This window comes from Hymenobacter cellulosilyticus (genome assembly GCF_022919215.1).
In the GTDB taxonomy this organism is placed as follows: Bacteria; Bacteroidota; Bacteroidia; order Cytophagales; family Hymenobacteraceae; genus Hymenobacter; species Hymenobacter cellulosilyticus.
In genome coordinates this window covers 1,036,776-1,150,804 of record NZ_CP095046.1, presented here as the reverse complement: position 1 = coordinate 1,150,804, position 114,029 = coordinate 1,036,776, and the positions used below count along the sequence as shown (strand labels likewise).

At 57.7% G+C, this 114,029-nt stretch carries 101 protein-coding genes, 3 tRNA genes and 10 pseudogenes (2 of these 114 cut by a window edge); 36 read left to right on the top strand and 78 right to left on the bottom strand.

Annotation, left to right across the window (positions count from 1 at the left end):
- Positions 1-698 carry the 5' portion of a hypothetical protein gene (locus MUN79_RS05710; RefSeq protein ID WP_244676793.1) on the bottom strand. The gene continues 13 nt to the left of window position 1, outside the view, so only the first 698 of its 711 coding nucleotides appear in the window; its start codon is at positions 696-698; the stop codon falls past the left edge of the window.
- A gap of 155 nt (positions 699-853) precedes the next feature.
- On the opposite strand from MUN79_RS05710, the gene MUN79_RS05705 reads away from it, so the two are divergent.
- The 6 genes from MUN79_RS05705 (at position 854) to MUN79_RS05685 (ending at position 4,084) form a co-directional block, all read left to right on the top strand.
- Positions 854-1,210 carry a hypothetical protein gene (locus MUN79_RS05705; protein ID WP_244676792.1) on the top strand — a complete coding sequence of 119 codons (357 nt, stop codon included), beginning with the start codon at positions 854-856 and terminating at the stop codon, positions 1,208-1,210.
- On the top strand, positions 1,210-1,929 hold the full coding sequence (locus tag MUN79_RS05700) for a glycosyltransferase family protein (protein WP_244676791.1): 720 nt from the start codon (positions 1,210-1,212) through the stop codon (positions 1,927-1,929). Before MUN79_RS05705 ends, MUN79_RS05700 begins: the two co-directional genes overlap by 1 nt.
- 124 nt (positions 1,930-2,053) lie before the next feature.
- Entirely contained in the window at positions 2,054-2,467 is a 414-nt protein-coding gene (locus tag MUN79_RS05695) for a hypothetical protein (protein ID WP_244676790.1), read from the top strand.
- 86 nt (positions 2,468-2,553) lie between these two features.
- Entirely contained in the window at positions 2,554-2,823 is a 270-nt protein-coding gene (locus tag MUN79_RS30675) for a hypothetical protein (protein WP_311136666.1), read from the top strand.
- A 139-nt stretch (positions 2,824-2,962) separates the two neighbouring features.
- Entirely contained in the window at positions 2,963-3,721 is a 759-nt protein-coding gene (locus MUN79_RS30670) for a GNAT family N-acetyltransferase (RefSeq protein ID WP_311136665.1), read from the top strand.
- Between the two features lie 27 nt (positions 3,722-3,748).
- On the top strand, positions 3,749-4,084 hold the full coding sequence (locus tag MUN79_RS05685; RefSeq protein ID WP_244676789.1) for a DUF7668 domain-containing protein: 336 nt from the start codon (positions 3,749-3,751) through the stop codon (positions 4,082-4,084).
- 68 nt (positions 4,085-4,152) lie between these two features.
- Here MUN79_RS05685 and coaE read toward each other — a convergent pair whose 3' ends face one another.
- From coaE to MUN79_RS05640, 9 genes and pseudogenes are all read right to left on the bottom strand, one after another.
- Positions 4,153-4,749 carry a dephospho-CoA kinase gene (gene coaE, locus MUN79_RS05680; RefSeq protein WP_244676788.1) on the bottom strand — a complete coding sequence of 199 codons (597 nt, stop codon included), beginning with the start codon at positions 4,747-4,749 and terminating at the stop codon, positions 4,153-4,155.
- 137 nt (positions 4,750-4,886) lie between these two features.
- The gene (locus MUN79_RS05675) at positions 4,887-5,198 is read right to left on the bottom strand and encodes a hypothetical protein (protein WP_244676787.1); all 312 of its coding nucleotides are present in this window, start codon (positions 5,196-5,198) and stop codon (positions 4,887-4,889) included.
- Positions 5,174-5,815 carry a YbbR-like domain-containing protein gene (locus tag MUN79_RS05670; protein ID WP_244676786.1) on the bottom strand — a complete coding sequence of 214 codons (642 nt, stop codon included), beginning with the start codon at positions 5,813-5,815 and terminating at the stop codon, positions 5,174-5,176. The genes MUN79_RS05675 and MUN79_RS05670 overlap by 25 nt, the downstream gene beginning before the upstream one ends.
- 28 nt (positions 5,816-5,843) lie before the next feature.
- Positions 5,844-6,082: pseudogene (gene yajC, locus MUN79_RS05665) on the bottom strand (preprotein translocase subunit YajC).
- 239 nt (positions 6,083-6,321) lie between these two features.
- Entirely contained in the window at positions 6,322-6,849 is a 528-nt protein-coding gene (locus MUN79_RS05660) for a DUF1573 domain-containing protein (protein WP_244676784.1), read from the bottom strand.
- A gap of 237 nt (positions 6,850-7,086) precedes the next feature.
- The gene (locus MUN79_RS05655) at positions 7,087-8,088 is read right to left on the bottom strand and encodes an isocitrate/isopropylmalate dehydrogenase family protein (protein ID WP_244676783.1); all 1,002 of its coding nucleotides are present in this window, start codon (positions 8,086-8,088) and stop codon (positions 7,087-7,089) included.
- A 211-nt stretch (positions 8,089-8,299) separates the two neighbouring features.
- Complete coding sequence (locus tag MUN79_RS05650; RefSeq protein ID WP_244676782.1) at positions 8,300-8,614, bottom strand: YtxH domain-containing protein; 315 nt, start codon at positions 8,612-8,614, stop codon at positions 8,300-8,302.
- Between the two features lie 99 nt (positions 8,615-8,713).
- Positions 8,714-9,904 carry a transcription antitermination factor NusB gene (gene nusB / locus MUN79_RS05645; protein ID WP_244676781.1) on the bottom strand — a complete coding sequence of 397 codons (1,191 nt, stop codon included), beginning with the start codon at positions 9,902-9,904 and terminating at the stop codon, positions 8,714-8,716.
- 117 nt (positions 9,905-10,021) lie between these two features.
- A pseudogene (locus MUN79_RS05640) lies at positions 10,022-11,112 on the bottom strand (Glu/Leu/Phe/Val dehydrogenase dimerization domain-containing protein).
- A gap of 184 nt (positions 11,113-11,296) precedes the next feature.
- Here MUN79_RS05640 and MUN79_RS05635 point away from each other — a divergent pair.
- Positions 11,297-13,081: an ABC transporter ATP-binding protein gene (locus tag MUN79_RS05635; RefSeq protein WP_244676780.1), complete on the top strand. Its 1,785-nt coding sequence runs from the start codon at positions 11,297-11,299 to the stop codon at positions 13,079-13,081.
- Between the two features lie 119 nt (positions 13,082-13,200).
- Here MUN79_RS05635 and MUN79_RS05630 read toward each other — a convergent pair whose 3' ends face one another.
- Complete coding sequence (locus tag MUN79_RS05630) at positions 13,201-13,674, bottom strand: T9SS type A sorting domain-containing protein (protein WP_244676779.1); 474 nt, start codon at positions 13,672-13,674, stop codon at positions 13,201-13,203.
- 352 nt (positions 13,675-14,026) lie between these two features.
- Here MUN79_RS05630 and MUN79_RS05625 point away from each other — a divergent pair.
- From MUN79_RS05625 to MUN79_RS05615, 3 genes are all read left to right on the top strand, one after another.
- A tRNA-Pro gene (locus MUN79_RS05625) sits at positions 14,027-14,100 on the top strand.
- A gap of 96 nt (positions 14,101-14,196) precedes the next feature.
- Positions 14,197-14,273, top strand: a tRNA-Pro gene (locus MUN79_RS05620).
- Positions 14,274-14,800: 527 nt separating this feature from the next.
- Positions 14,801-15,502, top strand: a complete 702-nt coding sequence (locus MUN79_RS05615) for a hypothetical protein (protein WP_244676778.1) — start codon at positions 14,801-14,803, stop codon at positions 15,500-15,502.
- Positions 15,503-15,572: 70 nt separating this feature from the next.
- On the opposite strand, the gene MUN79_RS05610 is transcribed toward MUN79_RS05615, so the two are convergent.
- The 5 genes from MUN79_RS05610 to MUN79_RS05590 form a co-directional block, all read right to left on the bottom strand.
- Positions 15,573-16,097 carry a hypothetical protein gene (locus tag MUN79_RS05610; protein ID WP_244676777.1) on the bottom strand — a complete coding sequence of 175 codons (525 nt, stop codon included), beginning with the start codon at positions 16,095-16,097 and terminating at the stop codon, positions 15,573-15,575.
- A gap of 10 nt (positions 16,098-16,107) precedes the next feature.
- The gene (locus tag MUN79_RS05605; protein WP_244676776.1) at positions 16,108-17,892 is read right to left on the bottom strand and encodes an ABC transporter ATP-binding protein; all 1,785 of its coding nucleotides are present in this window, start codon (positions 17,890-17,892) and stop codon (positions 16,108-16,110) included.
- 142 nt (positions 17,893-18,034) lie between these two features.
- Positions 18,035-18,823 carry a tRNA pseudouridine(38-40) synthase TruA gene (truA, locus tag MUN79_RS05600; protein ID WP_244676775.1) on the bottom strand — a complete coding sequence of 263 codons (789 nt, stop codon included), beginning with the start codon at positions 18,821-18,823 and terminating at the stop codon, positions 18,035-18,037.
- Positions 18,824-18,913: 90 nt separating this feature from the next.
- On the bottom strand, positions 18,914-19,216 hold the full coding sequence (locus MUN79_RS05595; RefSeq protein WP_244676774.1) for a GNAT family N-acetyltransferase: 303 nt from the start codon (positions 19,214-19,216) through the stop codon (positions 18,914-18,916).
- Positions 19,217-19,476: 260 nt separating this feature from the next.
- Entirely contained in the window at positions 19,477-20,679 is a 1,203-nt protein-coding gene (locus MUN79_RS05590; RefSeq protein WP_244676773.1) for a thiolase family protein, read from the bottom strand.
- Positions 20,680-20,770: 91 nt separating this feature from the next.
- On the opposite strand from MUN79_RS05590, the gene MUN79_RS05585 reads away from it, so the two are divergent.
- Positions 20,771-21,247, top strand: a complete 477-nt coding sequence (locus tag MUN79_RS05585; protein WP_262922990.1) for a DUF4293 domain-containing protein — start codon at positions 20,771-20,773, stop codon at positions 21,245-21,247.
- Positions 21,248-21,318: 71 nt separating this feature from the next.
- Here the strand turns inward: MUN79_RS05585 and MUN79_RS05580 are convergent, their stop codons facing one another.
- From MUN79_RS05580 to MUN79_RS05550, 7 genes are all read right to left on the bottom strand, one after another.
- Positions 21,319-21,597, bottom strand: a complete 279-nt coding sequence (locus MUN79_RS05580; protein ID WP_244676771.1) for a proline and serine-rich protein 1 family protein — start codon at positions 21,595-21,597, stop codon at positions 21,319-21,321.
- Between the two features lie 14 nt (positions 21,598-21,611).
- A complete protein-coding gene (locus tag MUN79_RS05575) occupies positions 21,612-22,163 on the bottom strand; it encodes a hypothetical protein (RefSeq protein WP_244676770.1) in 552 nt (183 codons plus the stop codon).
- Between the two features lie 207 nt (positions 22,164-22,370).
- Positions 22,371-24,008, bottom strand: coding sequence for a CHU_0125 family OmpA-like outer membrane integrity protein (locus tag MUN79_RS05570; protein WP_511177083.1), 1,638 nt, complete (start codon positions 24,006-24,008; stop codon positions 22,371-22,373).
- A 29-nt stretch (positions 24,009-24,037) separates the two neighbouring features.
- Positions 24,038-24,298, bottom strand: a complete 261-nt coding sequence (locus MUN79_RS05565) for an outer membrane protein assembly factor BamD (RefSeq protein WP_244676768.1) — start codon at positions 24,296-24,298, stop codon at positions 24,038-24,040.
- Positions 24,299-24,412: 114 nt separating this feature from the next.
- Positions 24,413-24,895, bottom strand: a complete 483-nt coding sequence (locus MUN79_RS05560; RefSeq protein WP_244676767.1) for a hypothetical protein — start codon at positions 24,893-24,895, stop codon at positions 24,413-24,415.
- A gap of 183 nt (positions 24,896-25,078) precedes the next feature.
- Positions 25,079-25,939 (bottom strand): (Fe-S)-binding protein, encoded by an 861-nt coding sequence (locus MUN79_RS05555; RefSeq protein ID WP_244678283.1) that lies wholly within the window; start codon positions 25,937-25,939, stop codon positions 25,079-25,081.
- A gap of 138 nt (positions 25,940-26,077) precedes the next feature.
- Entirely contained in the window at positions 26,078-27,472 is a 1,395-nt protein-coding gene (locus MUN79_RS05550; RefSeq protein WP_244676766.1) for a 4Fe-4S dicluster domain-containing protein, read from the bottom strand.
- Positions 27,473-27,636: 164 nt separating this feature from the next.
- Here MUN79_RS05550 and MUN79_RS05545 point away from each other — a divergent pair.
- Both MUN79_RS05545 and MUN79_RS05540 read left to right on the top strand, forming a co-directional pair.
- A tRNA-Phe gene (locus MUN79_RS05545) sits at positions 27,637-27,709 on the top strand.
- A 730-nt stretch (positions 27,710-28,439) separates the two neighbouring features.
- Positions 28,440-29,249: a glycosyltransferase family 25 protein gene (locus MUN79_RS05540; RefSeq protein ID WP_244676765.1), complete on the top strand. Its 810-nt coding sequence runs from the start codon at positions 28,440-28,442 to the stop codon at positions 29,247-29,249.
- A gap of 151 nt (positions 29,250-29,400) precedes the next feature.
- Here MUN79_RS05540 and MUN79_RS05535 read toward each other — a convergent pair whose 3' ends face one another.
- Positions 29,401-30,543, bottom strand: a complete 1,143-nt coding sequence (locus MUN79_RS05535) for a J domain-containing protein (RefSeq protein WP_244676764.1) — start codon at positions 30,541-30,543, stop codon at positions 29,401-29,403.
- 151 nt (positions 30,544-30,694) lie between these two features.
- Here MUN79_RS05535 and MUN79_RS05530 point away from each other — a divergent pair, with 151 nt between their 5' ends.
- The 3 genes from MUN79_RS05530 to MUN79_RS05520 are packed head-to-tail and all read left to right on the top strand — an operon-like array spanning position 30,695 to position 32,593.
- Positions 30,695-31,072 (top strand): phage holin family protein, encoded by a 378-nt coding sequence (locus tag MUN79_RS05530; RefSeq protein WP_244676763.1) that lies wholly within the window; start codon positions 30,695-30,697, stop codon positions 31,070-31,072.
- Between the two features lie 8 nt (positions 31,073-31,080).
- On the top strand, positions 31,081-31,845 hold the full coding sequence (locus MUN79_RS05525; RefSeq protein ID WP_244676762.1) for a hypothetical protein: 765 nt from the start codon (positions 31,081-31,083) through the stop codon (positions 31,843-31,845).
- Positions 31,823-32,593: a geranylgeranylglyceryl/heptaprenylglyceryl phosphate synthase gene (locus tag MUN79_RS05520; protein WP_244676761.1), complete on the top strand. Its 771-nt coding sequence runs from the start codon at positions 31,823-31,825 to the stop codon at positions 32,591-32,593. The genes MUN79_RS05525 and MUN79_RS05520 overlap by 23 nt, the downstream gene beginning before the upstream one ends.
- A 128-nt stretch (positions 32,594-32,721) precedes the next feature.
- Here the strand turns inward: MUN79_RS05520 and MUN79_RS05515 are convergent.
- The 8 genes and pseudogenes from MUN79_RS05515 to MUN79_RS30660 all read right to left on the bottom strand — a co-directional run bounded on the left by MUN79_RS05515 (position 32,722) and on the right by MUN79_RS30660 (position 38,776).
- Positions 32,722-33,644: pseudogene (locus MUN79_RS05515) on the bottom strand (helix-turn-helix domain-containing protein).
- Between the two features lie 159 nt (positions 33,645-33,803).
- Positions 33,804-34,942: pseudogene (locus MUN79_RS05510) on the bottom strand (acyl-CoA dehydrogenase).
- Positions 34,943-35,202: 260 nt separating this feature from the next.
- Positions 35,203-35,856 carry a zinc metallopeptidase gene (locus MUN79_RS05505; protein ID WP_244676760.1) on the bottom strand — a complete coding sequence of 218 codons (654 nt, stop codon included), beginning with the start codon at positions 35,854-35,856 and terminating at the stop codon, positions 35,203-35,205.
- 50 nt (positions 35,857-35,906) lie between these two features.
- Positions 35,907-36,391, bottom strand: a pseudogene (gene rfaE2, locus MUN79_RS05500) (D-glycero-beta-D-manno-heptose 1-phosphate adenylyltransferase).
- Positions 36,381-37,430 carry a lysylphosphatidylglycerol synthase transmembrane domain-containing protein gene (locus MUN79_RS05495; protein WP_244676759.1) on the bottom strand — a complete coding sequence of 350 codons (1,050 nt, stop codon included), beginning with the start codon at positions 37,428-37,430 and terminating at the stop codon, positions 36,381-36,383. The pseudogene rfaE2 and the gene MUN79_RS05495 overlap by 11 nt, the downstream one beginning before the upstream one ends.
- Before the next feature lie 57 nt (positions 37,431-37,487).
- Positions 37,488-37,835: an aspartate 1-decarboxylase gene (gene panD / locus MUN79_RS05490; RefSeq protein WP_022825546.1), complete on the bottom strand. Its 348-nt coding sequence runs from the start codon at positions 37,833-37,835 to the stop codon at positions 37,488-37,490.
- Positions 37,836-37,919: 84 nt separating this feature from the next.
- Positions 37,920-38,432, bottom strand: coding sequence for a 4-phosphopantoate--beta-alanine ligase (locus tag MUN79_RS30665; protein ID WP_311136664.1), 513 nt, complete (start codon positions 38,430-38,432; stop codon positions 37,920-37,922).
- On the bottom strand, positions 38,393-38,776 hold the full coding sequence (locus tag MUN79_RS30660) for a pantoate--beta-alanine ligase (RefSeq protein WP_311136663.1): 384 nt from the start codon (positions 38,774-38,776) through the stop codon (positions 38,393-38,395). Before MUN79_RS30660 ends, MUN79_RS30665 begins: the two co-directional genes overlap by 40 nt.
- A gap of 120 nt (positions 38,777-38,896) precedes the next feature.
- Between MUN79_RS30660 and MUN79_RS05480 the strand changes: the two genes are divergently transcribed.
- The 8 genes from MUN79_RS05480 (at position 38,897) to MUN79_RS05445 (ending at position 47,191) form a co-directional block, all read left to right on the top strand.
- The gene (locus MUN79_RS05480) at positions 38,897-39,709 is read left to right on the top strand and encodes a glycogen/starch synthase (protein WP_244676758.1); all 813 of its coding nucleotides are present in this window, start codon (positions 38,897-38,899) and stop codon (positions 39,707-39,709) included.
- Complete coding sequence (locus MUN79_RS05475) at positions 39,693-41,186, top strand: DUF4270 family protein (RefSeq protein ID WP_244676757.1); 1,494 nt, start codon at positions 39,693-39,695, stop codon at positions 41,184-41,186. Before MUN79_RS05480 ends, MUN79_RS05475 begins: the two co-directional genes overlap by 17 nt.
- Positions 41,187-41,283: 97 nt before the next feature.
- Entirely contained in the window at positions 41,284-43,119 is a 1,836-nt protein-coding gene (glmS, locus tag MUN79_RS05470; protein ID WP_244676756.1) for a glutamine--fructose-6-phosphate transaminase (isomerizing), read from the top strand.
- Between the two features lie 249 nt (positions 43,120-43,368).
- On the top strand, positions 43,369-43,743 hold the full coding sequence (locus MUN79_RS05465) for a Rid family detoxifying hydrolase (protein WP_375378209.1): 375 nt from the start codon (positions 43,369-43,371) through the stop codon (positions 43,741-43,743).
- Between the two features lie 115 nt (positions 43,744-43,858).
- Positions 43,859-44,044, top strand: coding sequence for a hypothetical protein (locus tag MUN79_RS05460; RefSeq protein WP_244676755.1), 186 nt, complete (start codon positions 43,859-43,861; stop codon positions 44,042-44,044).
- Positions 44,045-44,215: 171 nt separating this feature from the next.
- The gene (gltX, locus tag MUN79_RS05455; RefSeq protein WP_244676754.1) at positions 44,216-45,775 is read left to right on the top strand and encodes a glutamate--tRNA ligase; all 1,560 of its coding nucleotides are present in this window, start codon (positions 44,216-44,218) and stop codon (positions 45,773-45,775) included.
- Positions 45,776-45,893: 118 nt separating this feature from the next.
- Positions 45,894-46,274: a hypothetical protein gene (locus tag MUN79_RS05450; RefSeq protein ID WP_244676753.1), complete on the top strand. Its 381-nt coding sequence runs from the start codon at positions 45,894-45,896 to the stop codon at positions 46,272-46,274.
- A gap of 134 nt (positions 46,275-46,408) precedes the next feature.
- Complete coding sequence (locus tag MUN79_RS05445; RefSeq protein ID WP_244676752.1) at positions 46,409-47,191, top strand: TIGR00266 family protein; 783 nt, start codon at positions 46,409-46,411, stop codon at positions 47,189-47,191.
- Between the two features lie 526 nt (positions 47,192-47,717).
- Here MUN79_RS05445 and MUN79_RS05440 read toward each other — a convergent pair.
- From MUN79_RS05440 to MUN79_RS05430, 3 genes and pseudogenes are all read right to left on the bottom strand, one after another.
- Entirely contained in the window at positions 47,718-49,235 is a 1,518-nt protein-coding gene (locus MUN79_RS05440) for a GH3 auxin-responsive promoter family protein (RefSeq protein ID WP_244676751.1), read from the bottom strand.
- Positions 49,236-49,369: 134 nt separating this feature from the next.
- A pseudogene (gene lptB, locus MUN79_RS05435) lies at positions 49,370-50,100 on the bottom strand (LPS export ABC transporter ATP-binding protein).
- Between the two features lie 56 nt (positions 50,101-50,156).
- On the bottom strand, positions 50,157-52,001 hold the full coding sequence (locus MUN79_RS05430; RefSeq protein ID WP_244676750.1) for a M61 family metallopeptidase: 1,845 nt from the start codon (positions 51,999-52,001) through the stop codon (positions 50,157-50,159).
- Positions 52,002-52,156: 155 nt separating this feature from the next.
- Here MUN79_RS05430 and MUN79_RS05425 point away from each other — a divergent pair, with 155 nt between their 5' ends.
- On the top strand, positions 52,157-52,528 hold the full coding sequence (locus MUN79_RS05425) for a DoxX family protein (RefSeq protein ID WP_244676749.1): 372 nt from the start codon (positions 52,157-52,159) through the stop codon (positions 52,526-52,528).
- A gap of 62 nt (positions 52,529-52,590) precedes the next feature.
- A complete protein-coding gene (locus MUN79_RS05420) occupies positions 52,591-53,205 on the top strand; it encodes a hypothetical protein (protein ID WP_244676748.1) in 615 nt (204 codons plus the stop codon).
- Between the two features lie 38 nt (positions 53,206-53,243).
- On the opposite strand, the gene recJ is transcribed toward MUN79_RS05420, so the two are convergent.
- From recJ to pdhA, 13 genes and pseudogenes are all read right to left on the bottom strand, one after another.
- The gene (gene recJ / locus MUN79_RS05415) at positions 53,244-54,968 is read right to left on the bottom strand and encodes a single-stranded-DNA-specific exonuclease RecJ (protein ID WP_244676747.1); all 1,725 of its coding nucleotides are present in this window, start codon (positions 54,966-54,968) and stop codon (positions 53,244-53,246) included.
- Between the two features lie 348 nt (positions 54,969-55,316).
- The gene (locus MUN79_RS05410; protein WP_244676746.1) at positions 55,317-57,158 is read right to left on the bottom strand and encodes a tetratricopeptide repeat protein; all 1,842 of its coding nucleotides are present in this window, start codon (positions 57,156-57,158) and stop codon (positions 55,317-55,319) included.
- A 226-nt stretch (positions 57,159-57,384) separates the two neighbouring features.
- On the bottom strand, positions 57,385-59,511 hold the full coding sequence (locus MUN79_RS05405; protein WP_244676745.1) for a peptidylprolyl isomerase: 2,127 nt from the start codon (positions 59,509-59,511) through the stop codon (positions 57,385-57,387).
- 131 nt (positions 59,512-59,642) lie between these two features.
- Complete coding sequence (locus MUN79_RS05400) at positions 59,643-59,927, bottom strand: hypothetical protein (protein WP_244676744.1); 285 nt, start codon at positions 59,925-59,927, stop codon at positions 59,643-59,645.
- Positions 59,928-59,936: 9 nt separating this feature from the next.
- Positions 59,937-60,278 (bottom strand): LPS export ABC transporter periplasmic protein LptC, encoded by a 342-nt coding sequence (lptC, locus tag MUN79_RS05395; protein WP_244676743.1) that lies wholly within the window; start codon positions 60,276-60,278, stop codon positions 59,937-59,939.
- Positions 60,275-60,511: a hypothetical protein gene (locus MUN79_RS05390; RefSeq protein WP_244676742.1), complete on the bottom strand. Its 237-nt coding sequence runs from the start codon at positions 60,509-60,511 to the stop codon at positions 60,275-60,277. Before MUN79_RS05390 ends, lptC begins: the two co-directional genes overlap by 4 nt.
- 13 nt (positions 60,512-60,524) lie before the next feature.
- Positions 60,525-61,877 carry a BamG family beta-barrel-assembly machinery protein gene (gene bamG, locus MUN79_RS05385; RefSeq protein ID WP_244676741.1) on the bottom strand — a complete coding sequence of 451 codons (1,353 nt, stop codon included), beginning with the start codon at positions 61,875-61,877 and terminating at the stop codon, positions 60,525-60,527.
- On the bottom strand, positions 61,864-62,607 hold the full coding sequence (locus MUN79_RS05380; protein ID WP_244676740.1) for a type III pantothenate kinase: 744 nt from the start codon (positions 62,605-62,607) through the stop codon (positions 61,864-61,866). The genes bamG and MUN79_RS05380 overlap by 14 nt, the downstream gene beginning before the upstream one ends.
- A 123-nt stretch (positions 62,608-62,730) precedes the next feature.
- Positions 62,731-64,131: a pseudouridine synthase gene (locus tag MUN79_RS05375; RefSeq protein ID WP_244676739.1), complete on the bottom strand. Its 1,401-nt coding sequence runs from the start codon at positions 64,129-64,131 to the stop codon at positions 62,731-62,733.
- 589 nt (positions 64,132-64,720) lie between these two features.
- Positions 64,721-65,104, bottom strand: coding sequence for a TraR/DksA family transcriptional regulator (locus tag MUN79_RS05370; protein ID WP_244676738.1), 384 nt, complete (start codon positions 65,102-65,104; stop codon positions 64,721-64,723).
- Between the two features lie 244 nt (positions 65,105-65,348).
- Positions 65,349-65,823 (bottom strand): annotated as a pseudogene (gene ribH / locus MUN79_RS05365) (6,7-dimethyl-8-ribityllumazine synthase).
- Between the two features lie 95 nt (positions 65,824-65,918).
- The gene (locus MUN79_RS05360; protein WP_244676737.1) at positions 65,919-66,695 is read right to left on the bottom strand and encodes a tetratricopeptide repeat protein; all 777 of its coding nucleotides are present in this window, start codon (positions 66,693-66,695) and stop codon (positions 65,919-65,921) included.
- A 54-nt stretch (positions 66,696-66,749) separates the two neighbouring features.
- Positions 66,750-67,921 (bottom strand): annotated as a pseudogene (gene pdhA, locus MUN79_RS05355) (pyruvate dehydrogenase (acetyl-transferring) E1 component subunit alpha).
- Positions 67,922-67,986: 65 nt separating this feature from the next.
- Here pdhA and recF point away from each other — a divergent pair.
- The 3 genes from recF (at position 67,987) to MUN79_RS05340 (ending at position 70,260) form a co-directional block, all read left to right on the top strand.
- Entirely contained in the window at positions 67,987-69,096 is a 1,110-nt protein-coding gene (recF, locus tag MUN79_RS05350; RefSeq protein ID WP_244676736.1) for a DNA replication/repair protein RecF, read from the top strand.
- An 89-nt stretch (positions 69,097-69,185) separates the two neighbouring features.
- Complete coding sequence (locus MUN79_RS05345; RefSeq protein WP_244676735.1) at positions 69,186-69,503, top strand: DciA family protein; 318 nt, start codon at positions 69,186-69,188, stop codon at positions 69,501-69,503.
- A gap of 193 nt (positions 69,504-69,696) precedes the next feature.
- A complete protein-coding gene (locus MUN79_RS05340) occupies positions 69,697-70,260 on the top strand; it encodes an acyl-CoA thioesterase (RefSeq protein ID WP_244676734.1) in 564 nt (187 codons plus the stop codon).
- A 113-nt stretch (positions 70,261-70,373) separates the two neighbouring features.
- Here MUN79_RS05340 and MUN79_RS05335 read toward each other — a convergent pair whose 3' ends face one another.
- Together MUN79_RS05335 and MUN79_RS05330 are read right to left on the bottom strand one after the other, a co-directional pair.
- Positions 70,374-70,760, bottom strand: a complete 387-nt coding sequence (locus tag MUN79_RS05335) for a helix-turn-helix domain-containing protein (RefSeq protein ID WP_244676733.1) — start codon at positions 70,758-70,760, stop codon at positions 70,374-70,376.
- 336 nt (positions 70,761-71,096) lie between these two features.
- The gene (locus MUN79_RS05330) at positions 71,097-71,963 is read right to left on the bottom strand and encodes a glycerophosphodiester phosphodiesterase family protein (RefSeq protein WP_262922989.1); all 867 of its coding nucleotides are present in this window, start codon (positions 71,961-71,963) and stop codon (positions 71,097-71,099) included.
- A gap of 210 nt (positions 71,964-72,173) precedes the next feature.
- On the opposite strand from MUN79_RS05330, the gene MUN79_RS05325 reads away from it, so the two are divergent.
- A complete protein-coding gene (locus MUN79_RS05325; protein WP_244676731.1) occupies positions 72,174-72,794 on the top strand; it encodes a DUF2939 domain-containing protein in 621 nt (206 codons plus the stop codon).
- 78 nt (positions 72,795-72,872) lie between these two features.
- Here MUN79_RS05325 and MUN79_RS05320 read toward each other — a convergent pair whose 3' ends face one another.
- The 7 genes and pseudogenes from MUN79_RS05320 to MUN79_RS30655 all read right to left on the bottom strand — a co-directional run.
- Positions 72,873-73,145: a PLD nuclease N-terminal domain-containing protein gene (locus tag MUN79_RS05320; RefSeq protein ID WP_244676730.1), complete on the bottom strand. Its 273-nt coding sequence runs from the start codon at positions 73,143-73,145 to the stop codon at positions 72,873-72,875.
- A gap of 116 nt (positions 73,146-73,261) precedes the next feature.
- A complete protein-coding gene (locus MUN79_RS05315) occupies positions 73,262-73,906 on the bottom strand; it encodes a rhomboid family intramembrane serine protease (protein ID WP_244676729.1) in 645 nt (214 codons plus the stop codon).
- Between the two features lie 142 nt (positions 73,907-74,048).
- Positions 74,049-75,020, bottom strand: coding sequence for a polyprenyl synthetase family protein (locus MUN79_RS05310; protein ID WP_244676728.1), 972 nt, complete (start codon positions 75,018-75,020; stop codon positions 74,049-74,051).
- A gap of 246 nt (positions 75,021-75,266) precedes the next feature.
- Entirely contained in the window at positions 75,267-77,813 is a 2,547-nt protein-coding gene (gene rnr, locus MUN79_RS05305; protein WP_244676727.1) for a ribonuclease R, read from the bottom strand.
- A 216-nt stretch (positions 77,814-78,029) separates the two neighbouring features.
- Positions 78,030-78,668 (bottom strand): ATP-grasp domain-containing protein, encoded by a 639-nt coding sequence (locus tag MUN79_RS05300; RefSeq protein ID WP_244676726.1) that lies wholly within the window; start codon positions 78,666-78,668, stop codon positions 78,030-78,032.
- 112 nt (positions 78,669-78,780) lie between these two features.
- Positions 78,781-80,172 (bottom strand): dipeptide ABC transporter ATP-binding protein, encoded by a 1,392-nt coding sequence (locus MUN79_RS05295; RefSeq protein ID WP_311136753.1) that lies wholly within the window; start codon positions 80,170-80,172, stop codon positions 78,781-78,783.
- Positions 80,173-80,561 (bottom strand): annotated as a pseudogene (locus MUN79_RS30655) (ATP-binding cassette domain-containing protein); the annotation flags it as partial.
- A gap of 243 nt (positions 80,562-80,804) precedes the next feature.
- On the opposite strand from MUN79_RS30655, the gene MUN79_RS05290 reads away from it, so the two are divergent.
- On the top strand, positions 80,805-81,791 hold the full coding sequence (locus MUN79_RS05290) for an aldo/keto reductase (protein WP_244676725.1): 987 nt from the start codon (positions 80,805-80,807) through the stop codon (positions 81,789-81,791).
- 178 nt (positions 81,792-81,969) lie between these two features.
- Here MUN79_RS05290 and MUN79_RS05285 read toward each other — a convergent pair whose 3' ends face one another.
- The 4 genes from MUN79_RS05285 to MUN79_RS05270 form a co-directional block, all read right to left on the bottom strand.
- On the bottom strand, positions 81,970-82,617 hold the full coding sequence (locus tag MUN79_RS05285; protein WP_244676724.1) for a lipoprotein signal peptidase: 648 nt from the start codon (positions 82,615-82,617) through the stop codon (positions 81,970-81,972).
- A 263-nt stretch (positions 82,618-82,880) separates the two neighbouring features.
- The gene (gene ileS / locus MUN79_RS05280) at positions 82,881-86,321 is read right to left on the bottom strand and encodes an isoleucine--tRNA ligase (protein ID WP_244676723.1); all 3,441 of its coding nucleotides are present in this window, start codon (positions 86,319-86,321) and stop codon (positions 82,881-82,883) included.
- Between the two features lie 150 nt (positions 86,322-86,471).
- Positions 86,472-88,901: an efflux RND transporter permease subunit gene (locus MUN79_RS05275; RefSeq protein WP_244676722.1), complete on the bottom strand. Its 2,430-nt coding sequence runs from the start codon at positions 88,899-88,901 to the stop codon at positions 86,472-86,474.
- A 221-nt stretch (positions 88,902-89,122) separates the two neighbouring features.
- Positions 89,123-90,646: a glycine--tRNA ligase gene (locus tag MUN79_RS05270; protein ID WP_244678282.1), complete on the bottom strand. Its 1,524-nt coding sequence runs from the start codon at positions 90,644-90,646 to the stop codon at positions 89,123-89,125.
- Between the two features lie 306 nt (positions 90,647-90,952).
- Here MUN79_RS05270 and MUN79_RS05265 point away from each other — a divergent pair, with 306 nt between their 5' ends.
- Together MUN79_RS05265 and MUN79_RS30650 are read left to right on the top strand one after the other, a co-directional pair.
- The gene (locus MUN79_RS05265; RefSeq protein ID WP_311136662.1) at positions 90,953-91,990 is read left to right on the top strand and encodes an inorganic phosphate transporter; all 1,038 of its coding nucleotides are present in this window, start codon (positions 90,953-90,955) and stop codon (positions 91,988-91,990) included.
- Entirely contained in the window at positions 91,990-92,331 is a 342-nt protein-coding gene (locus MUN79_RS30650; RefSeq protein ID WP_311136752.1) for an inorganic phosphate transporter, read from the top strand. Before MUN79_RS05265 ends, MUN79_RS30650 begins: the two co-directional genes overlap by 1 nt.
- 199 nt (positions 92,332-92,530) lie before the next feature.
- On the opposite strand, the gene MUN79_RS05260 is transcribed toward MUN79_RS30650, so the two are convergent.
- The 13 genes and pseudogenes from MUN79_RS05260 to MUN79_RS30640 all read right to left on the bottom strand — a co-directional run bounded on the left by MUN79_RS05260 (position 92,531) and on the right by MUN79_RS30640 (position 108,638).
- Positions 92,531-93,016: a hypothetical protein gene (locus MUN79_RS05260; protein ID WP_244676721.1), complete on the bottom strand. Its 486-nt coding sequence runs from the start codon at positions 93,014-93,016 to the stop codon at positions 92,531-92,533.
- Positions 93,017-93,090: 74 nt separating this feature from the next.
- Entirely contained in the window at positions 93,091-93,609 is a 519-nt protein-coding gene (locus tag MUN79_RS05255; RefSeq protein ID WP_244676720.1) for a DUF4385 domain-containing protein, read from the bottom strand.
- Positions 93,610-94,749: 1,140 nt separating this feature from the next.
- Positions 94,750-96,396: an Ig-like domain-containing domain gene (locus tag MUN79_RS05250; RefSeq protein ID WP_244676719.1), complete on the bottom strand. Its 1,647-nt coding sequence runs from the start codon at positions 96,394-96,396 to the stop codon at positions 94,750-94,752.
- Positions 96,380-96,559 carry a hypothetical protein gene (locus MUN79_RS05245; RefSeq protein WP_244676718.1) on the bottom strand — a complete coding sequence of 60 codons (180 nt, stop codon included), beginning with the start codon at positions 96,557-96,559 and terminating at the stop codon, positions 96,380-96,382. The genes MUN79_RS05250 and MUN79_RS05245 overlap by 17 nt, the downstream gene beginning before the upstream one ends.
- A gap of 219 nt (positions 96,560-96,778) precedes the next feature.
- A complete protein-coding gene (locus tag MUN79_RS05240) occupies positions 96,779-97,576 on the bottom strand; it encodes a class I SAM-dependent methyltransferase (RefSeq protein ID WP_244676717.1) in 798 nt (265 codons plus the stop codon).
- Positions 97,577-97,688: 112 nt separating this feature from the next.
- A pseudogene (gene mnmG / locus MUN79_RS05235) lies at positions 97,689-99,556 on the bottom strand (tRNA uridine-5-carboxymethylaminomethyl(34) synthesis enzyme MnmG).
- Positions 99,557-99,825: 269 nt separating this feature from the next.
- The gene (locus MUN79_RS05230) at positions 99,826-100,554 is read right to left on the bottom strand and encodes a GNAT family N-acetyltransferase (RefSeq protein WP_244676716.1); all 729 of its coding nucleotides are present in this window, start codon (positions 100,552-100,554) and stop codon (positions 99,826-99,828) included.
- Positions 100,555-100,677: 123 nt separating this feature from the next.
- Positions 100,678-101,169, bottom strand: a complete 492-nt coding sequence (ybeY, locus tag MUN79_RS05225) for an rRNA maturation RNase YbeY (RefSeq protein WP_244676715.1) — start codon at positions 101,167-101,169, stop codon at positions 100,678-100,680.
- Positions 101,166-101,624, bottom strand: coding sequence for an ATP-binding protein (locus tag MUN79_RS05220; RefSeq protein WP_100338280.1), 459 nt, complete (start codon positions 101,622-101,624; stop codon positions 101,166-101,168). The genes ybeY and MUN79_RS05220 overlap by 4 nt, the downstream gene beginning before the upstream one ends.
- A gap of 41 nt (positions 101,625-101,665) precedes the next feature.
- On the bottom strand, positions 101,666-104,848 hold the full coding sequence (locus MUN79_RS05215) for a DUF4175 family protein (protein ID WP_244676714.1): 3,183 nt from the start codon (positions 104,846-104,848) through the stop codon (positions 101,666-101,668).
- The gene (locus MUN79_RS05210; RefSeq protein WP_244676713.1) at positions 104,839-105,054 is read right to left on the bottom strand and encodes a hypothetical protein; all 216 of its coding nucleotides are present in this window, start codon (positions 105,052-105,054) and stop codon (positions 104,839-104,841) included. The genes MUN79_RS05215 and MUN79_RS05210 overlap by 10 nt, the downstream gene beginning before the upstream one ends.
- A gap of 538 nt (positions 105,055-105,592) precedes the next feature.
- Positions 105,593-107,566, bottom strand: a complete 1,974-nt coding sequence (locus MUN79_RS30645) for an insulinase family protein (RefSeq protein ID WP_311136661.1) — start codon at positions 107,564-107,566, stop codon at positions 105,593-105,595.
- A 67-nt stretch (positions 107,567-107,633) separates the two neighbouring features.
- Positions 107,634-108,638 (bottom strand): M16 family metallopeptidase, encoded by a 1,005-nt coding sequence (locus MUN79_RS30640; RefSeq protein ID WP_311136660.1) that lies wholly within the window; start codon positions 108,636-108,638, stop codon positions 107,634-107,636.
- Between the two features lie 344 nt (positions 108,639-108,982).
- On the opposite strand from MUN79_RS30640, the gene MUN79_RS05200 reads away from it, so the two are divergent.
- From MUN79_RS05200 to MUN79_RS05190, 3 genes are all read left to right on the top strand, one after another.
- Entirely contained in the window at positions 108,983-109,522 is a 540-nt protein-coding gene (locus tag MUN79_RS05200) for a protease-associated domain-containing protein (RefSeq protein WP_244676712.1), read from the top strand.
- A complete protein-coding gene (locus MUN79_RS05195; protein WP_244676711.1) occupies positions 109,519-110,703 on the top strand; it encodes a M28 family metallopeptidase in 1,185 nt (394 codons plus the stop codon). Before MUN79_RS05200 ends, MUN79_RS05195 begins: the two co-directional genes overlap by 4 nt.
- Positions 110,704-110,860: 157 nt before the next feature.
- Positions 110,861-111,268, top strand: coding sequence for a hypothetical protein (locus tag MUN79_RS05190; protein ID WP_244676710.1), 408 nt, complete (start codon positions 110,861-110,863; stop codon positions 111,266-111,268).
- 8 nt (positions 111,269-111,276) lie between these two features.
- Here the strand turns inward: MUN79_RS05190 and MUN79_RS05185 are convergent, their stop codons facing one another.
- The 4 genes from MUN79_RS05185 to MUN79_RS05170 form a co-directional block, all read right to left on the bottom strand.
- Positions 111,277-112,374: a glycosyltransferase gene (locus tag MUN79_RS05185; RefSeq protein ID WP_244676709.1), complete on the bottom strand. Its 1,098-nt coding sequence runs from the start codon at positions 112,372-112,374 to the stop codon at positions 111,277-111,279.
- A gap of 219 nt (positions 112,375-112,593) precedes the next feature.
- Complete coding sequence (locus MUN79_RS05180; RefSeq protein WP_262923047.1) at positions 112,594-113,097, bottom strand: MFS transporter; 504 nt, start codon at positions 113,095-113,097, stop codon at positions 112,594-112,596.
- Positions 113,098-113,099: 2 nt separating this feature from the next.
- The gene (locus tag MUN79_RS05175; protein ID WP_244676707.1) at positions 113,100-113,642 is read right to left on the bottom strand and encodes an MFS transporter; all 543 of its coding nucleotides are present in this window, start codon (positions 113,640-113,642) and stop codon (positions 113,100-113,102) included.
- A gap of 34 nt (positions 113,643-113,676) precedes the next feature.
- Positions 113,677-114,029, bottom strand: partial view of an MFS transporter gene (locus tag MUN79_RS05170; protein WP_244676706.1) — the 3' portion only. Its footprint extends 190 nt past the window's final position; 353 of the gene's 543 nt are visible here — the last part of the coding sequence; its start codon lies beyond the right edge, outside the window — the gene reads right to left on this strand; the stop codon is at positions 113,677-113,679.

Below are 114,029 nucleotides of genomic sequence, written 5' to 3'. Positions count from 1 at the left end.
GCGTGGGCCGCTGTCAGCAAGACGAATGTGAGGATGGCCGCCCGCCAGGCTGGGGCAGGTGCCACCCGTTGGCGCCACACCAGCCCCAGCCACACCACGAAGAGCAGACCGTAGACGGCCAGCAAGTAGCCCCGCAGCAAGCAAGACACCGTGATGGAGCCGGCAAGCAGGGCGGCGTCGGGCCACGCCAGGGGCCGGCCGCCCAGGTGCCGTAGCAACTTATAAACTACCAGAATCAGCAGCGGCAGGGTCAGGTTTTCGTACCACATATAGGCCCCCACGTAGTAGAGCACCGACGGATAAACGGCCCAGAGCAGCGCACCCGCCCAGGCCCAGGGCGGCGGTACGCCCAGAAACGCCAACGTGCGCTGCAGATACAGAATGCCCAGCCCGTAGGCCAACAGGCTTAGCCCAAAAATCAGCAGGGTGAAGTGGTGCTTGGGCAAGCCGGCCTTTTGCCAGCCGATGTAGACAAAGACCGGAAAGCTGGCGTGAAACGAATCGGGCCGCAGTTGCTGCCGCACCGGGTCGAGGCTGACGTAGCCACGGCCGGCCAGGTAGTTGTCGGCAATACGGCCGTTGCGGCGCTCATCGTAGTTCCATTCCAGCCCAGGATTCAGGCTTAGCTGCAAAGCCAGCTTGAGCAGCATCAGTAGCAGCACCAGCGGCCAGACGAAACGGGGAACGGAACGCAGCACAAGCGAAAGGTTAAACGCCGGGCTTGGTGCCGGCCCGTCAAAGGTTGTGAATTTACGGCGGGTCTGGAAGCGTGACGGCCAAAGCTCGGGCATCCGTGCCGGCTGTGTTACCTTTCGGACCGTTACGGTTTGGTTGTACTCCATTTGCTAGCCTTTTGCTGCGGCCCACTCCCCTCCTGCCCGATTCCCTGCGCCGGCCTCTGGTGCTGGGCTTCTTTGCGCTCCTGACGCTGCTGGGCATCCTGCTGCACCGCGACTATGGCCTGTCGTGGGACGAGCAGCTGGACCGGCTCAATGGCATCATCAGCGTGAAGTACGTGGCCTTGCGCCTGGCCCCGGAGCTGGCCCGCCGCCAGGAAAGCTTTGCCGCCATTCCCGACATGAACCAAAACGAGGACGTAGACCACGGTGTCATTTTTCAGATGCCGCTGGCCCTGCTGGAAAAGATAGTGGGGCCGAAGACCCGCGCGACGTATACTTTCTGCGCCACCTGGTTACGTTTTTCACGGTAGTGGCCGGCACCTACGCTTTTTACCGGCTGGCTGCCCGGCGCTTCCGTAGCTGGCCGCTGGGCCTGCTGGGTGCAGTTTTGCTCTGGACGTCCCCGCGCCTGTTTGCCGAGGCCTTTTACAACTATAAGGACCTGGTATTCCTGGCGTTTTTCACCCTGGGCATCTACACGCTCACGCGGCTGCTGCTGCGGCCATCCTGGCGCTGGGCTTTGGCGCACGCCCTGGCTACCGGCGCGGCCGTCGATGTGCGCACGATGGGTGTGCTGCTGCTGGGATTCACCTTCTTTTTTGCCGGACTGGAACTGTGGCACCGGCCCGCAGTTCGCCGGCCCCTGCTGCTGGCGCTGCTGCTCTACTTGCCCGCGGCGGCGGCAGTGGTGGTGGCTGGCTGGCCCTACTTGTGGGAACAGCCGGTGACGCACTTCTTGGCCGCTTTTCAGAGCTTCAGCCGCTACCGCTCCGATATGCTGGTGCAGTACTGGGGCCAGCAGATTTCGGTGCGCAGCCTGCCCTGGCACTACGTCCCGGTCTGGTTGCTGATTACCACGCCGGTGGCTTATTCCCTGCTGTTTGGCGCCGGAGTAATATCCTTAGCAGCAGCCGTGAGTCGGGGCCGGGGCATGGCTGCGCACCCGCTCCGGCCGCCAGGACCTGCTGTACGCCGTCTGGTTTTTTGCTCCATTGGCGGCTGTTGTGCTGCTTCGCTCGGTTCTGTATGACGGCTGGCGCCACCTTTACTTCATTTACCCGGCGTTTCTGCTGCTGGCTTTGCGCGGAGTTCAAACGGCTCGTCTGCTACGGCTAAGGTCTCGTTCGTTGAGCCGCCGGCTGGCAACGGGACTTTTGGGGCTGCTAACCATTGGCGTACTACACTCCACCTACCGCATCATCCGGGACCATCCTTACCAGAACGTGTATTTCAGCCTGCTGCCGGGTCCGGTGGCTGAGCGGCTGTTTGAGCGTGACTACTGGGGCCTCGCAGGCCGGCGCGGGCTGGAATGGATTCTGGCCCAGGACCAGGCCGGCCGCGTAGCGGTGGCTACCGATGCCCGGGCCGGGCTGATGCTTCACAACAACCACTTACTTTTGCCCCCGGCCGAGCGGGCCCGTCTGCTGCTGACTTCTGCCGACCAGGCGCGGTATTTTCTGACCACCTACCGTTGGCACCCGGAACTGTACCCGGCCAGCTACGGTCCCGAGGTGTACTGCATCCGGGTGAATGGGGTGAAAATCCTGTCGGTTTTCCGGCGGCCCTGACCGGTCGTTTTTTTGTTCTTTCGTTGCCAACGGGCCCTTTCTTATTCCCAGCCACCCGTTGAATCAACCTTAGCTTTTCGCTGCTGATGCCTTTACTCGAAGTAACCGACGCCCAGCGGGCCCGGCAATTCCTGGACTTACCGCCCCGCCTCTACCGGAACGAGCCCAACTGGATTTCGCCCCTCGACCACGAAATAGAAGCCGTATTTGACCCCAAGAAGAACACCAACTTCCAGCACGGTGAAGCTATCCGCTGGATTCTGACCGACGCTAGCGGGAGGTTATCGGGCGCATTGCCGCCTTTATCAACCAAGCCACGGCCCACACCGACCCCACGCTGCCCACCGGTGGCCTAGGCTTCTTCGAGTGCATCGATGACCAGAAGGCGGCCAATACGCTCTTTGACGCGGGCAAAGACTGGCTGACCCAGCGCGGCATGCAGGCCATGGACGGCCCCATCAACTTCGGGAGCGGGACCGGTACTGGGGGTTGCTGGTGGCGGGCTTCACCGAGCCCAACTACGGCATGTTTTATCACCTGCCCTACTACCAGCCACTGTTCGAGAACTACGGCTTTCAGGTGTATTTCAAGCAGTATACCTGCCGCCGGGATGTAGCCATGCCCCTGCACGCGGCTTTTCACCGGGCCGTGGCCAGCTACGCCGAGCAGCCTGAGTTCAGCTTCCGCCACGCCGACAAGAGCGACGCCGAAAAGCTGGCCCGCGACTTTCAGCACGTCTATAACCTGGCCTGGGCCAACCACAGCGGCGTGACGGGTATGTCCCTGGAAAAAGCCCGCAGCCTGGTCAAAGAAATGAAGCCCGTGGCCGATGAGCGGCTGCTGTGGTTTGCCTACCACCAGGAAGAGCCAATTGCCTTCTTTATCAGCCTGCCCGAGCTCAACCAGATTTTCAAGCATATCGGGGCCCGCTTCAACCTCTGGGACAAGCTGCGCTTCCTCTGGTACAAGCGCAAATACGACCAGCTTCCCGACAAAAAGATGTTTGGCGTCATCTTCGGCGTGGTGCCCGCCTGGCAGGGCAAGAGCGTCGAATCGGCTTTGATGGAGCACGCCCGGGCCAAGTTCCTGGCGTCGGGTTACACCGATTGTGAGATGAACTGGATTGGCGACTTTAACCCCCGCATGCTGGCCGTTACCCGCTCTATCGGGGCCCGCATCCACAAAACCCACGTCACTTACCGCAAGCTTTTCGACGAAACTCGGCCCTTCGAGCGCTGCCCCATAATTAAGTAAGGGTTTAGACTTGGGCTTAGGAATTACATGAACCCCATTGATTTCACCCAACCAGTCAAGCAGTTTGTAGACAAGCTAGTTGATGGAGAGTATGATGCAGCAGTTAAATTAAGTTTTAACACAGGTCGACTGAATGCTACTCATGTAGCAGAAGCTATTCGACTTTACCCCGGACAGTTAACCCATCCGCCAGTAAATGCATACGATGCAATTGAAGTATATGAGTACTATGACGGTACTGGCTATATGCTTGAGTTCTTCCTTTGGGTTGATGAAGCGCCAAGCGAGTTAATGATTAAAGTAGATGCACGATGGGCTGATACACAACTGAATTGTACTCTGTTTGACATTTATGTGCCATAAGATCTAAGCTAATTTCTCGTAATAATGCAGGTCAGAAATGGTAGTACTATTGGAAGTCTTAGCTCTGCCTAGAGGCTTCGAAACTGCCGGTCCAGCTCCAGCACCTGCGGGATAAGCAGGTGCTTATCGTCGTTACGGAGCACGTAGTCGGCGCGGCTAAGCTTTTCTTCCTCGCTCATCTGCTTGCCGATGATGGCCAGGATGTCGTCGGGGGTACGGTGCGGGTCGCGGCGCAATACGCGGGCCTGGCGCACGGGCTGGGGCGCGAATACGGTGATAATCTTGTCGAGCTGCTGGTAAGAGCCTGATTCGTAGAGCAGCGCGGCTTCCTTGATAACGTAAATGGCTCCGGCAGCTTGCTGGGTTTGAGCCCACTGTTCGAAGTCGTGGCCCACGCGCGGGTGCACCAGACTGTTGAGCCGGGCTAGCTGCTCGGGGTCTTTAAAAACGACCTGCGCCAGATACGTCCGATTGGGCTGCCCGCTGGCGTCAAAGGCTTCAGGGCCAAAAGCTTCCTGCAAGGCTTGGCGCAGCACCAGGTCGTTGGCCATTACCCACTTGGCGCGGGAATCGGCATCGTACACGGGCACGTTCAGCACAGCAAACATCCGGCACGCCACGCTCTTGCCCGACCCAATCCCGCCCGTTATTCCGATTCGAAGCATATGTTAAGATGGTGAGCTAGTGAAATGGTGAAATGGTGAGTTTAATGTTTAGCTGGTACCGTCCCACGCCAGTAGAACAACTACTCACCATTTCACTAGCTCACCATCTCACTTCTGGGAAACCCGGACCAGAGGCGTCAGGACCCGGACGCCGCGGGCCAGCGTGGGCGCGTGCGACAACACGGGCTGCAGGCTGGAATCGGGGAGTGAAACTGGCCGTAGTGCAATAGCACGTTCACCTGGGTCCGGTCGAGGCGGGCGGAGTCTTCGGGAAAGCACTGCACCTGCACCTTCACCGTAGCCGGGCGCAAGGTAAACTGCTGGCCCTTCGGAAAGTCGCGCAACTCAGGCACTACCTGCACCGGAAAGGAAATCAGGGGCCGGGGCTGCAGGCGCACTTTCACCTCCTGCACCTGGGCCTGCACTAAGTCGGGGCCGCCAATGGGCACGATGATGGCCCCCTCGCTACTGCCGGCCGGGGCCTGGGCAAATGCACTGGATACGGACTAGCCAGGCTGTTGACGGTACGGGCCGGGCCATGAAAGGCCACGCTTTCGGGCGTAAACACGGCCGCGTAGGGCAAGGCCGAGCCGTCGGCATTCGGACTCAGCCCCAGGGGCAGTCGGCGGGTCACGAGCCGGTCAAACTCTACCCAGAGCGTATCGGCCAGCACGTAGTTGAACTGCAGCCCTTCCATAGCCGCCTGCAGCGCCGGCCGCAGCGACTGGCCCGTGACGAAGCGCGTGACGGGCAGGCGCTGCAGGCGTACTTCGGCGGGCCGCACGTCGAGCAACAGGTTTTTGCGCAGCAGCTTCCAGCCCCGGCCCGTTACGTTCACGGCTACTTCTGTGGGCAGGGGCTTCACCGGAATGTAGCGCTGCTCATCGTAAGCCCACTGCAGCGGGTAGGTGATGCGCGTGGTGTAGGTCTTGTTCAGGGCGTTGAGCAGCCAAAATGTGGAAGCCGCCAGAAAGCAGGCCGTTACGGCGCGCCAATAGCTCCGCTCCTGCCCGAAAAACGGGCTGGTAAACCAGCGGGCCAATCGATACGCACGGGCAAACGGCATGACAAGCCAGTTTACGAGTTGGCGGGTGCTACGGGTGCCGCCGGTGTAGTCGGAGCGGCGGGAGTGTTCTTGGGGCTACTTCGCGGGCAATGGCCGTGCGGTCAAACTTGAGGCGCACTCCTTTGTCGACCTCGATGATAACCGATTCTTCGTGCACCTCCAGCACCTTGCCATGCAGCCCCCGATGGTTACCACGCTGGCGCCTTTCACCAGCGACTCCCGAAACTTCTTGGCTTCGGAGGAGCGGCGCTGCTGGGGCCGGATCATGAAAAAGTAAACAACAAGGGCAATCAGGACTGGGAATGCCAGGGAAGTCAGCCCTTCACCGGTTTGGGTCTGTAACAGAAGCGTAGTCAGCATGGTCGAGAGTAAGCAGTAAAAACATCTGTCATCCTGAGCAAAGCGAAGGACCTTATACCAGTTGAACAACTTGTTTCAACGTGATAAGGTCCTTCGCTTTGCTCAGGATGACAGTACGAGGTAATCCTTCTAGGTGGCCAAGCCGGTTATTGCTTTACCGGTCCTTCCGTGCTGGCGGGCAGAATGTTGGCGCGGATGGCAATCTGGGTGATGTTGGGCTGGGTGTTGGCCCGTACCGCTACCTCTTTGTTTTGCAGACCAGCTTTGCCGTGGCTGTCAAACTGCACGTCGATGGTGCCTTTGCCGCCGGGCGCAATAGGGTCTTTGGTCCAGTTGGGCGTGGTGCAGCCGCAGGAAGCCGTGGCATTCTCAATCAGCAGCGGCGACTTGCCGGTGTTGGTGAATTCGAACGTGTGCTTTACCACGTCGCCCGCCTTGATGTCGCCGAAGTTGAACTCCGACTCGGTGAAGCTCATCACCGGGGCATTGGGGTTGGGAGCAGCCGTTTCGCTGGCCACGTTGGGGTTGTCCACCGTGGGGTTAGCCGCGTCGGAGGCCACCGTAGCGGCCGCGTTCATGCCTTCAGCCCCTACTTCGGCGGGCTTGTCGTTGTTGCAAGCACCAAACATGAGGGCGCTGGAAAGCAGCAGAGCAGAAAACAGGGTACGTTTCATAGGAGAAGAAATGCGGCCATTTGGAGCCGTCGGAAAAGTAAAGTTAAGACGAAGCACGAGAAAATCAGAACAAAGGCCGAAAGCCCTAACTTAACCTCCCGCGGGCTTACGTTGTTGAAAAGAGAACGTCATGCTGAGCCTGCCGAAGCATCTCTACTGCTAAAGTAACTTCTAATTACCGCTGCAGTAGAGATGCTTCGGCAAGCTCAGCATGACGCCCTGACTATTCTTATACAACTACGCCAGCTTGGCGATGATAGACTGAGCAAACTCGCTGGTGCTGGCCTTGCCGCCCAAGTCGCCGGTGCACTGCTCCTTGTGCTTCAGGGTTTCGTCCAGCGCCTTTTCGATACGGTCGGCCAGCTCGTGCTCACCCAGATGGTGCAGCATCATCAGGCCCGAGCGCAGCAGCGCCGTAGGGTTAGCTTTGCCCTGGCCGGCAATGTCGGGAGCCGAGCCGTGCACGGCTTCGAAAATGGCCATGTTGTCGCCGATGTTGGCACCCGAAACCACCCCGAGGCCGCCTACAAGGCCGGCGCAGAGGTCGGAAAGGATGTCGCCAAATAAGTTGGTCGTCACCACCACGTCAAACTGCTCGGGCTTATTCACGAGCTGCATGCACATGTTGTCGATGATTTTATCCTCGAACACGATTTGCGGAAACTCGGTAGCGGCCTCTTTGCAGGCGTCGAGCATGAGCTTACCGGCCATCTTCAGGATGTTGGCCTTGTGGGCCAGGGTCACCTTCTTGCGGCCGTGCTTGGCGGCGTAGGCAAAGGCGGCGCGGCAGATTTTGCGCGAGCCTTCCACCGTGATGCGGTTAAACGAGTCGGCAATGCCTAGGCGCTCGTCGTACACTTCCAGGCCCGAGTACAGACCTTCGGTGTTTTCGCGGAACAACACCAGGTTGACGCCGGTGTAGCGCGATTCGATACCCTCGGTGGTTTTGGCCGGGCGCACGTTCTGGTAGAGGTCGTACTTCTGGCGCAGCGTGATGTTGATGCTGCGGAAACCCTTGCCCACGGGCGTCGTGATGGGGCCTTTCAGGGCCACGCGGTTTTTCTCCAGCGAGTCGAGCAACGACTGCGGAATCAACTCGCCCGACTGGTCAAAGGTCGTCTGGCCGGCATTCTGCTCTTCCCACTGAATGGGGGCGCCAGCGGCCGTGAAAATGTCCTGAACTGCCTTCGTGATTTCGGGCCCGATGCCGTCGCCGGGGATGAGGGTGATGGTGTGCATTCTGCTACTATCTATTTAGGAGAGGTACTGAGGTTACTCGTCTGAAAGTGAACTGCCTGCCGACTTACAAGCTCATTCACTAGGCTGCATGCAGCCCTTCTGCCGCAAAGGTAACACGGCTGGGCAAGGGCAAAATAAAAATGTGCTGCTGCGCTGAAGATGAATTGTTCTTCAGCGCAGCAGCACATCTTAAAAACATCGGCGGGCGGCTTTAAACGGCTTTGCGCGAGTTAATCTGGTTGATCAGCTGGTCGACGTCGCCGAGCAGCTGTTCGGCTTTACTCTTGGCGTCCTGAATTACGCGCTGGCCTTCCGACTTGGCACTCGACGTGGGGTTCAGGTCGTTGCGGCTGGTGACGAGGCTTTCGGTGAGGTCGGCCAGTACTTCGCGGTACTTTTCGAGCTGGTAGCTGAGCCAGCTACGGGTTTCGCGCCCCTTTTCCGGAGCAAACAGAAGTCCAACAGCGGCCCCGGTGAGGGCACCGCCCGCGAAGCACAGAATACCGGTAGTGGTTTTGCTACCCATGGCTAGAAAGGAGTGGCGAGGTGGGAGAATGGATGGAAAATGTGTACTCAACAACGCATAGCGCATAGCTGAGGTTGCTCCGGGACTCTACCGACCAGCTTACTGGTTGTCGAGCAGGCCCCGGCCTGACTTGCGGATGGCACCGCTGGCCGTCAAGTCCTGGGCCAATTTATCGAGAATACCGTTCACAAACTGCTTGCTCTTGGGCGTGCTATACATTTTGCTGATTTCGATATACTCGTTGATGGTGACTTTCACGGGGATACCCCGGAAAAGGTGCATTTCGCAGAGCGCCATTTTCAGCAGAATCTTGTCCGTCAGCGCCACGCGCTCCACGTCCCAGTTCTGTACCGACTCGGCAATGAGCTTCTCGTACCGCTCGTCGTCGGCCAGGGTCTGCTTGTAGAGCGTCTCGGCAAATTCTTTGTCGTCAACCCAGTTGGCCGACAAGGACATCAGCTCCAGGTTTTCGTCGGCGGCTTCGTCGAGCATCTTCAGGGTCTTGACCACCAGGTTTTTCACCACCGAGCGGTTTTCCTCCCAGTTCTGGTCGTCTTCCTCCAGGTAAGCCGGCAGCGACTCACCCTTAAACACGAAGTTCTTGTAGAGGTACTTCAGCAGCTCCTGGTCTTCGGCATAGTTGCCGGCCGGGGCTGCCAGGTAGCTCTGAAACTCTGCGTCGAGCTTGATTTCGTTGCGCCAGGCTTTGCGCAGGGCCTCCATGTCGTCTTCGCCGGTCCACTGGGCGTTGCGCCGAATGGTCAGGTCGAGCAGCTGCTTGTTGCCAATCAGCTTCTGTACTACCTGGTTTTCCTCGAAGCGGGTCGTGTCGAGCGGGGTTTCCTTGGAGGGCGTGAAGCGACGGGCTTCCCGCTGCTTTTCTTCCTCAATCACGCGCAGCAAGGCATCCGGCAGATTGAGCAGGTGCAAATACTGGGTGTGGATGCTCTCGGCCCCGTGCACCATCTGCCCGGCGTAGAACGAGCCATCCTTGGCCTTCTGCTTGATATAGTAGCTGATGGCGTCGGTTACGGCGTCGTTCACCTCCTTGTCGTCGATTTTCTCGACCTCGGCTGCCGAGCCGCCCTTGTGCCACTCCCGGAAAATAGCCTCAGCCATTTTCTGCTGCCCTTTCAGCAGCTTGCGGTCCTGGGCTTCGGGAGCGTTCAGGTCAGGGGCAAAGGCATCCGCAATGCGGTCCTGGGCCAGCATAAAATCGGACCCGACGGCCTGATGGTAAGCGTACAGGGCCTGCATAACCTTAATGCGGAGCGTGCGGCGATTGAGCATCTTCTTGGGAAATTGTGAAATTGTGAGGTGGTGAAATTGTGAGTTACTGTTCTGTCTGCGCAGCTCCGCGCCAGCGGAACAACAAACTCACAATTTCACCATTTCACAATTTCACCTCTAATAGGTGGATTTAACTTTACCGAGCGAAGCAATGCGCTCCTCGGCCTGCCGAATAGCAGCTTTCTGGGGGTGACTTCCCTCCTGCTCAGCTTTGTTGAGCACTTGCGTAGTGAAGTCGAAAATCTTTTCGGTCTGGGTAAGCGCGGCCTGACGGCTGCTGCCTACCACTTCGGAATATACGTTGATCAGACCACCGGCATTGATCAGGAAGTCGGGGGCGTACACGATGCCGCGCTCCACGAGCTCGGGGCCGTGCACATCTTCGTTCTTGAGCTGGTTGTTGGCGCAGCCGGCAATAACGCGGCACTTGAGCCGGTCGATGGTGTCGTCGTTGATGGTGGCACCCAGCGCGCAAGGCGAATAGATGTCAACGTCCTGGTCGTAGATTTCGTCCAGGCCCACAGCTACGGCGCCGAAACGGGCGGCGGCTTCCAGGGCGCGGTCTTCGTAATAGTCGGTCAATACCAGCTTGGCGCCTTCCTTCTGCAGGTATTCCAGCAGGTAGGTGCCCACATGGCCCACGCCCTGCACGGCGATGCGCTTACCAGTCAGGCTTTCCGAGCCGAACGCCTTTTTGGCGGCGGCCTTCATGCCCATATAGGTGCCGTAAGCCGTCACCGGCGATGGGTCACCGCTGCCGCCCATGCTTTCGGGCAGGCCGGCCACGTGCTTGGTTTCCATCCGGATGTACTCCATGTCCTTGGTGGTCATGTTCACATCTTCGGCCGTGATGTACTTGCCGTTCAGGTTTTTGACGAAGCGGCCAAACTTGCGCAGTAACGCTTCAGTCTTCTGCGTTTTGGCGTCGCCAATGATGACGGCTTTGCCCCGCCCAGGTTCAGGCCCGAAATGGCCGCTTTGTAGGTCATGCCGCGCGAGAGGCGGAGCACGTCGTTCAGGGCCTCCATGTCGGAAGCGTAGTGCCACATGCGGGTGCCGCCCAGGGCTGGACCCAGTACGGTGTTGTGGATGCCGATGATGGCCCGCAAACCGGTTTCGTGGTCGTGGCAGAACACAACCTGCTCGTGCTGATGCTCGGCAATCTGACCGAAGACCGACGTATCGGCCAGCGTTTGGATTTCAACCATTTGAGTAAACTGAAAAAAGGGTGGGAAGATTGGGTGGGGTCGGGTGTTGTATCTTTGAACGAACGGGCGCGTAGTCTGTTCAATTCGGGTGCAAAAGTACCCAATTTTTCCAAGCCGGGCACCCTACCCTTCCGGATTTGCCGGAAAGGTCACGGCTTCTTAACCTGCTCCAACTCCAGCTTCCGTGCGCGCATTATCCGCTACCAATAAATACCTGTACCGCTACAAATGGCATTTTCTGGGCGGCGTCCTGTTCGTGGCGCTATCCACGCTACTCGCCATTTTCCCGGCCCAAATCGTGCGCTACGCCTTTGATCTGGTGGGTGAGGGCATTGATTTGTATCACCTCTACGCCGGCACCCGGGCCCAGAGCGGGGTGTATGAGCTCTTCGGCCGCAACGTGCTGCTCTACGGTCTGCTCATCGTGCTGATGGCCTTGCTGCGCGGTATCTTCCTGTTTTTCATGCGCCAGACGCTCATCGTGATGAGCCGCTTGGTGGAAAACGACCAGAAAAACGAAATTTTCCAGCACTACCAGTCCCTACCCCTGAGCTTTTACCGCCGCCACAACACCGGCGACTTGATGTCACGCATTAGTGAGGACGTGGGCCGGGTGCGTATGTACATCGGGCCGGCCTTGATGTACTTTATGCAGCTGGTCATTCTGTTTGTGCTCATCATCCCGCTCATGCTGATGGTGAACGTGAAGCTGACCCTCTACACGCTTATTCCGCTGCCCATCCTGTCGGTGAGCATTTACTACGTCAACAACCTGATTGAGCGGAAGTCCGACGAAATTCAACGCTCCTTAGCGGCCATGACGACCTTCGTGCAGGAGTCCTTTTCGGGCATCCGGGTGCTTAAGTCGTTTGTGCGCGAGGACGATTCCCACCAGCAGTTCACCGCCGCGAGTGACAACTACAAAGAGAAGTCCCTGAGCCTGAACTTCGTCAACTCCCTGTTTTTTCCCTTGATTCTGTTCCTCATCGGCATTAGCACCATTGTCACGGTGTGGGTGGGCGGCCAGGAAGTGATTCGCGGCACCATCACCACGGGTAGCATTGCCGAGTTCCTGATTTACGTGAACCTGCTGACCTGGCCCGTTACGGCCCTGGGCTGGACGTCCTCCCTGGTGCAGCGCGCCGAAGCTTCTCAGGCCCGCATCAACGAGTTTATGCACCAGCAGACCGACATTGTTTCGCGCCAGAACATCCAGCAGGAAATCCAGGGCGACATTGTGTTCGACAACGTTTCGTTTACCTACCCAGACACCGGCATTCAGGCCCTGCGCGACGTCTCGTTCCGCATCCGACCCGGTCAGACCCTAGCCGTTATCGGCAATACCGGCTCGGGCAAGAGTACCATTGCGGCCCTGCTTTGCCGCTTGTACGACGTAACCGAAGGCCAGATTGCGGTAGACAGCGTGGACGTGCGCGACTTTTCGCTCAACTCGCTGCGGGAGCAAATCGGCTACGTGCCCCAGGACGTGTTTCTGTTTTCGGACAGCATCCGCAACAACATCAACTTCGGCCTCGACAACCCGAGTGAGGAGCGGATGCAGCAGGCCGCCAAGGATGCCAATGTGTATGACAACATCATCCGCTTCCCTGAGGGCTTCGACACCAAGCTCGGCGAGCGAGGTATTACGCTCTCAGGCGGACAGAAGCAGCGCGTCAGTATTGCCAGAGCTTTGGTGAAAGAGCCCAAAATCCTGATTCTGGACGATTCGCTGTCGGCCGTGGATACCAACACCGAAAACGCCATTCTCAACAGCTTGCAGCGCATCATGCACAACCGCACCAGCCTGATTATCTCCCACCGGGTATCGTCGGTGAAGCTGGCCGACGAAATCCTGGTGCTCGATGACGGCGTGATTGTGCAGCACGGCACCCATGAGGCCCTGATGGAAGAGGAAAACGGCCTGTACCGCGCCCTCTACGAGCGGCAATTGCAGAACGAGGAGGCCTAACGGCCCTCTTTAACTGTCTTCGTGATTAGTATCAGCCTCCAAACCGTTGGATACCGAGCAAAAGAAAAGCCCTTGCGAAGCAGGTTCGCAAGGGCTAAGCAGTAGCTAAAGAAATAACCTTACTGGCCAACCATCACCCGGCGTACGCCGCTGCGGGTTCCGGACGTGCACTGCACCAGGTAAGATCCGGCCGGCAGCTGGCTCACGTCCAGGGTGATGGCCTCGTCGCCGGCTATCAGGTCGCGGGTAATAACCGGACGGCCGTTCACATCATTGACCTCTACTCGGGTCGGGCCCGTAACGTTGGTGCGCACAATCAGACGCTTGGTCAGCGGATTGGTATCGACCCGCACCTTGATGGCATCGGAGGAAGGAGTGGCCACTTCCATCTTGCTGGTAATAAGCTCCGGAGGAGCGGGCTTTTCCTGGGCGGCCACGGCCGAGGCGGCCGGCTTGGCCGCTACAGCTGCCTTGACGGCGGAGGCTGGCGCTTTGGCAGGAGCTTTAGCTGCCGGTTTCGTTTGAGCCTGGGCCGATCCGAGCCCCAGCAGCATTCCTAATCCCAAACTAAGGGTTACTACAACCGTTTTCATACCCACCCCAAACGTAGTAGAAGACATTTCATTATCCGTCAGCAAAAGTAAAGAATAGTCCTTGCTTCTGGTAGAAGCAGATGGCGTCCGAGTATCTATATTACTCATTGTCAAGCGCAAATTCCAAATTTGGCGGCCCTGAATTATGGCCCGCTCCCGTTTAGCAAACCGTATGCCCAACTTCGGCGGATTCAACGACTGTAGTGAAGGGCGTAAAAAGAACGAGACAACCCTAAAATATTTCCGCTTGTATTTCAGGCACCTAGGGATTAAAGCTCTTCTTTTCCTAAAAAGATAGTAGTGAAGCTTGCTTGACTTTCAATTCTTCTCTTACCTTTGTGACTCGATTCCTCGGGGTGTAGCGTAGCCTGGTATCGCGCCAGCATGGGGTGCTGGAGGTCGTAGGTTCGAATCCTGCCACTCCGACGGAACAGTTTACTGTTCGAAAAGCCTCCCGACTTCGGTCGGGAGGCTTTTTTCGGCCGTAACAATACTTTTCTGAGCTTTACGCAGCTCGGTATTCGGGGTGTAGCGCAGCCCGGTAGCGCGCGTCGTTCGGGACGACGAGGCCGTAGGTTCGAATCCTGCCACCCCGACCAGCATTTTTCTAGCCCAAGAGCCCGTCGACCTTAGATTCGGCGGGCTCTTGGGTTTTATTGCGCTGGATTAGCAACCTATACTATTCGCACCGGCAGCAAAGCTATAGCAACACTATCGACGCTACCTTGCGCTCTTTCCATCTATGGTTCTCTCTTAAATGATCCAGCCAAAACTGAGAAGGCTCGCTGGGCTCCAACGATACGGACGTGAAGCTGGATCAGTCCAGTCAATTCAACATCAACCCAACGGCCGGATATTCCTATCCCAGAAGTCAACTACCAGCACCTTCGACGCTGGTCTGGGTCTGAGCAGCCTACAGTTGGGCGCCGCTTTCTATTTCGGCCGCTAGCCTTACCTAGGCTATTGAAAAAGCTCTAGGTCGAATGACCCGGGGCTTTTTTTATGCGGCATACACGATATTTTATATACGCCCGTTTATCCCGGTACTACGCAACGGCCATCTGATTCTAGACAGGCTCCGGCCACCTTTTGGTGCTTTATTCACTTTTCTATTTCCCCTCCCTACATGAACAAATTTATCTGTGCTGCCGCGCTCTGTTGCGGTAGCGCCCTGTCCGTCCGTGCCCAGACTTCAGCCGGTACTATCCTGCTCAGTGGCGCCATCAATTACAATACCTCCACAGAAGATCGTAACGGGGTAGGATCCTTCTCGTTTAATCCTTCCTCCACCGAAGACTACCGGTATCTGCGGCTGAGCCCCTCGGCTGGATTCTTTGTGGCCGACAAGCTGGTAGTAGGCCTTCAGGCCGACTTTACTACAAGCAAGCGCACCCTCTCGCAGGACGAGTACATCAACGCAACGGGGGCCGTGATGCGGTTTACGTCTATTGACGAGGAAAAAGGTGTTACTGTGGGGCCGTTTGTCCGCTACTATCAGATGTTAGGTGAAAAGTTGGGTCTGTACGGCCAGCTAGCGGGCGGATATTTCTACGGCACCTACGAACAGCGCGGTGACTATCAGCTGAGGTCGCAGCAAGGAACGTCGAAAGGCGGCTACGGTAGGTTTACTCCCGGAATCGTGTTTTTTCCTACTCCCAAACTAGCCCTGGAGCTTACAGTAGGCAATGCTTCGTATAATTCCGGCACAAGCAAATCCCGGTATTCTGCGGGGGCACAAGAAGGTACCGAACGTAAGTACAGCAACTTCCAAGGCTCTTTCGGTTTCCAGCACATAACGGTGGGCGCTGCTTTCCACCTGGGGAGCTAGGAATCTTCTCAGACCATGTGGGGCGGGCTTTCTTGGAAGAAGGAAGCCCGCTTTTGCATAAATAACCGGGCTACTCCACCACCGCCAGCACTTCCGACTCGCCCTGCTCGGGAAACCGCTCCAGGTATACGTGCTTTAGCTTGAGCTGCTGCTGCTTTACGGCGTCAGTAATGGCCGGGTAGAGCTTGTTGGGAGCCACCAGGTAGCTGGCCGTAATGCGGGCCTGCACCACGCGCTGCCCGGCAGCAAACGTGCGGTACCGGTAGCCGGCGGGCAGCTGCTGCGACACAGTGTCGGCCACGACCAGCCCAATGAAGGCGCGAACCGTGTCGCGGGCTTTGGCGGGGTCGTTGTAGTATATATTGGCCAGCTCCCCGTGCAGGCGGCCCTGGTCCTTGGCGTCCTTCACGCTGCGAAACAAGGGGCCAAACTTCTCGTCACTAGCCAAACCTTTGAAGGCCTGACCGGCCAGAAAGACAGGAGCGTCGGTAGTCGTAACCGTCACGGATGCCTCCTTGAAGCCGCCGACGTAAGCGAAGAGAATGGCCGCGCCAATGGTGAAGATGAAAATAAGCAGAAACAGCCAGCGGGTCATAGAAACGGGGTTATTCGGCGGGAGTATTCAGGGCGTCTTTGTACTGCATCTGGTAGAGCTGCTGGTAGAAGCCGCCGTGGCGTAGCAGTTCTTCGTGGGTACCAGCTTCCTTAATTTCGCCGCGGTCCAACACAATGATACGGTCGGCCTTCTGGATGGTGCTCAGGCGGTGGGCAATGACGAGGGAAGTACGGCCCTGCATCAGCTTTTCAATAGCCTGCTGAATCAGCTCCTCGGTTTCACTATCCACGGAGGACGTGGCCTCGTCCAGAATGATGATGCGGGGCTGGTAGACCATGGCCCGCACGAAGGAAATCAGCTGGCGCTGCCCTACCGACAGGGTCGCGCCCCGCTCCATTACGGGGTACTGCAGGCCGCCGGGCAGCCGCTCGATAAAGCGCCGGGCCCCGACCAGGTCGGCAGCAGCCCAGATTTGCTCCTCGGTAATATCCTTGTTGCCCAGGGTGATATTGTCCTGAATGGTGCCGGCGAAGAGAAACACGTCCTGCAACACTACCCCGATGTGGCGGCGCAGCTCCTTGAGGTCGTACTCGCGCAGGTCATGGCCATCCACGGCAATGGTGCCCTTATTGATTTCGTAGAAGCGGCTGAGCAGGTTGATAATGCTGGTTTTGCCCGCGCCCGTAGCGCCCACGAAGGCAATGGTTTGGCCTGCCTTTACCTCAAAGCTTACGTCGCGCAGCACGTATTCCTCGTCGTTGTAGGCAAACCAGACCTTGTCGAACTTCACGTCGCCCTGGAGCTGAGCCGGGGCATAGGTACCGTTGTCGGCAATAAGCTCCTTGCTGTCGAGTAGCTTGAGTAGCCGCTCGGTACTTACCAAACCCAGCTGCAGGGTGTTGAACCGGTCGGCAATCTGACGGATAGGCCGGAAGAACAGCGCGTTGTACATGATAAAGGCAATGAGGGCCCCTTTCGAAATCGTGCCTTCAATCTGCCCTTGGGCGGCGTACCATACTAGCAGACCCACGCCCACAGCGGCCAGCACTTCGGCCACGGGAAAATAGATGCTGTAGTAAAGCACCGAGCGAATGTTGGCCCGGGTGTGCTCCTGGTTGATGGCCTTGAACTTGCGGTATTCGCGCTCCTCGTTGTTGAAAATCTGGACCACGTTCATGCCCGTCAGGTGCTCCTGCACAAAGGAGTTGAGGTTGGCCACGGCCGTGCGCACTTCCTGAAACGAGGTTTTCACTTTCTCCTTGAACACGTAGGTACTGTAGAGCAGCGGCGGAATAACCGAGAGGCTGACCAGGGTCAGGCGCCAGTCAATCCAGAACATGAAGCCCATGATGAAGAGCAGCTGCAGAATGTCGCCAATCATGGCCGCCAGTCCTTCGCTGAACACGTCGGACAGGGTTTCCACGTCGGAGATATTGCGGGTCACCAGCACGCCAATGGGCGTCCGGTCGAAAAACTTCAGCCGCAGATCCAGGATGTGCTTGTAGAGGTCCACGCGAATATCGCGCACGATGTACTGGCCCAGCCAGCCACCAAAGTAGGTTTGCAGGTAGCTGACCAGGGCGTGGGCCACCAGCAGAATCAGCAGCAGGCCAAACATCTTGTTGAGCCCCAGCATGTCGCCCTGTTCGATGCTGACGTCGACCATGCGCTGAATCAGGAAGGGACGTAGCGTGCCCAGGGCGGCGGTAGCCACGGTCAGGAAGATCAGGAAGTAAAAAACCCGCTGGTAAGGCCGCACATAGGTCATCAGACGGCGCAGCACCTGCCAGTCGAAGATATTGCCGGTTTTAGTAGCGGTAGTAGCTTGTTCCATGAGGATATTTTAGAACTCAGAGCGTAGATGGTAGAGCGTAGACGACGAGCGAGGCCGGTTGGGAATGACTCAAACAGCTGAAACGGGCAAATGCTTCGTTGGCTTCTGAGTTCTATGCCCTCGGTTCTGAGCTCTTAAAGTCTCAAACCACCAGATACGGCAATTCCAGCGTCGCAGCCGGCGCGGGCACCAGCTCGACGGGATACTCCACCTTGCTCAGGAACAAGCCCTGGGCCGGAGCGGCGCCCCCCGCATCCACCCGATTCTGGGCCAGCAGAATGGCTTTAAACTCGGCGGGCGTAATCTTGCCCCGGCCTACCATCAGCAAAGTGCCCACCACGAGCCGCACCATGCCGCGTACGAAACGGTTGGCCCGGATGCGGAATACCAATCCGCCCGGCGTGGGGTGCCAGCCGGCTTCGTAGCACACGCACACATAATGGTTTTCACCGCCCTTGACCTTGGAAAAGCTGGTAAAGTCAAACGAGCCGAGCATGGAAGCGGCGGCCTGGTTCATAGCTGCCACGTCTGGGGCACGGTCCAGATACAGGCTGTGGTTCACACTGAACGGGTCGGGCACGAGGCGCACGTGGTACTCGTAGGTGCGGGCCTCGGCGTCGAAACGGGCGTGGGCCCGGTCGGGTACCGGGTGCAGCAGACGGGCGGCAATGTCCTTGGGCAGGGCCCGGTTGAGGCGGTACACCACCGTGGCTTCATCCAGCGTAGCCGGAATATCGGCGTCGAAGTGCGCTACCTGGTGGCTGGCGTGCACGCCGGTGTCGGTGCGGCCACTGCCCAGAATATGGATGGGCTGGCGCAATACCTGACTCAGGCACCGCTCCAGCTCCAGCTGCACCGTCAGGGTGTTGGGCTGCACCTGCCAGCCGTGGTACTGGGTGCCTTCGTAAGCCAGATGAAGAAAATAGCGCACTGCGGTAGAGGTTGGAGGTTGAAGGCTGAGTATCAGTTGCCGGACGTTTGACGTCCGATAGAGGAAATGAAAACCCCTAGTAATCAGCCATCAGGGTTTCAGCGCCGTGAACAATAGCGCGTCTTGCACAAGGCCTTCTTTCACGAGGCTTTTCTGCAGCCGGGCTTCCAGGTGGTAGCCGGCTTTGGTCAGCACCCGGGCCGAGGCAGCATTGCGGGCAAATATTTCGGCGTACAGCCGGCTCACATCGAAGTGAGCAAACGTGTAGTCAGTCAGGACTCGCACGGCAACGGGCACAATGCCCCGGCCCCAGTACTCCCGCCCCAGCCAGTACCCGATTTCGGCGCTGCACCGGTTGATGTCGTCCTTAAACAACACACTAATGGCCCCCACGGCTTCCCGGCCACTTCAATGGCCAGGTGAATATCCTTGGAGGCCGGATCAGTGGTCAGGCCGATGTACCAATAGGCGTCTTCCAGCCGGTACGGGTGCGGAAATATGTCGCGCAGGTTTTGCCAGATTTCCCGGTCATTGGCTTGCTCAGCCAACACCGGGGCATCGTGCAGGTGCCAGGGCCGCAGCCGTGCATCTTGTAGCGGCAAGGCAAGCGTCGGGCGGAGCAGGGAATCAGCCATCAGCTTACCAATTAGCGCCTAGAGTTTCTCGAAGATAGTAGCAGCCCCCTGCCCTACACCTACGCACATCGTCACGAGGCCGTAGCGGGAGCCTTCCCGACGTTGCATCTCGTGCAGGAGCGTCGCCGTAATCCGCGCTCCACTAGCTCCCAGCGGGTGACCAATGGCAATAGAGCCACCGTTTACGTTCACTTTGTCGGGGTCCAGCTCCAGGTCGCGCAGGCAGGCAATGCTCTGGGCAGCAAAGGCTTCATTTAACTCAATCAGGTCCAGGTCGTTGATAGTCAGACCAGCGCGCTGCAGCACCTTCTTGGTAGCCGGCACCGGGCCAATGCCCATTACCGACGGGTCCACACCGGCTACGGCCGAGCACACCACCCGGGCCATGGGCTTGAGGTTGTAACGCTTCAAGGCTTCCTCGCTCACCACCAGCACGGCCGCAGCCCCGTCGTTGATACCCGCCGAGTTGCCGGCCGTCACGGTGCCATCTACGGGCTGGAAAGCGGGCCGGATGCTGGCTAGCTTTTCCATCGACGACAAGCGGGGCGGCTCATCGGTGTCGAACAACGCGGTATCCCCCTTGGGGTTGGGCACGAAGACAGGCACAATTTCGCGGCGGAAGCGGCCTTTCTCCTGGGCCCGCTGGTACTTCCGCTGGGAGTTGAAGGCAAACTCGTCCTGCTCCTGCCGTGAAATGCCATACTTGCGCGCCACGATTTCGGCGGTTTCGCCCATGGCGTACGGGTGGTGCATTTTCGAGAGCTTCTGGTTCACGAAGCGCCAGCCCAGGGTCGTGTCGTGGGCCGTCAGCTCCCGCCCGAAGGCCGTTTCCGACTTGGCCATCACAAACGGAGCCCGGGTCATGCTTTCCGAGCCGCCGGCCAAGTAAATGTCACCCTCCCCGCTCATAATGGCCCGCGAAGCATCCATGATGCTCTGCAGGCCCGAGGCGCAGAGGCGGTTGACGGTCACGCCGGGCACTGTGGTGGGCAGGCCGGCCAGCAGGGCAGCCATGCGGGCCACGTTGCGGTTGTCTTCGCCGGCTTGGTTGGCGGCACCCATAATTACATCTTCCACCGCCGTCTTATCCACGGAAGGATTACGGCGTAACAGCTCACGCAAGACGTGCGCGGCCAGGTCGTCGGGACGTACGCTGCTGAGGGCACCGGCAAATTTGGCAATGGGGGTGCGGACGGCGTCCACGATATAAGCAGTTGGCATTTTATTGAATGCGGTTATTCCGGTCGTTGTTGGCTACTTTTGCCGGCCCGGCGTACAAGTGCGCACGGGCCAGAGTTTCATAACAACAAAGATGATACAAAGAATCCAAAGCGTATTTCTCTTGCTGCTTGCTTTAGCCATGCTAAGCGTCGTGTTTGTTCCCATCTGGAGTAAGCTCGACTCGGCCAGCAACCAGGAGTTGGTTCTCACTGCTACCAAACTTACCTATGCTCACGCCGATGCGGGCATGTCGGTACCCACCAATACCTACGCCATTGCGGCTTTGGCCCTGGCTTCGGCAGCCGTGGCGCTGTTCGAAATTTCCCAGTTCCGTAACCGTTTCACCCAGCTTAAGCTTGGCGTGCTCAACTTCCTGCTGATTGTGGCCACGTTGGGCGCCAGCTTCTACTACTCCGGCATTGGTGAGCGTATGCTTAACATCAAGATGCCCGGCACCTACGAAGCTGGCTTCTACCTGCCCACTGTGGCTCTGCTACTGAATCTGCTGGCCAACCGCTTTATCCGCCGCGACGAGCAGCTGGTACGCTCGATGGACCGCCTGCGCTAAGCGGCGCTGAATACAACAAAAAAGGCTTCTGCATACTGCAGAAGCCTTTTTTGTTTATCAATTCCTAAATTTTAACGCCGGGCCGCGTCCTGAACCTCTTTAATGCTCGACTCGAATTGAAACGAGTCATATACCCGGTAGAAGTTTTGCTGGTCAGTCACGTGGGGGTAAGCAAACTTCGCCAGCTCCACCTTCGAGTTCTCAAAGTCGAGAGTGCCTAGCAGCCGCTTCAAATCATCGGCCTGAATAGTGGACTGCTCCAGGGCTTGCTTGGCTACATCGAGGCGGCTGCTGTCAAAAGACTTGCTTCGCACACTGTTCACCAAGGCGTCTACATCTTGGCCTTGCATGGGCCGATACACGCTCACCGAACCACCCGAATACTGCCCGCCGCCTGCAGGTGGATAATCATCGTAACCGCCGTTGCCCCCATTCGAGCCATTATAGCCGCCATTGGAAGAGCCACCGTTATTGCTGCCATACGAGTCGTCGTAGTAGCCGTCGTTGCGGCCGCTACGGTCGTCGTAGCGCGGGTCGTAGCCGCCGCGGGGCCGTAGCCACCCCGTGGGCCGCCCCGCAGCGGGAAAGCGCCTACCTTGCGTAATACAGGTGGGTAGCCCTGGCGCGTCACTAGCACGTAGGTCGTTTCCAGGCCGGGGTCCAGAAACACGCGGGTGCGGTAGCTGATGGAGCGGCCGTAGCCGGTGGGAATAAAAAACTCAGCCCAGTGGTAACCTGGTACCAGTCGGTCGATGTGAACTTCGCGGGCCCCGTTGCGCGTCAGTGCCCGGCCGTCGAATACTAGATTGAAAGGAATGCCCCGCTCCGATGAAAAGTTTACGTTGGCCGGAGCGGCCTTAAGGTCAGCAGCCAGCAACACGAGCAGGCCGAAGCAGAGGAGTAGCGCCTTTTTCATGGCAACAAGAGCTTTCGGAAAAGCGGCCCATCCGCTTCCGTATTCTCCTTAAAGCCAAGGATTGTGCCAGTTCTGAAACCTTGGTAGCGCCCAGCTTGCCAACGCCCTCATTTATCCGATAGTCAACCTCCCTGACTAAGGCTGATTAAACGAAAACGCCCCGCACATACGTGTACGGGGCGTTTTGCTTTAGAAAAGTAACCGAAGCTATTCCGAAATCTTGGTTACCTGAAACTCGGTGCGGCGGTTGCGCTGGTAATCCTCTTCGGTTTTAGCCGCCTTAATCACCGGCTTGGTTTCACCATAGCCGCGGGCCGTAATCCGGGACTTGTCTACCCCTTTGGAAATGATGTAGTCTACGGCCGACTGCGCACGTTTCTGCGACAGAGTCTGGTTGTATGCATCCTTACCGCGGGAGTCAGTATGGGAGCTAAGCTCAATGGTAATCTTGGGGTTGTCATTGAGCGTCTGCACCAGCTTATCCAGTTCAGTAGCTGCGTCCGGACGAATGTCCCACTTGTTGTAATCGTAGAAGATGTTGTCGACCACAATGGCCTTGTTCTTCACGATCTTGGTCAGGGTCAGCGTTACGGGTACCTTGATGTCGTTCATCTCGCTGGGCAGCTCTGCTTGGCTGGGCTTGCGGCCCACGGTGCTCACGCCATTGCGGGCGGTAAAGTAGCCAGCCCGGTCGGCAATGAGCGAGTAGTTGGCCGCGGCTGAGTCGAGCTTGATGGAGAACTTACCATCGGCGCCGGAGGTTACTTCCTGCAGCTTCTGCCCCTTGCTGTCGAACAGCGCCACGGTTTCGTTGGCTACCGGCAGCGTTTCGCCAGTCTTGTCGTTGCGCTCTACCAGCGTACCGTCCGCGTAGAAGGTCACCAGCTTGAGCGGCTTCTTGCGGAACATGTACAGGTCGTCGCTGCCCTTACCGCCGGTGCGGTTCGAGGAGAATACGCCCATATCCTTACCCGTAAAGAAGGGGGCAAAGTCGTCACTGTTACTGTTAATGGGAGCAGCCAAGTTTTTCACCTTGCCTTTTTCCACCATGAAGATGTCCAGCTTGCCTAAGCCAGGATGCCCATCGGAAGAGAAGTACAAGGTGCCGTCGGGAGCCACGGCCGGGAAGTTTTCGTTGCCGGGCGTGTTGATTTCCGGGCCCAGGTTTTCGGCCGGCGTGAAGCGGCCATTGGCGCCCAGCGTTGCCTTATAGATGTCGTTGCCACCTTGACCACCTTTGCGGCCCGAGGCAAAATACAGCGTCTGCCCGTCGGGGGAGAATACCGGCGAAAAGTCGTCGGCGGTTCGGTCGTTGATATTGATGAGCTTAGGCTCTTCCCACGCGCCGTTCTTAAAGAAAGAGGCCCACAGGTCGACGCTCAGGTAGCCTTTCTTCGAACCGTTGTTGGAGCGGGCAAACACGACCATCTTACCATCAGGCGAGTAGGTGGCGCTGGCCTCGTGCATGTCTTCGGTATTGAAGGCGGGCTCGAGCTTGCGCACGGTGCCACCAGTCATCTTGGCCTCGTCGTCGAACTTGATGGCGAAAAGGTCGTTGAAGCCCTCCCCGTTGCCAGCATACTTCTTGCCTTCACGCCCCGAAGCAAAAACCAGCTCCTTAGTCGTGGGCATCATCGTGGCGCTAAACTCGGCCGACGCCGTGTTGAGCTGATCTAGGGGCATTACCTCGTTATTGGTACGCATAGCCACAATCTGGGTGCCGAGGCGGGAGTTTTTGGCTTCCATTTCGGCCCGGGCGGCCAGCGTGCGGTTGGTTCCGTTCTGGGTGTAGGACTCAAACTGCGAAGCAGCCTCGTCAAACTTACCGTTGGCTTTTAAGGCCAGAGCGTAGTAAAAAGCAGCATCCGGGTTTTTTACGCCCCATCCAAAGCTGCCTTGTAGTATCCTTCAGCCTGCTCAATGCGGTTTGAGAGCCGGTAAGACTCTGCCACGCGGTAGTTGGCCATTGCTACGTTTTTGCCTTTAGCAACGTCCGCTTTGTATAATTCAATTGCAGTTTCGTATTCACCGCGGGCAAAACGCTTGTCCGCCTTGCTCACGTTGCCCGTCGTAGCACAACTGCTCAGCATTGCTGCCGAACCTGCCGCGGCGCACACAAACAGTAGTTTCCTCATGGATGTCTAGAAGTGTAATGGTAGAAGACTCGCCAGGCTATGTGCCAACTTGAGCCTAGCAATAATACTAAGTTTACTCATTATTCTACTCTGGACCAAAAACATTTCCGGGAATTAGAAATATTTGCTCAGCCAGGTCGTTGCCGCCGGTGCGGGCCAGAGTGGCCCTAGTTTCCCGTTTTCCGCGACGGTGTTGTCAAAATACGGAGTGTCAGCCGTTAGCCGCCCTTCCGCAATAGCCTGCCGCAGTTGCCGGCGGTCAACGAGCTCTACTTGTCCGTTGATCAGGAAAGCCAACTGGGACTTTTCCAGCAGCTGCAACCCAATTTGCTCTTCTACTAATCGTACAAACCGCACCGAGGCGTCGATGGAGCAGCCGCTGGCGTCGGCCACGGCCTCATTCAGGCCGATAACCAGAAACTGGTGGTGTAAAATAGCGGCCGAAGCCTCCAGGTTGCGGCCGTGACTAGTCCACTCCGCAGCAAAGCGCTGCAGTTTGGGTTCCACCTGCGCTATTTCGGTGGTAGTAAACGGACGGCTGGCCTGGTAGATCCAAATACGGGCCGAAGCCGGAAGCTCAGAGAAAGGTACAAACATAGGTCAGAAAACTAAGGCAAAGCCAGCCGGACGACGGTGACCCTGGTGCAACAAACAACTAGGGCAATAGTACGGCAACCTATAGCTTTAAACATAAACTGCCCCGGTCGGAAGTTCCGCCGGGGCAGTTTTATTCGGGGTTTTGAAGACAATAGTTTTCTTGTCTTCAGCTACTTAATGTGCTTAGGCGTTGAGGCCCTCGGCCGTAGCAATCAGCTCGGCCAAGTCAAAGACCTGCACGTTGTTTTCGCGCTCCTTGTTTTTAACCCCGTCGCTCATCATGGTCATGCAAAACGGGCAGGATACGGCAATGATGCTGCGCTGCTGTGCGTCGCGCGGGGCGGGCGTAGCGCCAGCGTTGCCGCCTTCCACCCCCAGCAGGTTGTGCAAAGCCGCGGCGTTGCCGTCTAGAGCGGCCAGCGCCTCTTCGGTACGCTCCACGTTGATATCCTTCTTGCCGGGCTCGGGCTCTTTCCACATCTGGGCCCCACCGGCGCCACAGCACAGACCATTTGCTTTGCTGCGCTTCATTTCCACCAGATCCGCATCGAGGGTGGCTAGCACGTCGCGCGGGGCCTCGTAGATGTTATTGGCCCGGCCCAGATAGCAGGAGTCATGGAAGGTGATGCGCTGCCCTTTGAACTCGCCGCCACCGGCTACGCCCACCCGGCCCTCATTGATGAGCTGCTGCAGGAAGGTGCTGTGGTGAATTACTTCGTAGTTGCCGCCTAGGGCGGGATACTCGTTTTTAATCGTGTTGAAGCAGTGCGGGCAGGCCGTCACAATCTTCTTAATGCCGTAGCCTTCGAAGGTGGTAATGTTCTGCATGGCCTGCATCTGAAACAGGAATTCGTTGCCGGCACGCTTGGCCGGGTCACCGGTGCAGGTTTCTTCCATGCCCAGCACGGCGTACTTTACGCCCACGTGCTCCAGAATCCGGACGAAAGCCCGGGTAACGCGCTTATAACGGTCGTCGAAAGCTCCGGCACAACCGACCCAGAACAGGATTTCGGGCTCCTCCCCGGCTGCGGCCAGGTTGGACATGAGAGGAACATTGATTTGACGGGTGGCAGTTTGCTCAGCCATATATTCTTGGTTGACAGATGTCAATGTTTGTTTTTATTTCTACCGCCCTCTGCTGTTTCTAGTAACAGGAAGGCAAAGCAGAGCGGTTTGCTTATGCTAGGCCTTCACGGCCTTATCGGCCACGTACAGTTCGTCGGCCCAGTTGAAGCGGTCTGAAGGCGAGAAAGCCCAGGGCGCGCCGTTGTTCTCAATGTTGGAGAACATCACGTTCAGCGAGTTGGGCGCGGCCGACTCTTCCAATACCAGGAAGCGCCGCATTTCCACGATGCTTTCCAAGGGGTTAATGTTCACCGGGCAGGCTTCCACGCAGGCGTTGCAGGTAGTGCAGGCCCAGAGCTCCTCGGGCGTTACGTAGCCCCGCAGCAGCGTGTGATTTTCCTTGTCCAACACTTCCTGTTCAGCGTGTTTGGCTTCGGTACCGTAGAGGTTGGGCTGAAAAATCAGCGGGGAGTTGTACTTCTCCTCCATCCGGTCGCGCGTGTCCATGATGATCTTACGTGGAGAGAGTAGCTTACCCGTGATGTTGGCCGGGCATACCGAAGTGCACCGGCCGCACTCAGTGCAGGAGTAGGCGTTCAGCAGGTTGGTCCAAGCTAGGTCATTTACGTCCTTGGCCCCGAAAGGCGTAGGCGCGGCGGCCGAGCCGTCAGGGTTGGTAGCGGGCGGCGGCACCTGGTAGCTCGGGTCCATCATGGCCTTCACCTCGTGGGTGATGCTGTCCACGTTCGAAAACTGCCCCTGGGGCACCAAGCGCGAATAGTACACGTTTGGAAACGCCAGGATGATGTGGAAGTGCTTGCTGCTGGGCAGGTAGTTCAGGAAGGCCAGAATGCCCACGATATGCGCCCACCAGCTCACGCGCTCCAGAATTTCCAAGGCCCCCACATTGCTCGGCAGCAGGCCCGTCAGCAGGGAGCTGATGGGAAAAGCGCCCGGCAGGTCTTTGCCCTCCATCTGGTGCAGCTTCAGGTCGGAGGCATTCATCAGGAACAGGGCTACCATTAGAATCACCTCGATGTAGAGAATGATGTTGGCGTCCATTTTGGGCCACATGCGCAGTTCGGGGCCCGTAAAGCGGCGCACCCCTTTCACGTTGCGGCGCCACCAGAAGGCCGCTACCGCCACGATAACCAAAGCTCCTAGTATCTCATTCGTCCCGACTAGGGCGCTATACAAGGGGCCCAGAAAGCTTAAGGCGCGGTGGGTGCCGAAGATGCCATCAATCATAATCTCGATGACCTCGATATTGATGACGATGAAACCTACGTACACAATCAGGTGTAACAAGGCGGGCGTGATGCGCTTGAACATCTTTTGCTGACCGAAGGCCACCAAGAAGGTTTTGTTTAGCCGCTCGCTGACGTTGCCCGACATATCCCGGTCGCGCCCGACGAGGATGTTTGCCCGGATCTTGCGGACCTGCCACGCAAACAGACCGAAGCCTGCCGCCGCGACGAGCAAGAAGAGGATGTTTTGGATAGAGAAGTGCACGGGAAAGGGTAGGTTTGGAGTTAGGTCCGAAATATACTCGGTATGCATAACAAATTACGGGTTTTTCGCCAGAAAGATTTTTTTCACGAAGACTTGCAGGTTCGTTTTCCTTTACTACTTTTGTGCTCCCCAACGGCAATAACGGCCAGCGGGGGCCAAGAGCTGGTAATGTAGCTCAGTTGGTAGAGCACAGCACTGAAAATGCTGGTGTCGTTGGTTCGATTCCAACCATTACCACAAAAAGCCCTTCTGCTTCCTGCGGAAGGGCTTTTTTGTTTTAGCTCTAAGCCTGAATTAGTGCTGCAGGAACACAGCTATAGCGCCTTCCCCTTTAGTTGCTGAAGTGAATACCTGTAATCAAAGTAGGTTTTGGGTGCAGTTGCTCTTGCTCGTATTAGCTTTCTAAGTGAGGCTTGACTTGTGTATTGCCTAATATCAGAGTTGTTTTGGGCAGCATAGTTATTGTTTGCAAGCAGTCATAGTCCAGCATAACTACTCGTTTGCCCTAAGCCCACCAAAGCTAGTCTCAGTCTGACTGATTATTGAACTAGCTAGCACTCTCAAAAATCAGGTTACTAGTATATTGAGAAACTGCTACCCCATCGTTTTCGTGGTAGCCCGGTGGTTAGTACGTGTAGTAAGCCTGAGGCCCAACAGATCAACTAAGAGAAATCCAGCCGCTTGTGAGGAATATTTGGCCCATTAAGCCAAGATCTTTGTTCATCTAGTTTCGAGAGAACTGAATATCGAAATATGACTAAAGAAAAAAGCGGGTATGTTTGATCAGAGACCAAAAGGCAATAAGAGGTCAAAAAACGCGTTTATGCTTTCTGCCATATTACTTATTGTTGAGCCTATTTGCATTTTTTTGAGCCACCCAAAGCCGTAACTTTGTGCCAAACTAATTACCCTAGTTGGACCTCCTATCTTTTCAAGGTGTAGGTACTTATTCACCAAATGAATTCATATGCGTGTTTTTGTCATCAACCTCGCCCGTTCGCCTAAGCGCAGAAAGTTCATTGAGGCAAGCCTGCAGAAACTGGGCTTAGCATTCGAATTCTTTGTTGCGGTCGATGCCAATGAACTGGATGATGCCTATATCGCCAGTATTGGCGACCCTGCCCGAGCTGACTTTTTAGCTCGCTACATGAAAAAGGGTGCGTATGGTTGCCTACTGAGCCATCAGGCCCTCTTTCAAAAGATAGTGGATGAAAACCTTCCCTACGCCACCATCATGGAAGATGATGTGCAGGTAGCCCCAGATTTTAAGCAGCTGCTGGATAAGCTGGTTCCACATCTGAACCCGAATGAAATAGTGCTGCTCAACTCGCGCAATGACTTTGGCGAGACAGCCTACTCCACTCATGCTGTAGTACCTGTTCTTGGGTACCAATTAGCTTACCCAATTTTACCGTGGGTCCTTCAATCAGGCGCTGCCTATGTGATTACCCAGCAGGCTGCTCAGAATTTGCTCAGCATCATTTCCCCCGTACGCTACCCACTTGATAGCTGGGGACATTACTACGATGAAAAGCTGCTGCATTCTATCCGGTGTGTGGTTCCGTATCCGGTTACGGCCAGCAAATTTGAGAGTGACATCAACTATGTGGGTAACGATGGCCCGCTCGGAAAAATCCGACAGCTGATCTACAAGTACAACATTGTTCCGCTGCGGAAATTGATTGAATACCGCCGGCGCAACTATGTGCGCCGACAGTCGAGCTACACATTTGTCGACCAGCCTTCGCCAGTCACGCAGCAGAGCCGAGTGGCTTAGCCTAAGTAAACAACAAACTCCGCCTCGCAAGGGGCGGAGTTTGTTGCTAATAAAGCAGCTAACTACTTTTCTCTTTGCCCCTATTTCGGAAGATACACCAGGATTTGGGGCTTTTTTCCTTTCGGGCAAACGCCTAGGTCAATTCTCAGCTCTATAAGCAGTTTTGCTGCAGCGCTTCACCGGCATATAAATAACCCAGCTGAATAGCCCGCCGAAAAAACTCGCAGGCGGCGGCCGAGTTGCCTTCTTGCTGCGCCAGGCGCCCCAGCAGAAAGTGAACCTGTCCGTTCTTGGGGTTTTGCACCAATACCTCCCGATAATCGGCGCGGGCGGCTCCGAAGTCGCGCAACTTGTAGTGGGCCAGGCCACGGTAGGTAAGGTACTTTGATGAGGTGACTTGCCCGGCAGCGGTGCGCTGCCGTATGCCAGCCGATAAATCGGTAATGGCACCCTCGAACTGCAGCAGCTCGAATAGCCGAAGTTCCCCGCGGGCCAACCAGGCGCCACTCAGCGTCGAGTCGAGGGCCAGCGCATGCGTCAGGCTGCGCTGGGCCGAGTCCTTCTGGGCCAGTTCGGCTTGGCACTGCCCCAGCCGGTAAAGCAAAACGGCGGCATCTTTGGGAGCCTCGGCTTCGGCCAGCGCTCCGCGGTAGTCGTTGCGGGCGGCCTTATAGTTGCGGTAAATCAGCTGTTCAATTTCGCCCCGCCGCTGCAAGGCTTCCTTATAATGCGGCTTGAAGTGCAAAGCCTCCGAAAAGAAGCCGTGGGCGGTACTCCAGTGCCGGCCGGCATAAGCCCGCAGTCCATCTTCGTAGTTGCTCACGGCCGTCACGTGGTCCATGGTCACCTTTACCGATACAATGAACAGCAGCAGCAGCACCGCCAAGCCAGTCGTGAGCAGGTAGTCGCGGCGGGTAAACTTTCTGCGGCGCTTTGAAATTGTCTGGTAGTGCCGCTCAGTGGAGCCGGCCGGCCGGCGGGTACGCAGCGGCTGGGGTGTAGGCATGGGCACGCCATATACGTGCTGCCCCTGGGCGCGGTACTGCTGTTGTCGGTGGGCTTCGTCGGCGCGTAAGACGGCCGCGCGCAGCTGATGGTCGTAAGAGGCGCGCCGGGCCGGGTCGCTCAGGACCTGGTAAGCCGCACTGACGGCTTTAAACTGCTCCTCAAACTGCGTGCTGCCACCGTGCTTATCCGGATGGAACTGAATAGCTAACCGCTTGTAGGCCAGCTTAATTTCCTGGGCCGAAGCCGTGGCCGAAACACCTAGTACCTGATAATGATTTAAGCTCAAAGCGGGGCGTTATATAGTAAAAGTAACGCAAAATTCAGACACGAAGTGCGGTTTTGCGTATGAACGACCAAACCGAAAAGCTGGCTTACCGCCCGCTTTTTCGGCCTCTGCCCTGTCTAACATCTTTTCTCGCTATTCTTCTCCCCGCCGTATGGCTTACGACGACGACGCTTCCAAAACGCCCCGCAACGACAGTTTGGTGGGCAACCTTAAAGGCTACCTCGACACGCGCATCGACCTGGTGCGGCTCGAAGTGCAGGAGAAAGTCAAACTGGCTTTCGTGGGTACGGTGCATGGCGCCGCCATGGGCCTGATCGGCCTGATGTTCCTCATTTTCCTTAGCATCTTCGCCGGCCTGGCCTTGAATGATGCCTTCGACAGCTCGTTCTGGGGATTTGGGGCCGTAGCCGGGTTTTACCTGGTGCTGCTCATCATCTTCCTCGTGGGCGTCGACAAAAAGTTGTTTCAGGGCCTGGCCGACAAGCTGCTGAACAACACTATCTATAAATCTGATAAACGCCAAGCATAACCAACCTCATGGCTGAGCTGACCAACCCACTGTTCGACGACGAAAGAGAGTTTCTGGAGCGCCAAAAGCTTGAGTACGAGCGGGCCTTGCAGGGCGACGTTGAAGAAATCAAGGAGAAAACCCAAACCGCCGGTAAGTACGCCCTCATTGGCGCCGGTCTGCTGGGAGGCATCTGGCTTATTAAAAAGGCTTTCAGCGGCAAAAAGTCTTCCGCCTTCGACGAGGGGCTGGAAGAGTTTGATATGCACGAGCGTATTGCTTCTTCCAAAAAGAAGCTGAAGCACCGTGGTGACCATTTTTCCGATAACGACACGGCTGTGGCAGATGATCTGGGCTTTGGCTCAGCACATGCCCACCAGAGCGACCGGGGCCATCAGGAGCCACGGCACGGACGGGCGCACCTAGCCCCCGATGTGTACCATACCCATCCCGATTTGGATGCCGACCCATTTCCGCCGGTTTCGCGCTCGGCAGCCCGGCCTTATCCGGTGCCAGCCTACCGTCCCAAGGCTGCTCCGTCTTCGGAAGCATCCAGCCTGATGGCTTCCGCCTTCCAGAGCTTTATGCAGTCGGACACCGGAAAGATGCTGCTGGCGCAGGTGACGGCCGTTTTGATGGCTTACGTAGCGAAAAAAGTTGGTGACTACCTACCTGTGGTCAAAAATCCCGACCTTGCAACTTCTCCCGGCTCGTTTACCGTCGAGCCCGAGACGAAGGATATCAACTTTACGTATCACCACGACGAAGCGGATGCGCCTCACCAATCTGCATGAAACTCTAAGTAAGCGCCGCGCCCGGGGCCAGAAGTCTCTGGCTGTCCTGCTCGACCCAGACCATCTGGACGAGGCCGGGTGCCGGCACCTGCTGGAGTTGAGTGAAGTACACCCTGTTGATTACTTTTTTGTGGGCGGCAGCCTGGTGATGAATTCTCACCAGGCGTCGCTCATTCGTTTGCTAAAAAGCCGTAGTACGGTTCCCGTACTCCTGTTTCCCAGCCACAGCCTCCACCTCGATACCCAAGCGGATGGCATTCTGCTGTTGTCTTTGATTTCGGGCCGTAATCCGGATTTCCTGATTGGCCAGCACGTGGTAGCGGCTCCCCTGCTGCGGGCCAGCAACCTACAGATTTTGCCAACCGGCTACATGCTCGTGGATACCGGACGCCAAACGACGGCCAGCTACATGAGCGGCACCACTCCCCTGCCCTACGATAAGCCCACTATTGCCGCCTGCACGGCTATGGCCGGCGAGCAGCTTGGCCTACGCCTGATGTACCTAGACGGCGGTAGTGGGGCTATGTATCCAGTTTCCGCAGCCATGATTCGGGCCGTACGCCAAGCTACCGAAACCCCACTGATTGTAGGCGGAGGCATCAATACTACTGAAAAGGCCCAAACCGCTCTAGCTGCCGGCGCCGACGTTATCGTTATCGGTAACCAGATTGAAAAATCCCCGGACTTCCTGGCGGAGATGTCGAAAGTCGTCCGCACATTCAATGCGGTGCTGGACGTGAAGCTGTAAGGCAGAATATTCTTCCCATTTGTCTTGATGACATCTGCTGCACCATCTTGCCTGTTTCAAAACAAGAAAGGCCACCTGAAAAGGTGGCCTTTCTTGTTATTATCCGGAAAATCCGCTGAAGTCAGTACCTAGATGTTCATGGCCGATTCGCGGCGGCGCATCTTGCCGGCCGGAATGCCGAACATCATCTTGAAGCGGCGGCAGAAATAAGCCGTGTCCTTGTAACCCACTTCCTTCCCAATGTCGCGGATGCTCTTCTTGGTGGTGCGAAGCAGGAATACGGCACGCTCCATACGCTGATACTCGATGTAGTCCTGGGGTTGATGCCCGTCAACATCTTGAAGTACTGGCCTACATAGTCCTCCGACACGTTGGCCACACTCGACAGAACCTTGTTTGACAGGTCGCCGCCAATGTTCTCCTTGATGTAGTTGAACAGGTCAATCAGGCGCGGATCCTTGAAGTAGGTGCTGTTGGTAGCGAGCTGCTCCACGAACATCTTATTCTTGAGAATGTAGCGCACAATCTCCACCACGATGTTCTCGGTGTAGATGGTGATGAGACGCTCCCGGCCAGGCAGTTCCTGCAGGCTCTCTTCCACCACCTTAATCACCAGATTGGCCAGCTTGGAGTTGCCGGTAATCAGGAAGGCCGGCACGTCAAGCGAAGCGAAGAAGTTCACCGAGTCGAACACCTTAGCTTCGAAGCTTACGTGACTGTGGCTTTCCTCGGCATCGCCAATCAGGTCCAGGTCGGCGTTGGAGTGGAAGAACTTGTCTTTATTGCTAATTAGGTCGTCGTTGGTAATCGACTTACCAGGGGCTTCGCCGTAGCTAACCTTGGTAGCGCGACCACCGGGGATGAAGAGCATCTCACCTTCTTCTACTACTTGTTCCTCGTCGCCGAAGGCAATCCGGCCCTTGTGAAGCAAGATCAGGTTGTTACCTACATCATAGTAATTCCGGACCGTGAACGACTGCTGCAGGACCAGGTTTTTCGCTTTAATGTATCGTACACCAAGCGACTCTATCACTTTATTGTAATCTTCCATATTCTAAGGGGTGGTTTGGCTACCGGCTTAAAACCGGCCAGTGGAAAGGCTGGATTTAGACAATGCAAAATAACATATAAAAATTCACAAAAACGAAAAACCCAGCCATTTTATGGCTGGGTTTAATGCAATGAATCTGACTTTTAGGCAATTCCAAATCTACTTCAACAATTCACGCGAGATTACAATTTTCTGAATCTCAGAAGTTCCCTCGTAAATCTGGGTGATTTTGGCGTCGCGCATCAGGCGCTCCACGTGGAATTCTTTCACAAAACCGTAGCCACCATGCACCTGCACAGCTTCTACGGCCGTATCCATAGCAACTTTCGAAGCGAAGAGCTTGGCCATAGCCCCGACTTGGCGTAATCCTGCTGAGCGTCCTTATCGTGGGCGGCCTGCAAGCACAGTAGGCGGGCCGCGTCGATGTTGGTGGCCATGTCGGCCAGCTTGAACTGGATAGCCTGGTGCTTGGCAATTTCAACCCCGAAAGCCTTACGCTCCTTCGCGTATTTCAACGACAGTTCGAAAGCACCGGAGGCAATACCCAGTGCCTGCGCGGCAATACCAATTCGGCCACCGGCTAGGGTCTGCATGGCGAACTTAAAGCCGAAGCCGTCTTCGCCGATACGGTTTTCTTTGGGCACTTTCACGTCCGTGAACATCAGGGAGTGCGTGTCGGAGCCACGAATGCCCAGCTTGTTTTCCTTAGGGCCTACCACGAAACCGGGCGTGTCTTTCTCTACGATGAAGGCATTGATGCCGCGGTGCTTCAGCTCAGGGTTGGTCTGGGCAATAACCAAGTACACGGACGCCGTACCGCCGTTGGTAATCCAGTTTTTGGTACCGTTGAGCAAGTAATAGTCGCCTTTATCCTCGGCGGTGGTACGCTGCATCGTGGCATCGGAGCCAGCTTCAGGCTCCGACAGGCAGAAGGCACCGATAATTTCGCCGCTGGTCAGGCGGGGCAGCCACTTGCGCTTCTGCTCCTCGCTGCCATACTTTTCCAGGCCCCAGCACACCAGGGAGTTGTTCACTGACATGATAACGGAGCAGGAGGCATCCACCTTGGAAATTTCCTCCATAGCCAGCACGTACGAAACCGTATCCATGCCGCCGCCACCGTACTCGGGGCTTACCATCATTCCCAGAAAGCCCAGCTCGCCCATCTTCTTAACTTGCTCGGCGGGAAATTTCTGGTGTTCGTCGCGCTCAATTACGCCGTCCCAAAGCTCACTCTGGGCAAAGTCGCGGGCGGCGGATTGAACGGCAAGTTGTTCTTCGGTGAGCTGAAAATCCATTGGGTTGGTACGCTTGGGTGGGAGGAAGGCACCGCCGGGGCGGCTGAATTTGGGTGCGAAATTAACCTTTCAACGGTGGAGAATAAGCAGCAGGCCGCAATTTTATTCGGCTAGCCGCTTATATAACCGAAATACCGAAGTCGGGTTTGGCTAAGCAACCTCACGGCCGGGTCCTGCGTTCCGCCTGGCGCATAAAAAAGAGCCACTCCGGGGGCGGAGCGGCTCTTTCAACAAGAAACGTAAGCGGTCAGCCGAAGTGCTTAGCGCCGGTCGCGGCTACCCAGGAAAATGCTTACGTAGTAGAGCAGCGTTGCCAGGGAGCTCAGGGCGGCTACCACGTAGGTCATGGCGGCCCACCAGAGGGCGTCTTTGGCCATGTCATGCTCCTTGGCCGTCACGATACCACGCTGGTCAATCCAGGCCAAGGCTCGGCGGCTGGCATCAAACTCCACGGGCAGGGTTACGAAGGAAAACAATGTGGTGAGCGAAAACAGGGCAATGCCCACGCCCAACGGAATCACCGTGGTGCGAATCATAAATACCCCGGCCATCAGCACCCAGGGCATCCAGGTAGACACGGCACTAAGAGCCGGCACCATAGCCGAGCGGAACTGCAGCATGCTGTAGGCTGTGGCGTGCTGCACGGCGTGGCCGCATTCGTGGGCCGCAATGGCAGCAGCGGCCGCACTGCGCTCCTCGTACACGGCCTCACTGAGGTTAACGGTTTTATCGGCGGGGTTGTAATGGTCGGTCAGCCGGCCTTCCGTGGAAATAACGCGCACATCCGTGATGCCGTGGTCGGCCAGCATCAGTTCGGCAATCTGCCGACCCGACAGGCCCGACTGCAGACCAATCTGGCCGTAGGTGGTCATCTTGCTGCGTAGGCGCCACTGAATCAGCCAGCTTATTACCATCGCCCGATCAGGACGATATAAATGGGATTAAGGTGCATGAGTGAAGTTGCTTAGGAGTGAAACTGGGCGCGAATCCGCTCGACGATACGAGTGGTGCTGTAGCCCTGTACAAGGGGTACGGTAAGTACCTGCCCCCGTTTGCTAACACCAACTCGTGGCCCACAATTCCACTAATAGCATAGTCGTCGCCCTTCACCAGAATGTCGGGCTTAACCAACGTAATCAACTCCAGCGGCGTGGGCTCATCGAACAGAACCACAGCATCCACAAACAAAAGCGACGCCAGAATCCGGGCGCGTGACACTTCGTCCTGCAACGGCCGCCCGGGCTTCAGCCGACTGACGGAAGCGTCCGTATTAAGCCCCAGCACCATGACGTCGCCCAGGTTGCGGGCTTTTTCCAGGTAGTCGACGTGGCCCAGGTGGAGCAGGTCGAAGCAACCGTTGGTAAACACGACCCGCTTGCCCTCCGCCCGCCACTGGGCTAGCCGCGGCTCCAAAGCCTCCGGGCTGACAATTTTATCTTTACTCCACATCGGTTGTCACGGCCAGGGTTGGCTCGGCCGCTAAATCCCGCAGGGAGCGGCCCGACTTCATCATGCTGGCCACAAAGCTGATGCCGCCCATGAGTACGACCAGAATGGTTTGGGAGCCGTGCACGACCAGCGCGTAGGCAATACCGGCTTCCTTGCTAATGCCATAGGCTAGCAGAATGCCCTGCACCATCACGTGAAACGGCCCGATGCCGCCCGCTACCGGCGCCGCCATTCCGAGCGCGCCAAATGTCAGTACAGCCAGACCAGCTTTCATATCGAGCGAATACGTGGCCGGGAAGCATTTGAAGGCCAGGTAGTCCATCAGGTAATACACGGTCCAGGTAAAGAGCGTGTGCAACAGAAACAGCAGCTTGTTTTCCAGCTTCAGCACGCTGAATACGCCGGCCAGCAGGCCTTTCACAAACAGCACCACTTTATTGAACAGCGCATTCTGCCGCAGCCGCTCCAGGTTTCGGAACAAGGTATAGGCCAGGCCCACCAGCAGCAGCAAAGCAATAACGCCAGCTACTAGCAGCGGGGTGCGGTTGCGAGCCAGCTCGTCGTAGCGGCCCGCCAGCAGCTTGTCGGTTACGAAAGCCCAGAAGGTGTTGAAATCAAGCAGCAGGGTGCCGCCTAGCAGACACAGCAGGATGAGTACGTCAATGACCCGCTCGGTCACGACCGTACCCAGCGCTACCTGCACCGGCACTTTGCTAGTGCGCTGCAGCACTGAGCAACGGATAACCTCGCCCATGCGCGGCAGCACCATATTGGCCAAGTAGCCTACCATCATAGCGTGGTACACGTCCCAAAACGGAGCTTTGTGCTCGGTGGCATCCAGCTGCATTTTCCAGCGGTAGGCCCGGCTGAAGTAGCCCAGCGCCGAGAGAACCATTGTAATACTTAGCCAGGTGTAGTCAGCTTCCCGCAGGTTGCGGCCAATGCTGTTTAGGTCCTGCCCCTGAATGGCGTACCACATCAGTAGGCCCGAAACGGACAACAACAGGGCGTATTTAAGAATGGTAAGCAGCTTTTTCATGAAGATTCAACACGCAACAAATACTCACGGGACCCCTGATTCCCGTGTTTTCTCTTTTTACACCAGCCGGTTGTGCTGATCCGGGAATACCAGCGTCGGCTTGTGGGCCCGGGCCTCAGCAAAATCAATCAGGGCATACGAGAAAATGATGACGATGTCGCCCACGGCGACGCGGCGGGCAGCCGGGCCATTCAGGCAAATCATGCCCGAGCCCCGCTCACCGCGGATGGTGTACGTTTCGAACCGTTCCCCGTTGTTGACGTTGACGATAGTAACCTTCTCATTTTCCACCATGTTGGCCGCATCCAGCAGGTCTTCGTCGATGGTGACGCTACCTACATAATGGAGCTCGGCCTGGGTTACTTTAGCCCGGTGAATTTTGGACTTGAGAACTTCGATATGCATGAGTAAAGAACCAGTGATTTTCAGGGCGCAAAGGTAGCTAAATAGCACCGAACCCCTGAACCTCAACCGTAGGCTCTGCCCAGGCTACGCCAATGTCACCAGCACATTGTCGATGAGCCGCACGCTACCTACGTGGGCTGCCAGGCACAAGGCCACTAGACTTCCCGGGGTCCATTGCCCGGTAATAGGCTGCAGGGTGCGACCGTCGGCAATGGCAAAATACTCTAGCTCAATCCCTGGCTCGGCGGCCAAAAACTGCTCTACGGCCAGCTGCACGGCTTCCGGGGTGTGCTGTTGCTCCTCCACCAAGGATGCGCCCAAGGCCAAGGCCTGGTACAGTCGCGGCGCTGCGGCGCGGGCTTCGGGCCCAAGCCGGCGGTTGCGTGAGGACATGGCCAGGCCGTCGGCTTCCCGGATGGTGGGGTACGCTACGAGCTCCAGGTCGAACGACAAATCGGCGACGAGCTGCCGGATAATGGCTACCTGCTGCAAATCCTTCTGACCAAAATATGCCCGGTGGGGCCGGCTTATATGAAACAGCTTGCTGACCACCGTGGCTACTCCGTGGAAGTGGCCCGGACGATGCTCTCCTTCCATGACTCGCTCCAGGGCCCGAAATCGAAGCGCAGCACCGTAGGCTGGGGGTACATCTGGTCTACGGTAGGCATAAACAGAGCTGTGCAGCCGGCCGGTCCTAGCAGGGCGGCATCGGCGTCGGGCACGCGCGGATAAAGGCGGAAATCTTCGGCGTTATTGAATTGAGTGGGGTTGACGAATACGCTGACGACGACCACGTCGTTATCCTGCGCCGCGGCGCGCACTAGTTGCAGGTGACCTTCGTGCAGGGCCCCCATGGTGGGCACCAACCCGATTCGCAGTTTGTTCTGCCGCCAGATTTCCGTCTGGGCTTGCAACGCGGCAGCCGATTGGAGTATCTCCATAGGGTGAAAAGGCCCGTTCACAGAGTGCTTGGGCTGGTTTAATTGATTATTCGCTCAAAAATGCTTAATTTTGTGCATCCCAAAGTGTTGCCCTATCCCAATCACACCAACTGACTCTATATGTCCAAGTTGAGAATACTCTACGCTGCCACGGAAATCAACCCGTTTTTGCAGACGACCAAGGTAGCGGAGTTTCTGCGCATGTTACCGCAGGGAATGCAGGAGATGGGGATGGAAATCCGCATTTTCGTGCCCCGTTTCGGTATTATCAACGAGCGTAAGAACCGTTTGCATGAAGTAGTGCGCCTCTCTGGCATCAACATCGCCGTTGGTGAGGAAGAGAAGCCGCTGATCATCAAAGTAGCGTCTATTCCCAATGCGAAGCTGCAAGTATACTTCATCGACAATGAAGATTACTTCCACCGCAAGTCAGTATTGGTTGACAAAAACGATAAGTTCCACGCCGACAACGATGAGCGTGCTATCTTTTTCTGCAAAGGCGTCCTCGAAACCGTGAAAAAACTCGGCTGGGCTCCTGATATCGTTCACTGCAACGACTGGATGACGGGCCTGATTCCGATGTACCTGAAGACCACCTATAAAAAGGACCCGATCTTCAAGGATGCGAAATCGGTGTTTACCATCTACAACAACGAGTTCAGCCACAAATTTGAAGGCGACATCATTGAGAAGGCTAAAATGCTGGACATTGATGACGAGATGCTGGCAGCCCTCAAGTCGGCTGACTTTGGCGGCTTCATCAAGGTGGGCATGGAATATGCGGACTCCGTGGTGAAATCTGACGAGGACTTCAGCGATAATCTGAACGCTATGTTTTCCGAGTACTCGCAGAAGCGTCAGCTTGGCCAGGTTAGCGCCGACGAAAACCTGCTCTCCTCTTACTATACGCTCTATAATGAATTGGCCAATTAATAGCGCCTTCCGAATAGCCTCGGCTTCTTTTCTGTCCACAGCTCTGCTGTTCGCCGCCACCGGCTGCGAGGATCCTAACGATCTGGGCGTGGAGCTGCCAGGCACTTCACCCACTACCACTGAGTACCGCGATTACCGGGTTAACGCCTCGACTATCCTGCAGGATTCGGTGGAAACGCTGAATGCCGACCGGGTTCTGATAGGCAAACTCACGGATGCTACCCTTGGCACTACCACTGCCAAGGCTTATTTCAACCTGCGTGCCAGCACCGATACCCTGCCCAGCCAGCTGACAAGCTCCGTGCTCGACTCTGTGGTCTTGGTGTCATCCTTCGATCAGGTGTATGGTAGTGCCAGCCGGCCCGTTAGCTTCGACTTGTTTAAGCTGAAAGAGGACCTGGACGACAAGAAAACGTACAATGCCGGCGTCACGGATGTGGCCGTGATTGACCAGATTGGTGATAAGCTGACCAGCTCCCTGAACCGCACTACAACCACGCAGGTGGCGGTAGACCCGGGCGTGCTCAAGAGCAAGAAAAAGCTAAATCCTGACAAAACGCCAGCCGACAGCACGGTGTCAGTGACCAACCCCGACCAGACAATCCGGCTGGTGATTCAGAAGGATAAAGTCCGCAATTCGGACTTTGCTAATACCTTGTTTGCCGCGCTTAAAGACGCGTCTTTCAACCAAAACAAGCTGGATGCTCTCTGGAAAGGCTTGGCTATTGTGCCTTCAAGCAATCAGACGGGTGCCATTGTGGCCCTGAGCCGCTCTTCGCTCAACTGTGTCTACGTGTACTACCACGGCCTTGACCAAAACGATGCGACCAAGACCCGGCGGCCAAGCTACCGTATCCGGATGGGCTTATCCTACGCGAGCGGCGACGCCAATACGCCTCGCTACTACACTCAGCTGTCGACGGACCTGAAGCCTCCGTTCGATCAGCTGCTGGACGGTACCAAGTCGTTGCGCGTAGCCGACAGTGTGACTTACATGCAACAGGGTCTGGGCCTGGCTACCAAGCTGGCAATACCGGGCCTGAAAGAGCTGGCAGGCCAGCCCGGCCTGGCTATCAACCGTGCCGAGCTGCTTATTCCCATCAAATCGTCGGGTACGCTGTTATTTCCAAACCCTACGTCGGCTTTTCTCTACGAGATAAATGCCCAGAACCGGGTACTGCAGCGGACGGTAAACATTTCGCCGGTCGAGCGAATTGTACAGGCCAACCTGCAAAACCAATCGGGTCAGGGCCGCGAAGCCGTTGTTTCGTTGTACGACGTAGACGCCAGCAAGAAATACTACAGCGTAGTTATCACTACGTACCTGCAGGCTTACCTTTCCAATCAGCTTGGGGAGCAGGCTGCCGCTCTGATGCTAAGCCCGGTACTACGCCGCTCGTTTGACCTCTCACTTAACCGTAGCGTGCTTGATGCCCAGAACATCAAGCTGCGCGTATACTCTTCCAAGTTGCGCTAAGGCTCAACTGCTTTCACACGAATCACTCCGGCACGGCCTTTGTTGAAGGGCCGGGCCGGAGTGATTTTTCTCTCAACAACTCTTTCTCTGACACACTATGTGCGGAATTGTCGCTTACATCGGGTACCGTGAAGCTTGCCCTATTATTCTGAAAGGCCTGCGTCGCCTGGAGTACCGTGGTTACGACTCGGCAGGGGTAGCACTGCTGAACGGAGCACTGAATGTATACAAGAAGAAAGGCAAGGTTAATGACCTGGAAGCCTTTATCGCCGAAAAAGATACCCACGCGCATATTGGCATGGGCCATACACGCTGGGCAACCCACGGCGAACCTAATGACTCCAACGCCCACCCGCACTACTCAACTTCCGAGCGAATTGCCATTATCCACAATGGCATTATCGAAAACTACGCGGCACTGAAAACTCACCTGCAGAAGCAGGGTCACGTGTTTCACTCCGATACGGATACGGAGGTCTTCGTCAATCTGATTGAGGAAATTCAGAAGCAGAACCACTGCTCGCTGGAAGAAGCCGTTCGCTTGGCCCTGCACGAGGTAGTAGGCGCGTACGCCATTGTGGTGCTGAGCAAGGACGACCCGAACCAGCTGATTGCCGCTCGTAAAGGCTCTCCCCTAGTTATTGGCGTAGGCAAGGATGAGTTTTTCTTGGCCTCCGATGCAACTCCCATCATTGAGTACACCAACGAGGTAGTATACGTCAACGACTACGAAATTGCGGTTATCCGCGACGGCAAGCTCGACATCCGCACGAAAGAAGACGTGCAGCAGACGCCCTACATCCAGAAGCTGGAGATGGAGCTCGACAGCATAGAGAAAGGTGGCTACGAGCACTTCATGCTCAAGGAAATTTTTGAGCAGCCTCGCTCTATTCTCGACTCCATGCGCGGCCGCTTAGAGCTGGAAGCCGGTCACCTGAACATGGGCGGCATCCGGGCCTACGAGCGCAAGTTTGTTAATGCCGACCGTATTATCATCGTGGCCTGCGGTACGTCGTGGCACGCTGGTTTGGTGGCAGAGTACCTGATTGAGGACTTGGCCCGCATTCCGGTTGAAGTAGAATACGCTTCGGAGTTCCGCTACCGCAACCCCATCATCACCGAGCGCGACATTGTAATTGCCATTTCGCAGTCGGGCGAGACGGCCGATACTCTGGCCGCTATTGAGCTGGCGAAAAGCAAGGGCGCTACCATCTTCGGTATCTGCAACGTGGTAGGCTCGAGCATTGCCCGCGCCACCGATGCTGGTGCCTACACCCACGCCGGCCCCGAAATCGGAGTGGCTTCGACCAAAGCCTTTACCGCTCAGGTAACTGTACTGACTCTGCTGGCCATGATTGTAGGCCACAAGCGCGGTACCCTTACCGACTCGAAGATGCGGGAACTGATGGTAGAGTTGAGCAATATTCCTGCGAAAGTAGAGCAGGCTTTGAAACTCAACGATGAGATTGAAGCCATTGCCGAGATTTTCCGCGACGTACCAAACTTCCTCTACCTGGGCCGTGGTTACAACTTCCCAGTAGCCCTGGAAGGTGCGCTGAAGCTGAAGGAAATCAGCTACATCCACGCTGAGGGTTACCCCGCGGCCGAGATGAAGCATGGTCCGATTGCCTTGATCGATGAGAACATGCCGGTGGTGGTTATTGCTACCAAAGACAGCTCCTACGAGAAGGTTGTATCGAACATTCAGGAGGTGAAGGCCCGCAAAGGCCGCATCATTGCCGTAGTAACGGAAGGCGACACAGTAATTCCGGCTATGGCCGAGTTCACCATTGAAGTGCCTGCTACCAGCGAAGTACTGATGCCGTTGGTATCGGTAGTTCCGCTACAGTTGCTCTCCTACCACATCGCCGTGCTCCGCGGCTGCAACGTGGACCAGCCTCGTAACCTGGCTAAGTCCGTAACGGTTGAGTAAGCACCGCGGCTTTGCTACTACCTAAAGAAGAGCGCCTCTACCCGGGGCGCTCTTTTTATGCTTATCGCACAGCACAAATAATACAGGGTATCTGCTGCTGATTTTCAGCCAAGTACTTCAGCGCCCTGTTACAGCTACATAGGAGCTCTACCCAGGGAATCGTTGCTGGCGAAGCAAAGCCTATACATAACCCACCAATTTCCGTAGTTTTCGCCTCTCAAACGGCTGTTTTCTTCTAACCCCATCCTCATGGCCAACACCATCATCTACTCGCCCGACGCTCCCGCTCCTATTGGTCCCTACAGTCAGGCCATTCAGGCCGGCAACACTGTGTACGTCTCAGGCCAGATTGCCCTCGATACCGCCTCGGGCCAGCTTGTGGGCAACGGTGATGTAGCCGCCGAAACTCATCAGGTAATGCGCAACCTACAGGCTGTTCTGGCCGCTGCGGGGATGAGCTTACTGGATGTTGTGAAGTGCAGCATTTTTGTAAAAGACCTCGGCAACTTCGGTCTGATCAACGAAATCTACGGCAGCTATTTCACGGCCGAGTATGCCCAGCCCGCGAGACTGTGGAGGTTAGCCGCCTGCCCAAAGACGTTCAGGTTGAAATTTCCTGCATAGCAGTGAAATAGTAGAGCTGTGATATAGGGAAGTGGCGGGTTTTTTCGTTCTGATTGCGCAGTATTGCAAGCACTGAACTTCCACTTATCATTTCACCACCTCACCTGCACGCTACATGAAAGAACTTGGACTGGGCTTACTCCTGCTGGGCCTTTTATCCTTGATTCTGCCCTTTCTGGGTATGAAATCAATGCTCCTGACTTGGATTGACCAGTGGGGTACTACCGTGGCCTGGGCTATCCGCGGAGGCATTACCCTGCTGGGTTTGGTACTCTACCTGAGCTACCGGAACCGGGACTAGCAGTGAGATAGTGAGATAGTGAGATGGTGAAATAGTGAGTTGTTGTTCTGACCGCGCGGTTGGCGCAAATTGAACAGTAAACTCACCATTTCACCATCTCACTATTTCACCAGTTGATCTTTGTACCTTCGCGGCGCGTTTCTGTAAGAACCGACGCGAATTTTTGTTTATATGGAGAGAGAAGTACGGGTGCGCTTTGCGCCCAGCCCTACGGGACCGTTACATATCGGCGGCGTGCGCACGGCGCTGTATAACTATTTGTTTGCGCGTAAGATGGGCGGCAAAATGCTGCTGCGCATTGAAGATACCGACCAGAACCGCTTCGTGCCCGGAGCCGAGCAGTACATTGCCGAGTCCCTGAAATGGTGCGGCATTGAGCTCGACGAAAGCCCGTGGAGTGAGCCAGCCGGCCCGCACGCGCCTTACCGGCAGAGCGAGCGGAAGCCGATGTACATGGAGTATGCCATGCAGCTCATCAACAGCGGCCACGCCTACTATGCCTTCGATACGCCCGAGGAACTAGACGCCATGCGCGCCCGCCTGACGGCCGCCAAGGTGCCCAACCCCCAGTACAACAGCATTACGCGCACTCAGATGCGCAACTCTCTGACCCTGCCCGAAGACGAGGTGAAGCAGCTGCTGGACAGCGGCTCGCCTTACGTAATTCGCCTCAAGGTTCCGCGCAAGGAGGAAGTTCGCTTCAACGACATGATCCGCGGCTGGGTAGTTGTACACTCCAGCAGCATCGACGACAAGGTGTTGATGAAGTCGGATGGTATGCCGACCTATCATTTGGCCAACATCGTGGATGACCATTTGATGGAAATCACCCACGTAATCCGGGGCGAGGAGTGGTTGCCCTCGGCGCCGCTGCACGTGCTGCTGTACCGCTACTTTGGCTGGGAAAGCACCATGCCCCAGTTTGCCCACCTGCCCCTGCTGCTCAAGCCCGACGGTACCGGCAAGCTCAGCAAGCGCGACGGTGACCGGCTCGGCTTCCCCGTTTTCCCGCTGGAATGGCACGGCACCGATGCCGAAACCGGCCAGCCTACCGTGAGCAGCGGCTACCGCGAGAGTGGCTACCTGCCCGATGCCTTTATTAACTTCCTGGCCTTTCTGGGCTGGAACCCCGGCTCCCAGCAGGAGATTTTCTCCATGCCCGAGCTTATTGAGGCCTTTAGCATTGAGCGGGTAAGCAAGTCGCCGGCCCGCTTCGACCAGAACAAGGTGCGCTGGTACAACGAGCATTACCTGCGTGCCAAGCCTGATACCGAGCTGGCTCAGTTCCTGCTCACGGCCCTGGAAGAGCACAATATTGAGTGCTCCGAGGAGAAGGCCGTGCAGATTGTGGGCGCCATGAAGGAGCGCGTAACTTTCCCCCAGGACTTCTGGCGCGAAGCCCAGTATTTCTTCCTGGCCCCGGAAAGCTACGACGAACAGGTAGTCAGCAAAAAGTGGAACGCCCCGACGGCTGCCGCACTGCAGGCCTTTGCCCAGGAGCTACCCGCCGCCCAAGACACGACTCCCGACGGCATCAAGGCGCTGCTGACCCAGGTGCTGGAGCGCCAGGGCGTTAAAATCGGGCAGGTGCTGCAGGCCTTGCGCGTCGTGGTAACCGGCGTAGCCGCCGGCCCCGACCTGATGGCCATTATGAGCATTCTGGGCACCCTGGAGACTGCGCAGCGCATTGAAGCTGCTGTGGCCCGCCTGGCAGACAAAATCAGCGCCTAGCATGCTGTTTTAAAATTCGTGCATCCGGCAGCAAGGCCGCTTCGTACTACCTGGTACGGAGCGGCCTTCGTTTTTAGGAAGGGCCACTGGCGTAGCAACCCCACCTACGGACGACATCATGGCTAAGAAACCCGTTAATAAGAGCAAGAAAAACGACCCGGAAAAGAAAGCCCGGGTGCATAAGGACCTGGAAGGCTTCGAAATTAAAGTGAACCCGCTGGGCGAAATCACCTCCAACTACTCTATCGAGGAAATCAACCACTTTCTCAACCAGCACGTGCGCGACAAAAAGCTTGTAAATCGTGATGGGCAGTTTGGGGAGAAGGTAGAAGAGGAAGATGAGGATTTTCCGGTTGAAAACGGAGTGGCCGAGCCCGAAGAAACGGAAGAAGAATTTATGCGCCGCACCAGTACTGAAGCCAAGAAAAAAGGCAAAAAAGGTGAGCCCGAAGCCGACACCGAGGCCGAAGTACGCGGGGAGCTGAGCAGCGACGAGTAAGCCGCCTATTTTCCGTTTGAACTACATATAAAGGCCATTCTCGGCGGAGAATGGCCTTTTCTTTTCTGGTCGTCGCCGACAATAATTGCCAGTTCGCTATACTTGAACTCGTTATCCTATTAACCCTTTTTCCTATGCAGTCCCACGACGTAGATTACCGCATTCTGGGCTCCGATATTCAGGTTCTAGAAATAGAGTTGGACCCCAACGAAACCGTCATTGCTGAAGCCGGCGCCATGGTGTACATGGAAGAAGCCATTGCTTTCGAAACCAAGATGGGCGACGGCTCAGAGCCCGACCAAGGTATTCTGGGCAAGCTCTTCTCGGCGGGCACCCGCCTGGTTACCGGCGAGTCTCTGTTTATGACCCATTTCACCCACCGCGGGGGCTACGGCAAAAGCCGCGTAGCCTTTTCGGCTCCCTACCCTGGCACCATCATTCCCATCGACCTGGGCACCATGCCCAACGGCCTGATTGTGCAGAAGGACGGCTTTTTGGCCGCGGCCCGAGGCACGAAGATTGGCATCCATTTCAACCAACGCCTTGGAGCCGGCTTTTTCGGTGGGGAAGGCTTCATCCTGGAAAAGCTCACCGGCGACGGCAAAGCCTTTATTCACGCCGGCGGCACCATCATCGAAAAGCAACTCAACAACGAGCTGCTGCGCGTCGATACGGGGTGCGTTGTGGCGTTTGAACCCAGCGTCAATTTCAGCATCGCCCGCGCCGGCGGCCTAAAATCAATGATTTTTGGCGGTGAGGGGCTGTTGCTAGCTACGCTGCAAGGCACGGGCCGGGTATGGCTGCAGTCGATGCCGGTGAAGAAGCTGATCCAGGCCTTGTCGCCCACGGGCGGCAATGCCTCGAAAGAGAGTGGTAGCGTTCTAGGTCGATTGGTTGGCGGTGTGCTGGACGAGTAAGGAAGAGACGTGTGAGTGGGTGGCTACTGGCTTAAGGTTAAATCAGTAGCCACCATGCTTGCCGTTTCGGGGCTCGCGCCCGGCTCGTTGCTGGTGAGAGAGGCCGCAATTACGGCCAAGCTGGCCAGCAAGGCGAATACCAAGAGACTAAGCATACCTACCGTTGCTTTGGTACTTAGCTTAGATGGCTCCGAAGAGCGACTACGTTTGCGGCGGGAAACGTAAGGACGGGAAGAGGAGGTTGATATAGCGGGCACGAGTGTAGGCGTGAACGTTAACAATCCGACAATATATAACTAAATCTATTAAAACAGGACTAATCCGCTGGAAAATATTTCCAGTAATTAAAAAATTGTCGAAATACACTTAGCCCTCTGGTCTACAACTGTCGGCGGCGAAGCTCTTCTTACCATCAGGCAACCGTCATAGAAAGCCTTTTTTGTGCTTTAACAAGCTAGCCGAAGAGTTGACAGAAACCCTGAAAATAGCATTATGCAAAGTATAAGCCGTAACCTAAGCTGACCGGCTACAATTCCAGCAGGACAGCTTCCAGGATTTCACGCGAATTGCTAAGCCGTGGCACTTTATGCTGGCCACCGAGCTTGCCTTTGCGGGCCAGCCAACGGGTAAAGGCGCCGGCGGTGGCAATGGTTAATACTGGAGGGCTAAGGGCCAGGTCCCGGTGGCGCTTGGCGTCGTAGTCGGAGTTGAGCTCCCGCAAGGTATGGTCGAGCACGGCGGTGAAACGCGCTGGGTCCTGGGGAGGCTGGCTGAACTCAATAAGCCACTGGTGGCCGCCACGTGAGGCATCAGAGGCGTCGAAATAGATGGGAGCCGCGGTGTAGTCGCGCACGGTGGTGCCGGTGGCGCGGCAGGCGGCGGCAATGGCAGCATCAGCATTCTCAATGACGACTTCCTCGCCAAAGGCATTCAAAAAGTGCTTGGTACGGCCCGTAATGCGGATTCGGTAGGGTGCCAGGCTGGTAAAGCGCACCGTGTCTCCGATTTTATAGCGCCAGAGCCCGGCGTTGGTAGAAAGCACCAGGGCATATGCCTTGCCCAGCTCTACCTGCTCCAGAGTCAGGGCCTGCGGGTGCTCGGCTTCCAGTTCCTCCAGCGGGATAAACTCGTAGTAGATGCCGTGGTTGAGCAGCAGCAGCAGGTCCTCAGAGTTAGGTTGGTCCTGCAAGGCAATGTAGCCTTCTGAGGCGTTGTAGATTTCCAGGTAGCGCATTTGCGGGCCGGGAATGAGCTGGCGAAACAGCTCCTGGTAGGGCCCAAAGGCCACCGCCCCGTGCAAAAACAAGCTCAGATTGGGCCACACTTCGGTGATGTTGCTGGCCCCGGCCAGCTCCGTAACGCGGCGCAGCAGCACGATCATCCAGGTGGGCACCCCGGCCAACACGGCCACGTTGACGCCGAGCACATGACGGGCAATCCGGTCTATTTTCTCTTCCCACTCGTCGAGCAAAGCCAGCTCCAGCGGCGGAGTGCGCAGAAACTCGGCCCAGGCCGGCAGGTTTTGCATAATCACGGCCGAGACGTCGCCCACGCGGGAGCTTTCGTCATCGGGCCGGAACGGGTTGGGGCCGTGGGTGCCACCTAGCGAGAGGGTTTTGCCGGCCAGGATGCGGTTTTCCGGGTACAAAGCGGTAGCCAGGGCCGTCATGTCGCGGCCGGCGCGGTAGTGGCATTCCTGCAATGACTCGCGGGTGACGGGAATGTACTTGCTGCGGGCGTTGGTGGTGCCGCTGGACTTGGCAAACCATTGCACCGGCCCGGGCCAGAGCACGTCGGGCTCCCCGCGCAGCACCCGCTCGATGGCCGGGTACAACTCCTCGTAGCTGCTGACGGGCACCCGCTGGGCAAACTCCCGGGCGGTAGGCGCATCGGCAAAGCCGTAGCGCTTTCCCCATTCCGTGGTACGGGCTTTCAGCAGCAGGTCTTGCAGCACCTGGGCTTGCACCTCGTGCGGGTTCTGGCTAAAATGCTCGATGCTGGCCAGGCGCCGCTGTACGGTCCACGTCAGTATAGAATCAATCATTCAGGGGTTGTTGCCGGGTGGGAGAGCAGGTTTGGAGACGAAATAAACGCCTTTTTACCGAAGCTCACGGAGATTCGTGGCCCCTATACGCAAATCAGCCCGGCAAAGCTGCCTGCCGCCCGCAGGCTGGGCGCTTACACGTTGCGCTTCAGCTCAAAGTTCTTGCCCAGGTACACGCGGCGCACGGTTTCGTCGGCGGCCAGCTCCTCGGCGGTGCCGGCCTTGAGCAGCTTGCCTTCGAAGAGCAGGTAAGCCCGGTCCACAATGCTGAGCGTGGAGTTGACGTCGTGGTCGGTGATGAGAATCCCGATGTTCTTGTTTTTGAGCTTGGCCACGATGCTCTGAATTTCTTCGGTGGCAATGGGGTCAACGCCGGCGAAGGGCTCATCCAGAAGTACAAACTTCGGGTCGACGGCCAGGGCCCGGGCAATTTCGGTGCGCCGCCGCTCACCGCCGCTCAGCACCCGGCCCATATTCTTGCGCACGTGGTTGAGGCTAAACTCATTGATGAGCTCCTCTACTTTGTCGCGCTGGGCCTGCTTGGGCATGTCGGTCATTTCCAGCACGGCCAGGATGTTTTCCTCCACGGTCAGGTCGCGAAATACGGAAGCTTCCTGGGCCAGGTAGCCCACCCCCGACGGGCCCGCTGGTAGATGGGCAGCTTGGTGATTTCCTCGTCGTCCAGGAAAATCTTGCCGCTGTTGGGCTTTACCATACCTACCGTCATGTAGAAGCAGGTGGTTTTGCCGGCTCCGTTGGGCCCGAGCAGCCCCACGATTTCGCCCTGCTCCACCGACAGCGACATGTCGTTGACAACGGTTCGGGACTTGTAGGTTTTGACTAAGTGTTCAGCGCGCAGAATCATTACGGCAAAGGTAGGCGTTAGAACTCAGAAGCGGCGGCCGGAGCCAGCAGCGGTGGTTAGCCCAAGGGCTTGAGCACCTGGTTGCGCAGTTGCAGCTGGGCCGGGGTGGGCGTGGCTACTTCCTCCAGCGCGTTCTTGATCTGGACATCAAACTCGCGGGGTGCCGCCTGCCGCTCCTGGGGCGCCGACGAGCCGGCCGAACGGAACCGCACTTTCACCACATCGCCGGTAGTAGGCTCGACGAGGGGGCGCAGCAGCTTTTCGGCGTTGCTCATGTCCACGGTGGTGCCATTCACAGCCAGAATTACGTCGCCCTCCTTCAGGCCGAAAGCATTCTGGTCGGCCTTGGTGCTGGCGGCTATAAACTGCTTTTTCTCGGTGTCGTAGCTGAAGCCCAGCTGCCCGAAGGCCTTTACCGTGGATTGCGCGGTGGCCTGGAACCGCCAGCCGATTTTATCGAAGTACTCGGCGTAGGGCAAGGGCTGGTTGCCGATGACATACTGGTCAAAAAACTGTTGCAGGGCCGGGTTAGTCAGGGCCACGACTTCCGGAATCAGCTGGGCGTCCTCGAAGGAGCGCGTGGGGCCGTATTTCTGGCGCAGGGCCAGCAGCACGTCGCGCAGGCTCTGGCGGCCCTGGCTGAGCTCCTGAATGCGGATATCGAGCAGCAGGCCCAGCAGGGCGCCCTTGTCGTACACGTTGTCGTACATGTCCTTGTAGGGCGCTTCCAAAATGTTGCGGCTCATCTCGGTGAACGACACGTCAGGATGCTTGGCCGCCTTGTCAATCTTCTGCTTCATGGTCTGCCGAAACTCGGCGGGTGTGCTCAGGCCGCCGCGCACCTGCACCAGCTGGGCAATGTACTCAGTGACGCCCTCGTAGAGCCACAGGTGCTGCGACATCTTGGGGTTGCGGAAGTCGAACTCCCCGATTTCGCGACTATGAATGTTGAGTGGGGCCAGCATGTGCAGAAACTCGTGGGAGGCCACTTCCTGCACCATGCTGCGCAGCCGGTCTTCGCCGGGCACTTCGGGCAGAAAATACACCGACGAGTAGGAATGCTCCATGGCGCCGTAGCCGCCGTTTTTGCTGGCCAGCGGCGAGGAGAAGCTCGGGAAATACATCAGAAAATGATACTTGGGCACAGGCATCTGACCGAAGAACTTAGTCAGGGCCTCGGCCATGGGCCGCATAATCTCGCGCACCTGCTCGGCTTTCACCGTTCCGGTTTCCGACACCACCGACACCGCAATACGAGCTCCGCCGGTGCTGAAGCTGGCCGTGTCGGGGCGGCTGTAGAGAATGGGCGAATCGGCCAGCTCCACATAGCTGGCGGCCGTAAATACGTCCTGGGTGGCACTGTTGCGGCGGGCCGTTAGGGAAGTGGCCCCGTACAGGGTAGCAGGCTTGGCCACTGTTACTTGGTAGGGCTGCATCTTGTAGCCTTCTAGGTAGCCGTAGAGGCCGTAGTGGTTGAGCACGAAGTTCTGGCCAGCCTCGAAGTTGGTACCGCCCGGCTGGAAGATAAAGCCCTCATCCTGCTTGGCGTCCCAGGTATCGTCCACCGAATACTCGATGCGGGCCAGATTTGGGGCTTTGTCGATAATGAACAGGTTGCTTCCCTCCTTTCGCACCTTGAGCTTCTGGCCTTTGCGGTCGAAGGCCAGGAAGTTCTGCACAAATCGGCCATAGTCTTTGCGCGAGTACGAGCCGGGTACCACCGAGGGCATGACGTAAGTAGCCTGGGCCTCTTTTACAGGCGGCGTTTTGATAACCACCCGCACCTGGTCGTTGGTGGCGTGTTCCAGGTCGAGGTCAATCTGGTAGCCGGCGGGCTGCTGCGCTACGGCTGGCATGGCCGCGGCCAGAGTAAGCCCAAGGGCGAGGGAAAACAGTTTCATGCTGGGAAATCAAGGGAAAAGTCAGCCTATAACGGCCGCCCAAGGTAAACAGTGCGCTGCTGCGGCCAAAATTGCCGGCCGCCGCCGTAAGTTGCCGGTTGGGCAGAAGCCATTTGCCGGCCGCACCTCCCTCCTATTGTTTCTGCCTACTGCCTATGCCCCGTCTCAAAGCCATTAGCCTCTACACGCTAGCCGTGCTGTTCATCGGGGCCGGCGTCCTGCACTTCGTCAAGCCCGAGGTGTATATGCGCATCATGCCGCCGTACTTGCCCTGGCACCGTGGCCTGGTGCTGCTCAGCGGCGCGGCCGAAGTGCTGTTAGGACTCTTGCTGCTGCCCCGCTTCACCCGCCGCTGGGCCGCCTGGGGCCTGATTGGGCTGCTGGTAGCCGTGTTTCCGGCCAACGTGTATATGGCCCAGTCCAGCGGGACCAGCCTGGGTGTAGCTTCCTGGCTGGCTTGGGCCCGCCTGCCGCTGCAAGCCTTACTTATCTGGTGGGTATGGGGCCATGCCCGACGCCAAAAATAATATTGGGCAGGATAAGCCAAGCGCTACATTAGCGGCACTTATCTGCTTTTACTACCCACTATATGACCCGTAAATTGACTTTTAGCGCTGGTATTGCGCTAATTACTTCACTAGCTGCTCAAGCCCAAAGCTCTGACCCGGCCCGCTTTGCTACCGAGCGTGACTCATTATTTCAACACGCGGCGGCAATCCGTAGTCAGACGGACGGGCAGATTCGATTTTTCAAAACGTCCTTTCTGGCAATCCGGGGCACGCGGCGCTGCACCAAAAGCTACTCTACTTTGTCGGGGCCTACAAACGTCTCCGTTGACAAGCTTCCACTATACCTGCGTAAGAAGCACGTGGTCAAGTTTAAGCGGGTAGGTACCGTAGTCGAGAAGGTGTACTACTACACTCCCCAGGGCAACTTGGCGCTGTCGGAGTACTACCAGGATGGCCAGCTGGTACGGCTCACCGCCTCCGACTACCTCGAAGTTGCCCCGGGAGACCGGGTGAAGGTGGTCAAAACGGAAGCTGGCAAATACACGACTGTAACAAGCAAGGGAACCAGCCGCACCCCGATAAAGCAGGTGAAGTTTCTGCGCGGCGACTATCTGGAGAAAACCACCCGTAAAGGTCTGTCACAAGGTAACCCCAGCAATACCGAGTACTTCGTGGCACCCCGCCCCCAGAACTAAGCCAGCCAGCTGGTCAGGGATATTCGCTGAGCGTGCCGTTACTCCACCCAGCGGATATCCTTGACCCGCAGCTGCAAAGTGCGCTGCCCACGGTACTCGTTGATTTCCACGGTGTAGCACACATTGAACGGGTTGCCGTCCATGATCCGCTCGTGGTACTCGCCCAGGCCGAAGCCGATGGCGTCCACGGTGTGGCGGCCGTCCTGGGTCAGGGTTAGCTTCAGATGGGAGTTGCCCACGATACGGGCCGAGTCGGGCGTGGCGTACACGTACTCCGACTCAAACACTGGGTTGGGATTGCCCGGGCCGAAAGGCTCCATCTGGTGCAGCAGCTTGTAGAAGCTGTCGGTGATGTCCTCCAGCTTCAGCACGCTGTCGATTTCTACCGGCGGAATCATTTGCTCGGGCAAAATACGGCCGGCCACAATCTGCTCGAACCGCTCCCGGAACTTAGGTACGTTCTCGACCGGCAGCGTGAGGCCGGCGGCGTACATGTGGCCGCCGTACTGGTCCAGCAGGTCGGCGCACTCACTAATAGCCTGGTGTACATCGAAGCCAACTACGGAGCGGGCCGAACCGGTAGCTTTGCCGTTGCTCTGGGTCAGAATAATGGTGGGCCGGTAGTACTTATCGAGGCAGCGCGAGGCCACGATACCGATGACGCCCTTGTGCCAGTCTTCCTTGTAAAGCACCGTGGAGTGAGCATTGCGCAAGGACAAGTCGTCCTCAATCATGCTCAGGGCTTCCTTGGTAATGCTGGTGTCGAAGCCGCGGCGCTCAATGTTGGTTTTATCCACCACGCCGGTTTTCTCCACAGCTTCCTCTTTGGTTTCGGCCAGCAGCATGGCTACTGAGCGTTTGGCGTCGCCCATGCGGCCCGCGGCGTTAATGCGAGGCGCAAACCCAAATACCAGACTGCTGATAGTCAATTCTCCGTCGCGCAGACCGGCCAGCTCCCTCAACGCTGCCACGCCGGGCCGCTGCCCGCGCACCCGGTCGTTGAGCAGGCGCAGGCCGTGGTAGGCCAGAATCCGATTTTCCCCCGTGATGGGCACAATATCAGCGGCTATGCTGATGGCCAGCATGTCGAGCAGTTCGTAGAGTGGCGTCTGGTCCTGGCCCAGGTGCTGCGTCAGGGCCTGCATCAGCTTAAAGCCCACGCCACAGCCCGAAAGCTCCTTGAACGGATACTCGCAGTCGGCGCGCTTAGGGTCGAGCACGGCCACGGCCTTGGGCAGCTCGGTGCCGGGCAAGTGGTGGTCGCAGATGATAAAGTCGATGCCCCGCTCGTTGGCGTAATCAATGCGATCCACGGCCTTCACCCCGCAGTCGAGGGCAATGATGAGGCTGAAGTTATGGTCGACGGCGTAATCAATACCGGCATCGGAAATGCCGTAGCCTTCCTTGTAGCGGTCCGGAATGTAGTAATCCACCCGCTCGGGGCCGAAAAGGGTACGTAGGTGGGAATACACCACCGCCACGGACGTGGTGCCGTCCACATCGTAGTCGCCGAAAACCAGCACTTTCTGGCCTTCGTGCAGCGCCGTCAGCAGCCGGTCGACGGCCCGGTCCATGTCGCGCATGAGCAGCGGATCGGGCAGGTGGTCGAGGCTGGGGCGGAAATATTCGTAGGCTTCATCGTAAGAACACACCCCGCGCTGGCAGAGCAGCGCGATGATGGCCTCATTCACGCGCAGGGCGTCGGCCAGGTGCCTGACCTTCGTAGGCTCAGGCGCAGGCTTGCGGATCCATCGTTTTTCCATGATTCGGCGGCAGCCCTAACGGGCGTTATCTTCAAAAGTAAGAAGAAAACTGCGGTCCTCCCCCTTATCACCAATTAGACCGGGCCCGAATCCATATTTTTGCCGTTCTCTCTGCCGAGCACGCCCCCAATGAAAAAGCTGATTGCCTTTTACAAGCAGTACAAACAGTACATCCTGACCGACGGGCTGATGTATTTGATATTTCTGCTGGCACTGGCCATCATGTTTATTTTCTTTCGGTAAACGGAAACGAGCGTACGATTTTCACTTGGCAGTTGCTTTCAGCTTTTATAGGCCTTCGAAAAGCGGAAGCAGCACCGGGCCGGTTTGGCACAGCTACTCTGTTTGCTAATTCACCGCGTCGCCGCGCAGCTTGCGGAAGCGTTTGCGAGCTTCGGCCGTGTAGATGCTGCCGGGGTATTTAACCAGTAGCTGGTTGTAGAGTGTCTTGGCTTTTTCGCGGTCCTGTAGGTTTTCCTCAGCAATGCTGGCTGTCAGAAACAGGGCGTCGTCGCTGAGCACGTCGTATTTGGGGTTGGCCGTAATCTTCTCCAGGGTGGTGAGGGCCGCGGGGTAGTTGCCCATGCGGCGCTGGAGCTGGGCCTTCAGGTACCAGGCATCGTCGGTGAGGGCGTGGCCGGGGTACTTCTGCAACAGATTATCCAGGCCCTTGAGCGCCGCGTCGAGCTTGTTCTGAAATACGAGCAGCTCCACGGCCGAATAGTCGCGCAGAGCCACGCCAGACGTGTCCATAGCGGTGTTGTCGGTGATGAGCAGGCTGAGCTGCATGGCGTCGTTGGCAATTTCGCGGCTGGTGGCTTCTTTCAGAATATCCAAGTGGCTTTTGGCCAACTTAAAGTCACCGGCGTAGTAGCTCAGGCGGGCGTTGCGCAGCTTGGCTTCGTAGCCCACCGGCGAATCTTTGTGCGACTTCTCGACCTGCGAGTACAACAACGTAGCTTCCCAGGGCTCACTGCGCAGCAGGTAGATATCGGCCAGATTTACCTTAGCTTCATCTACCACGTCGAGGCTGGCCCGGGGCATGTCAATTACTTCCTGCAGCATGGTCATGGCCTTGTCCTTCTCGTCGAGCTGGAAGGCGTAGAGGGCCGCCATGTTGCGCAGCACCGGGGCCGTTTCGGGCGTTTTGCCCAATTCCGTCAGCACGTTCTGGTACTCGCTGATCAGGCCGCGAATTTTAGCCGGATCCACGGGGTACGTAGACCGTACCTGCTCTTCGCGGGCCTGTACCAGACGCTGCCGGGCCAAGCGATAATACATGCCGCTGCGGTACTCGCGGGTCACGTAATCGTAGCCGGCAATGGCGCTTTCGTAGTCTTTGTTGCGCTGGGCAATGCTGGCCAGCTCCATCACCCGGGCTCCTTCGGTGCGGCCACGCCGGTCGAGAGCCTTGGCCTGTACCAGGGCCCCGGTAAAGTCGCGGCGCTGCATCTGCAGCCACAGCAGCAACTCGCTGTACACGGCCCGCTCGGGAAACTTCTGCACGTTGGCAAACAGCACCTTTTCCAGCGCGTCGAAGTCCTTGTCTTCGCGCAGGCTATTCTGGAGCATGTTGCGCACGAAGGGCAGCTGCTGCTCGTCGTCCTGCACCAGGCGCAGGGTTTCGGTCATCACCTTATCGGTCTGGCCCGACTGGGTGTAAAGTTGAATTAGCTGGGGCGCGTACTCGGTTTCGTCCTTGGCTAGGAGCCGACCTTTCAGGTAAGCCTTTTCGGCCCACTCGGGCAGGTTGCGGCCCATAAACTCGGTAGCTACGGGCACCACCTGAGCCGTAGTGAGCTGACTTACCAGCCGCTCGTACTGCTTGGTAGCAGCGGCCTGGTCGCCGGCGGCGGTGTAGAGGGCCCCCAGGGCTACTCCGTAGGATGGCTCCTCGGGGCGCTGGCGAATGGCCTTTTTTACCAGCTTTTCGGCATCCTTGTAGCGCTTCAGGTTTTGCAGCACGGTGAGGTACTCAGGCAGTACGTTGGGCGCAGCCTGCTCTTCGCTACGCAGACGGCCAAACAGGAAAGCGGCCTTCTCATTCTCCCCTTTGCGGGCGTATTCCCGGGCCAAGGCAATGCCGCTGTTACCCTCGTCCTGGGCCTGCACCGACTGCAACCCCAGCCCCAGGCATAGCACCAGGGCCGGACCAACTTTTACCAAACGACGCAGAGAGGAAAGACGCATAGCGCAGAATTCAATCAAGTAATAGTCTGAGACAGTAAACCGGCCGGGGCTTACTTTCATTCATTCGGGCCCGAAAACCAGAATGTAAACGTAAAACCTTCGGGCCGAGGATTCTTCCCCTGGCCGAAAGAGTAAGCGGCTGCGCAACAGGCTGCACCCAAGGCCAAACAAAAAGGGCCGTACCCGAAGATACAGCCCTTTTCGATGCGGGGGTTAGTTACGCGGCTTAGAAGAACTTGGTGCGCTCATCCTTGATGTTGGCATTGGTCTTCACGGCTTCGTAGATGGCGCCGTCGGCACGGGCCGTGCGCTGAGCCGTCAGCTGCTGACGAACCTGCTTCAGGTCGGCCGGAACGGTAGGCTTGTCGATTTTCACGGTTTCGACGATCAGCACGCCCTGCTCGCCCTGGAAGGGAGCCGACTGCTGACCGGGCTTCAGGCCGAAGGCTTTGCCCACGGCCAGGGGCTCACCGCCCAGGCCCTGAATAACGCCGGTGCCCAGCACCACGTTGTCGGCCGTTTTCACTTGGGCCGTGGGGCCGTAGGCGGCAGCAATCTGCTCCAGAGTGCCCTTCTTGCCGTTGAGCTTGGCCATGATCTGCTTGGCTTTCTCCTCGTTGCGTACGGCCGCCGACAGCTCCTGCTTCAGGCTGGCCACATCAGCCGTGCCCTTGGCGCGCTCTTCGGTCAGGACGCCGATAACGTACTGGTCACCAATTTCATACACCTCCGAAACGTCACCAATTTTGGTTTCCTTGCCACCGTTGCCGGCGCCGAAGGCCCAGCGTACCAGTTCACGGGCATTTTGCAGGTTGTTTACGGCTCGGGCGTCGCTGCCCAGGCCTTTTGCCTCCTGCTTCTGCAGGGTTTTGTCGGCAGCTACGGCAGCGCGGAACGAAGCCAAGTCGGTGGCTTTGCCTTTCAGCTCCTGAGCGCGGGCGTAAGCAGCTTCGCGGGTAGCATCCGAAGGCGTGATGGTCTTCTGAACTGCGGCAATCTGGTAGGTCTGCGAGGTCTTGGGAGCAGTAATTTTGATGATGTGGTAGCCGAACGAGGTTTCTACCGGGTTAGGCAGCAGGCCAGCCGAGCTAGCGCCGAATACGGCCTTCTCGAACTCGGGCACCATGCGGCCCTGCGTAAACCAGCCTAGGTCGCCGCCGGTAGCGGTAGTACCATCGGTGCCGTACTGACGGGCCATGGCGGCGAAGTCAGCACCGCCTTTGATTTTGGCCAGTACCTCTTTGGCTTTCGCCAAAGCAGCGGCTTTCGCCTCGGGCGTGGTGCCTTCGGGCTTGATCAGGATGTGGCTGGCGCGGGCGGCAGCCTGAGCACCGGCTTTCTGAGCGGTTACTTTGAAAAGCGAGTACACGCCGTTTTCGGCGTAAGGACCATACACCTGACCTACCGTGAGGGGCAGCTGCTGACGCAGCTTCTCGGGCATATCAGCCGGCGACACAAACGCACCGTTGTAGGGCTGGTCCGAGTTCAGCTTCACGAACAGGGAATCGACGGGGGCAGTGCGGAACTGGGCAGCCAGCTCGTCTACCGTCTTCTTCACGGTGCTGCTGTCTTCTACCGAAGCCGTAACCGGGATGGTCACGTACTCGATGCTACGACCGGCTTCTACCTTGTAGCGGCCTTTGTTTTTGTCGAGGTAAGCCTGCAGCTGGTCGTCGCTCACCTTCACGGCCGAATCCGAGATGGAGAAGTAGGGCACGAACAGGTAGCGGATGCTGGCGCGGGTGTTCTGGTTCTCGTTGTAGAGCTTGGCCTCGGCGGTAGTTACGTAGGTCGAGAGCTTGAGCAGGTTGTTGTACTTGTTGCCCATGCGCTCCGCAGGCAGGTTGGCTTCGAAAGCATACCAGGCCTGCTGCGACTGGGGAGGCAGTTTTTCCAGGTTACGCAGGTACTCAATCACCTTGGCGCGGTCGAACTGGCCGGTCTGCTGATCGGTGAAAGCCTGGCGGATGCTGGGGTGAATGTTTTTGCCCTGCACCATGTCAGTCAGCTCGTCGTCGGAAACGGTGAGGCCGAGCTTTTCGAACTCTTTGCTGAAGGCAATGCGGTAGATGGTCTGGTTCCAGGCCTGGTCGCGCAGATAGCCCATGGCCTGCTCGTCGGGCTGACGGCCCTGCTGCTGGATATAGTTCTGCTTGGCTTGCTCCAGCGCCTGGTTAAAGGCGTCGTAGTCTACTTTTTCGCCGGCTATTTCGCCTACCGTGTTTTCATTGCGGTTAAACAGACGGTTATTACCGCCTATCAGGTCTCCCCCGACGATAAAGAGCAGCAAACCGATGGCAACGATGCCAACAGCCCAGCTCGATTTTTCTCGGATCGTGTTAATTAATGCCATTTACTTGAAAAAAAGCGCGGTAAAAGAGTAGAAAGAGTCGCAAAATAACCAGAATCCCCCGGACATTCAAAGCTAAGCTAACGCAAGTCCGCCCGAAGGTATCTCCGGGCGGACAAGTTTCAGGTATAAAGCTAGTTTCGGGGCTTCTTGCGCGGTTTGGGCTTGCCTTGTTTAGCCGGTGCCTTGGGCGCGTTTTTCAGGTCGGCCAAGAAGCGGGCTTCCTTATCGCGCTGCTTGAGGTAGCGGTAGTACATGATGCAGCCCAGCGAAATCATGAACAGCCAGTAATTGCGCTGCAGGCTCTCGGCGGGCACCTTGGGGTTGTTTTCCACCAAAGTCTGGTACACGCCGATAACGAACGTGACCACGCCCAGCGAAAACAGGATGGTGCGCCACATAGACGGGTCGATACGCATACTCAGGGGTTATTTTGCTTTGGCCGGCGGTGCCTCGCTCAGGGTGAAAATGCCCGTAGGGTTCAGAATGCTATAGAGCGAAAAGTCCTGGTTGGCCGTCAAGCCATTGCCCGTCAATACCTCCGTCAGGGTCTCGACCCGTACGTCGGTTTCGGGTTTGGTGTAGATAATGGCTTTTACCCGATCGTAGAACAGTTCCTCGGTGTTCATCTTTTGCTTCTTCTCCTGGTTGGCCACGCGCACGTCGCCGCGCACTACGTAGAGGTTTTTGGCCTTGTCGTACTTGGCGTACTTGCCTTCCAGTGTGTTGACCACCGTCTGCCCGTCGGAGCTATAGAAAGTCACCTTCACCCCTTTCGGGTAGATCTGGTCCTGGCTTTCGTAATTCTCTTCGATGGGGCGGCCAGCCGGACCTGCAGCTTGGCCGAGTCGCTGATCAGGGTCAGGACATTGGTCGTTTCGCTGATCGGGCCCTTGTAGACCACGGCCTTCTTGACCACTTGGGCTTCCTTTTTCTCACAGCTCCAGGTGCCCACGGCCAGCAGTGCCCCGCACAGTATCCAGCTTACGCGTTGTGCAGCCATAGCTCCAGGGTGCTTACTCAATCCGACGTTTAATAAACCAGCGGTTGTTCAGCGTCACGCCCAGCTGCATCCGGATGTAGTCTTCCTTCACATTGCTGACCACGCGGCTGCGTCCGCCTTCTACCAGAGTGCTACTCTCGGTATTGCCACGCTGCCCGTAGGTAAAGGCCAGGCTTAGCACGGTAGCATCGAGGGGCGTGGCTGAGGGCATAGGGAAAGCAAAGCCCCAGCTAACGGCCCGGTCGTAGAGGGTTTGGCCGCCGGGACGGTAGGGCATCTGGCTTACGCTCAGACCTGCCCGGTAGCTTACACGCTTAAAGTAATTGTCAACTGCGGTGGCGTCCGGAGTCAGCTCGCCACCCACGCCTACGCGGATGGTGTTGTTCAAGGAGGTGGCAGAAGCCGCGCCGCCGATGCTCTTGAACTTCGACCACTGCTGCTGCGCCACGTCCAGGCTGGCACTCCAGCTCCGGTTGTTGTCGAAGCTGATGCCTACCTGGGTTAGCGCCGGCAGGGTAGCAGTACCTTTCTTGTCGATTTCGATGGCCTGCTCTTCGATCAGCACGCCACCGGCATCTTCGCGCCGCAACGTGGTGCTGCGCGTACCGTTCAGGTCGGTCTGGAAAGTGTATACCCCACCCAAATTATAGTTCAGCTTTTCGTTGACCTTGCCGCGGTAGTGCAAAGCCCCGCGAAAGGCAAAGTCGGAATAGTGCAGTTGGTCGCGTACGGCCGAGGTGGTAATATCCGCAGCCGCAGTAGCATCCGCCGTAACGACGGTCGTACTCACCGATTCGTCGATGGAGCCAAAAATGTAGGAGGCCGATACGCCGGCCGTCAGGCCTTTTGCCACGCGGAAAGCCTGGGCCAGGTAGGCTTCGGTGATTTCACCCTCGCCTTTCTGCTGCTGCAGAGCCTGGGCTCCGCTGTTGTCGTTGGTTACCGTACCTACCGTGTTCGACTCGTAGTCGACCGAGCTGTAGGGCCGCAGGCCGATGGCGGCAGCCCAGCTTTTGGAAATCGGGAAGCTCAAGGCCAAATAGCCCAGCGTACCGCTACCGGTTTTGTTGGTAGCCGTAGCGTTGCGCAGGGTTTTGTATTGCCCATTGAAACCCGCCTCGTACGTCGTGCGGCCCGTGTAGTACAGCATGGCCGGGTTGATGTCGTTGACGTTGGTGCTGTTGGGAGCTGCTAGGCCCACACCACCCATACCCTGCTGCCGCACGCCGCCCAGGTTGGGGTTGTAGTCGCCCAGCCCTAAGCGCGAATAGGGAGAGTTGCCCAGGCCTTGACCATAGACGTTGGGGGCGGCCATCAGGCCCAATACTACCAGCCCTACAAAGCCAGCCGATTTAGTTTTCAACATTATGCACCAGTATTCGGTGAAGCCCAATGAGCACGAGCTCCGGAATGACAAAGATACGGCCTTTCAGCCGTGGTTGAAAAAAGCCAGCGTCGCCTCCGGCTAATACGATCTGCAGATCAGGATTCTGAGCCTGATATGCTTCAATAAATCCATTTACTTCGGCCACAGCCCCATTCAGCACCCCGCTCCGGATAGCCGACTCCGTATCGTCACCGGTCAGGGCCATGGTAGCCAGGGTGTCGGTTGGTGGCTCTACCAACGGCAAACGGCCGGTAAACGTGTGCAGAGCCTGAAACCGAAGCCGTAGCCCTGGCGCAATACTCCCGCCCCGGAACGTGTGGCCGCCTTCCACCCAGTCGCACTTGATGGCCGTACCGGCATCGATAATGAGCGTGCTGCGGTGCGGCCAGAACCAGGCGGCTCCTACCGCTGCCGCGAGTCGGTCGGCTCCCAGGGTCTGGGGCGTCGCGTATCCGTTGCGAATCGGTAACAGCGTGGTAGCCGGCAGAAATTCCAGTACTAGGCCCGAAATCTGCTGCTGCCACTGCGGCACCCAGTGGGCCGTATGCTCGGCCACCGAGCTGCTGATGACGTGCTCAGGCTGCAGGCGCTGCAGCAAGCCGCTCACCGCCCCCACCGACTCCACCACGCCGGTTTCGAGTAGTTCGTCGCCCACGAAGCAGCCGTATTTCACGGCGGTGTTGCCAATATCGAGGGCCAGGGTACGCATTCGGGATTCAGAGTATATCAGCTTACTGGAAACGAGGCCAGCTTGCCTTAGCCGCCACAGGACGGGGCTTTCAAGCAAACAGGCTGGCTGTATGAGTCAACAGCCAGCCTGCAGGTTGCTTGGTTAGAGGAAATACTTCAAGCGGATAACTTCTTTCTCGCTCAAAAAGCGCCATTTGCCACGGGGCAGGTCTTTTTTGGTCAGGCCCGCGTACTGTACCCGGTCCAGGGTTACTACCTCGTAGCCCAGGTGCTCAAAGATGCGACGCACAATCCGGTTGCGGCCCAGGTGCAGCTCGATACCCACGAAGTGCGGGTTGCCGGCCACCACGGCTACATCATCTACTTCGGCTTTGCCATCTTCCAGCTCCAGGCCCGCAGCAATCTGCTTGAGATGCTCCTCGGTCAGGGGGTTGTTCAGCTCAACCTGGTAAATCTTCTTGTTCTTGTGCGAGGGGTGCGAAAGTTTCTGCGCCACTTCTCCATCGTTGGTGAAGAGCAGCAGGCCCGTTGTGTTCCGGTCGAGGCGGCCCACCGGGAAGATACGCTCCTTTGATGCCGAAGCCACCAGCTCCATTACCGTACGACGGCCTTCGGGGTCGTCGGTGGTCGTCAGGTAGTCCTTGGGCTTGTTGAGCAACACGTACACGTGCTTCTCGCGCTTCAGGTTGGTCTTGCCATACTGCACTGTGTCGGTGGGCTGTACCTGGTAACCCATTTCGGTCACCACCTCGCCGTTCACCTTGATTTCACCAGCGGCAATCAGCGAATCGGCCTCCCGGCGGGAGCAGATACCGGCGTTGGCAATGTAGCGGTTCAGGCGGGTCGTGTCGGCCTGAGAGTCATCCTCGTCGCGGCGGCGCTTGTTGCCGCGCGTCTTGTCTTCCTCGTAATGACGCAGGTTTTTGTATTCGGGCGCTTCGCCGGCTACCTCTCCCCGCTTGGGCTTGTCCGCGCGGTTCTCGTACGCTGGACGTACCGGCCGCTCGGTGCGCTCCGGACGGTCACCATACGGCCGTGCTTCACGCTTGTCGCCGTATGCCGGCTTGTCGCCAAACGCGCGGGGCTTTTCACCTCGTGTTGCTCCTTTGTCGCCGTAAGGCTTATTGCCAAAGCTGGGCCGCTCGCCAAAGCTGCGGTTGCCGAAACCAGCGTCGCGGCGGTCGGGCGCGCTGCGGCGGTCGTCCCGGTCGCGGCCGAAACCACCTTCCCGACGCTCGGGGCGCTGGCCTTCTTCACGGCGGTCCGTGCGCGGCTTCTCCTCGCGGTTGAAGCCTTCGGGTACCTGACGGAAGTCAAAGGGACGAGCCGGACGAATAGCCCGGTTCGGACCCGTGTCGCCGTCACGCTCCTCATGGCGGAAATCCACCGGCGGCTCGGGCATGCTGGGCTTGGGCTGGGCGAAGGGGTTTACTTTATTGAATTTGCGGTTCCGCTCGCCGCTGCCACCGCGGGGTACAGCGGGTTTACCTTCCTGGCGGTAAGGCTGGCCGGGCCAGTTAGCCTTGGGATTATACGGCTGCACGGGACGCTCATCCCGGCGCTCCTCGTTCCGACCCTCAAAGCGGCGGGGCCCGTTACGGTCATTGTCGCGGCCGAAGGAGCGACGGTCGTCACTGCCCCCTTCGCGGCGCGGACCGCCGAAGCTGCCACGGTTGCCGGCGCCTTCGCCACGACCAAAGCTGCCGGGGCCACTAGCCGAGTTACCGCCAAACCGCTTACCAGTTCCGCCGGAATTGGGGCGGCTGCCGAAACGGTCAGAAGAAGGCCGAGAGGAAAAGTCGCGGCCGCCGGCGTCGTTGCCGGAACGGTTGCCGCCAAACCCACCTTCGCCCGGACGGGAAGTGAATTTGCGCGGGCCACCGCTGTTGCCAAAGTTGCCGGATGGCCGGTCGCCGCTGGGGCGACCCGCCGGGCGGAGTTGTCGTCGTTGTGTTTCTTGCCCATGGTTGCAAGTATAAGTGCCGTATCGCTACGGTACGAGATGAAGATAAATCAGAGGGAAATCGGCGGGCTAACAGAATAGCCCCGAAAACAGTGCCCGGACCAACGGCGCGGATGATGAAGGCCGCCTGCCGCTAGTCCGGGCAATGATAGGGAGGTGTGCAGCGCGACTAGTCGCGACGCGCCATTTTGGCTTCGATGGAGTGCTGGGTGTGAGGAACTGCACGCAGACGCTCTTTGGGAATCAGCTTGCCCGTGCCGATGCACACGCCATAAGTACCATTCTTGATGCGTACCAAGGCGTTTTCGAGCTGCTGAATGAACTTCATCTGGCGCGAGGCCAACTGGTTCATGCTTTCCTTTTCAGCCGTGTCAGCGCCGTCTTCCAGCACTTTGGCCGAAGAAGCGGTGTTGTCGGTGCCCGAGTCGTTTTTGCGGCTCAGGGTTTCTTTAATGAATGCTACTTCCTTGCGGGCTGCCGTGAGTTTATCTTGGATAATTTCCGCAAACTCAGCCAGTTCTTCCCTGGAATAGCGTAGGTTTTCTTCACTCATGGGGTTCAGGGAGAGGTTAATAAATTGAATATTAAGTTTCTACCAAGCAAGGTCTTAGCAAAATCCCGGCATATGTGGCTTTTTAACAGCGAGCTTATTAAATAAGTTGCTGTGAGCAGCCCCATGGAGGTTGGGTTTCCGGTTTTGGCGTATTCCCGCGCTATTTGGCCGCAAAGCTACGCTTTTGTCCGATAATCAGCCAGCTACGATTTTTCTTTGCCTGCCGCTCGGGACCAACTAGGTCCTAGAAGCCCAGCATATGAATAGCGGCAGCGGCTGCTTCTACCCCTTGTTGCCGTGCTTGCCCCGGCCCGGTCCAGGGCCTGCTCCAAGTTGTTGGTAGTCACCAACCCGAAAATAACGGGCTTGTTGAACTTAAGCCCCACATTGGTCAGTCCGTGAGCCACGGCGTGGTTGATGTAGTCGTCGTGCTTGGTGTCGCCCTTGATAACGACTCCTAGGCAAATCACCGCATCGATTTCCTCGTGCTGAGCTAAGAACTGCGCGCCAAGCGTCAGTTCGAAGCTGCCGGGTACGCTGTTACGGTAGATGTTCTCCTCTTTGGCGCCGTGCTTAATTAGGGTATCAAAAGCACCTTGCGCCAGTACGTCGGTGATTTCGCGGTTCCATTCGGCTACCACTAGGCCAAAGCGCTTGTCGGAAATGTCGACGAAGCTGTTGGCAGTGTAGTCACTCAGGTTTTTCAGGGAAGTAGCCATAGCCGTCTTCGGTTCAGTGGTCGGTTTACTTATAAAACAAAGCTGCGCCTCCCTTGCGGAAAAGCGCAGCTTATATTCTTGATTATTCGAAATTCCTACTTGCCAGCCAGGCCTTCGAGGCGAGCCTTGAACTGTCTGGCTTCGCCTGCTTCCTGGGCATTCTGGTAATCGGTCAGGATTTTGTCGTACGCCTTGATAGCGCCTTCGTAGTCCTTAGCCAATTCCCGGGCCGTGGCTTCCTTCATCAGGTAGCCGGGCGAGAAGTACTCGTTGGCGTTATAGTTGGCAGCCTTGTTGTACAGGTCGGCAGCTTCCTTGTACTTGTTGAGTTCCAAGTTAGCATCGCCGAGCAGCGCATAAGCCCGGGCCTGTACCAATAGGTCGTCGGAGCTGAAGTCCTCTAGGTAGTCAATAGCAGCTTGGAACTTGCCTTGCTTCAGGGCAGCAGCGCCAGCATAGAAGTTGGCTAGGTTACCAGCCTTGGTGCCGCTGTACTCCGAGGCTATGGCTTCCAGACCATCGTACTGACCGTCGCCCTTCATGGCCTTGTTCAGTGAGTCGGCCTCCCAATAGTTCACCGCCTGGAACATAGCTGCCTGAGCCTTGGTGTCCTGCGATGAGCGCCACATGTAATAGCCAAAACCGCCTGCCACAGCCAGTATCACTACGGCCAGCAGACCCAGCAGCACGTTCTTGTTGCGACGCAGAAAGTCCTCCGAGTTAGCCAGCCGCTCAGCCAAAGCGTCCGGGTCTTCGAGCAGGGGATGCTCGGGTACCAAATCACCTTCGATAGGCTGATTGGGGTCCGCCGGGACCTGAGTCTGCTGCGGACGGTTCTGCGGGCTATTGCGCGTGTAGGGAATCTTAGACATTACTAGGCTTTCAAAAAGGGCGGCCGGGCAGCCGGGTAAAACTCCGCAGAGAAGTTAGTCGCGGATGTAAGGATAATCCTGCTGCACGTAGACGTCTTTGTACAGCTCGTCGGCAGTAGGGAAAGGCGAGTTCTCAGCAAACTCCACCGACTCCTGCACCTGGGCTTTGATCTTCTCGTCGATGGCCGTCAGCTGCTCTTCCGTGGCCATGTTATTGGTCAGGATGGTGTGGCGTACCGACTCAATAGCATCACGCGAACGGTAGTCTTCTAGTTCCTCCTTGGTCCGGTATTTTGCCGGGTCGCTCATCGAGTGACCTTTGTAGCGGTAGGTTTTGAACTCCAGGAACGTGGGGCCTTCACCGGCGCGGGCGCGCTCAGCAGCACGGGCCACAGCCTCGTGAATGTCTTCCACGTTCATGCCGTTCACGGGCTCGGAGGGCATGTCGTAGCCGCGGCCAATGTGGTAGAGCTCGGTCACGTTCGAGGTACGCTGCACGGAGGTACCCATGGCGTAGCCGTTGTTCTCTACAACGAAGATGACGGGCAGCTTCCACAACATAGCCATGTTGAAGGCTTCGTGCAAGGCACCTTGGCGCACAGCGCCGTCACCCATGTAGCAGATGCAGAGCTTACCAGTCTTGTTGTATTTCTCAGCGAAGGCCAGGCCGGCACCCATTGGTACCTGACCACCCACGATGCCGTGGCCGCCAACGAAGTTGACTTCTTTGTCGAACATGTGCATCGAGCCGCCTTTGCCTTTCGAGCAGCCGGTAGCCTTAGCATACAGTTCGGCCATGATGGCGTTAGGCGAGGTGCCCAGGGCCAAGGGTGAGCATGGTCGCGGTAAGCGGTAATCCACTTGTCGCCTTTTTCCAGGGCCGACACGGCACCCGCTACACAAGCTTCCTGCCCGATATAGAGGTGGCAGAAACCCTTAATCTTCTGTTGACCGTAGAGCTGACCAGCCTTCTCCTCAAACTTGCGCATGAGCTGCATCTGCTCATACCAGGTGAGGTAAGTCTCCTTAGAGAATTGGGGCTCGGCCGGCGACGTAGCACGAGGAGCATTTTCCTCTGGCTGCTGGTCGTGGGTTGGGGGCAATACCGGATCAGGTTGCTTCACCGTTTCGGTGGCACCGTCCGCTTTAGGGGTAGCCTTCTTGTTCGACGATTTTTTCGCCGAATTGGAAGCGCTTGGGGTAGCCTTTACTTTCGTCTCCGCCATCGTACTCTCGGTTGTTCGCGTTTGGGATGCGAAAGTACGTAAAAGGATTGCAATTCCGAACCTGAATGATTCTTGAAACTCTACATCTGCTGTTCTTCAAAAACTACGATGAGGCGACGCTTCAGCTCTCGCCCCATATCAACTGTTTTATAGGAGATAACGGCAGTGGGAAGACCAATCTGCTCGATGCCATCCATTACCTGGCCTTGACCAAAAGTGCTTTTACCAGCTCCGATGCCCAGAGCATAAAACAGGGCGAGGAATTCTTCGTGGTAAAAGGCCGGTTCTGCACTCCGCCCGACGACGTGCGAGAAACCATTCAGTGCAGCCTCAGGGCCGGGCAGAAGAAAGCGGTGACCCACAACAAGCAAGCCTACGACCGTATCTCCGATCATATCGGGCGCTTCCCGGTGGTGCTTATTTCACCCTACGATACCGACCTGATCCGGCAGGGTAGCGAGGAGCGCCGCCGTTATTTCGACAGCCTGATTTCTCAGCTCAACCACGAGTATCTTGAACTACTCATCCAATATAACCACATCCTGCGCCAGCGCAATGCCTTACTCAAGCAAGCCGCCGACCGCCAGGGTTACGACCGCGACTACCTTCTGGTCATAGATGAGCAGCTAGCTCCGGTGGGCACTCAGCTGGTAGAGTTACGCCAGCAGTTCCTGGCCGACTTCACGCCTATCTTCCAGCGGCACTACCAGCAGCTTGCCGACAGCCGGGAGGAAGTTACCCTAGACTATAAGAGTCAGCTGCCCGATGCTGACTTTCTGCACTTGCTACGCACCTTCGAGCGCAAAGACTTGGCCCTGCAGCGCACTACCGTGGGCCCGCATAAAGACGACTTCGTATTCCTGATGGATGGTGTCTCCGTGAAAAACTATGGCTCCCAGGGTCAGCAGAAGTCTTATGCCATTGCGCTGAAGTTGGCCCAGTTCGAAATAGCGGCTACCCGCAAGCAGCATAAGCCCATCCTGCTTCTCGACGACATTTTCGACCGGTTAGATGAGAAGCGCATCACCCGCCTGCTTCAGCTTGTGGCAGATCAAACCTTTGGGCAGGTCTTTCTAACCGATACCCACCTGGAGCGCACCGACCGGGCCCTGGCTAACCTGTCAGAACAGATCAGTCGGTTCCGAGTAGAAAGTGGCCACGTCACGGCCCTTTAGTTTAGCTTCTACTCTATCTTTGCACTTCCCAAAATGGCTGCTCTTGCTCTTTGCAGCTCATCAGTTCGCGCGTATTATATATAGTGGTTTTGAAAAAGTATAACTCGCCCGAAAATTCCCGCAAAGCCGATGTACTTACTCTAAAGGAGGGTATCACTGCTTTGCTTAAGGCCTATCGTATCCAAGGCAAGCTCAATGAAACGGTAGTGGTTTCTAGCTGGGAGCGAATCATGGGCAAGGCTGTGGCCCTCAAAACGCAGGAGGTATACATCAGCCAAGGAAAGCTTTTCGTCCGCCTCAGCTCTGCTCCTTTAAAGCATGAGTTGGTGATGGCCAAAACCCGGGTTCTCGACCTGATCAATGCTGAGGTTGGGGAGCAGGTTATTAAAGAGGTTGTTTTCTTATAAGTCTTCGTTCGGCAGGCCCACTTTAACTGCTTTAGTACACTATAGCCACTCAATCGTTTTCCCTTTTCTAATAAAAGCTCCACAAGATATTGTGGAGCTTTTATTTTGTCCATAGCTAGGTGAGCTAGCTTTTCAACTCGCGGCACTACTCGTTGCCCTTTAACTTCACTTCTTCTCTTCCCCTCCCCTACTTATGCTAAATACGCACTTGCCTGAGTTTCGCCCAGTCTCCTACTCGCGCGTCACCCTCACCGAATTAATGATTCCTTCTTATGCCAATTTCGGGGGCAAAATTCACGGTGGCATCCTACTCTCGCTAATGGATAAAGTAGCATATGCCGCGGCCTCCAAACATGCCGGCAACTACTGCGTCACCGTCAGTGTCGACGGAGTTAATTTTCTGCAGCCGGTTGAGGTTGGCGAGCTGGTATCACTGCTGGCCTCGGTTAACTACGTCGGTCGGACCTCCCTGTTGGTTGGCATCAAGGTCATTGCTGAGGACGTCCGCAGTGGGTCCGTCAAGCATACCAACACCTCCTATTTCACGATGGTCGCCAAGGATGATTCGGGACGCCCTACTGCGGTTCCTGGACTTACCCTTGAAACACCAGAAGACAGTCGGCGCTTTTTGGAGGCCATCAAAAGGCGCGAGTTCCGGGAGCGTAATAAGGCTGAGTTTGACAACGCCTTGTCGGCACTGGCCGTGCACCAGGAGATGTATCTGCTCCAGCAGGAGCGCTGTCAAATTGTGTATTAAGCAGAGCCAAAGCTCAAGCCCTTTGCTGTATCTCGCTGTCCTAAGTTCAGCTCGCTATAAAGAAGATGCCCTACAGTTGGAGTGACAAAAATGTTTCACGTGGAACATTTTTGTCATTTAGGGCCGTACACCTTCATAAGCAACTCATTATAGGCTTCTAGGAGCGCTATATACTTAGTTTGTAACGCCATAAGCTGCTTTACAGGATCGGAATCAGGAGTTTGTAACACATTTGAACGGGGTGTTACAGAAACAGGCGAAGACTGTGTTACAGATGTAGCAGTAAACGGTAATACAGTTTGTTGTAAAGCAGTAAAATCGTCCGAAAAATCATGTCCGATGATTTCCCCAACTCGCTTTACAAATGCGTAATCCAAACTATCCTCTTTGAATTTACGATAGATAGTAGGACGGGTGATGCCAAGCTCCTCCACGATGCGAGTGATGGAAATACCACTGTTTTTAATAGCTTCCTGAAGGATTTCGCCTTGATGCGGCATAGATGGCGGGTTGTAATGAGGGCAGAGTGTAAAGATGTCAAAAGTGTTTCAATGAAACAAAAAGTGTCTGTAATAACATACAGACGCAAACAATGTAATACTGTTACAAAACAAGAACTGTAACATGAACCTATTTACACTTTACAAGCAAACATTACACAGCGACGCTTTACAATCGTATGCAACTTGTAATTAGTATCGTGTAACATGATGCGAACAATAGCTCAAATCGATTCAGAGAAGCTTTTGGACACGTACTTTCCTGTCAAGCACGTTCAGGCTTACAGCGCAGTGTTTCAAGGGCAGTAAGGATGTTCTGGACAGTGTGCAGCATTTCTAGTCAGTGTACTCTTCCCGAAACACCCTAAGAAGCCGGTCAGGATAATCTGTGGTGATGCCATGAACGCCGAGCTTGACCAGCTGCCGCATGGCTGATTCATCGTTCACTGTCCAGGGCACGAGGCGCATTCTATGAGACTGTACTTCGCGCAGCAGGCCGGGAGTAAGCAGGGAATAATTAGGGCCGAAGACCGATGGCACAAACCCTAATTCGGTGAGGTGCTCAGCCAAAGGTTGTTCGTCTTCGACCAGTAAGCACAAGGAAAGGGCGGGTACAAGCTGGCGGGCCCATTGCAGAATTCGCTTGTCAAACGAGAGTAGCGTGACACGCTCCAGCACCCGCTCCTCTCCTAGCACGGCAAGGACCAACGCCACAAATTCATCGGGTTGCGGATGGAATATATCGTCGCCGGCTGGCTCTGCTTTTAGCTCAATGCTATACCGCATAGGCTGCCTAGGAAGAGCGGAAACCTGAGCTTCTGTCTGCTGAATCACCTCCCGCAGAAGAGGCTTATATGCTGGCACAGACTGTTGCTCCAGAAAGCTAGGATGCCGAATCAGGCCACAGTCGTACTGCCGGATTTGAGAGTAGGTAAGTTGGTAAAGGTTGTGCTGTAGCTCCTGGGCAGGATCAATTGGCTCCCCGGAGGGTAGGCGGCAGATGGCTGCCGAAAACCAGGGCTCATGCGAAACAACCACTTGCTTGTCGGCAGAAATAACCACATCCAGTTCCAACACATCCACACCCAAAGCGGTGGCGTAGGCAAAAGCAGGCAGCGTATTCTCGGGCAACAAACCCCGGCAACCCCGATGCCCGTGAACTTCAGGGAGAGACCGACCGGTAAAGAGAGCAGAACCATTCATAGCCTATCTTACGCGGCCTTGGGTCTCAATGACCAACCCAAGTGCTGGTACACCAGGCAAAGCGCCCCACAGCGGTCTAATTAAGCCACAACCAATGCCAACGGCTGCTGATGCAAAGCATTTGCGAGGTAGAATTTCAGGAACACTTGATTAGGTAGCAAAAGCAATATTTTTGCGCCTCTAACCTCGTAATCTCTTCTTTTGCACTTTATGAAAAAGATCGTTCTGTTGCTGTTCCTCGCAGTGTTGGGTGTGGGTGGTTATCTGTATTACCGCAGCCTGACCACGGGGCCCGAGTACTCGTTGATGCAGGCCGCCAAAGCCACCCAGAACCATGATATGGCTGCTTTTGAGCGCTACGTGGACGTGAGTAGTGTGACGGGCAGTCTAGTGGACCAAGTAACAAGCCAGAGCTCGGCACTGGGCCTGCTGAACCCAGGCTCCTTCGCTTTCAAAGGAGCTCTGCGGCTGCTGAAGCCCCAGCTATCGAAAGCCGCGCATAAGGAGATAGAGAACTACGTGCAATCGGGCTCGCTGGAAGCGGCCGCCGCGGCTCAGCCCGACCGCCTGGTAAAGGTTTCGCTGGCGGGATTGGCAAGCAAAGTAGTGAGCACCGATAGCCAGTTTAAGGACATCAAGTACGTGAACGAGCAGGGTGAAAATGCGCTGGTAGGCATCGAGATTACTCAGCCCAAGTACGACACCACGATGGTCATTGAGGTGAAGATGCAGGACAAGGGCGACTACTGGCAAGTGAAGGAAATCACCAATACCGGCGAGCTTCTGAAGCACGTAGCCCGACTGGAGAAAGACCGACTGCTGAAGCGGTAATAAATCGGCTCAGTAATAAAACAGAAAGCCCCGCCACAATCATGTGGCGGGGCTTTCTGTTTGTATTGCCAAAGGCTGCTACTTGCGCCCCGAGAAGAGGAAGTAGATGATAGAGCCACCGAAGGGGAAGAACCAAATGATGAGGCCCCAAACAATCTTCTTACCGATGGACCAGTCTTGCTTAATCAAGCTTACTACAGCCAACACGGCGAGGATGAGGTAAGCAACCCCGAAGATGGTTAGCGAACCGTCGGATCTTCTTCCGGAACAGGCCGTCATCAGCGAAGTGGAGAGGGCAAGCAGAAAGGCAGTAACCGGCAAACGGTTGGCGAGAGCAGCAATCTTATTCATGAGGAGTCAGGTGTTGGTAGAGAGAAGGACGAGAATATGCCGCTCTTTACGCATGACTTCGCGAATAGATATAATCGGCTCAGTTCTATATACACAAATTACTGATAATCAATAAGTTAAAATACAAACCGTTGGATTTCACTCCAAAAGTGCGGCCCTACCTCAGGAACAAAGACGAGGGTGAGGATAATACCGTAGAGCGCACCGTAGAAGTGCGCGTCGTGGTTGATGTTGTCGCCTCGGCGCCGGCCCATGTAGTAGGAATAGCCTAGGTAGAGAAAACCGAAGATGAAGGGCTTGATGGGAATAGGGATGGGAAAGATGCGTATGCCCTCGCCTTCCGCGCCCACGGGATTGAAGAGGATGCTGGCGAAAATGACGGCCGCTACCCCGCCCGAGGCGCCGAGGCTGCGGTAAGAAGGATCGGTGCTATGGCGAAAATAGGTGGGCAAATCAGAGATGATAATGCCGCCGAGATAGAGCCCCAGAAACTGCAGCAGGCCCACGCTGGTGCCGCTGTTGGCAACCAGAATGTTCTGCACCATCTGCCCAAACGAGTAGAAGGCAATCATGTTGAAGATAAGGTGCATCCAGTCGGCGTGCAGAAAGCCGGACGTAAGCAGGCGGTACCACTCGCCGTGCTGGCGCATACGCAGCGGATTCAGAATCCAGCTTTCCATAAAATCCTGATTGGACCAGGCGTAGATGGAGATGCCAGCCGTGAGTACAAGCAGCACGATGGGAGCATCGAGAGTAAGCATGAGTAGTTGGGGTCGGAGGTGAAGAGAAGAAAAAATGATTTTAAGGCCGTCTAAGCGTCTGCTAAGCCTTAGAACGAATGAAGACTCGGCTTATCGAGCCAAGTCTTCGTGAAGGGCTTAAAAAGGCACGGTTTGACCAGGCTTAGCTTTCCCGTTCCAGCAGCTGCAGCGCTACACCACGCAGGGGCTCTTTGCGCTCGGCTGGCACGTTTACCCGGTCGAGGTGCTGGAGAGCATCCTGGAAGTACTGATTAATCAGGGTTTCGGTTTGGGTCCGGACGTTGAGTTCATCGTACACGGCCCGCACGGCCCGCACTTTGGCTTCTGCATCGGTCACAGGTTGCCCAATGTGCTGGGCCAGCAGGGCACTCTGCTGAGCATTGGCCTGGGCCTGGGCCGTGAGCAGCAGGAAGGTTTTCTTGTCCGAAACGATGTCGCCACCGACGCGCTTGCCAAAGGTTGCCGCGTCGCCGTACACGTCGAGCAGGTCGTCGCGCAGTTGAAAGGCCAGACCGATGTCGGTGCCAAACTGCCGCAGGTGGTCGGCAGCCTCGGTGGAAGCACCAGCCAGCAGGGCGCCCAGCTCCAGGCAGAAGCCCAGCAGCACGGCTGTCTTAAGGCGGATCATATCCAGGTACTGCTCAATAGTGACCTGCCCTTCCGTCTCGAAGTTCATGTCCCATTGCTGGCCTTCGCAGACCTCGGCAGCCGTCTGGCTAAAGCGGCGCAGCACGGGCGCCAGCAGTTCGGGCTGCACGTCCAGGAACAGCTCGTAGGCCCGTACCAGCATCACGTCGCCGCTAAGAATGGCCACCGTTGAATTCCACTTCTCGTGCACCGTGGGCTGGCCGCGGCGCAGCGGGGCTTGGTCCATGATGTCGTCGTGGAGCAGGGTAAAGTTGTGAAAGACCTCGGTGCCCAGGGCCGGCTTGATAATGGGGTCTAGGTCGTCGGTGAAGAGGTGGGCCCCCAGCAAAGTGAGCAGGGGCCGGATACGTTTTCCACCCAAAGCCATGATGTAGCGGATGGGCTCGTAAAGGGTTTCGGGGGCTTCGCCGTAGCGCTGCTGCGCCAGGGCGGCGGTGATTTTATTAGAGAAATACGAAAGGTCCACAGGTAATCAAAAGGGTGCGCCGGAAAGGTACGGGGAACAGATGAGTTGGGGAAGCACTGAGCCGGTTACGGGGCCCAGGTCAAGACCAACGCGGCGTTGGCAGGGACGAAGCCATAGCCTCTTGAAACGAAAAGCCCTTTCCCGTCACGACGAGAAAGGGCTTTGTAAGTAAAGGGCATGACTACCTTCGCAGAGGACGGATTGCTTCACGTTGCTCGCAATGACACGCCTTCTGCCTAAAGCAGGTTAACGTCGGCGCTTGTCGCCACCGCCGCTGCGGCCTCCGCCACCGGGACGGCCACCACCTTTGCCACCGCGGCCACCGCTGGGCTTCTCGCCCCGCGGGCCCCGGTCGGAACGGTCACCACCGCGGCCTCCACGGCTGCCACGTTCTTCCTTCTCGCGGTCTTTCACGTAGTCGGGACGGTTGTCAACGACCTCGAAGTCGATGGTGCGGTCGAGCAGGTTGGCGGCTTTCACCACTACCTGAATCTCGTCGCCGAACTGAATGATCTTCTTGTTGCGCTGCCCGATGAGGCGATAGTTGTCCTTGTCGAGCTCGTAGAAGTCGCCGGGCAGGTCGCTCAGGCGGATCATGCCTTCGCACTTGTTCTCCTCGATTTCGACGTAGAGTCCCCACTCGGTCAGGCCCGACACAACACCCTTGAACTGCTCGCCGATGACGTCGGCCATGAACTCGACCTGCTTGTACTTGATGCTGGCGCGCTCGGCATTGGCGGCCAGTTTCTCGCGCTCGGAGGAGTGCTTGCACTCTTCTTCCACGGGCTCCACCTTCACGTTCTTGCCGCCCTGCAGGTAGTGCTCCAGCAGGCGGTGGGCCATCATGTCGGGGTAGCGACGGATGGGTGAGGTGAAGTGCGAATAGTGCTCGAAGGCCAGACCAAAGTGCCCCATGGGCTCGGTGGTATACTTGGCCTTGGACATGGTGCGCACGGCCAGGGTCTGGATGACGTTCTGCTCGGGGCGGCCAATGACTTCGGTCGACAAATCGTTGAGCTCGGTGCTGAGCTTTTTCGGATTGGTCAGGTCCAGGGTGTGGCCAAACTTCTGGGCGAAGAGGGCGAAGTTCTGGAGCCGGTCGGCGTCGGGAGCGTCATGCACGCGGTACACCATCGTGAAGCGCGGCTTGGTTTTCTTGAGCTTGTAGACGAACTCGGCCACCTTGCGGTTGGCCATGAGCATGAACTCCTCAATCATCTTGTGGGCGTCCTTGCGCTCCTTCACATACACGCCCAGGGGCTTGCCGTTCTCGTCGAGGCGGAACTTCACTTCCTGGGTTTCGAAGCTGATGGCGCCCTTGCGGAACCGCTCGGCGCAGATCTTCTTGGCCATGTCGTTGAGCAGATTTATCTCCTCAGCATAGTCGCCTTCCTTGCTCTCGATTCGCTCCTGAGCCTCTTCGTAGGAGAAGCGGCGGTCGGAGTGAATGATGGTTTTGCCAAACCACGAGTCGTAAAGCTTGCCCTTCTCATCGAGCTCAAACACGGCCGAGAAGGTAAGCTTGTCTTCGTGGGGCCGCAGGGAGCAGACGCCGTTGGAGAGGCGCTCGGGCAACATCGGAATCACCCGGTCGACGAGGTAGACGGAGGTGGCGCGATGCTTGGCTTCCTTCTCCAGCATGGTGCCAGGCGTCACGTAGTGGGTCACGTCGGCAATGTGGACGCCGACTTCCCAGTGCCCGTTCTCCAGCTTCTGCACGCTCAGCGCGTCGTCAAAGTCCTTGGCGTCGGCGGGGTCGATGGTGAAGGTGGTGATGGGGCGGAAGTCGCGGCGCTTGGCAATTTCCTCTGCGGGAATCTGGTCGGGAATGGCTTCGGACTCTTCCTCCACGTCGGCGGGGAATTCGAAGGGCAAACCGAACTCGGCCATGATGGCGTTTATCTCGGCCTCGTTCTGGCCGGCCGGACCGAAGCTGCGCACGATTTCGCCCACGGGGTGACGGGTGCTATCCTCGGGCCACTCGGTGATGTTGACCAAGACCTTCTCGCCATCATTGGCACCATGCAGAGCCTCGAAGGGCACGAACACGTCGAAGTAGAGTTTGCGGTGGTCAGGGGACACGAAGCCGAAGCCGCCCTGCAGTTTGAGCTGACCCACGATTTCGGTTTTCACCCGGTTCACTACTTCCACCACGTCGCCCACGGGGCGGCCGTCGCGCTGCCCGCGCAGGCGGATGCGGACCGTGTCGCCTTGCATGGCAAACTTGAGGCGGTCGGTGAAGACGCGCACGTCGGTTTCACTTTCCTCCGAGATGACGAAGGCGTACTGACTCGTAGCCAACGCCACGGTACCGGTGATGGTGTCGGGACCTTCCTGGCCCCGCTCCCGGTACTGTGGTTTAGCCGTCGGCTGCCCGTCGCCGGGCTCGTCGAAGCCCTGGGTGCGGCGGCGGCGCACGATGGGGTCGTTGCCGAACTCAGCCTCCACAGGGCGGCCACCTTTCACGGCGTTCTTGCCGTGGTCCGGACGCTCGGCAGCCAGGGGTTGTACCTTCTGGGCTTCGGGGTCGGAGAGGCGGTAGTCGTCGTTTTGGAGGTGGGTCAGCTGGCCGGAGTTGCGCAGGGTTTTAAGGTGAATGAACACGTCTTCGCGCTGCTCCTTGGTGGTCACGCCGAGGCGGCGGGAGAGCTGGCGGTAGGAAAATACTTTGCCGGGGTTGTCGGCAAAAATGCGGTACACCAGACTTTTCGTTACTGGGGCAGGCGCGGCTTTAGGCGCGCGGGAGGCTTTCGCGGAAGCGCGGGGAGCCTCGGATTCTTCTTTTTTCTTCATTAGAAAATAAGGGTGCCGCCAGTTGTTTTCGGTTTCGCAGGCGGCGCAGGTAAGTGGAAATTACGGCTGACGCGGTTGGTCAGGCGCGGGGGTTGAATGTTGATTTGAACGCGGCCCAAGCGGCCGGGTTTTGGCCGCGGCCAAAAAGCTGTGGCGCGGCAGACAAAGGATACTACGAAATAAATTCGAGAAGAACTATATGCGCCGCCGGAGTTGCTACAGCGCAGCAAGAGCCCGCAGAACGGTCTGCCCGAAATCGGCCAGGGTCCATTCCTTGATGTCAGACACTTGCCCGTCGCCGACTTCCACCACTACGCTACTACCGGCAGCAGTCAGCACCATGTCCAGGCTGTAGAAGTTTCGGGGAGCTAGTAAGGCCAGGACTGGTTGCAGCTCGGCAGGCAGCTTGGCACCATGTGCGCCATACGCCACACCAGCCACTACGAAGAACCGCCGCTCGGAGTCGGGCAGCAGCTCCGTGAAGGTCCGCACGAATAGAACATCGGTAGTGGATAATTCGTGCTTTTGAATCAGCATCTGCCACTGCTCGGTACTGGCCACAACCGAATCGGGCCCGAAGGATTTGACCAGGCCTTTCACGAAGTAGCGCTGGCCGGCGGAAAAGTCCGGTAGTTGCGCCGCGGGCTGAAACGAGCTGTCAAAGGTGAATTCCCGAATGGCGTCATACCAGCCCGAGGCCTGGTGGGAGGACAGGTACTCGGCCGGGCTTACCAGCAACGGGGTGCGTTGAGCCAGCTGTTCGTACTCGGCCGCCGACAACATCCAACCCCGATACAGAGCCGGAGTAGTTCCGGCAAGGCGTGGCAGGAGCTTATCGGTTTCAACATCGAACAAGGCTGCGTCAAAACCATTGGCGCGGACCCAGGCATACTCCGGCTCCCATAGTGGGTCTATGGTAGTCGGCTGATAGGGTAAGGAGGGTAAATGATTTGCATTAAAGGTTTGGCTACGCTTCCACGGCCCGGCGAGCTACGGCGGCGCGGATGTCGCTGGGCTCGTCTTTGGGAATGGCGGCCAGCAGCTGCTTGGTGTAGTCGTGTTGGGGGTTGGCGTAGACGTCGGCGGCCGGGCCGCTTTCCACAATCCGGCCCTGACTCATGACCAAGAGCCGGTCGGACATGAAGCGGGCCACCGACAGGTCGTGGGTGATGAAAAGGTAGGTGATGCCGAAGTCGCGCTTGAGCTGGTTGAGCAAGTTCAGCACCTGGGCCTGCACCGACACGTCGAGGGCCGACACCGACTCGTCGCAGACGATGCATTTGGGCTGCAAGGCCAGGGCCCGGGCAATGCAAATCCGTTGGCGCTGGCCACCCGAGAATTCGTGCGGGTAACGTAGGTAATGTTCTTCCTTCAAACCCACGGTGCGCAGCAGCTCCAGCACCCGAGCTTTTTGCTCTTGCCGGCTGCCACCCACGCTATGCACCCGCATCGGTTCCAGGATGGCCTCCCCCACGGTCATCATCGGGTTGAGGGCCGCGTAGGGGTCCTGAAAGACCATCTGAAATTCCTTGCGCCGTTTGCGCAGCTCGCCGGCGGGCAAGCTTGCCAGATCCGTCTTTTCGAACAGGATGCGGCCGGCCGTTGGTTCCACCAGTCGCAAAAGCGCCCGGCCCAGCGTGGTCTTGCCGCAGCCCGACTCGCCCACCAGCCCCACGGTTTCGCCGCGGAAGATGTCGAAGCTGACTCCGTCCACGGCCCGCACGAACTCGGGCTTGCGGTTGAAGAAGCCCTTGCGAATGGGAAAGTGGACGTTCAGGTTTTCAACGCGTAAGAGCGGGTCGGAATGGGTGGTTGAAGCTGAACGTGAAGCCTCGACTGCTAGAGCTTGGTTGAGCACCTCCCCTTTCGTTTCGCTGGCTAAAACCGCCTCATTTTGTTCCACGGGGAACGTTTTGGTGGTTTCAAGAGAAATGTTATCAGAGGTAGCAGTTACGGCAATAGTTGAGCTCTCCGGCGTGGAACGCGTGAGTTTTTCCACGAGGTTGCCGGCCGCGTCCTCGGTCATAAAATCGGCTACTACGGGTAGCCACTGCCGGCCCACTGAGAGTTTGGGACGGCAAGCCAGCAGGCCTTTGGTGTAAGGATGCTGGGGGTTGGTGAAAATGTCGAGCACGGGGCCCTGCTCCACTACCCGGCCGCGGTACATGACCAGAAGCCGGTCGGCAATTTCGGCTACCACGCCCAGGTCGTGGGTGATGAAGAGCACGGCCGTGTTGTGCTGGCGGCGCAGCTCGTCGATGAGCTGCAGCATGCGGGCCTGCACCGTCACGTCGAGGGCGGTGGTAGGCTCGTCGGCAATGAGGATGGCGGGGTTGCAGGCCATGGCCATGGCTATCATCACGCGCTGCTTCTGCCCCCGCTGATTTCGTGGGGGTAGGCGTTCAGGATTTTCTCGGGGCGGGGCAGCTGGGCCATGCGAAACAGCTCCACCGTGCGGGCCTCGGCTTCCTTTTGGCTGAGCGTGGTATGCAGGCGCAAAGCTTCTACCACCTGGCTGCCGCAGGTATAGACCGGGTTCAGGGACGTCATGGGTTCCTGAAAAATCATGCTGATGTCGTTGCCCCGCACCTTTTGCAGCTGCTGATCCGGAAGCTGGAGCAAGTCGACTTCGCCCAGGGCTTCGGAGTGAAACTGCGCCGTGCCCGAAGCAATCCGGCCGGGCGGCATCGGAATCAGGCCCATTAAGGCCAGGGAAGTAACGGACTTGCCCGAGCCGGATTCGCCCACGATGGCCACGGTTTCACCCCGGTGTAGGTCGAAGGACACGTCATGTACGGCCCGCACGTCGCCGCGGTGGGAACGGAAGTCGATAGTCAGATTGCGGACGGACAGAATGGGCTCAGGCACGGGAAACAGAAATTCGGGACGACAATCGGTAAAGATAGGCAGGCGGGCCGTAGCTTGCCGGACGGGGCTTACGTATGGCTTATTTAGCCCAACAACACACCCAAGACATTACTTCCACTCAACATGCAGTATCGTAAACTAGGTAAAACCGACCTTTCCGTTTCCGAAATCAGCCTTGGCACCTGGCAGGTCGGAGGCAAATGGGGTGACCCGTTCAGCCACGAAAACGCTGACCAGATTCTGAACGCCGCCGTGGACCGGGGCATCAACTTCATCGACACGGCCGACGTGTACGGCGACGGCGAAAGCGAAAAGGCCGTGGGCCGGCTCGTACGCAGCCGTTCCGAGCAGGTGTACGTGGCCACCAAATGCGGCCGGCAGCTGCAGCCCCACACCAACGACGCCTATCAGCCCGAGGCACTACGCAAGTTTGTAGAGCAAAGCCTGCGCAACATGCAGCTCGATACCATCGACCTGATTCAGCTTCACTGCCCTCCTACCGAGGTCTATTACCGCCCCGAAATCTTCGAAGTATTCGACCGGCTCAAGGAAGAGGGCAAGATCCGGCACCTGGGCGTGAGCGTGGAAAAGGTGGAAGAAGGGCTTAAGGCCTTAACCTTCCCCAACGTGTGCTCCATCCAGCTTATCTTCAACATGTTCCGGCAGCGGCCCCAAGAGCTGCTGTTCCAGGAAGCCAAGCGGCACAACGTGGGCCTGATTGTGCGCGTGCCCCTGGCCAGCGGCCTACTCACCGGCAAGTTCTCCCGCGACACGACCTTCTCAGCCGACGACCACCGTCAATTCAACCGGGAAGGGGCCGCCTTCGACAAAGGCGAGACGTTCTCGGGCGTCGACTACGAAGTAGGCCTGGAGGCCGTAGAAGCGCTTAAAAAGGTGTTTCCTGACCAGCCCAACCTGGCGCCCATAGCTCTGCGCTGGGTCTTGATGTTCGACGAGGTAAGCTGCGTAATTCCCGGCGCTTCCAAGCCTAGCCAGTTGGAATCGAACCTCAAGGCGGCCGAACTGCCCGCCATTACCGACGAGCAGATGCAGCAGGTACGCGCCATCTACGACCAGCGTATCCGGCCGCTGGTGCACTATACGTGGTAAAATGAGCTTGTAGAAGGTCATGTCGAGCGAAGGGAGACGTTTCGCGTGGCGTCGTTGGGTTGGTAATCAAAGATCAGCATGCAAGATGTCTCCCTTCGTTCGACATGACTGTTCTCAAAAATCAATAAAAAAGCCCGCTGGATTGCTCCAGCGGGCTTTTTGCTTTTAGCAGACTGTCTTACACCACTTCCGACGTTTCAGCATCGTGGCGGGGCACTTCAGTGGCTCTTGGAGCTTCCGCAACAGCGTTTTCCTCGGCGAAAAACTTGTTCTGATTGAATAGAATCAGCACCACGCCGATGAAGATGCAGGAGTCGGCGATGTTGAAGATGGGAAAGTCAGGAATGATCTTCCCTCCTACCAGCGGCCAGGAAATGGGGAAAAAACCGTCGGGGAAGTCCACGAACAGCATATCGATAACCTGGCCGTGAAACCAGGGCGTAGGCACGCCAAACGGAGCGTTGTCGTAGAGGACGCCGTAGAAAATCGAGTCAATCAGGTTGCCGACGGCCCCGCCCAGAATCAGGGCCACGCAGGCAATGTAGCCGGGAATGGCCCGGCGCTGCCACAGCTTGTAGATGTAGTAGCTGATGCCGACCATCGCCACCAAGCGGAAGCTGGTAAGGAGGATTTTGCCGTAAGGCGGCGGCAGTTCCACGCCGAAAGCCATGCCGGGATTCAGCGTGTAATGCAGCTTGCCCCAGTCGCCGAGCAGGGAAATTTCGCCCGCCATACCGGGTTCCATGTAGGTATGCACGGCCCACTTCGAAAGTTGGTCGATGACGATGACCAGCAAAGCCAGCAGGTAGTATTTCCAGTACTTCATTTCTGAGAAGTGAGAGGTTAGAAGTGAGAAGTGAGACGTCGGGCTGACGTAGTGTCAGCTTCGGAACCTCTTCCCTCCCCGGGTACAAAGTGACGAAGAATTTTAGACTTTCCTGCGCGAAACGACTGGGCCTTCCTCCTTGCCTCTGGTATATATTTTTCGGGCGTTTTATGCCCTTTTGAGCTGATTTTCCGGTCCGCTTCAACGCTTTGTGCGCCGATGTGCCAACCGACCTTTCTGCAAAGTCGGTTGGCACCTTAGGCTCAGCCGTTTGCGACTTCCAGCTGTACGGGCACGTTATACTCGTCGAATTCGAGCACCGAACCGCCGCTGATTTCGGGCGCGAAATCCAGGGCCAGGGCTTGAACTTCCTCCCGGATATAGTCGCCAAAGGACTGCACGGCGGCTTCCAGTTCGGGCTGCTGCTGCAGCGTTACGCGGATTTTGTCCTGCACTTCCAGGCCGCTGTCCTTGCGCAGGTTCTGTAGACGGTTCACCAATTCGCGGGCTACGCCTTCCTGGCGCAGCTCGTCGGTCAGGGTCACGTCGAGGGCCACGGTGAGGGGGCCATCGGTGGCCACGAGCCAGCCGGGCAAGTCGTCGGTGCGGATTTCCACGTCGTCGGGGGCCAGGGTATAGGTTTCGCCCCCGATTTCCACGGCCAGCTGCCCGGTTTTTTCGAGCGTGCTGATTTCCTCGGCCGTCATCTGCTGAATCCGGGCCCCTACCACCTTCAGCTTGGGTCCGTACTGCTGGCCCAGGCGTTTGAAATTGGGCTTCACCGACTTCACCAGCACGCCGCTGGTATCGTCGAGAAACTCCACGTGCTTCACGTTCACCTCGGCGCAGATCAAATCCTCCACCTTGCCGACCTGCTCCCGCGTGGTGTCGTTCAGCACCGGCACCAGGATGCGCTGCAGGGGCTGGCGCACCTTCAGCACCGACTTCTTCCGCAACGAGTGGGTGAGCGAAGAAATGCGCTGGGCCAGCTCCATGCGCTCTTCCAGAGCCTTGTCGATGCGGGCTTCGTCGGCGTCCACGAGCAGTGTCAGGTGCACCGATTCGGCAGTCCAGCGCTGGGCGTTGCCTTCCTGACGCAGGCCGTCGGTCATGTTCTTGTAGAGCCATTCGGCGAAGAAGGGCGCAATGGGAGCCATGAGCTGGGCTACGGTCACGAGGCATTCCTGCAGGGTTTCGTAGGCAGCGCGCTTGTCGGTGGTCAGCTCGCCCTTCCAGAAACGGCGGCGCGAGAGGCGCACGTGCCAGTTGGAAAGCTGATCGGTGACGAAATCCTGGATGGCGCGGGCGGCCTTGGTGGGGTCGTAGCCATCGTAGTAGCCCCGCACTTCGAGGATGAGGGACTGCAGCTTGCTCAGAATCCAGCGGTCCAGCTCGCTGAGCTCAGCGTGGGGCACGCGGCCGGTTTCGGTGGCCTGGAAGCCGTCGAGGTTGGCGTAGAGCGAGTAGAACGAGTACGTGTTGAAGAGCGTGCCGAAGAAGCGGCGCTGCACCTCCGTGATGCCGGCCAGGTCAAACTTAAGGTTGTCCCAGGGCTGGGCGTTGGCAATCATGTACCAGCGGGTGGCGTCGGGGCCGTACTGGCTGATGGTGGCAAACGGGTCCACGGCGTTGCCCTTGCTTTTGCTCATCTTCTCGCCTTTTTTGTCGAGCACCAGACCGTTGGCCATGACGTTCTTGTAGGCTACCGAATCCTCCAGCATTACGCCCAGGGCATGCAGCGTGAAGAACCAGCCGCGAGTCTGATCCACGCCTTCGGCAATGAAGTCGGCGGGGAAATTCTGCTTGAACTTCTCGCCGTTTTCCAGGGGGTAGTGCCACTGGGCGTAGGGCATGGCGCCGCTGTCGAACCACACGTCGATGAGGTCGGTTTCGCGGTACATGGCCTGGCCGGTGGGACTCACCAGGAAAATATCGTCCACGTAGGGGCGGTGCAGGTCGATTTTCTTGGTCGACTCAGCTTCGTTGCCATCGGCCATTACCCAGTTGCCATCCACTTTACGGTAGGGGTTGTGGGTCATGATTTCGGCGGCTACGGCCTTGTCGATTTCGGCGCTGAGCTCCTCGATGGAGCCGATGCAGATTTCCTCGGAGCCGTCCTGACTGCGCCAGATGGGCAGGGGCGTACCCCAGTAGCGCGAGCGACTCAGGTTCCAGTCGACCAGGTTTTCCAGCCAGTTGCCGAAGCGGCCGGTGCCGGTGCTTTCGGGCTTCCAGTTGATGGTTTTATTCAGCTCGATAAGCCGGTCTTTCACCGCCGTAGTCTTGATAAACCAGGAGTCGAGCGGGTAGTAGAGCACGGGCTTCTCGGTGCGCCAGCAGTGGGGGTAGGTGTGCTCGTACTTCTCCACTTTGAAGGCCGTGCCGTCGCCTTTCATGCGGATGGCAATGCTTTCATCGAGGGTCTTGTAGTCGGCTCCGCTCTGGTCGTGGCCGTCGTAGTTTTTCACCCAGCGGCCGCCAAATTCACCCATCTGAGCCACGTAGCGGCCGGTGCGGTCCACGATGGGGCTGATTTTGCCTTCGTCGTCGGTTACCAGCAGGGCCGGAATGTCGGCCAGGGCCGCGGCCCGGAAGTCATCGGCGCCGAAGGTGGGGGAGATGTGCACGATGCCGGTACCGTCTTCGGTGGTTACGAAGTCGCCGTTGATGACGCGGAAGGCCCGCTCCTCCCCTTCAAAGGCCGGAAAGCCCTTGTCGTGGCCGAACAGCCGCTCGTAGGTAACGCCAACCAGGTCGGAGCCTTTGAAGGTGGCTTCGATGCGCCAGGGCAGCACTTTGTCGCCGGCTTTGTAGTCTTCCAGGGAAGCGTCCTTGGCTTTCTCCGAGAAATGACGGCCTACCAACGCCTCAGCCAGTACCACCCGGATGGGGGCGTAGGTGTAGGGGTTGAAGGTGCGCACCAGCACGTAGCTGATGTTTTTGCCCACGGCCAAGCCCGTGTTGGCGGGCAAGGTCCAGGGCGTGGTGGTCCAGGCCAGGATATAGGTCGGAACCTCGACGGCGCCGGCAAATAGCTTCTCCGACTTCTCGTCCTGCTTCACCTTGAACTGAGCCACGATGGTCGTGTCCTTCACGTCGCGGTAGGTGCCGGGCTGGTTGAGTTCGTGGGAGCTGAGGCCCGTGCCGGCGGCCGGCGAGTAGGGCTGGATGGTGTAGCCTTTGTAGAGCAGGCCTTTGTCGTAGAGCTTTTTGAGCAGGGCCCAGCAGCTTTCGATGTACTCAGGCTCGAAGGTGATGTAAGGGTCGTCGAGGTCTACCCAATAGCCCATTTTCTCGGTGAGGTCGTCCCACTGGGCCTTGAAGCGCATGACAGTCTCCCGGCAGCGCTGGTTGTAGTCCTCGATGCTGATTTTCTTGCCGATATCCTCCTTGGTGATGCCCAGCTCCTTTTCCACCTGCAGCTCGATGGGTAGGCCGTGGGTGTCCCAGCCGCCCTTGCGCGAGACCTGCTTGCCCAGCAGGGTCTGGTAGCGGCAGAAGATGTCCTTCACGGTGCGGGCCATGACGTGGTGAATGCCCGGGGCGCCGTTGGCCGAAGGCGGACCTTCATAGAACACGAAGGTGGGCTGCCCTTCGCGGGTGCTCACGCTTTTCTCAAAGATGCCGTTCTGCTTCCACCACGCCAGGATATCGGTGCCGACCTGGCCGTAGTTGAGCGGCTGCTTGTATTCGGGGTAGTTCATTGTTGGGGTGTTGTCGCGTGAAGCGTAGGCTAAATCAGAACGTCATGCAGAGCGCAGCGAAGCATCTTGCTCGCGCCGTTGGAAAAAGTAGGGCAACGTCAGCACGCGAGATGCTTCGCTACGCTCTGCATGACCAGAGTATTTAAAAAACTATGAATCCAGCTTCTTCTGCAAGGGGATGCGGCGCAGATTGATTTCCGCGTCGTCGTCTTCCTCGTGGTACGTGTGGTCGAAGTGCTGAATGAAGGATTCGTTGATATTCTCATCCTTGCCGTGCTCGAAGGTAACGAGCAGGGAAGGCAGCAGAATCAGGTTGGAGAAGTTGGTAATCAGCAGGGAGGCCGACATAAGCAGGCCCAGGGCCTTGGTGCCACCGAACTCAGAGAAGGCAAACACCGAAAAGCCCAGAAACAGCACAATGCTGGTGTAAATCATGCTGGTGCCGGCCTCGCTGAGCGTGGTGCTAATGGCGGCCCGCACACGGTGCCCATTGGCAGCCAGCTCCTGCCGGAACTTAGCCAGCAGGTGGATGCTGTTGTCGCCGTCGATGCCCAGGGCAATGCTGAAAATAAGCGCCGTGCTGGGCTTGAGCGGAATGCCGAAGTAGCCCATAATACCGCCGGTGAGCAGCAAGGTGAAGAAGTTGGGCAGCAACGTGAAGAACACGGCCCGGATGCTGCGGAACAGAATCAGCACCACCAAGCCCACCAGCCCGAAGGCAATCAGCAGACTTTCCTTGAGCATGTTGATCAGATACTCGTTGCCCTTGGTAAACAGAATCGTGGTGCCGGTGAGCTTCACGTCCATACCCGTGCCGTTGAAAATCTCCTTGATCTGGGGCCGAATCTGGTTGGTCAGCAGCGTGTCGAGGTTGCGGGAGCCGATGTCGGCAATCTTCAGCGAAATGCGGGCACTCTGACCAGTAGAGTCGGTGAAGGAGCGGATCAGCTTGCTGTCTAGGCCGCCACCAGCCTTGCCCTGGGAATGGGCCAGGTAGCTCAGGATAAAATTCTTCTCGGAGTTGTCGGGCAGGCGGTAATACTCGGGGTTGTCGTTGTAGAACGCCTGGGTTGAAGCCTTTAAGAACGTCACGATGCTCACGGGCGTAGTCAGCACGGGCTGGGTGCGCAGAAACTTCTCGAACCGGTCAATTTTCTCCAGGTTCTTGAGCTTCATGATGCCCCGCTTCGAGCCGGTATTCACCACGATTTCCAGGGGCATGACGCCGTTGAAATGCTGCTCGAAGAACTTCAAATCGGAGTTGACGGAGCTGTCCTTGGGCAGGTCATCCACCATGTACGACACCGACTTTACCTTCGTAACGCCCCCAATAGCCAAGGCCATCATCACAGCAGCGGCCAGGTACACCATGCCGCGGCGCTCCAGCACGAGGTGCTCGAAAAACTCCAGCAGCTTGGTCAGCGGGGTAGCGTCGAGGTGCTCCAGCTGCTTGGGCGTGGGCGGGGGCAGGATAGTAAAGACAATCGGAATCAGGATAAACGAGACCAGGAAGGCCACGAAAATATTGATGGTAGCCACGGCCCCAAACTGGAACAGAATGGCAATGTTGGTGAAGCAGAACACCACAAAGCCGATGGCCGAGGTGGTGTTGTTCATCAAGGTCACGAGGCCGATTTTGCTGACCACGCGGGTCATAGCCAGCACCTGGTTGCCCGATTTGCGGTAGTCGTAGTGGTAGCGGCTGAGTAGGTAGGTACAGTTCGGAATGCCGATAACGATGATAATACTCGGTATCAGACCCGTGAGCAGGTTGATTTTGTAGCCCATCAGTACCATGGAGCCGATACACCATACCACCACGATAAGCACAATCAGGATGGGGAAGACTACGGCAGCCCAGGTCCGGAAAAACAGGAACAAGGTAATGGCCATCATGGCCACCGTTAGGGCCACGAAGAGCTTCATTTCGGCCGCTACCTTGGTTGTCATCGTGGCGCGCACGTAGGGCAGGCCGGCGTAGTGCATCCGGATGCCGGTTTTCTGCTGGAACCGCTCGGCATGGGCCAGAATTTCCTTCATCACGCCTTCGCGCTTCGAGGAGTTCAGAAACTTGGGGTCCATGGTCAGAGCCAGCAGCGTAGCACCCGTGGTAGGCGAAATCAGCTGGCCTTTGTAGAATTCCTGCCGGTTCACCACCCGCATCAGGGAGTCCAGCTCGGCCTGGGTTTGCGGGGCTTGCTTGAAGATGGGGCTGGCCCGGAAGCTTTGGTTGCTGGTGTCTTTTTCGAGCTTGATGAGCTTGGTGACCGACAAAACGCCGCTCACGCCCTGCACCTTGCCCAGGGTTTCGGTCAGGTTGCGCAGCTCGTTGAAGTTGCCGAGCTCATACACGCTGCTGTCCTGCAAGCCCAGCACGAACACGTTGCCGTCTTCGCCGAAAGTTTTCTTGAACTGCTGGAAATACACCATGTCCGGGTCGTCGGGGCTGACGACCTGGGCAAAGTCATAGGTCATTTCCACCTTGCGGGCGTGCCAGCCCATGAACACCGTAATAGCGGCCAGGAGCAGAATCAGTATCCGCCGGTGCTTGATATTGAATAAGGTGAGTTTACTCCACATAGGCCGCTAAAATTTAGCAAAGGTACGCAATGACTGGCTGGTAGAAGGATGATACAACTCGGGCTGCCGGCACCCGCCAAGCGGTAAACCTAACGGGTTCCGGCTCTGCGGCCCGCCCCCACTCGACGCCCGACCCGCTTCAGCCGACCGGAAACGAAAACGGGGCCGCCATGCTCAGCATGACGGCCCCGGCTTTTCGCGCTTGGCAGCTGCTGAACGTCTTAGAGGTTCTCGAAAATTCGCGTCAAGCTTACAGCCTCGCCGATGTAGGCGCGCAGCTCCGAAATCGGCATGCGGGTCTGCTCGCGGGAGTCGCGGTGACGCACGGTTACGGTTTCGTCCTCCAGGGTCTGGTGGTCGACGGCAATGCAGAAGGGCGTGCCAATGAGGTCCTGGCGGGTGTAGCGCGTGCCGATGGAGTCCTTTTCCTCCACCACCAGGCGGAAGTCGTGGCGCAGGCTGTTGTAGATTTCGTTGGCCTTCTCGGGCAGACCGTCCTTTTTCACCAGTGGGAAAATGGCGGCCTTCACCGGGGCCACGGCCGGGTGCAGGCGCAGCAGCTTGCGGGTTTTGGTTTTCTGCTCCTCCCCTTCGCCTTCCACAATGGTTTCTTCCTGGTAGGCCTGGCAGAGCGTAGCCAAAAACAGCCGGTCGGCGCCCACCGAGGTTTCCACCACGTAAGGCACGTAGTTGCCGTAGGGCTTGCCAGTCTCAGGGTTTACGTCGTTGTCGAAGTAGTTCTGCTTTTTACGGCTGTACTGCTGGTGCTGGGTCAAGTCAAAGTCGGAGCGGGAGTGTATGCCCTCGATTTCCTTGAAGCCGAAGGGAAACTCGTACTCGATATCCACGGCGGCCTTGGCGTAGTGGGCCAGCTTCTCGTGGTCGTGGAAGCGGAGCTTGTCGGCGGGCAGCCCCATTACTTCGTGCCAGCGGCGGCGGGCGGCTTTCCAGTGCTGGTACCACTCCTCCTCGGTGCCAGGGCGCACGAAGAATTGCATTTCCATCTGCTCAAACTCCCGCATGCGGAAGATGAACTGCCGAGCCACAATTTCGTTGCGGAAGGCCTTGCCGATCTGGGCAATGCCAAACGGCACCTTCTGGCGGGCCGACTTCTGCACGTTCAGGAAGTTGACGAAGATGCCCTGGGCCGTTTCGGGACGCAGGTAGATTTCGTTCGAGCCCTCGGCCACGGCGCCCATCTGGGTCGAGAACATCAGGTTGAACTGGCGCACGTCGGTCCAGTTGCCGGTCTTGCTGATCGGGCACAGGATTTTCTCGTCGATGATGAGCTGCTTGACGCCGGCCAGATCCTCGGCCGTGAGCAGGCGGCCCATTTCGGCCAGCAGGGTTTCGGCCCGGGCTATTTCGCCGTTCTTCTCGTACTCGGCGGCTTTTTCTTCGAGCAGCACGTCGGCGCGGTAGCGCTTCTTGCTGTCGAGGTTGTCAATCATGGGGTCCGAGAAGCCGTCGACGTGGCCGGAGGCTTTCCAGGTGGTCGGGTGCATGAAGATGGCCGCATCGATGCCCACCACGTTCTGGTTGAGCTGGGTCATGGCCTTCCACCACAGCTGCTTCAGGTTGTTCTTCAGCTCTACGCCGTTGGGGCCATAGTCATACACGGCAGCCAGGCCGTCGTAGATTTCGGAGGAGGGGAACACGAAGCCGTATTCCTTGGCGTGCGACACGATTTCGGCCAAAGTGCCTTCAGCGGTATTGGCGGCCGTTTTCTGCGGGGCGTTGCTCATATTCAGGTACTCTGATACAGTAGAAGTGGGCAAAAGTAGCAGAAACCACCGGAGCCGCGGTAGAATGCACCTTGGGAAAAGCCAGTATTTTCTACCCTTCGCCCTCTCTGCCGGCTTCTACCTCAGCAGATTACCCCGGTGCCCAACCCCGAATCGGTTCCTGCGTTAAGCGCAAGCAAACGGGCGTTGTACCATTTTGGCGTAACAATTTCATAATCTTGCCCCGCCTAAAGGTCCCTCTACCTTTGGAACGATGAAAACCGATTTCCCATTAATTCCCCTTTTATGTTTGGCTTAGAGCCTCATGTGCTTCTGCTGCTAATCACCTGTCTGGTAGCAGCTTGCGCCTTCGAATTTGTCAATGGCTTTCACGACACGGCCAACGCCGTGGCTACCGTGATTTACACCAACGCCCTGCGGCCCTGGGTGGCGGTAGTGTGGTCGGGCTTCTGGAACTTCATCGGTGTACTTACCGGTGGTATTGCGGTGGCCATGGGCATTGTGTACCTGCTGCCCGTGGAAAGCCTCGTCGATCAGAACGTGTACCACAGCATTGCTATGGTGGGCGCCTTGATTGTGGCGGCCATCATCTGGAACCTGGGCACCTGGTACTACGGCCTGCCCTCGTCCTCCTCGCACGCCCTGATTGGCTCCATCCTGGGCGTGGGCATTGCCTTCTCCCTGCTGCCCGACTCTAACAGCTCGGCCGTAAACTGGAGCAAGGCCCTGGAAACCGGTGCCTCCCTGCTGATCAGCCCGATCTTCGGCTTTTCGCTGACCATCATCATGATGTTCCTGCTGAAGCGTTTCGTGCGGACCAAATCCATCTTCCGGGAGCCCCACAAGCGTAAGCCACCACCCATCTGGATTCGCCTGATCCTGATTGCGACCTGCACCCTGGTAAGCTACTTCCACGGTTCCAACGACGGACAGAAAGGTGTGGGCCTGATCATGCTCATCCTGATTGGAATCGTACCCACGCACTTTGCCCTCAACCAGAAGCTCAACCCGCTCGACATGCGCGAGTCGCTGAACAACGTGGAGCTGGTAATGGGCAAGCTCAACGCCGGAACCATGAGCCAGGCCGACCGCCAGTTGCTGACCGACATCCGGACCCAGACCAACACGCTCGACCAGATCTTCGCCGGCAAAACCGACGTGAAGCAGCTGCCCCAGGCTACCCGCTTCGAGATTCGCAAAGCCATCCTGCTGATCCACAACAAATCCAAGAAACTCGTGTCGAGCGAGAAAGTGCCGCTGAGCACCGCCGACCGTAAAGTCTTTGATTCGAGCATTGCCCAGATGCGCACCTTTACCGACTACGCCCCTGGGAAGTGTCCTTGATGGTAGCCCTGTCGTTGGGTATCGGCACCATGATCGGCTGGAAGCGCATCGTGAAAACCATCGGGGAGCGGATTGGCAAGGAGCACCTGACCTACGCCCAGGGTGCTTCCTCCGAGCTGGTAGCAGCCGCCATGATTGGCGTGAATACCCAGTTTGGCCTGCCGGTTTCGACCACCCACGTACTGTCGTCGGCTATTGCCGGTTCGATGGTGGCCAACCGCGGCATCAAGAACCTGAATCCGCAGATGGTGCGCAACATTGCTCTGGCCTGGGTGCTCACCCTGCCCGTTACGATGTTCCTCTCGGGAGGCCTGTTCCTCTTGTTCCGGGCCATCCTGTAAAGCGAGGTTTCCTCGGAATACACAAAAAAAGCCGACCCATTGCGGGTCGGCTTTTTTATTGCCGGAAGTTTTTGTAAGGACCGTGCCAGCTATTAGAATTAGCCAAACGGCCTGCGTTTATCCACTAAAACGACGGGTTATTAGCGACTTATCAACTTATCAACACTAAAAAGCCCGAATTTTGTGGATAACTCTGGCTCTAGCTGGGCCATTGCACCTCTAAGTCGTCGCTGATAAACACGCCGAAATTGACGAACTGCAGCTGGTCCTCATCAAAGTAAAGGTCAATCATTTCCTTCTCGTAGGACAGGCGGGTTTCGCCGGTATCCATGCGCTCTACTTCGGTCGACTCGAGGCCGTTCTGGCGCATGAGCTCCTGAATTTCGTCTACGGACTTACCGTGGATGGGTTGGCCAAAAATGCGCAGGCCGGGGTGGTCGGTTTCGATGCAGCTCAGGCGGTAGTCGTCTTCCCGGTCGAAGTACAGGGAGTAGCCTTCCTCCAGGTAATTCCAGGCCTGGTGCTCAAACTCGTCGTCGTCCTCCGACTCTTCAATTTCCTCCGGCTCGCCCATCAGGGCCCGAACCTCGTCCTGGGTGGCGCCGAACTTAAGCGGGCCCATGCCGGTGCCCAGGATGATTTCGTTTTCCTCGGTGCTGCTGTGTTGGGGTTGGATGGTCTGCATAGCGAATTGGTTTCGGTGGTTGGATGAATTCTGGTGCGTTTCGGAATTCGGATTTAAAGGTAGGTATTCGGGCTTCACTTGCCGTAGCGGGCCTCGAATTCGGCCTTCTGCCGCACGTAGTCGGGGTGAACCTTGGCCTGGTCCCACTTGGCCTTGAAAATAGCCGCAGCGGCCGCCTTTTCGGGGTCCTCGGGGGAGCGGGGCAGCTCGGCGCGGCCGTGGGCTCCGCTCTGCCCCTTCTTATCGTCGGGCACGGGTCCGTCGTACTTCTTGCCGCCGCGGTGGTTAGCGTAGCGCCGGGCCCGGGTAAAGCCCATCTGAATGAACTTGCGGGCCATGTCGGCTCCTATAAAGTCTTCGGCTTTTAGATAGTCCAGAAACAGCTGGTAAATCTGCTCCGACGACTCCTGCGCTACCTCCGGGGTACGAAAGCGCCAGTGCGGCAGTATCTCCGACTTATAGGGCTCCACCAGCAATACGCCCTGCTCGCCTTTGCCCACGCGGTACAACTCCGGATGCCGACGAAAATCGGTGGTCTTGAAGTCGAGCGTGTAATCGAAAGGCATGAGCAGGAGCGGGGCGGGTGGAAGCATTGTATACGGGCAAAGCCACGTTCGGGACCAGCTTTCGTGGTTTTCCACACCTGAGGCTGTGGAAAAGTGCACAACTTCGGAAGGTTATCCACTCAAGCTCAATTACTTCCCGGACCTGACCTAGCCTTTTAGCGGGCTCAGTGCATCGTTAAGTCGCCAGCTCATCTTCATGAAGGTAAAATCGGAGGCGAAGTCGGCAGGAGGGGAGTGGTACTCCCCAAGTTCCGGTTGGTGTAATGTATTAGGCAGCCCAGCCGGCCAGCAATAGGTTTGCTCACCCTCCCGGCCCCAGCCTCCTTCTCACTTGGCTGAACGGCCCGTGTACTTGGACTTGGCTTGCCCGACTACGCCAGGACAGAGCTTTTCATTTTTTGAAAGCGGGCCGAGCTTATCCACAGGGTTAATAACTTTTGAATTAAATTTTTTAAAAGATTTCTCTTTGTCTCCACTCGTTGGGGGTGTTCATAAGTGGATAAGAAAATATAGTTATACACAGAGCTGATAACTTGTGTACAAGATTGGGTTTATACACCGTCTATCAACAGGGTGTGTGGATAGTAAATTCTATGATATCAATGGGTTATGAGATTTATTCACAATCAACAGCGTTATCCACGAATCCACAATTCACAGGTTTTGCCCAGTGTGGATTAGGGTATTTTCCGGGGATAGTTATCCACCGTTATCCACGTCGGCAATGTGGAAAGCGCCCTCTGTGCTGGACTGTGCCCGGGCAAAAAAACTTTTCCGCAACTTCTCCACGGGTTATCCCCAGGTATCCCCAGTATTATCCACAGATTAACCCACTTCTGCCCTGCCGAGTGGAAAATGCTCCGTGAAGCTGTGGAAAAAATTGTGGAAAGCACGTAGTCGCCTGATTCTGAAAGCGCCCAATGTGGATAGCTCAAATCGGTAGCTTCCCGCGGTTTCCTATATAGGGAAACCCATTAGCCATCAGCCCTTCACACCCCTTACGCCATATTGGCTCGGTCTGAGGTCTGAACCGGCTACCACAGGCTTCTCTCTTGCCTCGGCTAAAGGCGTACAGCCCCGCCCAGACTAGCCGGGAGCAGGCACGAAAAAGCCCCGACTGCAGCTGCAGCCGGGGCCTGTCATCAACGGACTAAACGAGGCCGGAAACTAGAAAACCAGTTTTATATCCTCCATTTCCCAGTTGGCCCGCACCTGTAGCTGCTGGGGCGCTAAGTACACGGGCTCGGCTGGAACTAAGAAGTTAGGGTCGCCGCCGCGCCAGTTGCCATCGTTGTCGGCATCAATAAGCACACGCAGACGATAGGGGCCGGGCGCCAGATTGTCGAAGCGAAAGGTCTTTTTGGGACTCTCCAGAAGCGCTACAATCTGGTTGGTGCCATCCAGCAACTGGAGCTGAAACCGCGCATATTTGGTCTGGATGGTGCCTGCCACGCTGCCCACCGGCGACTGGTCGGTGACGGGCAGACGCACGGGTTTAAGACCCAGGCGCTGCTCGGTGATGGACGTGACGGCCGTCGAGTCCAGGATAATGCTGATGGTCTTCTTAGCCTTGGTATTCAGGTTAACCGTGAGCTGGGTCCGGTCGGGGCTGAGGGTAGCTTCCTGGGGCACCCGAATCGGCTTGCGGGAAGTAGAGTCTTCCAGCAGGGTACCGATGGGCTGCTTGGTAAGAGGCCTTAGCGGCTCGGCAAACTGAAACTTGACCTGCCCCTGCCGGTACACGTCGCGGGGAGCACCGACCACGGCATACTGGGGCGCCCGGCGGGCTGCACCCGTAATGGTGCCGGGAAACTTGACGTTGATGGTATCCTGTCCGGTATTGCCCACGCTGTCGGCGGTAGCCAGCAGGTAGCGCCCCTCGGCAATGGCGGCCGTCCGGAACAGCGTGACGCTCCGCCCCCGCTCACTAACCAGCAAAGCCTCGTTTAGCGCGGCAGGCGCGGGAGTCGCCGGAGTCGCCGGAGTTGCACCCAGGGGTAGCAGACGAGCCTGGGTCAGGCCTTCATTAAAGGAAATTTTGAACTGAGTAGGCGTGCCTTGCTGGCTGGAAATGATAGGCCGGCGCGCATCAGGGCGCACCAGCACCAGCCGCAGCGAATCGAGGCCGGGGCGCACCGTAATGGGCTCGGGTAGGTAGGCTATCTGCTCCCCTTCCTCGTAGCGTCCCGTGTTGTTTTTGTCGTCTAAGGCAAAGAGGCGGTAGCGGCCGGTCTTGAGACTGTTGAGGGCAAAGGCACCCGACTTGTCGGTGCGCGTCATGTAGTAAGGCTTGCCGCGCCGGATGGTCATGGTATCCGTTTCGGGATACAGCATCACGGGTACTTCGGCGGCGGCGGCTCCGCTCAAGAGTTGAATTACATTGCCCCGCACCGAGCCTGAGTCGAGGCGGGCGCCGGTGCTGAACGTGACCTGCACGTCCTGGGCCGGCAGGTTTTCGGTGATATCAGTAACAGACGCCCCAAAGTTGAAGGTGTACGTGGTATTGGCCTGCAAAGGCTTTTCGAACTCCAGGGCAATGGCGCTGCGCTCTTCCCGCACCCGGTACTTGTTGTCGTCGCCCAGCACCGGTGCCACAATCAGGTTCTTGGCCAGGTCCTTCAACTGAATCGACTCGGAGAACTCCAAGCGGACGACTTGCTGGCGCACGTTGACGGAGCCGTTGGCCGGGGAAGTGCCGGTAAGCTTGGGGGGCGTCACGTCGCGGGGGCCGCCCTGCGGCGAGCTTACGGCCGCACATCCACTCACAATGGCACTGGCGGAAAGCAGAACAAGCAGGTTAGCGCGAACGGACATTATAGAGCAAAAGGGTGGTAACGGTAAGAAAAGCAATGGCCCCGAGAATGCGCAAACTAACGGCGCGCGTAGGCTTGTCGTCGGCGGGCAGCAGCACGACCGGCGCGGTAGAAACCGAGTTGGGCGCCAGCACCTTGCGGGCCGTGTCGGGCAGCAGGACCAAGTGAGCGGAAACCGAAGCTATTGGCAGCAAAGGCTTTGGCCCCTCCCCTACCCTGCCGGCTCCGGCGAGGCGGCTCATCAGGAGCCCACCCAAAACCAGCCACAGCCGCAGTGCCCGCATGGCTCTAGCGTTTGTGGGCTACGTAGATAACGCTCGAGTACAGGCCTTCGTGTTCCTCGGCGTACTTATTGGATTTGTAGCCGGCCTTGAGCACGTTCATCAGCCCGCCGCCCGCTCGGCCCGGTGCTTCTCGCTGAGCATGCTCACGTAGTAAGCATCCAGGGGCATGGGCAGGGTTTCGGGTACCGTGAGCTTGTGCTTTTTGAGCAGCAGCTTCATGGTTTTGGGGCTGAAGTGGTAGAGGTGCCGGGGCACGTCGTAGGCGGCCCAGTCCTGGCGGTAATGCTGGGCATCAAGGCTGTCCACGTTGGGCACGGCAATGATGAGCACACCGTCGGGCTTGAGCAGGCGCACGAGCTGCTGCAGCGTTTCGTTCAGGTTGTGCACGTGCTCCAGCACGTGCCAGAGCGTAATGGCGTCGAAAGAAGCCGACTCAAACGTGACCAGGCTTTCGTTGCCGATAGGCTGCCCTACCCGCTCAGAGGCTTCCTGCTGGGCGCGGGCGTTGGGCTCAACACCGGCTACCTGCCAGCCGCCGGAGCGGGCCGCCGCCAGAAAATGTCCCGTGCCGCAGCCGTAGTCCAGGAGCTTGCCCTTGCGCGGAGCCAGCTTATTAACCAGGGCCACCTTGCGGCGCATGGTAAAAAACCGGGCGACTTTGTACGCCTGGTTGATAACGCCGGTGGCAGTGCTGTTGTGCGAAACGTAGTCGTCCGACTCGTAGTAGCGCCCGATGGCCTCGATGCCGGGCCGTGGGTTGGTAAACTGGAAGGTGCAGTTTTCGCACTGCACGATGGCAAAGCTTTCCTTGCTCACCGACTTATCTTCTACTACCAGTTTGTTGCGAAACTCGCTTTTGCCACAAACCGGGCAATTATCCAGACGTTCGTACGACACGCTTTTCTTGAATTAAGAAGTAAGAGCTCAGAACCCAGAACTCAGAAGTCAGTTGGAGCGCCAAAAAGCTTCTCCGTTGCTAACTTCTGAGTTCTGAGCATTGAGTTCTCAATTATCGGCCAAGGTACACCATCAGCACCGAAACGTCGGCCGGCGACACTCCGCTGATGCGCGAGGCCTGACCCAGGGTTTCGGGCTGCACCTTGAGCAGCTTCTCCCGGGCCTCGTGCGAGAGGGCCGGCATCTGCTTATAGTCGAGGCGACCCTGAATCACGAAGTTTTCCAGCTCGGCCACGCGGGCGGCCTGTTGGTTTTCCTTCTCGATGTAGGACTCGTACTTAATAGCAATAATGGCCTGTTCCAGGCTGTCGGGCTGGTACTGACCAAGGGCCAAGGTGAGGGCGGGCAAGGTGCTGGTCAAGTGTTCCAGCTCCACGTTGGGCCGGCGTAGCAGGTTCACGGCGCGGGTTTTCTCGTGGATGGTGGCCGAGCCCAGCTCTTCCAGCAAACCGTTGATTTCCGAAGGCTCGATGCTGAAATTCTTGAGCAGCTTTACTACTTCGGCCGTTTCCTGCTGCTTGCGCTGCACCCGCTCCATCCGCTCATCCGAGGCCAGACCCAGGGCGTGGCCCAGGGGCGTCAGGCGCAGGTCGGCGTTGTCCTGGCGCAGCAAGATGCGGTACTCGGCCCGGGAGGTAAACATGCGGTAGGGCTCGTCGGTACCCTTGTTCACGAGGTCGTCGATGAGCACGCCGATGTAGGCCTCACTCCGCTTCAGGATGAAAGGCTCCCGGCCGTGTACCTTGTTGTGGGCATTGATACCGGCCATCAGGCCCTGGCAGGCGGCTTCCTCATAGCCCGTCGTGCCGTTGATCTGGCCGGCGAAGTAGAGGTTCTTCACCCGCTTGGTTTCCAGGGTCAGGTTGAGCTGGGTCGGCGGGAAGAAGTCGTACTCAATGGCGTAGCCGGGGCGGAACATCTTGGCATTCTCGAAGCCCGCAATTTTGCGCAGGGCCCGGTACTGCACGTCTTCCGGCAACGAACTGCTGAAGCCGTTGATGTACATTTCTACGGTGCTGCTGCCCTCGGGCTCCACGAAGATCTGGTGGCGGTCCTTGTCGGCAAAGCGGTTGATTTTGTCTTCTACACTCGGGCAGTAGCGCGGCCCCAGGCCCTTGATGCGGCCCTGGAACATGGGCGACTTCTCGAACCCCTCGCGCAGAATGTCGTGCACCTCCTGGTTGGTATAGGTGATGTAGCAGGGGCGCTGCTTGACCAGAGCGGGCGTATCGAGGTAGCTGAACTTGCTGGGCACCTCGTCGCCGGCCTGCTCTTCCATTTTGGAATAGTCCAGGCTGCGACCGTCCACGCGGGGCGGGGTGCCGGTTTTCATGCGGCCCGTTTCGAAGCCCAGCTCCAGGAGCTGCTCGGTGATGCCGGTGCTTTTCTTCTCAGCGGCGCGGCCCCCGCCGAAGTTTTTCTCGCCGATGTGAATCAGGCCGTTGAGGAAGGTGCCATTAGTCAGCACCACCGACTTGCCCCGAAACTCGATGCCGAGCTGAGTTTTGACGCCCACCACCGTGTCGTTTTCTACCACGATGCCCGTCACCGATTCCTGCCAGAAGTCTACGTTCGGGGTTTGCTCCAGCGTGTTGCGCCACTCCTCGGCAAAGCGCATCCGGTCCGACTGCGCCCGGGGCTCCACATGGCGGGGCCTTTCGAGCGGTTCAGCATCCGGAACTGAATCATCGTCTTGTCGGTGATAATGCCCGACTGCCCGCCCAGCGCATCCACTTCCCGCACGATCTGGCCCTTGGCCACCCCACCCATGGCCGGATTGCACGACATCTGGGCAATGGTGTTCATGTTCATCGTGACCAGCAGGACCTTGGAGCCCAGGTTGGCCGCGGCAGCTGCCGCTTCACAACCAGCGTGGCCGGCACCTACTACAATAACATCGTACTCTTCTTGCTGAAACATGGACCGCGGATTTTAGACGGATTCGACGGATGGCGCGGATTGCAGACGACGGAGGGTTAAACCCAGTGGTTTAACTCTAGCCCCAATGCGCTGGCCGTTGGAGGCAAACAGTAACCGGTTAAGGGAAAGTTCGCACTTCTTTCGAACAGCAGGCACCCACCATCGGGCCGGTGCTTTATTCAAGGGAATCAACTGCGGATGCCGGGGCAACACGCTCAAAACGTGCGCAAAGATACGCACTCAGCTGCTTTTCTGCGCGGTGAGCTTGCTCAGGCCTCGTCGAAGCTGCTCAACTCGTCGTCCTGCCAATCACTAAGCAAATCAGCGGATTGGCGGGCCACGGTTTCCCAGGAGAAAGGCTCCCACCGGCTGCGGCGGGCATCGAAGACTTCCGTAGCGGCCGGGCAAGGGAACAGCTTGTAGTCGAACTTGGGGAAGCCGTGGGCAATGTAGCCGGGGTAATAGTAGCGGTGGTGCAGCTCCCGGGCGTGCTCAATTTTGCGCAGCATCAGGTATTTGCCCAAACTGAACTTGCGGTACTCGGGGTGGTAGAAGTTCATGATGCCGGCCAAGCTGCGGGCGCCGCAGTCGAAAATACCGGCCGCCACCAGCCGCTCCCCGTCCCGAATTTCAAAGACTTCGGTCGTAAATACATTATGCGTAGCTCCGGCCAGCAAAAACGACTCCACCGTGGGCGGCGCATCGAAGCTGATGGAGCCGCGGTAGGCAGCGTACAATTCCTCTAGTTCATCGGTTAGCTGAAATGGCCGCCGCCGCACCGTAAACCGTTCCCCCAGGCGCAGCAGCCGGCGCTGCTCGGGGCCGTACTGCACCTCACCTAATGCAATGCGCAGCCAGTGGACCGTATAAAAGCCGCCCTCAATGGGCAGAAAGCGGCAGGTAAACAGGTCCTGATGCATCCGGTAATAGCCCTGGCTCAGGTAAAAGTCCAGCGCCTCGCCGGGGATAATCAGGTTGTGAGCCGAAGAAGCGGACATAGCGTAAGGCAGAGAGTAAAGCCTAAGTCTGGCTGGCCAAGGATAAGCAGCCAACTGATGAATAAACAAAAAACGCCTGCATTGCTGCGGGCGTCTTTACGAAAATAACGGTAAACCTGACTTCTAGAAAGCGCGCAGCGAAAGGCAGTAATCCTCCTTCTTACGCATGGCCGTCTGGCTCAGCAGGTCTTTGTCGGCGTAGCCCAGCAGGTGCAGCACGCCGTGAATCATAACGCGGTGCAGCTCGTCGTGGAACGTGACACCTAGCTGCTGAGCATTCTCCCGCACCCGGTCGACGCTAATGAAAATGTCGCCCTCGATGATATCGGCATCGTCGGCGTTATCGAAGGTGATGACGTCGGTATACGTGTCGTGGTCGAGGTACTCGACGTTGACGCGGTGCAGATACTCGTCGGAACAGAAAATATACGTCAGCTGCACGATTTTATGCTCGTGCACCTCGGCAATCTTCTCCACCCAGGAAGTCAGCGCCTCGGCCTCAGCCAGTTCGAAGTCAACGTCTTCGACCAGGAACTCGATGCCATGCGACTCGTGCGACTCCTCGGGAAGGCCCGCATTCATTTCATTTTCCGTGCCGGGAGGGTGCTGGTTCATGCCGCGTTTTCGGAAGATACGGTGTCGGTGGCGGAAGACTCGTCGGTTTCGGCCGGCGTGAGCATAAAGGTCAGCTGCACGTTGCGGCCGTCTTTGGTGAACTCCACCTCATCGGCCAGGTGGCGAATGAGGAAGATGCCGCGGCCCCCGGGGTTCTCCAGGTTTTCGGGCGCGGTGGGGTCCAGCAAGTCGGTGTAGTCGAACCCTTCGCCTTCGTCCTCCACCTCAAACTTCACCCGGTCCTTGTCGACATACAGGGACAAGTACACGTTGCGGTCCTTGTCGAACTTGTTGCCGTGACGAATGGCATTGTTCACGGCCTCCGTAACGGCGACCATGATGTTGCCATAGATATCATCTTCGATGTGAAACGTATCCTTCGAGTTGTCGATAAAGCTTTCTACGACGCGGATATTTTCGACGAGCGAAGGAATCTGAATTTTAACCTGTTTCATAGGTATGTAAAAGGGAGCAGGGCGGTAAAATTAGCGGAACACTATTTCATTTTCTGAAAATATTCACTTACCTCCCGCTGATAGTAAGGCGTGAGGGCCGGTGGAACACTCCGTAGCAGCTCCGTTTGGCGGTTTTTCTGCTGCTTATATTTATCAAAAGCAGGGGGAAACACCGGTGGGCGGTTCTGAGCAGTCTGCGCTTCACGCTTGTCATCCTGGTCCCGCTCCCGAGCCGATTTCTCGACTTCCAGCAAACGGGTCATGATTTGACGCTGACGCAAAATGGTTTGCTCCGTTAGCCGCTTGTTTACGAGGTCGGTTTCGGTTTGTTCCATTAATTTCTTCACGTCGCCGGTGCCGCCTGCGCCGGCCTGGCCTTTGCCTTGCTTGCTGCCTTGCTGCAACTTATCCAGCTCTTTGAGGGCTTCACGGAGCATTTGCTGTTGAGCTGCGAGTTTAGCCAAATCTTCCGACAAAGCCCGACCGGTTTTGCCGCTCTGCTGCAGCTGCTGAATCTGCTGGTTGAGCTGCTGCTGCATCTTGCCTAGTCCACCCTCGCCAGGCGAGTTGCCTTTCTTCTTCTTTTTACCGCCGGGCTTGCCCCCGCTCTGCTGGCTTTGCTGCCCCTCGCGCTGCTCCTGCTGCATCTGCTGCAGGGCGTCATTGAGCATCAGCGCCAGGTTGTTCATGCTAGTCATGGCCAGCTGCTGGCTGCTGGTAGCCCGGCCCACGTTGCGCTGCCGGATCTGGTTCAGCGACTCGTCCATCTGCCCATTCATTTCCCCTACTTCCCGGGTTACGAACGACTTGATCTGGAAAACCTTCTTGGCCAGGGCATACAAAGAGTCCTGGATGATGGCCGCGTCGTCCTTGAGCTTGCGCTGGTTCTGGCCCAGCTGCACGAAGCGCGGGTCGGTCTGGTCGACGGTGCGGAACTGCTTCATCAGGTTTTCCTGGTCGAAGCTGAGCGTGATGAGGTTGTCGAGAATGTCGCGCAGGTCGTCGATGTTCTGCTGCTGCTGCTCGTCCTGCTCTTCCTCTTGCTGCTGCTTCATCTTCTGGGCCATCTGCTGCATTTTCTGCGCGGCCTGCTTCTGGCTCTGGCTAGCTTTCTTGTTCTGGCTCTTGCTGAGCTGCTCCTGGCTTTCCTGCTGCTGCTGGTCCACGTCCTGCTGGTCCTGCTTCATGTCGTCGGCGCCGTTCTGGTTGTCGAGCTGCTCGTCCATCTTCTTGAGGTCTTCCAGGTCCTTTTTCACGTCCTGAAACTCCTGCTGCTTCTGGGCCTGCTCCTGCTTGAGCTGTTCCTGTTTTTGCTGCTGGTCCTGCTTGGAGTCGCCTTTCTGCTGGTTGTCCTTGTCGTTTTTCTCGGTTTGCTCGGCCAGCTTTTCCTGCTCCTGGGCCAGCTGCTCCAGCTTTTCGGTGGCCTGCTCCATCTTCTGCTCAAACTGCAGTTGCTTGAACATCTCCAGGGCGCGCTCCAGCTCTTTCTGCAGGGTGTTTTCCTTGTTTTCGAGCTGCTGCAGCATCTTTTGAAGCTGGGCGTCGGGCGTTTTCTGCTCTTCCAGCAGCTTCTTGAGCTGGTCGTAGAGCTTCTTGGTTTCGGGGTCGAGCAAAGAGTCCATCAGCTTCTTGAGCTCCTCGGCCTTGTCGCGCAGCTCCTCGCTCTTGGGGTCCATCTGGTCCTGCTTCTGGGTCAGCTCCTCGAACATCTTCTTCATGTCGGCCAGCTGCTGATCCATCTGCTCTTTTTGCTGGAGCATGTCCTGGAGCTGCTTTTTGTCCTGGAAGTTGAGGTTGCGCTTGGTCTTGAGCTTGTCCTCGGTCTTGGCCATTTCCCGCTCCAGCTTCTTCGACTTCTCGGCGGCCTGGCTCAGCTGGTTCTGCACCGACTGCGACTGGGCGTTCATCTGCTCCCGCAGCTCCTTGGTAGAAGGAAGCTTGAACTCGGCCGCCCGCGTCCGGGCCGATTTTGGGCCGTGCACGCCGTCGTTGTCCCACACCTGCAGGAAGTATTCCACCCGGTCGCCGGGCTTCAGGTTGAGCGGGGCCAAGTCCCACTGGTAGGCGTAGCTCTGGCTGGGGCCGCTTTGCAGGGCAATAACGCGGGCCTTGTAGTCGCCGTTAGGCCGGGCTTTGGACGTCACGCGGTAGTGGAGCTGCAGGCGGCTCAGGCCGTAGTCATCCCGCACGGCACCGCCCAGGGCCAGGTAGCGCAGGGAAGTCGTGTCGGCAAAGCTCTCCACCGTAATTTCCGGCACGAGGTCCGGAATGGCGGTGATTTGGTACTGAATTGGGTCCCGGTTGAGGCTGGCCGCATTGCGCAGGCGCACGGCGTACTCCTGGCTTTTCAGGATGCGGCGCGAGGTTTCAAACCCCTCGCCCGACTCGGTAGCCGTGACGGTTTCTTGAGGGTTGGTGAACAGCAGCTGCAGCTCGTCGGTGGCGGCAGTACTGAATTCCCAGCGCACGGTGCTGCCCTCGGGCACGGTCAGGTTGCCGGTGTTGCGGATGGTTTCGGCGGGCTTGCCGATGTAGGTCGGGTAGGTAACGTGCACGGCGAAGTCGCGCAGGTTGGGTCTTTCGCGCACCAGCAGGTCGTAATCGTCGGAGGTGAAGCCGGCGGCCGAGAGCTGAAACTCCACGTCGCGCTGCAGCTGCTTGAACTCGTAGGTGTAGCGGTTGCCGCTAGCCTTGGTCAGGCGCCGCTCCCGACCCCCGTACACGATGTTGATTTCGTTGGGAAGGGCCTCGCCTTCCACCGTCACGGCCAGCTCGTAGTTTTCGCCCTTAAAAGCTTTGAGGTCCTTGTTCTCGACGACAAACGTGAACGGGGCGGGCGGGGAGTAAGCGCGGTCGAAGTGGAAAATCCGGTCGGTGCCCTGCACGAAGAGGGCCGGGTACACCAGCAGCAAAAGCAGCATGATACCGGCGGGCACGGCCACGTACTTCCACAGCGGCCGGCTCTGGTTCTTGATGTTGATGCCCTGGGAAAACTCCAAACCGGTGAGCTGGCCTGCACGCTGCTCCAGGCTGGCGGCAATCAGCTCATTTTCCCGGGCCTGACCTTGCAGCTGCAGGGCGTTGAGCAGCTTGTCTTGCACTTGCGGAAACAGCTCACCCACGCGCTGGGCAGCTTGCTCGTCGCTGAGCAGGCGGCGCAGGTTGGTCAGGGCGGCCAAAGGTTGCCAGATCCAGCGCACGAAGGCGTAGACCGTCAGGGCCAAGAAGCCAAATAATAGTCCGCCCGCACCCAGGTGGGCAGATAAAGGAAGTATTCCAGGGTATTGAACACCAGGAAAAGCGTGAGCAGCAGCCCGCCCGCCACCAGCGCGCCGCGCACCAGCAGGTTTAGGTAAAACTTCCGCTTAAAGGCATCCAGTTGCGCCAGAACCTGCTCCAGGGCCGGCGCGTTCGTAGTCGTTACAGGCACAGATTCTTTTTCCAGTCCACTAAAAGAGCCCAAGGCAGGCTCTTCGGAAAGATACGCAATATAGCTGCGGAGGCTGCACGCAGCCCCGCTCACCTAAACGACAACAGCCCAGGGGTAAATTGTTCCGGATGGGCGCGGGCCAGCCGTTTCGGCGCTCCGGCAGGAGGCCCAGACCGGCGAGAGTCCTGGAAGTGCCCCAAAGTTTCTTCCAGGGCTTTGCAGAGCTCTGTAAGGGCTGCCTTGGTTTCTGAGGCACCCTTACAGAGTTCTGGAATGACGTCCCAGGTTTCTAAGTCACCCTTCCAGAGTTCTGGAAAGGCATCCGAAGTTTCTATGGGTGCCGTACAGAAGTCTGCACGGCCCTCCGAAGTTTCTCGGGAGGCTCTACAGAGTTCTGAATGGCGGGCCGGAGTTTTCAGAAGGACCTTCAAGGGTTCTGCGAGGCCGATGGTGGTTTGCCAAGGCTAGATACAGTCCATGAAAAAGCCCGGCCCCAACCTGGAACCGGGCTTTTTCAGCATTGACGGGGAGCCAGAGCCTAGTCGGCTTTCTCCTTCACCTTGGTGCCGTCTTCGTCCTTTTTGAGCTTGCGCTTAGCCTTGCGGCCGTCATCGTCCTTGGTTTTAGACTTGGCCTTTTTCACGTCTTGTCCATCAGCAGCCGGGGTAGCGGGAGCGGCGGTTACGGTGCTGGCGGCCGGTATGACCTTGGTGAGGCGGTTGCCCTCGGCGTCCATTTCCACGATTTCGTAGCCCAACGTAGTAATGCCGGGGTATACCTTGTTCCGGTCGCCGACTACCACGATGTACATATTATCGACGGGCAGGTATTTCTGGGCCGTGGCCTGCACGTCTTCCTTCTTGAGGCTGGTCAGGATGGCGTTTTGCTGCTGCACGAAGTCGGGGGTGAGGTCGTATTCGAGCAGACGGGCCAGGAAGGCGGCCTTCTGCTGACCGGTTTCATACTTCAGCGCGTCGCTCTGGCCTACGGAATTCTTGAGCAGCTGCAGCTCGTCATCAGAAATACCGGTGGTGAAGCCTTTAAGCTCCTTGCCAAACTCGGTTAGGGAAGCCGTGGTGGCATCGGCCCGCACGCCGGCCTGGGCTGTGAACGGACCTACGTAGCGGGTGCCCCGGAAGCCGGAGTACGCGCCGTAGGTGTAGCCTTTTTCCTCGCGCAGGTTGTGGTTGATGCGGCTGGCAAACGAGCCGCCCAGCAGGTAGTTGGCCAGATACGCCCGGTAGTATTCCCCAGTGGCATCATACGGCAAAGCCAGGTAGCCAATACGGATTTCCGACTGAGCAGCATCGGGCTTGTTTACGAAGTAGATGCGGGTTTTGTCGGGTTGCTTGGCGGGGTTGCCGGCGGGCAGCGTCTGGCCCTTACGGCCCCAGTTCTGCAGAAAGCCCAGCTTGTTTACCACGTCTTTCTGCTCTACATCACCCACAATCACTAGGTGCGACAAATCGGGGCCGTAGTAGAGCTGGTAGAACTGCTTCACGTCGTCGAGCGTGATGCTCTGCATCGTGCTGGTGGTGCCGCTCACGGGCACGCTCATAATGTCGCCGGGGCCGTAGAGCAGGGCGTTGTAGGTTTTATCGGCAATGACGGTGGGCTGGGTGCTCTGGTTGGCAATGGCTTCCAGGGCCTGCTTCTTGACGCGGGCAAAGTCGGCGGCATCGAAGCGGGGGCGCAGCAGCATTTCCTCCAGCAAGGCCAGGGTAGCGGGTAGGTTCTTGGTCAGGCTCTGCACGCTCACGGTGGTGTTGTCGGCGCCGGGGCTCACCGTAATGGAGCTGCCGAGGCGGTCCAGGGCGTCGGCCAGCTGCTCGCCGGTGTATTTCTGGGTGCCTTCGTTGAGCATCGTGGCCGTGACGGCCGCCAGACCGGCTTTGCCGGGGTTGACCTGCTCCAGGCGGTGTCCGCCCCGAATGGTGAGCAGCATATTCACGGTGGGCACTTCCGTATTGCGGGTGCCCATTACGCGCAGGCCGTTCGGGAACTGCTGCTGCCACAAAGCCGGCACTTTCACCACGGGGTTGGCTCCGGCACCGGGCAGCTTGCCGCGGTCAAAGGTGTCCTTGGCCTTCACGTAGGTCAGGCCCTTGTACTCGTCGGCTGGCGCTTTGTAGCCTTCCTTGCTGACGGTAAAGTTGTCGGGCTTGGCCGGAGCCACCGGGGCAGCCTTGGGCAGTACGCTCAGTACCACCGCCTTTTTGCCCTTGATATACTGCCCGTACACCCGCTGCACATCGGCCTTGGTCAGGGCCCGCAGGCGCTGAAGCTCCACGGTAATGTAGTTGGGGTTGCCGGTAAACGTCTGGTTGGAAGCCAGGCGGCTCACCTTGCCGCTCACGCTGCTCAGGCTGCTCACCAGGTCCGACTCGCGGCTGGCTTTAAAGCGCTGCAAGTCCTCGTCTTTCACCCCGCGGCGCTCAAACTCGGTCAGGGTCTGGCGCAGGCGAATTTCGAGGCTGTCGAGGCTTTTGCCGGGGAAAGTACGGGCCGCCATGGTAAACTCGCCCCTAGCTCGGCCGTGGGGTGGTAGGCCGTAGCCGTTACGGCCTTTTGGCTTTTGATTAGGTTTTTGTAGAGCAAGGAGTTCTTGCCGCCCCGATGATTTCGGCCAGGGCGTCCAGGGCGGTTTCGTCGGGGTGGTTCTGGGGCACCGAGGGAAACACCAGCTGCACCATTGGGAAGCGGATGTTGTCCTGGTAGCTTACGTAGCGGTCCTGGGTGAGCTTGGGCGCGGGCAGCTTCATGTTCTGCACGGCCGGTCCGCGGTTGATGCTGCCGAAGTACTTCTCGGCCATGGCTACCACTTCGGCTGGCTTCACGTCGCCGCCCACCGTGAGCGTGGCGTTGTTGGGGCCGTACCAGCGCAGGAAAAACTGCTTCAGGTCATTCACGTCGGAACGGTCCAGGTCTTCGAGGTAGCCGATGGTCAGCCAGCTGTAGGGGTGGCCGTAGGGGTACAGGGTTTTGGCCGTGTACTCGCTCACCAAGCCGTAGGGGCGGTTGTCGTAGTTCTGGCCCCGCTCGTTTTTCACCGTGGCCCGCTGCACCTCAAAGCGCTTCTGCGTCACGGCATCTAGCAGGAAGCCCATTCGGTCAGCTTCCAGCCACAGGGCCCGCTCCAGCTGGTTGCTCGGCAGGGTTTCGTAGTAGTTGGTCCGGTCCCGGTTGGTGCTGCCGTTGTTGGTGCCGCCCGCCCCAATGATGACCTTATCGAACATACCCTGGGGCGCGTGGTCGGAGCCCTCGAACATCATGTGCTCGAAGAAGTGGGCAAAGCCCGACTTGCCGATCTGCTCCCGGGCCGAGCCCACGTGGTAGGTCACGTCCACGTGCACCAGCGGGTCGGAGTGGTCTTCGGTCACGATGAGGGTCAGGCCGTTGGGCAGCACGTACTTCTCGTAGGGAATCACCAGCTCACCGGGCTTGCGGGTTACTTTTTCCACGAGGCGGGTGCCGGTGGCCGAGGTAGTGGCCGGCGCGGCAGCCGGTTTTTTCTGTTGGGCCAAGACTGGGGTGGTAGCCAGAAAGGAACCCAGGCTCAGCAGCAGAAGCGAGTTTTTAAGCATAGAAAGGAAATACTGGAAGAAGGCAGGAAGGTAAGCGGTTCAAAGACATTCCCGCAACGGTGCATGTTGCGCCGTAGTGTGCCTTGAACGGGCAACCCCGTCGCGGAAGTTCGTTTTGAGGAAAGTCAGGCTTATTCGTTTAATAGAGACCATCCTGCCGAAGCCTGGGATTATGGGGAAGAGAACAAGGTAAATAGCACATCCTGCTGAGCCCGGCGAAGCACAGCAGCTGCCATTGCTGCGGGATGCCTCACTTTGTTCGGCATGACGTTCTGGAGGGTAATGCTCGGCACTATGCGTGTTTTTCAGCACCTTGAGCTACCAAACCACTTTCCCATTCTTTCATGCGCTTTTCTACTTCTTCCTTGCTTCTGGGCAGCGCCCTGGTTTTGCACGGCCTGGCCGGCTGCCAGAGCCGCAGCTCCGACTCGGCTACCGGGCAAACCACTGCCCCGGGCACTACCGCTGCAGCCGATACCACCGTGCCGGCCTCGCCCAACGACGGAATTACGGCCCAGCTCATCGGCAACCACATCAAAGTGCTGGCCTCCGACGAGTACCAAGGCCGCAAGCCCTTCACCGTGGGCGAGCAGAAAGCCACTACGTATTTGGCCGACGAGTTCAAGAAGCTGGGCCTGAAGCCGGGCCCCGACGGCAGCTACTTTCAGAAAGTGCCCCTGGTGGAAATTACTGGTACGCCCGCGTCCACCATGCAAATCAGCGGCGGCCAGCAGCCTTTTGCGCTGAACTACAAGACCGACTACATGGCCTTTACCGAGCAGGAAAAGGAAAAAGTAGCCCTCACGAACTCCCCGTTGGTATTTGCCGGCTATGGCGTGGTGGCCCCGAGTACGGCTGGAACGACTACGCCGGCCTCGACGTGAAAGGCAAAACCGTAGTGGTGCTGGTGAATGACCCCGGCAACGCGGGCAACGACACGACGATGTTTAAGGGTAAAGCCATGACCTACTATGGCCGCTGGATGTATAAGTATGAGGAAGCGGCCCGGCAGGGCGCGGCCGGTCTGCTCATCATCCACGACACCAAGCCCGCGGCCTACCCCTGGAGCGTGGTGCAAAGCAGCTACTCGGGTGCCAAGCTCCGCAACCAGACCGCCGACAAAGGCGCCAGTAAATGCACCATTGAGGGCTGGATAACCCTGGACGCGGCTAAGAAGCTGTTCTCGGCCGCCGGCCAGGACTACGAGGAAGCCTACACCGCCGCCAACCAGAAAGGTTTTAAGGCCCGGCCCCTGAATCTGCAGGTCAGTACCAGCATTACCAACAAGCTGCGGCGCCAGGAATCCAAGAATGTGGTGGCCGTGCTGCCCGGCACCACCCGCCCCGACGAGTACATCATTTATTCGGCTCACTGGGACCACCTCGGCATCGGGGCGCCCGTGGCCGGCGACTCTATCTACAACGGGGCGGCCGACAATGCCAGCGGCTGCGCGGCCTTGCTGGCCATTGCCAATGCTTTTCAGCAAGCCAAGGAAAAGCCCGGCCGCAGCATCGTGTTTCTGGCTGTCACGGGTGAAGAGCAGGGTCTGCTGGGCTCGATGTACTACGCCAACCACCCGCTGTTTCCGGTCCGCAAAACCGTGGCCGACCTCAACATGGACGACTTGCCCAACACCGGCCCCATGCGGGATTTGACGGTTATCGGCTACGGACAGTCGGAGCTGGATGAGTACGCCCGGGCCGCGGCCCAGGAGCAAGGCCGCTACATTCAGCCCGACCAGAACGCCGACAAAGGATACTTCTTCCGCTCCGACCACTTCAGCTTTGCCCACGTGGGCGTGCCTTCGCTCTACGCCAGCGGCACCGCCGACAGCTGGACCAAGGGCAAGGCCTACATGAAAAAGATGAGTGAGGAGTTTGAAGCCCAGCACTACCACCAGCCTTCCGACGAGTACAACGCCCAGGCCGACTACCGCGGCATGGAGTGGGATGCCCGCCTGCTCTACCGCGTAGGCAGCCGACTGGCCGCCGAAACCACGTTTCCGCAGTGGAAGCCCGGCTCCGAGTTTAAAGCCATCCGGGACAAAAGCCTGGCCCAGAAATAGTCAGTAAAGCTGCTTGAAATACCTGCAAAAAAGCCTCCGCAACCCAGCAGAGGCTTTTTTGTTTAAACATTAGACGGCCCGTTGCTTGTTGAGTACGTGCCGGGCCATTCTGTCCAGCTTACTGCTGCTTATTCTAGCCTTCGTTTTTATCTCAACCGTGCCTACTCCCGCCGCCGAATTCGACTTCCTGCGTCTCACCTACCGCCCCGATCTGCGCATCCTGTTTCTGCGCTGGTTGCGGCTGGTTTCCTCGCAGGAGCACCGCGCGGGCTACGAAGCAGCGCTGGATTTTGCGCGCCAGCACCAGGCCGCCCACTGGCTGATTGACCTGCGCATCCGGGGCTTGGCCGAAGCGCAGGACTTCAGTTGGGTAATGACCGAGTTTCGCTCGGCCATGCAGCAGGCTTTGCCCGACGCCGTTTTTCGGGTGGCTTACCTGGTCACGCCCTACCACCGCGACTTGATTGATAGTCGGCTGCCTGCCCATGAAACGGTATTTCGCACCTTCATTGAGGAGCAGGCCGCTTACCAGTGGCTGGGCGTGCCGGTGCAGGAAGCGCGCTAAGTCCGGGCTTACCCCTCGGCCCAGCGGTAGCGCCGCTCTTTCCACAGGATAGAGCCCGGCCACACGGTGTAAGCCAGCACGGCCAGAGACATCAGCAGCAAATACCACTCGTAAAGCACCAGCACACCCAGCGACTCCCGGTGCCCGGCCTGCCGGAGCGTGATAAGCAAAAACAAGGTTTGGAACGCTATTTTGGCGGCGTAGAGCAGCACGATGGTCGTAGGGGGCAGTAGGCCTGGCCAACCCAGCACGGTGTAGAAAAAGCCGTAGGAGCTAAACAGCACGCCTAGCTGCCAGGGCAGACGCACGGCTCCTTTCATCCAGCGCTTACGCTGCCGCAGCAAATGCATTACCGTGGGCTGGGGCACCGAGATTCCCAAAGCCGAGGGTGTTATAATATTGCGGTAGCCCCACCCCTGCCGGACAATCAAATCGAAGAGCTGCAGGTCTTCGGTGATGCTGAAAGCCAAAGCCTCGTAGCCACCAATGGATTCGTAAGCAGCCCGCGTCACGAGCATATTGTTGCCGACGGCCGTGATAGGCAGCCCCAGGTCGGTGAGCAGGCGGATGAGGCTGAGGCCGAAAAGCCAGTCGAGGCCCTGGAAGCGGCCAAAGAGGCTGCCCGAGGCCGTAGTAATACCCGTAACGACGCCCACGCCTTCGGGCGCGGCGGCCAGCATGGTCTGCACCCAGTCGGGAGCCAGGGCCATGTCGGCGTCGGTGATAAGGAAGGTGTCGGCGGTGGCGGCGCGGCAGAGGTGGGCCAGCACGTTGCCCTTGCCCCGGGCCGTGCCCAGCTTCTGGCGGATGGGCAAGAGCCGGAACTGGGGTTTGTCGGCAATGAAGCGCTGTACCACGCCCATTGTGTCGTCGGTGGAAGCATCATCACCAATCAGGATTTCGAGCTTGTCGGCCGGGTAGTTGAGCCTGGCTAATGCCCGCAGGCACCGCTCAATGTTGGCTTCCTCGTTGCGGGCCGCAATCAGGATACTGACCTTGGGCGTAGTGGTGAGCGGGGTCAAAGCCGGCCGGGGCCAAAGCAGCAGCACTAGAATCAGGGCGTAAATGCCGAAGAAGGCGCCGAAAAAGATGGTAACAAAGAGCATACGTAGACCGGTGAGTCGTCAGGACAGGCCGGACCACACCCGCAGGCTGGGCCGCACCTTATAGCCTAATCAATACGAGGGCCGGGGCCCGGCGCGTTACGCCGAAAAGTGCTGATTCGTAGCGCACAAATACGTATAAATGCGGATAAGCTACCCCAGGTCCACAAAAAAGCCTCTTCCGGGGCGGGAAGAGGCTTTTGCATCGACTGGGAAAACCAGTTAGGTACGCGGCACCGTGGCCGTGGGCGTGTCGTAGCCGGGCGAGTTCTCGACGTGGACGCTGGGGTGCACGTCGTCGTTGTCTTTCACCCAGAGCGTAAATACCCCGGCTACAATCATGGATACGCCGCCCAGAGCAATGGTATTCAGGGTGTTGCCCTGAAATAGGTGCATCGTTGCCCAGCCCAGAATAGTGGCAGCCACAATCTGGGGAATCACGATGAAGAAGTTGAATACGCCCATGAAGTAGCCCATCTTGTTGGCCGGCAACGACCCGGCCAGGATGGCGTAGGGCATGCTCAGAATGCTGGCCCAGGCCACGCCCACCATGGCCATGGAGAGCATAATCAAATCGGGGTTGCCGATAAACTTCAACGAAAGCAGGCCCAGTCCGCCAATGAGCAAACACAGCATGTGGGTGCGGCGGCGGCTGGTGCGGGCCGCAATCAGCGGGATGATGAAGGCGAAGATGGCCGCCACCCCGTTGCGCACCGACGAAGCCAGGCTCAGCCAGTCGGCCCATCGTTGTACTGCTTCTGCACCCGCTGCAGCTCGGCCTTGTCGGCGGCCGTGGGCTGGGCGTGGCTCACGTAGTAGTTGGCCAGGTTCAGGGTCAGAATCTTGGTGGGCTGGGCGGCCTGAAACTGGTTGATTTCCTTGATGTCAGTCTGCAGGGCAGCCAGCTCCTTTTTCGTTTTGGCGTCGGTGGCGCGGCTGGTTTCGGCGTCGACGAAGCCGGTGATGCGGCTGTAGAGGCCGGCATCTACCTTCATGTTGTAGATGTTGCTGGTGACGGCGTTAGTGGAGTAAATCCACATCGAGAACAAGGCAAACCAAGTGAAGAACTGCACAATGGCGAGTTGGCGCATAGCCGTCGGCATCTGGAAAATGCCCATAAACGACTCCTTCAGCCCGTCCAGGATGCCAACCTGGGCATTCTCGCGGCGAAACTCCTCCATGTCGGCCGGCGGGGTTTCGGTGGAGGTAAACACGGTGTACATCACGGCCAGAATGAAGGCCACCCCACCGGCGTAGAAGGCCCACTTCACCGAGGGCGGAATCTCGCCGCTGGGGCCGTATTGCTCAAATGAAACCAGTTGTTGAAAATCCAGGGCAGGGCTGCGGCAATGACCGAGCCCACGCCGATGAAGAAGCTCTGCATGGCAAAGCCGCTGGTACGCTGCTCACTGGGCAGCTTATCCCCACGAAGGCCCGGAACGGCTCCATGCTGATGTTGATGCTCGCGTCCAGAATCCAGAGCATGCTGCCGGCCATCCACAGCACCGACGAGTTGGGCATGATAAACAAGGCCAGTGTGGCCAGGATGGCCCCGATCAGGAAGAACGGCCGACGGCGGCCCCAGTACGGGTGCCAGGTCCGGTCGGAAAAGTAGCCGATGATGGGCTGCACCACCAGGCCGGTAAGCGGGGCCGCAA

Bases quoted from the DNA above. Each gene is read 5' to 3' on its own strand.
- MUN79_RS30675 (WP_311136666.1), top strand. From the start codon at position 2,554: ATGCCTTTACTCGAAGTAACCGACGCCCAGCGGGCCCGGCAATTCCTG.
- MUN79_RS05685 (WP_244676789.1), top strand. From the start codon at position 3,749: ATGAACCCCATTGATTTCACCCAACCAGTCAAGCAGTTTGTAGACAAG.
- coaE (WP_244676788.1), bottom strand. From the start codon at position 4,749: ATGCTTCGAATCGGAATAACGGGCGGGATTGGGTCGGGCAAGAGCGTG.
- MUN79_RS05670 (WP_244676786.1), bottom strand. From the start codon at position 5,815: ATGCCGTTTGCCCGTGCGTATCGATTGGCCCGCTGGTTTACCAGCCCG.
- MUN79_RS05660 (WP_244676784.1), bottom strand. From the start codon at position 6,849: ATGAAACGTACCCTGTTTTCTGCTCTGCTGCTTTCCAGCGCCCTCATG.
- MUN79_RS05655 (WP_244676783.1), bottom strand. From the start codon at position 8,088: ATGCACACCATCACCCTCATCCCCGGCGACGGCATCGGGCCCGAAATC.
- MUN79_RS05650 (WP_244676782.1), bottom strand. From the start codon at position 8,614: ATGGGTAGCAAAACCACTACCGGTATTCTGTGCTTCGCGGGCGGTGCC.
- nusB (WP_244676781.1), bottom strand. From the start codon at position 9,904: ATGCTCAATCGCCGCACGCTCCGCATTAAGGTTATGCAGGCCCTGTAC.
- MUN79_RS05630 (WP_244676779.1), bottom strand. From the start codon at position 13,674: ATGAAAACGGTTGTAGTAACCCTTAGTTTGGGATTAGGAATGCTGCTG.
- MUN79_RS05615 (WP_244676778.1), top strand. From the start codon at position 14,801: ATGAACAAATTTATCTGTGCTGCCGCGCTCTGTTGCGGTAGCGCCCTG.
- MUN79_RS05610 (WP_244676777.1), bottom strand. From the start codon at position 16,097: ATGACCCGCTGGCTGTTTCTGCTTATTTTCATCTTCACCATTGGCGCG.
- MUN79_RS05605 (WP_244676776.1), bottom strand. From the start codon at position 17,892: ATGGAACAAGCTACTACCGCTACTAAAACCGGCAATATCTTCGACTGG.
- MUN79_RS05590 (WP_244676773.1), bottom strand. From the start codon at position 20,679: ATGCCAACTGCTTATATCGTGGACGCCGTCCGCACCCCCATTGCCAAA.
- MUN79_RS05585 (WP_262922990.1), top strand. From the start codon at position 20,771: ATGATACAAAGAATCCAAAGCGTATTTCTCTTGCTGCTTGCTTTAGCC.
- MUN79_RS05580 (WP_244676771.1), bottom strand. From the start codon at position 21,597: ATGCAAGGCCAAGATGTAGACGCCTTGGTGAACAGTGTGCGAAGCAAG.
- MUN79_RS05575 (WP_244676770.1), bottom strand. From the start codon at position 22,163: ATGAAAAAGGCGCTACTCCTCTGCTTCGGCCTGCTCGTGTTGCTGGCT.
- MUN79_RS05565 (WP_244676768.1), bottom strand. From the start codon at position 24,298: ATGAGGAAACTACTGTTTGTGTGCGCCGCGGCAGGTTCGGCAGCAATG.
- MUN79_RS05560 (WP_244676767.1), bottom strand. From the start codon at position 24,895: ATGTTTGTACCTTTCTCTGAGCTTCCGGCTTCGGCCCGTATTTGGATC.
- MUN79_RS05555 (WP_244678283.1), bottom strand. From the start codon at position 25,939: ATGTCCAACCTGGCCGCAGCCGGGGAGGAGCCCGAAATCCTGTTCTGG.
- MUN79_RS05540 (WP_244676765.1), top strand. From the start codon at position 28,440: ATGCGTGTTTTTGTCATCAACCTCGCCCGTTCGCCTAAGCGCAGAAAG.
- MUN79_RS05530 (WP_244676763.1), top strand. From the start codon at position 30,695: ATGGCTTACGACGACGACGCTTCCAAAACGCCCCGCAACGACAGTTTG.
- MUN79_RS05525 (WP_244676762.1), top strand. From the start codon at position 31,081: ATGGCTGAGCTGACCAACCCACTGTTCGACGACGAAAGAGAGTTTCTG.
- MUN79_RS05520 (WP_244676761.1), top strand. From the start codon at position 31,823: ATGCGCCTCACCAATCTGCATGAAACTCTAAGTAAGCGCCGCGCCCGG.
- MUN79_RS05505 (WP_244676760.1), bottom strand. From the start codon at position 35,856: ATGGTAATAAGCTGGCTGATTCAGTGGCGCCTACGCAGCAAGATGACC.
- MUN79_RS05495 (WP_244676759.1), bottom strand. From the start codon at position 37,430: ATGAAAAAGCTGCTTACCATTCTTAAATACGCCCTGTTGTTGTCCGTT.
- panD (WP_022825546.1), bottom strand. From the start codon at position 37,835: ATGCATATCGAAGTTCTCAAGTCCAAAATTCACCGGGCTAAAGTAACC.
- MUN79_RS30665 (WP_311136664.1), bottom strand. From the start codon at position 38,432: ATGGAAGGAGAGCATCGTCCGGGCCACTTCCACGGAGTAGCCACGGTG.
- MUN79_RS30660 (WP_311136663.1), bottom strand. From the start codon at position 38,776: ATGGAGATACTCCAATCGGCTGCCGCGTTGCAAGCCCAGACGGAAATC.
- MUN79_RS05480 (WP_244676758.1), top strand. From the start codon at position 38,897: ATGTCCAAGTTGAGAATACTCTACGCTGCCACGGAAATCAACCCGTTT.
- MUN79_RS05475 (WP_244676757.1), top strand. From the start codon at position 39,693: ATGAATTGGCCAATTAATAGCGCCTTCCGAATAGCCTCGGCTTCTTTT.
- glmS (WP_244676756.1), top strand. From the start codon at position 41,284: ATGTGCGGAATTGTCGCTTACATCGGGTACCGTGAAGCTTGCCCTATT.
- MUN79_RS05465 (WP_375378209.1), top strand. From the start codon at position 43,369: ATGGCCAACACCATCATCTACTCGCCCGACGCTCCCGCTCCTATTGGT.
- MUN79_RS05460 (WP_244676755.1), top strand. From the start codon at position 43,859: ATGAAAGAACTTGGACTGGGCTTACTCCTGCTGGGCCTTTTATCCTTG.
- gltX (WP_244676754.1), top strand. From the start codon at position 44,216: ATGGAGAGAGAAGTACGGGTGCGCTTTGCGCCCAGCCCTACGGGACCG.
- MUN79_RS05450 (WP_244676753.1), top strand. From the start codon at position 45,894: ATGGCTAAGAAACCCGTTAATAAGAGCAAGAAAAACGACCCGGAAAAG.
- MUN79_RS05445 (WP_244676752.1), top strand. From the start codon at position 46,409: ATGCAGTCCCACGACGTAGATTACCGCATTCTGGGCTCCGATATTCAG.
- MUN79_RS05440 (WP_244676751.1), bottom strand. From the start codon at position 49,235: ATGATTGATTCTATACTGACGTGGACCGTACAGCGGCGCCTGGCCAGC.
- MUN79_RS05430 (WP_244676750.1), bottom strand. From the start codon at position 52,001: ATGAAACTGTTTTCCCTCGCCCTTGGGCTTACTCTGGCCGCGGCCATG.
- MUN79_RS05425 (WP_244676749.1), top strand. From the start codon at position 52,157: ATGCCCCGTCTCAAAGCCATTAGCCTCTACACGCTAGCCGTGCTGTTC.
- MUN79_RS05420 (WP_244676748.1), top strand. From the start codon at position 52,591: ATGACCCGTAAATTGACTTTTAGCGCTGGTATTGCGCTAATTACTTCA.
- recJ (WP_244676747.1), bottom strand. From the start codon at position 54,968: ATGGAAAAACGATGGATCCGCAAGCCTGCGCCTGAGCCTACGAAGGTC.
- MUN79_RS05410 (WP_244676746.1), bottom strand. From the start codon at position 57,158: ATGCGTCTTTCCTCTCTGCGTCGTTTGGTAAAAGTTGGTCCGGCCCTG.
- MUN79_RS05405 (WP_244676745.1), bottom strand. From the start codon at position 59,511: ATGGCATTAATTAACACGATCCGAGAAAAATCGAGCTGGGCTGTTGGC.
- MUN79_RS05400 (WP_244676744.1), bottom strand. From the start codon at position 59,927: ATGCGTATCGACCCGTCTATGTGGCGCACCATCCTGTTTTCGCTGGGC.
- MUN79_RS05390 (WP_244676742.1), bottom strand. From the start codon at position 60,511: ATGGCTGCACAACGCGTAAGCTGGATACTGTGCGGGGCACTGCTGGCC.
- bamG (WP_244676741.1), bottom strand. From the start codon at position 61,877: ATGTTGAAAACTAAATCGGCTGGCTTTGTAGGGCTGGTAGTATTGGGC.
- MUN79_RS05380 (WP_244676740.1), bottom strand. From the start codon at position 62,607: ATGCGTACCCTGGCCCTCGATATTGGCAACACCGCCGTGAAATACGGC.
- MUN79_RS05370 (WP_244676738.1), bottom strand. From the start codon at position 65,104: ATGAGTGAAGAAAACCTACGCTATTCCAGGGAAGAACTGGCTGAGTTT.
- MUN79_RS05360 (WP_244676737.1), bottom strand. From the start codon at position 66,695: ATGTCTAAGATTCCCTACACGCGCAATAGCCCGCAGAACCGTCCGCAG.
- recF (WP_244676736.1), top strand. From the start codon at position 67,987: ATGATTCTTGAAACTCTACATCTGCTGTTCTTCAAAAACTACGATGAG.
- MUN79_RS05340 (WP_244676734.1), top strand. From the start codon at position 69,697: ATGCTAAATACGCACTTGCCTGAGTTTCGCCCAGTCTCCTACTCGCGC.
- MUN79_RS05335 (WP_244676733.1), bottom strand. From the start codon at position 70,760: ATGCCGCATCAAGGCGAAATCCTTCAGGAAGCTATTAAAAACAGTGGT.
- MUN79_RS05330 (WP_262922989.1), bottom strand. From the start codon at position 71,963: ATGAATGGTTCTGCTCTCTTTACCGGTCGGTCTCTCCCTGAAGTTCAC.
- MUN79_RS05325 (WP_244676731.1), top strand. From the start codon at position 72,174: ATGAAAAAGATCGTTCTGTTGCTGTTCCTCGCAGTGTTGGGTGTGGGT.
- MUN79_RS05320 (WP_244676730.1), bottom strand. From the start codon at position 73,145: ATGAATAAGATTGCTGCTCTCGCCAACCGTTTGCCGGTTACTGCCTTT.
- MUN79_RS05315 (WP_244676729.1), bottom strand. From the start codon at position 73,906: ATGCTTACTCTCGATGCTCCCATCGTGCTGCTTGTACTCACGGCTGGC.
- rnr (WP_244676727.1), bottom strand. From the start codon at position 77,813: ATGAAGAAAAAAGAAGAATCCGAGGCTCCCCGCGCTTCCGCGAAAGCC.
- MUN79_RS05295 (WP_311136753.1), bottom strand. From the start codon at position 80,172: ATGATAGCCATGGCCATGGCCTGCAACCCCGCCATCCTCATTGCCGAC.
- MUN79_RS05290 (WP_244676725.1), top strand. From the start codon at position 80,805: ATGCAGTATCGTAAACTAGGTAAAACCGACCTTTCCGTTTCCGAAATC.
- MUN79_RS05285 (WP_244676724.1), bottom strand. From the start codon at position 82,617: ATGAAGTACTGGAAATACTACCTGCTGGCTTTGCTGGTCATCGTCATC.
- ileS (WP_244676723.1), bottom strand. From the start codon at position 86,321: ATGAACTACCCCGAATACAAGCAGCCGCTCAACTACGGCCAGGTCGGC.
- MUN79_RS05275 (WP_244676722.1), bottom strand. From the start codon at position 88,901: ATGTGGAGTAAACTCACCTTATTCAATATCAAGCACCGGCGGATACTG.
- MUN79_RS05270 (WP_244678282.1), bottom strand. From the start codon at position 90,646: ATGAGCAACGCCCCGCAGAAAACGGCCGCCAATACCGCTGAAGGCACT.
- MUN79_RS30650 (WP_311136752.1), top strand. From the start codon at position 91,990: ATGGTAGCCCTGTCGTTGGGTATCGGCACCATGATCGGCTGGAAGCGC.
- MUN79_RS05260 (WP_244676721.1), bottom strand. From the start codon at position 93,016: ATGCAGACCATCCAACCCCAACACAGCAGCACCGAGGAAAACGAAATC.
- MUN79_RS05255 (WP_244676720.1), bottom strand. From the start codon at position 93,609: ATGCTTCCACCCGCCCCGCTCCTGCTCATGCCTTTCGATTACACGCTC.
- MUN79_RS05250 (WP_244676719.1), bottom strand. From the start codon at position 96,396: ATGTCCGTTCGCGCTAACCTGCTTGTTCTGCTTTCCGCCAGTGCCATT.
- MUN79_RS05230 (WP_244676716.1), bottom strand. From the start codon at position 100,554: ATGTCCGCTTCTTCGGCTCACAACCTGATTATCCCCGGCGAGGCGCTG.
- ybeY (WP_244676715.1), bottom strand. From the start codon at position 101,169: ATGAACCAGCACCCTCCCGGCACGGAAAATGAAATGAATGCGGGCCTT.
- MUN79_RS05220 (WP_100338280.1), bottom strand. From the start codon at position 101,624: ATGAAACAGGTTAAAATTCAGATTCCTTCGCTCGTCGAAAATATCCGC.
- MUN79_RS30645 (WP_311136661.1), bottom strand. From the start codon at position 107,566: ATGGCGGCCCGTACTTTCCCCGGCAAAAGCCTCGACAGCCTCGAAATT.
- MUN79_RS30640 (WP_311136660.1), bottom strand. From the start codon at position 108,638: ATGCTTAAAAACTCGCTTCTGCTGCTGAGCCTGGGTTCCTTTCTGGCT.
- MUN79_RS05200 (WP_244676712.1), top strand. From the start codon at position 108,983: ATGCGCTTTTCTACTTCTTCCTTGCTTCTGGGCAGCGCCCTGGTTTTG.
- MUN79_RS05185 (WP_244676709.1), bottom strand. From the start codon at position 112,374: ATGCTCTTTGTTACCATCTTTTTCGGCGCCTTCTTCGGCATTTACGCC.